Annotated in this window: 74 protein-coding genes, 9 tRNA genes and 1 riboswitch (1 of these 84 running past the window's edge); of the genes, 33 read left to right on the top strand and 50 right to left on the bottom strand. The window is 35.2% G+C overall.

Going from position 1 to position 115343, the window contains the following annotated elements; all coding sequences use genetic code 11:
* From scpA to mce, 7 genes are all read right to left on the bottom strand, one after another.
* Positions 1-1859, bottom strand: the 5' portion of a protein-coding gene (scpA, locus tag AVL50_RS29760) for a methylmalonyl-CoA mutase (protein WP_062621217.1). Its footprint begins 292 nt before the window's first position; 1859 of the gene's 2151 nt are visible here — the first part of the coding sequence; the start codon lies at positions 1857-1859; its stop codon lies off the left edge, out of view.
* A gap of 44 nt (positions 1860-1903) precedes the next feature.
* Entirely contained in the window at positions 1904-3742 is a 1839-nt protein-coding gene (locus AVL50_RS29755; RefSeq protein ID WP_062621215.1) for a methylmalonyl-CoA mutase family protein, read from the bottom strand.
* Positions 3743-3887: 145 nt separating this feature from the next.
* On the bottom strand, positions 3888-5201 hold the full coding sequence (locus tag AVL50_RS29750) for a sodium ion-translocating decarboxylase subunit beta (protein ID WP_253764334.1): 1314 nt from the start codon (positions 5199-5201) through the stop codon (positions 3888-3890).
* A gap of 27 nt (positions 5202-5228) precedes the next feature.
* Positions 5229-5648 (bottom strand): biotin/lipoyl-containing protein, encoded by a 420-nt coding sequence (locus tag AVL50_RS29745; protein WP_062621214.1) that lies wholly within the window; start codon positions 5646-5648, stop codon positions 5229-5231.
* 11 nt (positions 5649-5659) lie between these two features.
* Positions 5660-6034 (bottom strand): OadG family transporter subunit, encoded by a 375-nt coding sequence (locus AVL50_RS29740; RefSeq protein ID WP_062621212.1) that lies wholly within the window; start codon positions 6032-6034, stop codon positions 5660-5662.
* 12 nt (positions 6035-6046) lie between these two features.
* The gene (locus tag AVL50_RS29735) at positions 6047-7609 is read right to left on the bottom strand and encodes an acyl-CoA carboxylase subunit beta (RefSeq protein WP_062621211.1); all 1563 of its coding nucleotides are present in this window, start codon (positions 7607-7609) and stop codon (positions 6047-6049) included.
* 333 nt (positions 7610-7942) lie between these two features.
* A complete protein-coding gene (gene mce, locus AVL50_RS29730; protein ID WP_062621209.1) occupies positions 7943-8347 on the bottom strand; it encodes a methylmalonyl-CoA epimerase in 405 nt (134 codons plus the stop codon).
* Positions 8348-8799: 452 nt separating this feature from the next.
* On the opposite strand from mce, the gene meaB reads away from it, so the two are divergent.
* The 4 genes from meaB to AVL50_RS29710 all read left to right on the top strand — a co-directional run bounded on the left by meaB (position 8800) and on the right by AVL50_RS29710 (position 16490).
* Complete coding sequence (gene meaB / locus AVL50_RS29725) at positions 8800-9825, top strand: methylmalonyl Co-A mutase-associated GTPase MeaB (RefSeq protein ID WP_062621208.1); 1026 nt, start codon at positions 8800-8802, stop codon at positions 9823-9825.
* Entirely contained in the window at positions 9806-10144 is a 339-nt protein-coding gene (arsC, locus tag AVL50_RS29720) for an arsenate reductase (glutaredoxin) (RefSeq protein WP_062621206.1), read from the top strand. The genes meaB and arsC overlap by 20 nt, the downstream gene beginning before the upstream one ends.
* A gap of 1552 nt (positions 10145-11696) precedes the next feature.
* On the top strand, positions 11697-15248 hold the full coding sequence (locus AVL50_RS29715) for a discoidin domain-containing protein (RefSeq protein WP_062621205.1): 3552 nt from the start codon (positions 11697-11699) through the stop codon (positions 15246-15248).
* Positions 15249-15620: 372 nt separating this feature from the next.
* Complete coding sequence (locus AVL50_RS29710; RefSeq protein WP_062621203.1) at positions 15621-16490, top strand: Rpn family recombination-promoting nuclease/putative transposase; 870 nt, start codon at positions 15621-15623, stop codon at positions 16488-16490.
* A 313-nt stretch (positions 16491-16803) separates the two neighbouring features.
* On the opposite strand, the gene AVL50_RS29705 is transcribed toward AVL50_RS29710, so the two are convergent.
* The 14 genes from AVL50_RS29705 to AVL50_RS29640 all read right to left on the bottom strand — a co-directional run bounded on the left by AVL50_RS29705 (position 16804) and on the right by AVL50_RS29640 (position 58436).
* Positions 16804-17979: a cell adhesion protein gene (locus AVL50_RS29705; RefSeq protein ID WP_157491679.1), complete on the bottom strand. Its 1176-nt coding sequence runs from the start codon at positions 17977-17979 to the stop codon at positions 16804-16806.
* A 633-nt stretch (positions 17980-18612) separates the two neighbouring features.
* Positions 18613-19185: a hypothetical protein gene (locus AVL50_RS29700; protein ID WP_062621201.1), complete on the bottom strand. Its 573-nt coding sequence runs from the start codon at positions 19183-19185 to the stop codon at positions 18613-18615.
* A 1-nt stretch (position 19186) separates the two neighbouring features.
* Complete coding sequence (locus AVL50_RS29695) at positions 19187-19885, bottom strand: hypothetical protein (protein ID WP_062621199.1); 699 nt, start codon at positions 19883-19885, stop codon at positions 19187-19189.
* A gap of 190 nt (positions 19886-20075) precedes the next feature.
* Positions 20076-21854: a fibronectin type III domain-containing protein gene (locus tag AVL50_RS29690; protein WP_157491677.1), complete on the bottom strand. Its 1779-nt coding sequence runs from the start codon at positions 21852-21854 to the stop codon at positions 20076-20078.
* 4 nt (positions 21855-21858) lie between these two features.
* The gene (locus AVL50_RS29685; protein ID WP_062621196.1) at positions 21859-29772 is read right to left on the bottom strand and encodes a fibronectin type III domain-containing protein; all 7914 of its coding nucleotides are present in this window, start codon (positions 29770-29772) and stop codon (positions 21859-21861) included.
* Positions 29773-29886: 114 nt separating this feature from the next.
* Positions 29887-30426 carry a hypothetical protein gene (locus AVL50_RS29680; RefSeq protein WP_062621194.1) on the bottom strand — a complete coding sequence of 180 codons (540 nt, stop codon included), beginning with the start codon at positions 30424-30426 and terminating at the stop codon, positions 29887-29889.
* A complete protein-coding gene (locus tag AVL50_RS29675; protein WP_062621193.1) occupies positions 30423-30911 on the bottom strand; it encodes a hypothetical protein in 489 nt (162 codons plus the stop codon). Before AVL50_RS29675 ends, AVL50_RS29680 begins: the two co-directional genes overlap by 4 nt.
* Positions 30912-31087: 176 nt before the next feature.
* A complete protein-coding gene (locus AVL50_RS29670; protein WP_082796068.1) occupies positions 31088-32590 on the bottom strand; it encodes an OmpA family protein in 1503 nt (500 codons plus the stop codon).
* 6 nt (positions 32591-32596) lie between these two features.
* Entirely contained in the window at positions 32597-38362 is a 5766-nt protein-coding gene (locus AVL50_RS29665; RefSeq protein ID WP_062621189.1) for an FG-GAP-like repeat-containing protein, read from the bottom strand.
* 12 nt (positions 38363-38374) lie between these two features.
* Entirely contained in the window at positions 38375-48361 is a 9987-nt protein-coding gene (locus tag AVL50_RS29660) for a T9SS type A sorting domain-containing protein (protein ID WP_172826950.1), read from the bottom strand.
* 15 nt (positions 48362-48376) lie between these two features.
* Complete coding sequence (locus AVL50_RS29655) at positions 48377-50470, bottom strand: fibronectin type III domain-containing protein (RefSeq protein ID WP_062621185.1); 2094 nt, start codon at positions 50468-50470, stop codon at positions 48377-48379.
* Positions 50470-55242 carry a hypothetical protein gene (locus tag AVL50_RS29650; RefSeq protein WP_157491675.1) on the bottom strand — a complete coding sequence of 1591 codons (4773 nt, stop codon included), beginning with the start codon at positions 55240-55242 and terminating at the stop codon, positions 50470-50472. The genes AVL50_RS29655 and AVL50_RS29650 overlap by 1 nt, the downstream gene beginning before the upstream one ends.
* Positions 55243-55270: 28 nt before the next feature.
* Complete coding sequence (locus AVL50_RS29645) at positions 55271-57031, bottom strand: hypothetical protein (protein WP_062621181.1); 1761 nt, start codon at positions 57029-57031, stop codon at positions 55271-55273.
* 163 nt (positions 57032-57194) lie between these two features.
* Positions 57195-58436: a hypothetical protein gene (locus AVL50_RS29640; RefSeq protein WP_062621179.1), complete on the bottom strand. Its 1242-nt coding sequence runs from the start codon at positions 58434-58436 to the stop codon at positions 57195-57197.
* A 75-nt stretch (positions 58437-58511) separates the two neighbouring features.
* Between AVL50_RS29640 and AVL50_RS29635 the strand changes: the two genes are divergently transcribed.
* The 4 genes from AVL50_RS29635 to AVL50_RS29620 all read left to right on the top strand — a co-directional run bounded on the left by AVL50_RS29635 (position 58512) and on the right by AVL50_RS29620 (position 63787).
* On the top strand, positions 58512-59366 hold the full coding sequence (locus tag AVL50_RS29635; protein WP_062621177.1) for an N-acetylmuramoyl-L-alanine amidase-like domain-containing protein: 855 nt from the start codon (positions 58512-58514) through the stop codon (positions 59364-59366).
* An 83-nt stretch (positions 59367-59449) separates the two neighbouring features.
* A riboswitch (cobalamin riboswitch) is annotated at positions 59450-59627 on the top strand.
* Positions 59628-59645: 18 nt separating this feature from the next.
* Entirely contained in the window at positions 59646-60812 is a 1167-nt protein-coding gene (locus AVL50_RS29630) for an ABC transporter substrate-binding protein (RefSeq protein WP_062621176.1), read from the top strand.
* Positions 60813-60815: 3 nt separating this feature from the next.
* The gene (locus tag AVL50_RS29625; protein WP_062621175.1) at positions 60816-62687 is read left to right on the top strand and encodes a TonB-dependent receptor; all 1872 of its coding nucleotides are present in this window, start codon (positions 60816-60818) and stop codon (positions 62685-62687) included.
* 11 nt (positions 62688-62698) lie between these two features.
* A complete protein-coding gene (locus tag AVL50_RS29620) occupies positions 62699-63787 on the top strand; it encodes a YncE family protein (RefSeq protein ID WP_062621173.1) in 1089 nt (362 codons plus the stop codon).
* Between the two features lie 203 nt (positions 63788-63990).
* Here the strand turns inward: AVL50_RS29620 and AVL50_RS29615 are convergent, their stop codons facing one another.
* A complete protein-coding gene (locus AVL50_RS29615) occupies positions 63991-64449 on the bottom strand; it encodes a T9SS type A sorting domain-containing protein (RefSeq protein WP_082796066.1) in 459 nt (152 codons plus the stop codon).
* A 14-nt stretch (positions 64450-64463) separates the two neighbouring features.
* Entirely contained in the window at positions 64464-68945 is a 4482-nt protein-coding gene (locus AVL50_RS29610; protein ID WP_172826949.1) for a di-heme oxidoredictase family protein, read from the bottom strand.
* A 462-nt stretch (positions 68946-69407) separates the two neighbouring features.
* On the opposite strand from AVL50_RS29610, the gene AVL50_RS29605 reads away from it, so the two are divergent.
* Both AVL50_RS29605 and AVL50_RS29600 read left to right on the top strand, forming a co-directional pair.
* Entirely contained in the window at positions 69408-70349 is a 942-nt protein-coding gene (locus tag AVL50_RS29605) for a nitronate monooxygenase family protein (RefSeq protein ID WP_062621381.1), read from the top strand.
* A 106-nt stretch (positions 70350-70455) separates the two neighbouring features.
* The gene (locus AVL50_RS29600) at positions 70456-71961 is read left to right on the top strand and encodes a bifunctional ADP-dependent NAD(P)H-hydrate dehydratase/NAD(P)H-hydrate epimerase (protein ID WP_062621167.1); all 1506 of its coding nucleotides are present in this window, start codon (positions 70456-70458) and stop codon (positions 71959-71961) included.
* A gap of 111 nt (positions 71962-72072) precedes the next feature.
* On the opposite strand, the gene AVL50_RS29595 is transcribed toward AVL50_RS29600, so the two are convergent.
* Positions 72073-72729: a hypothetical protein gene (locus AVL50_RS29595; RefSeq protein WP_062621166.1), complete on the bottom strand. Its 657-nt coding sequence runs from the start codon at positions 72727-72729 to the stop codon at positions 72073-72075.
* 108 nt (positions 72730-72837) lie between these two features.
* Here AVL50_RS29595 and AVL50_RS29590 point away from each other — a divergent pair, with 108 nt between their 5' ends.
* The gene (locus tag AVL50_RS29590) at positions 72838-73713 is read left to right on the top strand and encodes a hypothetical protein (protein ID WP_157491674.1); all 876 of its coding nucleotides are present in this window, start codon (positions 72838-72840) and stop codon (positions 73711-73713) included.
* Between the two features lie 87 nt (positions 73714-73800).
* On the opposite strand, the gene AVL50_RS29585 is transcribed toward AVL50_RS29590, so the two are convergent.
* The 7 genes from AVL50_RS29585 to AVL50_RS29555 form a co-directional block, all read right to left on the bottom strand.
* The gene (locus AVL50_RS29585; RefSeq protein ID WP_062621162.1) at positions 73801-74817 is read right to left on the bottom strand and encodes a pirin family protein; all 1017 of its coding nucleotides are present in this window, start codon (positions 74815-74817) and stop codon (positions 73801-73803) included.
* Positions 74818-75038: 221 nt separating this feature from the next.
* The gene (locus AVL50_RS29580; RefSeq protein WP_062621160.1) at positions 75039-76907 is read right to left on the bottom strand and encodes a TrkH family potassium uptake protein; all 1869 of its coding nucleotides are present in this window, start codon (positions 76905-76907) and stop codon (positions 75039-75041) included.
* Between the two features lie 70 nt (positions 76908-76977).
* A complete protein-coding gene (locus AVL50_RS29575; RefSeq protein WP_062621159.1) occupies positions 76978-77622 on the bottom strand; it encodes a 7-carboxy-7-deazaguanine synthase QueE in 645 nt (214 codons plus the stop codon).
* A 107-nt stretch (positions 77623-77729) separates the two neighbouring features.
* Entirely contained in the window at positions 77730-78620 is an 891-nt protein-coding gene (locus AVL50_RS29570) for a bifunctional 5,10-methylenetetrahydrofolate dehydrogenase/5,10-methenyltetrahydrofolate cyclohydrolase (protein ID WP_062621158.1), read from the bottom strand.
* Positions 78621-78746: 126 nt separating this feature from the next.
* Positions 78747-79052, bottom strand: coding sequence for a hypothetical protein (locus AVL50_RS29565; protein ID WP_157491672.1), 306 nt, complete (start codon positions 79050-79052; stop codon positions 78747-78749).
* A gap of 354 nt (positions 79053-79406) precedes the next feature.
* Positions 79407-80006, bottom strand: coding sequence for a YdeI family protein (locus AVL50_RS29560; RefSeq protein WP_062621156.1), 600 nt, complete (start codon positions 80004-80006; stop codon positions 79407-79409).
* Between the two features lie 179 nt (positions 80007-80185).
* A complete protein-coding gene (locus AVL50_RS29555) occupies positions 80186-81322 on the bottom strand; it encodes a serpin family protein (protein ID WP_062621155.1) in 1137 nt (378 codons plus the stop codon).
* A gap of 210 nt (positions 81323-81532) precedes the next feature.
* Here AVL50_RS29555 and lysA point away from each other — a divergent pair, with 210 nt between their 5' ends.
* Positions 81533-82798, top strand: a complete 1266-nt coding sequence (gene lysA, locus AVL50_RS29550) for a diaminopimelate decarboxylase (protein ID WP_062621153.1) — start codon at positions 81533-81535, stop codon at positions 82796-82798.
* A 66-nt stretch (positions 82799-82864) separates the two neighbouring features.
* Here the strand turns inward: lysA and AVL50_RS29545 are convergent, their stop codons facing one another.
* On the bottom strand, positions 82865-83458 hold the full coding sequence (locus tag AVL50_RS29545; RefSeq protein WP_062621151.1) for a hypothetical protein: 594 nt from the start codon (positions 83456-83458) through the stop codon (positions 82865-82867).
* Between the two features lie 192 nt (positions 83459-83650).
* Between AVL50_RS29545 and AVL50_RS29540 the strand changes: the two genes are divergently transcribed.
* From AVL50_RS29540 to AVL50_RS29530, 3 genes are all read left to right on the top strand, one after another.
* Positions 83651-83995 (top strand): CidA/LrgA family protein, encoded by a 345-nt coding sequence (locus tag AVL50_RS29540; protein WP_063850995.1) that lies wholly within the window; start codon positions 83651-83653, stop codon positions 83993-83995.
* The gene (locus AVL50_RS29535; protein ID WP_216639103.1) at positions 83995-84693 is read left to right on the top strand and encodes an LrgB family protein; all 699 of its coding nucleotides are present in this window, start codon (positions 83995-83997) and stop codon (positions 84691-84693) included. The genes AVL50_RS29540 and AVL50_RS29535 overlap by 1 nt, the downstream gene beginning before the upstream one ends.
* A 228-nt stretch (positions 84694-84921) precedes the next feature.
* On the top strand, positions 84922-87570 hold the full coding sequence (locus tag AVL50_RS29530; protein ID WP_062621148.1) for a carboxypeptidase-like regulatory domain-containing protein: 2649 nt from the start codon (positions 84922-84924) through the stop codon (positions 87568-87570).
* A gap of 72 nt (positions 87571-87642) precedes the next feature.
* On the opposite strand, the gene AVL50_RS29525 is transcribed toward AVL50_RS29530, so the two are convergent.
* The 4 genes from AVL50_RS29525 to AVL50_RS29510 all read right to left on the bottom strand — a co-directional run bounded on the left by AVL50_RS29525 (position 87643) and on the right by AVL50_RS29510 (position 92789).
* Positions 87643-89046: a hypothetical protein gene (locus AVL50_RS29525; protein WP_062621146.1), complete on the bottom strand. Its 1404-nt coding sequence runs from the start codon at positions 89044-89046 to the stop codon at positions 87643-87645.
* Between the two features lie 138 nt (positions 89047-89184).
* Positions 89185-90345 carry an ABC transporter permease gene (locus tag AVL50_RS29520; protein WP_062621144.1) on the bottom strand — a complete coding sequence of 387 codons (1161 nt, stop codon included), beginning with the start codon at positions 90343-90345 and terminating at the stop codon, positions 89185-89187.
* A 7-nt stretch (positions 90346-90352) separates the two neighbouring features.
* The gene (locus AVL50_RS29515; protein ID WP_062621142.1) at positions 90353-91309 is read right to left on the bottom strand and encodes an HlyD family secretion protein; all 957 of its coding nucleotides are present in this window, start codon (positions 91307-91309) and stop codon (positions 90353-90355) included.
* Between the two features lie 4 nt (positions 91310-91313).
* Positions 91314-92789 (bottom strand): TolC family protein, encoded by a 1476-nt coding sequence (locus AVL50_RS29510; protein ID WP_062621140.1) that lies wholly within the window; start codon positions 92787-92789, stop codon positions 91314-91316.
* Between the two features lie 288 nt (positions 92790-93077).
* Here AVL50_RS29510 and AVL50_RS29505 point away from each other — a divergent pair, with 288 nt between their 5' ends.
* The gene (locus AVL50_RS29505; RefSeq protein ID WP_253764333.1) at positions 93078-94331 is read left to right on the top strand and encodes a DUF819 domain-containing protein; all 1254 of its coding nucleotides are present in this window, start codon (positions 93078-93080) and stop codon (positions 94329-94331) included.
* Positions 94332-94399: 68 nt separating this feature from the next.
* Here AVL50_RS29505 and AVL50_RS29500 read toward each other — a convergent pair whose 3' ends face one another.
* The gene (locus AVL50_RS29500; RefSeq protein WP_062621136.1) at positions 94400-95458 is read right to left on the bottom strand and encodes an AI-2E family transporter; all 1059 of its coding nucleotides are present in this window, start codon (positions 95456-95458) and stop codon (positions 94400-94402) included.
* Between the two features lie 196 nt (positions 95459-95654).
* On the opposite strand from AVL50_RS29500, the gene AVL50_RS29495 reads away from it, so the two are divergent.
* A complete protein-coding gene (locus tag AVL50_RS29495) occupies positions 95655-96059 on the top strand; it encodes a hypothetical protein (RefSeq protein ID WP_062621134.1) in 405 nt (134 codons plus the stop codon).
* 50 nt (positions 96060-96109) lie between these two features.
* Here AVL50_RS29495 and AVL50_RS29490 read toward each other — a convergent pair whose 3' ends face one another.
* The gene (locus AVL50_RS29490; protein ID WP_062621132.1) at positions 96110-96970 is read right to left on the bottom strand and encodes a hypothetical protein; all 861 of its coding nucleotides are present in this window, start codon (positions 96968-96970) and stop codon (positions 96110-96112) included.
* Between the two features lie 132 nt (positions 96971-97102).
* Between AVL50_RS29490 and AVL50_RS29485 the strand changes: the two genes are divergently transcribed.
* The gene (locus AVL50_RS29485; protein WP_062621130.1) at positions 97103-98362 is read left to right on the top strand and encodes a DUF418 domain-containing protein; all 1260 of its coding nucleotides are present in this window, start codon (positions 97103-97105) and stop codon (positions 98360-98362) included.
* Positions 98363-98423: 61 nt separating this feature from the next.
* On the opposite strand, the gene AVL50_RS29480 is transcribed toward AVL50_RS29485, so the two are convergent.
* From AVL50_RS29480 to AVL50_RS29450, 7 genes are all read right to left on the bottom strand, one after another.
* On the bottom strand, positions 98424-99245 hold the full coding sequence (locus AVL50_RS29480) for a DinB family protein (RefSeq protein ID WP_062621129.1): 822 nt from the start codon (positions 99243-99245) through the stop codon (positions 98424-98426).
* Positions 99246-99358: 113 nt separating this feature from the next.
* Positions 99359-100222 carry a DUF4437 domain-containing protein gene (locus AVL50_RS29475; RefSeq protein WP_063850993.1) on the bottom strand — a complete coding sequence of 288 codons (864 nt, stop codon included), beginning with the start codon at positions 100220-100222 and terminating at the stop codon, positions 99359-99361.
* 59 nt (positions 100223-100281) lie between these two features.
* Positions 100282-101046, bottom strand: a complete 765-nt coding sequence (gene map / locus AVL50_RS29470) for a type I methionyl aminopeptidase (protein WP_062621127.1) — start codon at positions 101044-101046, stop codon at positions 100282-100284.
* Between the two features lie 236 nt (positions 101047-101282).
* Positions 101283-101726: a 50S ribosomal protein L9 gene (gene rplI / locus AVL50_RS29465; protein ID WP_062621126.1), complete on the bottom strand. Its 444-nt coding sequence runs from the start codon at positions 101724-101726 to the stop codon at positions 101283-101285.
* A gap of 32 nt (positions 101727-101758) precedes the next feature.
* Positions 101759-102013 (bottom strand): 30S ribosomal protein S18, encoded by a 255-nt coding sequence (gene rpsR, locus AVL50_RS29460; protein ID WP_044200558.1) that lies wholly within the window; start codon positions 102011-102013, stop codon positions 101759-101761.
* A complete protein-coding gene (rpsF, locus tag AVL50_RS29455; RefSeq protein ID WP_062621119.1) occupies positions 102013-102381 on the bottom strand; it encodes a 30S ribosomal protein S6 in 369 nt (122 codons plus the stop codon). Before rpsF ends, rpsR begins: the two co-directional genes overlap by 1 nt.
* 134 nt (positions 102382-102515) lie before the next feature.
* Positions 102516-103463: a GTP-binding protein gene (locus tag AVL50_RS29450; RefSeq protein WP_062621117.1), complete on the bottom strand. Its 948-nt coding sequence runs from the start codon at positions 103461-103463 to the stop codon at positions 102516-102518.
* A gap of 196 nt (positions 103464-103659) precedes the next feature.
* On the opposite strand from AVL50_RS29450, the gene AVL50_RS29445 reads away from it, so the two are divergent.
* On the top strand, positions 103660-104694 hold the full coding sequence (locus tag AVL50_RS29445) for a guanosine monophosphate reductase (RefSeq protein ID WP_062621115.1): 1035 nt from the start codon (positions 103660-103662) through the stop codon (positions 104692-104694).
* Between the two features lie 69 nt (positions 104695-104763).
* Here AVL50_RS29445 and AVL50_RS29440 read toward each other — a convergent pair whose 3' ends face one another.
* Both AVL50_RS29440 and AVL50_RS29435 read right to left on the bottom strand, forming a co-directional pair.
* Positions 104764-105957 (bottom strand): thioredoxin family protein, encoded by a 1194-nt coding sequence (locus tag AVL50_RS29440; protein ID WP_062621114.1) that lies wholly within the window; start codon positions 105955-105957, stop codon positions 104764-104766.
* A gap of 135 nt (positions 105958-106092) precedes the next feature.
* A complete protein-coding gene (locus tag AVL50_RS29435) occupies positions 106093-108432 on the bottom strand; it encodes a TonB-dependent receptor (RefSeq protein WP_062621112.1) in 2340 nt (779 codons plus the stop codon).
* Between the two features lie 148 nt (positions 108433-108580).
* On the opposite strand from AVL50_RS29435, the gene AVL50_RS29430 reads away from it, so the two are divergent.
* The 11 genes from AVL50_RS29430 to gcvT all read left to right on the top strand — a co-directional run bounded on the left by AVL50_RS29430 (position 108581) and on the right by gcvT (position 111554).
* Positions 108581-109015 (top strand): DoxX family protein, encoded by a 435-nt coding sequence (locus AVL50_RS29430; RefSeq protein ID WP_062621110.1) that lies wholly within the window; start codon positions 108581-108583, stop codon positions 109013-109015.
* A gap of 223 nt (positions 109016-109238) precedes the next feature.
* Positions 109239-109312: transfer RNA gene (locus AVL50_RS29425), tRNA-Met, on the top strand.
* A gap of 37 nt (positions 109313-109349) precedes the next feature.
* Positions 109350-109423, top strand: a tRNA-Met gene (locus AVL50_RS29420).
* A gap of 38 nt (positions 109424-109461) precedes the next feature.
* Positions 109462-109535: transfer RNA gene (locus tag AVL50_RS29415), tRNA-Met, on the top strand.
* A gap of 37 nt (positions 109536-109572) precedes the next feature.
* Positions 109573-109646, top strand: a tRNA-Met gene (locus AVL50_RS29410).
* 38 nt (positions 109647-109684) lie between these two features.
* A tRNA-Met gene (locus AVL50_RS29405) sits at positions 109685-109758 on the top strand.
* A 37-nt stretch (positions 109759-109795) separates the two neighbouring features.
* Positions 109796-109869: transfer RNA gene (locus AVL50_RS29400), tRNA-Met, on the top strand.
* A 38-nt stretch (positions 109870-109907) separates the two neighbouring features.
* Positions 109908-109981, top strand: a tRNA-Met gene (locus tag AVL50_RS29395).
* A gap of 37 nt (positions 109982-110018) precedes the next feature.
* Positions 110019-110092: transfer RNA gene (locus tag AVL50_RS29390), tRNA-Met, on the top strand.
* Positions 110093-110129: 37 nt separating this feature from the next.
* A tRNA-Met gene (locus tag AVL50_RS29385) sits at positions 110130-110203 on the top strand.
* 250 nt (positions 110204-110453) lie between these two features.
* Complete coding sequence (gcvT, locus tag AVL50_RS29380) at positions 110454-111554, top strand: glycine cleavage system aminomethyltransferase GcvT (RefSeq protein WP_062621109.1); 1101 nt, start codon at positions 110454-110456, stop codon at positions 111552-111554.
* A gap of 91 nt (positions 111555-111645) precedes the next feature.
* On the opposite strand, the gene AVL50_RS29375 is transcribed toward gcvT, so the two are convergent.
* The 3 genes from AVL50_RS29375 to AVL50_RS29365 all read right to left on the bottom strand — a co-directional run bounded on the left by AVL50_RS29375 (position 111646) and on the right by AVL50_RS29365 (position 113016).
* Positions 111646-111891, bottom strand: coding sequence for a hypothetical protein (locus tag AVL50_RS29375; protein ID WP_062621107.1), 246 nt, complete (start codon positions 111889-111891; stop codon positions 111646-111648).
* 144 nt (positions 111892-112035) lie between these two features.
* Positions 112036-112437 (bottom strand): YkvA family protein, encoded by a 402-nt coding sequence (locus AVL50_RS29370; RefSeq protein WP_062621106.1) that lies wholly within the window; start codon positions 112435-112437, stop codon positions 112036-112038.
* A gap of 39 nt (positions 112438-112476) precedes the next feature.
* Positions 112477-113016, bottom strand: coding sequence for a hypothetical protein (locus AVL50_RS29365; RefSeq protein ID WP_062621104.1), 540 nt, complete (start codon positions 113014-113016; stop codon positions 112477-112479).
* A gap of 221 nt (positions 113017-113237) precedes the next feature.
* On the opposite strand from AVL50_RS29365, the gene AVL50_RS29360 reads away from it, so the two are divergent.
* The 3 genes from AVL50_RS29360 to AVL50_RS29350 form a co-directional block, all read left to right on the top strand.
* Positions 113238-113882, top strand: a complete 645-nt coding sequence (locus AVL50_RS29360; protein ID WP_062621102.1) for a DUF4136 domain-containing protein — start codon at positions 113238-113240, stop codon at positions 113880-113882.
* An 18-nt stretch (positions 113883-113900) separates the two neighbouring features.
* The gene (locus tag AVL50_RS29355) at positions 113901-114500 is read left to right on the top strand and encodes an OmpW family outer membrane protein (RefSeq protein WP_062621101.1); all 600 of its coding nucleotides are present in this window, start codon (positions 113901-113903) and stop codon (positions 114498-114500) included.
* A gap of 248 nt (positions 114501-114748) precedes the next feature.
* Positions 114749-115343: metal-dependent transcriptional regulator (locus tag AVL50_RS29350; RefSeq protein WP_216639102.1), on the top strand; the 595-nt coding region annotated here is incomplete at its 3' end.

Genomic DNA, 115343 nt, shown 5'->3' with positions numbered 1-115343 from the left:
AACAATGGTCCCATATCCACGTCGAATCCGATGTCTGCGAATGAAGTTGCAATTACTTTTGCACCTCTATCGTGACCATCTTGACCCATCTTAGCGATCATTACTCTTGGACGTCTACCTTCCAATTTCTCGAATTCATTCGCTAATTCTTTTGCTTCAGCAAACGACTTGTCACCTGCTACCTCATGAGAGTAAACTCCTGAGATATTACGGATTGTAGCTTTATATCTACCAAAATCTTTTTCCATAGCATCTGAAATTTCACCAAGAGAAGCACGGCATCTTGCTGCCTCTACTGCTAACTCTAATAAGTTGCCTTCACCTGTTACTGCTGCCTTTTCGATAGCTTCAAGTGCTGCATTTACTTTATCAGTGTCACGCTCTTCTCTCATTTTCTTTAAACGAGCAATTTGACCTTCACGTACTACAGTGTTGTCGATTTCTAATACGTCGATTTCAGTCTTCTCGTCTGAAATATACTTATTTACTCCGACAATTGTATCCTGACCTGAGTCAATACGAGCTTGTTTTCTGGCAGAAGCTTCCTCAATTCTCATTTTCGGAATACCTTTTTCAATTGCTTTTGCAATACCGCCATGCTCTTCTACTTCTTCGATAAGTTTCCAAGCTTTTTGCGCGATCTCATTTGTCAAGTACTCCACATAGTGTGAACCTGCCCATGGATCGATTACTTTACAAACGTTCGTCTCGTCTTGGATGTAAAGCTGCGTGTTACGAGCGATACGAGCCGAGAAGTCAGTTGGTAATGCAATGGCCTCATCAAGTGCGTTGGTGTGCAATGATTGAGTATGCCCCAATGCTGCACCCATTGCTTCAATTGCTGTTCTTGCTACGTTGTTAAATGGATCCTGCTCCGACAATGACCAACCTGAAGTTTGAGAGTGTGTTCTCAAGGCCATTGATTTAGGGTTTTTAGGGTTGAATTGTTTTACAATTTTCGCCCAAAGCATACGACCTGCTCTCATCTTAGCAATCTCCATGAAGTGGTTCATACCGATTGCCCAGAAGAATGATAAACGAGGTGCGAATGCATCAATATCTAATCCAGCTGCTTTACCAGCTCTTAAGTATTCTAAACCGTCCGCAAGTGTGTAAGCCAACTCGATGTCTGCTGTAGCACCTGCTTCTTGCATGTGGTATCCCGAAATAGAAATAGAATTGTATTTCGGCATGTTGTTAGAAGTATAAGAGAAGATATCTGAGATGATTCTCATTGATGGTTTTGGAGGATAGATGTACGTGTTACGTACCATGAATTCCTTCAAAATATCATTTTGGATCGTACCACTCAATTTCTCTTTTGATACTCCTGACTCCTCAGCTGCAACAATGTAGAAAGCCAATACTGGGATTACCGCACCGTTCATTGTCATTGATACTGACATTTTATCCAATGGAATATCATTGAATAAGATTTTCATATCTTCTACTGAATCGATCGCTACACCTGCTTTACCTACGTCACCAACTACACGTGGGTGATCTGAATCGTAACCACGGTGAGTTGCCAAGTCAAAGGCTACTGAAAGACCTTTTTGACCTGCTGCTAAGTTTCTTTTGTAGAATGCATTTGACTCCTCTGCTGTAGAGAAACCTGCATACTGACGGATAGTCCAAGGTCTCAAAGCGTACATCGCTGAGTAAGGACCTCTTAAGAATGGAGGAAGACCTGCTCCGAATTCAAGATGCTCAGCACTTTGAGTATCTTCTTTTGAAAACTTCTGCTTTACTTCGATTCCCTCCGCAGTTGTCCACAGCTTACCTTGCTCTTCCACAAGTTTCTCTGCTGAAACAACTTTGATATCATTTATATTTAATTTTGAAAAATCTGGTTTCATTTCCTTCGTTTTTTAAATTGAAAACTTTAATTCAAGAAGACCAATTAAGCGATCTCTAAATCAGCTTGGAATTGGCTTAACGCTTGAATGGCATTCGTTTTCACATGAACAAATCCATCAACACCTGCTTCTGTATAAGCTGCTTCGAATTCACCTGGGAATCCAGCAAGGATTAATTTCTTACCTTTTGCTTCTGAAGCCTTGAATGCTTTCGCAAATGCCGCTACATGCTCTTGGTATTCTGGATCCGAAGAACACATCACTACGATATCAGCATCTGTTTGGATAGCACCTTGGATTGCTTCTTCTACTGAGTTGAAGAATTGCTCCTCTGATGCGAAACCTGCTGTACCGAAGAAGTCCATAGCGAAAGTTGATCTTGCTTTACGCATAGCCAAGTTACCGAACAAAGTATTGAATACTTTAGGACGAGTACCGCCATCATGAACGTATTTTTCAGTCTTAAGACGAAGGTTCTCAAACTGTAGAGTGGCACGTTGTGGTAATAACAATTCTACCTCAGCAACTGTATCGTGATTTACTTGAACACCTTCAGGGTTGATCACTTCTAGTTGATTAGGGTATCTGTTTGTACCTACATAAACGCTTCTACGTTGAGCGATTAATTTTTCTTTTTGATCTCTAGTCTTTTGGATCAAGCTTTGGATTCCACCCGATTTGAATGAAGCTAAGAAACCATCTTCAGATTCAATTGTTTGGAATAATAATAAAGCAGCATCCAATAACTTTTCAGTCAATGTATCGATATAGTATGATCCTGAAGCAGGGTCAGCTACTTTACCTAAGTAAGCCTCTTCTCTCATTAAGTGAGAAATGTTTAAGGCAACTCTTTGTGACTGTCTTGTTGGCTTTTCATAAGAAGCATTGTGTGCTTCGATATTGATAGCATCAACACCACCCAATACAGCAGACATTGCTTCCGTAGTGTTACGAAGCATGTTTACGTTTGGATCATATAATGATTTAGACCAAAGTGAAGAATTACCAACAATAACGATATTGTTTGCATCGAAAGACGCATCGTAAAGTTTAGCGATTTCTAAAACTAATAATCTAAATGCCCTGAATTTAGCGATTTCGTGGAAGTAGTCACCTCCTACTGTCGCTTGGAAGATTACATTACTTAATACTTCAGTAGGCTCAACATCATATTTTGCTAATTGATCGATGTACTCTACTAATGTATTTAAAGTGAATGCTAATTCTTGTACATGGTTTGCACCAGCGTTTACAAAAGCATCAGATGCTACTGAGATCACTTTGAAGTTAGGCATTTCAGCAGTATAAGAAATCAATCTTGATAAACGCTGGAATCCTTCCTCATCCATTGCACCTGTTGTAGTGAAGTCATGGATCGGATCAAAATGAATGTAACCTGCTACTTTGTCTAAAGAAACACCATGGATGTGTAGGTAACCTACATAATCTCTCATTAATGTTCTTGGGTGTTTTACATTTTCGAAACCAATACTGATCATTTCAATACTGATTCCTTTTAATGCTTGCTCGATATCGAAGTCTTCAATACTATCAACATCAAACACTAGACCTTCAACACCGCGGTCTAATAAATATAAAGCATTAGTGTTTACTTCAGCATTATCTTTACCAACTACTCTCTGGAATGATTTCCAATCCATTCCTTCGTTTTCGTTTGATGGTAAAATGTTCTTCAGTTCACTTAATAATTCGGATTTATCTTGTCTATCCTCTGAAGTGAAGTATGGAGGAATAGTCATTCCGTTTTCAGTTTTCCATACTAGCTTTTTATCGAAGTCAGCTCCTTTTAGGTCAGTGATAACTTTTTCTTTCCAAGTCTCTTTACTGATCGGCTCGAAGTCTGAAAATAATTTTTCAGCCATATTTATGTTATTTAGTGTGTATTGGTGATACAATAATAAAACAAATCTCTTGGACTATACTAATTTTGGTATAGTTGAGCATGTTTGAAATCCATTTTCCGGCTAAAGTTTTGGTTCCAAACATACTCTTATCGCTATTGGAGAATTACATTCCTCCAACTTGCTGGAAGTAAGACAAGAAGCTAATCAAAATACCCGCTGCTACTGCCGAACCAATTACACCAGCTACGTTTGGTGCCATGGCATGCATTAATAAGTGGTTATTTGAATCTGCTCTTAATCCTTCCTGCTGTACAACTCTTGCCGAGTCAGGTACTGCAGAAACTCCAGCTGCTCCAATCAATGGGTTGATCTTGTTATCACCTTTTAAGAATAAGTTCATGATCTTAGCAAAAGCTAACCCTGAGAATGTAGCAATAGCGAAGGCAACGGCACCTAAAGCGAAGATTTTCAATGAACTAGTCGTAATGAAAACGCTTGCTTGAGTTGAGGCACCTACTGTTACTCCTAGTAAGATTGTAATAATGTCGATCATCGACGTTCTAGCAGTGTTTGCTAAACGTTCTGTGTGACCTGACTCTTTCAATAAGTTACCGAAGAATAACATGCCTAAAAGTGGCAGTGCACTTGGCGAGATAAATGTAGTTAAGATTAAACCTACCAACGGGAAAAGAATTTTCTCTGTTTTTGTCACCGTTCTTGGTGGCTTCATACGGATTTTTCTTTCTTCCGGCGTTGTCATCAAACGCATGATTGGTGGCTGTATCACTGGTACAAGTGCCATGTATGAATAAGCTGCAATAGCAATTGCTCCAAGTAAATGAGGTGCAGATTTAGAAGAAAGGAAGATGGCCGTTGGACCGTCAGCACCACCAATAATACCAATGGCAGCTGCTTCACTTAAATCAAATCCTAATGTGATTGCACCGATAAATGTTAAGAACACACCCACTTGAGCGGCTGCTCCTAAAAGCATTAATTTCGGATTGGCGATCAGAGAAGTAAAATCGGTCATTGCTCCAATTCCTAAGAAAATAAGCGGAGGATAAATACCTTTCTCAACACCAAAATATAAGTAACTTAATACTGAACCTTCTTCATAAATACCAATCTGATTTCCAGCAACAAATGGTATGTTACCGATAATTACACCTGCTCCAATTGGAATAAGTAATAAGGGTTCGTAATCAAATTTAATAGCTAAGAATATAAATAATAACCCCACACAGATCATTACAAAGTTTGGCAAAGTTAAGTTTGCAAAACCTGTCATTGACATGAAGTTCATCAGACCATTCATTGCCAATGTATTAAAATCTTGTGGTGCACCTGTTGCGACTGCTGCTTGAGTCACTTCACCAATTGTCTGATTTGATAAGCCTGCTGCTGATGCAGCTGCCCATGAAATCATGATGGTTGCGATGGCTCCAAAGACGATAAATAAGCGTTTCGTATTCATAATAATTGTTGTTTAGAATGAAACCACTTACGCCAACTCTACAAGAACCTCTCCTTGTAATACTGACGTTCCTTCTTCTACTTTAATGCTTGCAATTGTACCGTCTGCTTCTGCCAATACATTGTTTTCCATCTTCATTGCTTCCATTGTCATCAAGATATCGCCTTGCTTCACTGCATCACCCTCTTTTACGTTGATGGTCATTACAGTACCTGGAAGTGGTGCTACGATATTTGATTTTTTCGCTGAACGTGTAATTGCTTTCGGCGCTGCTGTTCTTGGAGCCTCAGAACGCATTAGTTTTGGAGTTTTAGAAGTTTTCACTTCCTTGTCCATCTCCACTTTATAAGGTGTACCATTGACTTCTAATTCAATAGCTTGACCTTCAACTCCTTTTATTGTAACGGCATAGTTGTTACCGTTAACTGTAAAATTATAGTTTTTCATTTTATTCGGTATTAACGGTTAAGCTGACTGCCATGAACTGAATAGATCTTCGAACTCCATGGTGAGTAAGCCTTCTTCACTTTTTGGATCGTTAGAATTGTTGATTCTTCATCGTGTGCCTCTGCCATATAGTGGTAAACTGCCGCAGCAATTGCAGCGTTTACTTCACCAGATACTTTAGTGGCATTGATAACCATCTCCTCATCATCCTTTTTGATCACAATTTGTTTTGGTTTGTTGATCTTGTTCATTACGATCGGAACCAAATAAGTGAACGAGATAAAAAGAAGGAATAATAAGGTTAAGGTAAAGAATACCAATCCTACTCCAACCAATGTGATCACTAATCCTTCGGTGAAACCAAATTGTGTTACTTGATCTTCCATATTATTATTTGATTAAAGTGGAATATTAGAGTGCTTCTTAGGAGGATTAACTTCTTTCTTAGTTGCTAATACTTCTAAACCTCTACAGATTCTGAATCTTGTATTTCTTGGCTCGATTACATCATCAATAAATCCGTATTTCGCTGCTTGATAAGGATTTGCGAATTTCTCTACGTATTCGTCCTCTTTATCTTGCATGAATTTCGCTCTCTCAGCTTTATCTTCGATTGAGCGAATAGCTCTTCCTTCTAATACCTCTACAGCACCTTTAGCACCCATTACTGCGATTTCGGCAGTTGGCCATGCGTAGTTGATATCACCTCTTAATTGTTTAGAACTCATTACGTCGTGTGCTCCACCGTAAGATTTTCTAAGTGTAATAGTGATTTTTGGAACTGTTGCTTCACCGTAAGCGAATAATAACTTGGCACCGTGAAGGATAATACCGCCATATTCTTGACCTGAACCTGGCAAGAAACCTGGTACGTCTACTAATGTTACGATTGGAATATTGAATGCATCACAGAAACGAACAAAACGTGCTGCTTTTTTCGATGCTTCAATATCAAGTACACCCGCTAAGAATGAAGGTTGGTTGGCAATAATACCTACTGGACGACCATTGAAACGAGCAAAACCTGTGATAATGTTTTTAGCATAAGCTCTGTGCGTTTCTAAGAATTCCTCATTATCAACTAACAAGTGGATAACATCTAGCATGTTATAAGGTTTGTTAGGATCATCAGGAATCACCTCGTTCAATTTATCCTCAATTCTTTCAATTGGGTCATTACATGGGATTTGTGGTGGCTCTTCAAGGTTGTTTGAAGGCAAGAAACTCATCAACTTACGGATTAACAATAATGTCTCCTCATCGTTTTCAGTCATCATGTGAGCTACACCAGATTTAGAAGCGTGCATGTTCGCACCACCTAAATCCTCTACAGAAATCACCTCACCTGTTACTGATTTTACTACTTTAGGACCTGTTACAAACATGTATGATGTTTGGTCCGTCATCAAGATAAAGTCAGTCAATGCTGGAGAGTAAACTGCACCACCTGCACAAGGTCCTAAGATTGCAGAAATCTGAGGCACAACACCTGACGCCATGATGTTTCTTTGGAAGATCTCAGCGTAACCCGCAAGAGACCTAACGCCTTCTTGTATACGTGCTCCACCTGAATCATTCAAACCGATTACTGGTGCTCCTACTTTCATTGCTTGATCCATTACTTTACAGATCTTTTGTGCAAATGTTTCAGAAAGTGAACCTCCGAATACTGTGAAGTCTTGTGCGAATACATAAACAACTCTACCGTCAATAGTACCGTGACCCGTTACTACACCATCTGATAAATATTGTTGTTTATCCAAGCCGAAAGATTTCGTACGGTGCGTTACAAACATGTCGTACTCCTCAAAACTGCCTTCATCTAAAAGAAGGTCAATTCTCTCTCTAGCCGTTAACTTACCTTGACTATGTTGCTTGTCAATTCTTTTTTCACCACCACCTAAGCGGGCTTGTGATCTTTTCTCTACAAGTTCTCTAACCTTATCTCTGTTAGTTCCCATTGATAATTCCCAGCGGGTATTTGTCAAATATTATAACACCTATTACGGTGTCTTTGATTCATTTTACTTTGGCGTAAGAAAGTCAAGGCAATAACCGTCCAGCCCTGTATTTCTACAGGTTAAAAAAATCAATTTTAATCTACTGTTAAGATAGCATCGTTAAGCCGTGTTAGGTCGAACGATTACTGCTCCTGACGTGCCTTTAGTGTTTTCTTACTTTTAGTAGTTCTTTCCGTCAACTACTGAAGCTTGGTAACTTACTTTCTAGAAGCAAGTCACCGATTTATTTTGGTTACTCTACTTATGTACTTGGTAGGTATTCAAAAGTAATAGTTATTTCTTCTCGCAAAGCTCAGTAAGAACTCCATGAGTTGATTTAGGATGCAAGAATGCGATATCTAATCCTTCTGCTCCTTTTCTTGGTGTTTTGTCTAATAAACGAACACCTTTTCCTTCAGCATCTTCTAAGTTCTTCTCGATATCTTTAACTGCGAATGCTAGGTGATGCATTCCTGGCCCTTTTTTAGCGACGAATTTTCCGATTGGTCCGTCTTCAGATGTAGATTCTAAAAGCTCAATTTTAGTATCTCCTACTTTAAAGAAAGCAGTTTTTACTTTTTGCTCTTCTACTTCTTCGATAGCATAACATTTAAGTCCTAATACTTCTTCGTAATACTTAATTGACTCTTCTAAGTTTTCTACCGCTACACCAATGTGCTCAATGTGTGATATATTCATTTCTGTTGCTTTTTAAAAGTTAGTAATAATAAAAGGCGTGATAAGCTTGTTGACCTTTATTATGTATCGTAAAAGTCATACAAAAAGAAATTGTTTGTGATAACATTCATCATCTAAATAAAGATTAAAATCATAAAAACTGTTTCCAAGGAAAAAAGCAAACCTTCAAACATGTTTTATACATCTGAATATCAATACTTTAATTTGGAAACAAAAATCATCTTTCGCCTTATTTAGAAACAATAAAAAAAATTAAAAAATATTAGAAATTGTATTATAAACACATTTAATACCTTTTTAGAAGAATTGTATGTAGCTTTGTGAAGGCAAAAACAGTGATAGGCTTCTTCTCTTTTATTATAAAAAATAGAGATACCCAGTTCCTCATTTATATCCTATAAATAGATTGGGCTAAATGAAATATTCAACATAAAAATCGTTCTTCTTTTACCATGAGATATAAAAGAAAAAAAAGACTTAGTGCACAGGAATATGCTGATGGTATTATTAGTGGTAACAGAATAATATTAAGTAGAGCCATCACAATCATAGAAAGTAAACTCCCTGCCGATGTTATTTTGGCAGAAGAAATACTTGAACTGATTCTGCCACATACCGGCAATACACTCAGAGTAGGTATTACGGGTGTTCCAGGGGTAGGTAAAAGTACCTTTATTGAATCTTTTGGAAAATACATCACTTCAAAAGAAATGCAATTGGCGGTGCTGACCATTGACCCGAGTTCACAAATCAGTGGTGGTAGTATTTTGGGTGATAAAACCCGAATGGAAGAATTATCCAACGATCCATTAGCGTATGTTCGTCCTTCCGCTGCAGGTAGTGCTTTGGGAGGCGTAAATCATAAAACTAGAGAAACCATGTTGCTTTGTGAAGCGGCAGGTTTTGATGTCATCTTAATCGAAACAGTAGGTGTTGGTCAATCAGAAACCACTGTAAAAGGCATTGTTGATTTCTTCTTGCTGTTAATGCTTGCCGGTGCAGGCGACGAGCTCCAAGGTATCAAAAGAGGTATTATGGAAATGGCCGATGCTATTGCAATTACGAAATGTGACGGTGATAATGTGCATCGTGGCAAAATGGCAAGAGCAAGTTATCAGAATGCATTACACTTGTTCCCTCCTGCTGAGTCTGGCTGGGCTCCAAAAGTAATGACCTGTTCTTCGGTGCAAAATGAAGGCTTGGATGAAATATTGGAGAACATCATGAAGTTTGAGAAGGAAATGAAAGAGAAAGGTTTCTTCCAATCCAACCGTCAGAGTCAAAACTTGCATTGGATGCACGAAACCATCGATAATCATCTGAAAAGAGCCTTCTACACCAATGCCTCTGTGGAAGGAAATCTAAATCATTTGGAGAATCAAGTAATTCAAAATAAATTGCCGGCTATTGCAGGTGCAAGAAAGTTATTGGAATTATTTAACCAAACGAGAACAGAAAATGATAAAAATATGGCATAATCCTAGATGCTCGAAAAGTAGAGAATCTTTAAACCTTTTGAAGGAAAATGGTGAGGAAGTGGAAGTAAGAGAATACTTAAAAGATGCTCCTACTAAAGCTGAAATTGAGGAAATTCTTTCGATGCTTAATATCGCACCTTTGGCACTTATCCGTAAAGGGGAAGCCATTTATAAAGAAAACTTCACAGGCAAAGAACTTACTGACGAGGAATACATCAATGCCATGGTAGAATATCCAAAATTGATTGAAAGACCTATTGTTATTAAGGATAACAAAGCCGTCATCGGAAGGCCTCCTTCGTTGGTTTTGGATTTATAAAATATTTTAAAGGTTCAAGGGGATTACTCTTGGACCTTTTTTGATGGTTCTTACTTGAATGTACTTCTCTAATTCCTCCATTATTAGAACTATGGCTTTTGGGTCGCTTTTTGAATCAATAAACTATCTATTATAATAAAGTTGTATAGCATAAAGAATTCCTGTTGCCACACTAATCATCAAAAAGTGTAGTAAGGGGTTATTTTTATTCAAATACCTTACTTATTCAGGGTAATGCTAGTAATTGTCCCATACTCATGGGAAAGATAGTCTCATAGTAATGGGAATAGCAGTCCCCTCTATATGGGAAAGTACTTCTCATATAGAGGGGACTGTTTGTCTTGAACTATCATTTGAAAAGTTTGCACGTTTTTCACTTCATTTAAGCTAAGAAATCTTCCTAATATTTTACGCTAAAAATGAACATTCAATTCAAAACCATAAGTATTAATCTCATAGCAACTCATACAATCATTTGTTCTTCTACCCTGAAAACTAGTTCAATTTTGAAATCAATTTATTTAAAAATATAACAATAGCGTCATTAATTTCTCAGTGATTTTCAGCTAAAAAAAACAATTTTTTAATGAAATACAGGGTGTAAATGAGCATTCACTCAATTATTTTAAAAAATTTGTTGATTCCAGAAAAAACAAAACTATATTTGCCATCTGAAAGCTAAAAGAAGTTCGAACTAACTAAAAATGATTAATCATTCATTGTCCGCTTTCAAGTACTTTTAAATAAATAAAACAATCTATTAAATCCAGCGAGAAACAAATTACTAAAAATTGGAGGTTGAGTAATTACAACATGTCTCCCTCTTTAAATCAATTCATTTAACAAAAACACTAGAAGGTTACAAAATCAATTAAAGTTCCATTATTGAATTATTTCAGTTCCTATTCTTAAGTATCAAGATAAAAGAAAATGGATATTTCGTACATCATAGTTTAAACTATGGGCAGTTAATAGCCCAACTTCATCAAGACTGAAGTCTTGAAGGTTGGAAACGTAAGCAACACTTTAGTGTTGGTGGAATCAATATCAATTGCCCATGATATCAGTCATGATGCACGTTATTTTGTCCCTCTTTTCTGTCTTAATACACTGTAAACTAAATTTCGTTACTTATTTAGAAATCAGGAGATTTCTAATGATCTGTAGAACACAAATGACACTAATACTTAACATTCACGCTAGTGAGCTTTCTACCATTTTAGTTGGGTAGTACTCCCTCGGCCTTGAAGGGAAAAGCATTAAGAATTTCATGGATTGAACCGAATGATTTTCTCGTTTGAGCAAGGCGAGTTTAAAATCATTTAGGTGAAAAGAATGGAATTTAGCTTTTGACTTCTAAACCTTGATTTTTTTGCTTTCTTTTTGGTTCAAAACAAAAATGAAGAAGAAAGAAGCTTGGATGTTGAACATAAAAAGCTTGCTAAAATGCCTATTTAAAGTTTGTGGTAATTTAGTTTACAATATACTTAACTATAACTCTAGGAATAAATAGGAACGTTATTGCCATATGTAACGTAATTTAAAATTATTTATGCTAAATTTTAGAAGATTGAATTCATCAATAAGGATCACTATTGGTGCAGTTCTGCTATCCTTCTTTTCTATTCAAGGCTCTACAGCACAGGAGATTTTACAACTGACACAAGAAGAAGGCATCAAAGTCAAAAAGTTAGAAAGAAAAGGTAATCGTTATTTTAAAACGCATGATACAGGCAAAGGAAGTGGGTACAAATTATACCAACGTGCACTGTATTGGGCAAAAAGAAATGCAGATGATAAAGGTCGTGTATATACTGACAAACATATCGTTCAGCAAGTAGAGGGTTTCCAATCCCCTGCCCCAACATCCAACGGTCGTGTTGCAGCAGCAAATGATGGATGGCAAGAATTAGGTCCTTTTAACTGGTCAAGAACTACAAGCTGGAACCCTGGTTTAGGTAGAATTGTAGCGATTGATGTGGAACGCCAAGCTCAAAAAATCATCTTTGCAGGTTCTCCAGGTGGTGGTATCTGGAAGTCTGTTGATGCAGGACAATCTTGGAGACCAGTTGGTGATGATCTTTCAAATATGACGATTTGGTCTGTTGCGATTGACCCGACTGATGTTAACACTGTCTACATTGGTAATTCTGCGGGGCAAATTCTAAAGTCTACTAACGGAGGTAACTCATGGTCAGTGATCAAAAGCGTTAGTGGTACGCCTAGAAGAATCTTAATTCACCCTAATGGAAATACTATTTTTGTAGGTACAACAAGAGCATTATACCGTTCTACAAACGCAGGTGGTTCATTCTCAACAGTGAATAACTCTGCTTCAGAAGATGTTGAATTTATGCCTGGCAACACAAATGTGGTTTATGCTTGTGGAGATTACTTCTTCCGTTCTACTAACGGTGGTGCTTCATTCTCTAGAGTGAGTAGTGGAATTGTTTCTTCTGAAAGAATGAAAATGGCTGTAACGCCTGCTAATGCTAACTACATCTATATTGTACAAGCTTCAGGTAGTAGTTTTGGACGTTTATACCGCTCTACAAATGGAGGTCAGTCTTTCTCAGTAGTCGCTGACAATAACTCTGTTTCTACTAATCAAGTTTACTTCACTCAAGCTTGGAGAGATATGGCCATTGCTGTTTCAGATTCTAATGAAGATGAAGTTCACTTAGCAGGTATGGATTACTCTAGATCTACAAATGGCGGTAGAAGTTTCACAAAGTTAGCAACTTGGAGCTCTCCAGGTGGAAAATCATATATTCACGCTGACGTAGAATTTATGCGTTTCATCAACGGTGTAATCTACTACGGTACTGATGGTGGTATTTACAGAAGTACAAACAATGGTTCAAATACTTCTGACTTAACACAAGGTGGTTTAGCGGTAAGACAATACTACAGAATCGGTGGTTCTAAAACAGATGCCAACAGAATTGTAGGTGGTGCTCAAGACAATGGTACTAACATCATGCACGGTACTAGCCGAAACTTCAAAGAATGGCTTGGTGCTGATGGCATGGAGTGTTTTATTGATCACGTGAACAAAAATGTGATCTATGGCACCACTCAAAATGGCTCGCTTTACAAAAGTACTGATGGAGGTAACAGCATTGGCAACATCAGCAGACCAAGTGGGTCTGGAGAATGGGTCACTCCATTTGCAATGGACCCCGTAGACAATAATACAATTTATGTGGGTTACCAAAGTTTACACAGAAGTAGAAACGGCGGAAGTAGCTGGAGCAATATTACATCAAGTATCAACATTGGTGGTTCTTTAGACGAAATTGCTATTGCCCCTTCTAACAATAACTACATTTACATTGCCAATGAAGGCAGTATGTGGAGAACAAAAAATGGGCAAAGCTCTTCTCCTTCATGGACTAGAATTGACAATTTCTCTGGTGATGTGAACTACATTGCAGTTGATCCAACAAACCCTGAAAGAGTTGCTATTGCTACAACTGGTTCTAGAGTTTATCTTTCTGTGAATGCCGGTTCTTCTTGGTCAAACATCAGAGGCAACCTTCCAAACATTTCCGCTTTATGCTTAGCATTTGATGACACCAGTGAGAATGGATTATATGTTGGCATGAGCGCTGGCGTTTATTACACCAACGACAACAGAAATGATTGGGTAAAATATGCTACTAACCTACCTAATGTTCAGACTACGGAATTAGAAATCCACTTCCCTTCTCGTAAAATTAGATTAGCCACTTATGGTAGAGGAATCTGGGAAGCTGATCTTTATGGTGGCGATACTGACACTGGTATTACACTGAATGCCCCTAACCGTTTAGTGGCTGCCGTAACAGACCAATCTGTAAAATTAGATTGGGATGACAACTCTAACAACGAAGATAATTTTGTATTAGAAAGAAGTTTAAATGGTGAAGCATATACTGTGATTGCAACTTTAAATGCCAATACAGAGACATATACTGACGCTGGCTTAAACCCTGGATCATATACTTACCGTTTGAGAGCGAAGAAAGATAATACCTACTCGGATTACTCTAATTCAGCTGATGCAGTAATTGAAGGCCAAGTTGAAGATGAAATTGGTGCTCCTAGTGGTCTTACTGCTTCAGTAAGTTCTAAAAATGTTACTTTAAACTGGGTAGATAACTCAAGTATTGAAAAAGGTTACACGATCCAGAGAAGTGACAATGGCGGAGACTTTACACGTATTGACTTCATTAGCCAAAGCAATGCAGTAACTTATACTGATGAAAACTTAGAAAACGGAACTTACATCTACAGAGTAAGAGCTTATGATGAGACTCGTTATTCTGGTTTCTCGAATGAAGTAGAAGTAGTTGTAGCAGTTTCTGATAATAACGGCAACGTGGTGGATAACTGTAATGGCTGTGAGGTATATTCTGTAAACAGTGAAGAAACAGGCAGTGCACAACAAGGAAAAGAAAACCTTGTAGATGGTAATACATCTACAATCTGGCATTCGAACTGGTATGATGATAACTCTTCACACCCTCACAACTTTAAAATTGATCTTGGTCAAACTCGTGAATTAGAAGGTTTCTCTTACACGGCACGTCAAGACGACAGCAAAACAGGTATGGTCAAAGGTTATACTTTATATGGCTGGGATGGAAATGAGTGGCAAGCTCTTTCTTCAGGAAATTTACAAGATACTAGACTTAAGCAATCTGTTAAGTTTAATAAGTTCTCAACAAGATATATTGCATTCCAAACTTCATCTGCAATAGATGGTCGTAGATGGGCTTCTGCCGCTGAATTCAGCGTTCATTACAAAGATGTGGCTGGCGTGGCTCCAACTACGGCTTCTAGTTCAAACAATCGTCCTTTAGTTGATTTGGAGGAATTAGAAGGACTTTCTATCTATCCGGTTCCTTTCCAAGATCAATTAACCATCAAAGGTGTGGATACTAAAAAGGTTTCTAAATCGATTGAGCTTTTTGATGTAAACGGAAAAACACACAGAGTAAAATCACAGTTTGGTGAAGGTAAAGTTATTTTGAATACCGCAAATCTTCAGAGTGGCATTTACATACTTCGCTTTACTGTAAATGGTCAAGTGAAAACTATGAAAGTTTATAAGAGGTAGATTCTGATCACTAACCCCCTCGATCAGTAATTGAGGAATTAACTATTTCGATTCATAGGAAGGTTCAAGGGATTTTTTCTCTTGGGCCTTTTCTTTTATTGTCTACGGCTTTAGGAAAACTACTGATTGGTTTCCTTATGATCATATCGATTACCGTTGTCCTATTTTTAGGCAAAGCAATCAAAGCAGCAGTAAACTTTTCTTGTGCTGCTTTTTGAGCATCACTTGGGCACTTCTTGCTTTTCTCCCGTCTAATGTTTCCAAAAATTTCAGCAATTCGTCTTCAGGTATAACCGTTTCTTTGGCAGTCTATTTTCTCTCTTTTTTGGCTTCTCATTAATTTATACATTTGTTCAAAAGAAAATTACAAAGATGCTACAAGAAAAATACATCAACCCTTTTACCGATTTTGGTTTTAAACGCTTATTTGAACAAGAACCAAGCAAGGCTATTCTTATGGACTTTTTAAATGAACTTCTTCGTGAACAAGAAGGAGAAATTAAGTCTATGACTTATTTGAAAAATGAGCATTTAGGTAGCGGTGAAATTGATAGAAAGGCTATATTTGACTTGTATTGCGAAAATGAAAGAGGTGAGAAATTTATAGTAGAACTACAAAAAACTAAGCAGAATTTCTTTAAAGATAGAGCTTCGTATTATTCTACTTTCCCGATCCAAGAACAAGTCAAGAAAGGTACGGATTGGAATTATGAACTGAAGGCTGTATATACAATTGCTATTTTAGATTTTGTTTTTGATGAAGATAAAGGACAAAATAAATACCGATATGATGTGAAGTTGACTGATATAGAAACCCAAAAAATATTCTATAATAAGTTGACTTTTACATATTTGGCCATGCCTAATTTCAATAAAAATTTATCTGAATTAGAAACAAGGTTTGACAAATGGTTATACGTCATTAAAAACCTCCCCAAACTGGATGAACGACCAAAAGAACTTAAAGGTAAAATCTTTGATGCTTTCTTTGAAACTGCTGAAGTAGCTAAAATGACGAGAAAAGAAATAATGAGCTATGAAGATTCTTTAAAGTATTATAGGGATTTGCATAATTCTTTGGATACAGCGAAGGGCGAGGGAATTGAAGAAGGTATTGAAATTGGGGAGAAAAGAAAAGCTATTGAAACGGCTAAAAATGGTTTGGCAATGAACCTTACAGTTGAGCAAGTAGCGGAACTAACTGGGTTAACTATTGAAGAAATAAAGAATATAACTCTTTAACCAATCAACCTTTCTACAAGATTTTATAGGACCTACTCTCTTCTTCATTTTTGACTTAACACAAAATGAAGCAAAAATGTCAAGGCCTGGTAATCACTAACAAACTTTAAATTATAAAAACTACTAGTAAAATTTAAGGGTTGTATCATTTGCGTGTGCTCTTGATGTTATCACAAATATCCTAGATTCTAGATGTAATAATTATTGATTTTTTATTTATCGCTAACTAAAAACAACTCTTACCCACCCAGTAAACCAATGATAATTTCTATTTAAGAGTAATAGAACTGGGTGAATAAGAGTATCAGTCAGATTAGTACGACTTTCTTTCGAACCAATCGTCTTCAGGAGTTACTGTATAACGTCCTTCTACCTGATCCCAATGATAACGATTACCCATCATTTCTCGGATTCTTTGATCAGTTGTGTTGGCTGAAGCGGCGACATTACCTGTTTTAGAACGGTTCCACCAGCTGATAGTACATTCGACTGGAGCTTCAAATGACTTAGAAAAGAAGTAATGATGACGAGAATAAACGTGTTTATCTGGTATTTGAAGGCCATTTAAGTACCAAAATCTCATGTTCACCAAAGCTACTAATTCTTCCATTGGTCTGTTTTTATCACCAACACCAAGATCAGCTATACCTGATGATCTGTACCATGTCACTGCCAAGTTGTCCTTGGTAATCATTTCCTTGACATACCAACGGCTTACTTCTCCAACAAAATCATCTTGGCCATCCTTGTTATAGTCTGACAAGTAGCTCTTGCCCCCTCTACTCCAAAACGGATCTAACAATTCTAGCCTTTTTAAAGCAATTGGATTTTCTTTCGAAAACTTGTAAGCAATGGCTGTGGCTAATTGACTCCCTAAAGAATGGCCTACAAAACGAATATTATTCGATGTATTTGCTGGTAAAATTTGATTTAATTGGTGAAAAGCGATTTCTGATACAGACATATCAAAATTACTCTCTACATAGGAACCATTTGCTTTCTTGTACCTCATACTGCGAGGCCCTTCTGAAGACCAAATTTTTGCTTCAGCATTTTTTACTTCTAGTTCATCAGCAAATTGGTTCCAATAAAATATAGCAACGTTCCAACCGTCACGCTTCCATTGTTCTGTTGTATTGATTTGCATAGAAAGAGCATCATCATCAAAAAGAAAATCTTCTCTTCCTCCATTAGTTAAGGGTTGCCACCCATGAAAAAAAATAACTGTTGGTTTTGAGGCATCATAGAAACTACTCCCTACCTGACGTTGCACTTGCGTTTGCATGTCAAATGCAGGAGTTGAATTGTGATTCTCATCAAACCAATAAAGACCAAAATCTAGTCCTTCTGTCGTATATCCATCAAAATTAAGTTGAAGCGGATTGGTTATAGTTCTTGAAGAAAAATCGTTGAGGTTCTCATTTAATCGGCAACTAGCAAGCATCGTAATGCCCGCAAGTACAAAAAGTTTTAATAGACTGGTTTTCATTTCCTTTAAAAAATTCGATAGAAGAAATTATCATTAGTTTTTAGAATTGGTACGCAAATGAAGGAAATAATTATCAGTTATACAACATTGAATACAATTAGTTATATTAAGTTATTGTTGATTTTAAAAGAGACATTGTAAACTGTTAATCTGTAGTTCTATTATACTCTCCTTCTTCAATAGCCTACGGCTTAAATATGGACTATTGATGAAGTAATAAACCGTGAAAATACTTGATAAGTACTTAATGGCTTTTTTTAATTCATATAATTAAAGCAATAAGGGAGCTAAGTCCTAGCATTTACACCATGCAAGTGCTAGGACTTACACTCCGTACATAACAGCACTTAAACTCTGTACATGCTAGGACTTACATAGTGTACAAGGAAGGACTTATACTCTGTACATGCTAGGACTTACGTACTGTTTTAAAAAATCAAATATTTTTTCATAAAACAATCCCCTTGCTTCACTCTGATAATAAGTGAGACAAAGGGATTTTTTATAGTAAATTAAGGTAATGTATTACTATATATTAAGCTCAGTTTGACTTCATTCTACAATACAGTAACAAAAAAACTCAAAAATACAGAAAAAGTTTCCAAATGAGGTTCTAGAAGGTAGATTAAAAGACTATCTATCCAAGATATCATCTATAATATCCAAATACATCTCTTCCAAATAGTCCTTTCTGAAATAACCAGCTGAAGTATTTGGTGTAAAATGCTTCCAAAAGTTTTGATCAACATCCATAATAGGTACTCTTAAATACCCATCAAATAATTCTAAAAAGGTCAGTAAAAGTGCTACTAATACCTTTTTCCCTTCTAATTTTTGAATATCTCCTGTTGAAATTTTGATGATGGTTTCATGGGTTTTCCAAGTTTCACAAAATACCTCTAAGTCTTTCCATGTAGCATTTCCCAAATCTGTTGCATCTAACCAATATAAATGAGGAAATTCTGGAGCTCCTTTATATTTTATTATTTGTATTCGAATGGGGAGATGATAGTCTTTCACCATCAGGTGTTGATTACTTTCTAAAGTGATTCTTTCATCCCACTTTTTTGGTTGCATCATAAATTCAATTCTTCCTTCTTGGAGTAAAGAAGGATCATTGTATATATGTTGGTAACATTCTCCAAAATCTCGCCATGAATTACCTTCTATAGATTTAAAAGGAACTATATCTAAAGAAATTGGCATGCTATTGTTCGTCTGAGTATTCGAAATTAACTTCACATTCTTTGAATTGTAAGCCTTCAAAGTTTGCTTCTTCTAATGCATCCTTCAAGCGTTCGCTTATATAAAATTCATTTCCACCATTGTAACACATATCTATTTCTCTAAAACTAGGTTTCATAACAGCTTTTTCAAACCTCCATCTAAGCTTCATACCATATTCTTTGCTATATTTTGCTGTTAATTCTGGTAATGTCTTGAAAGTATTTTTAACATTATTAATAGTTAATTTACTAGATTTAATTTTGAAAGTAGAATAATTAAAATCAAAATAATTTTCAACTGAACAAAATAAAAATTGAATACATTTTACATCTATCATTTGCTCTCCAAATAATATTCTACCATCAAAGACTCGATGTTCCATTAAATTAAACTGCGTCAAAAGATTATACATCCTAATTGAAAAGACATATATTTGACAAGCAAATGGACCTCCATCTAATGACTCAAATTCACGTAATTTTAGTTCTCTTTCATCAAATTCAGATAAAGTAAATGGAGTTATATAATTAAATGAAACCTCATCTGACAAAAATTTTCGCCCTCCTGCTCCTCTACAACTGTCATAAAATAATTCTTTACCTACAACAGATCCTCCTGACAAATTCCCATAAACATACTCTTCAGAACCCCTTTTATACCCTAAATTATACTTTTTCATAATTTATTCTATGCTATTAATTTGTTTGTTGCTTCCTATAAATTCAGTAGATATCTTTTGTTTCATATCAGAAGAAATACTCTCTACATAAGAGAATGTATCAAAACACAACCCATATAACAAATATGGTCCGTAAGACATAATTAATTTTATCTTACAGACCATAATAATAAGGCTTAATTTTCTTTTATTAAAGCACCTTTAAGGTTCTGACTTTTGAGAGATCACTCTCTACATTGTAGATGGTTGATGCTTTGATTGTGAACTTATAAGTCCCTTGTTCCAGGTTCTCTAAAGTAATATTTCTGTCCTCTTTAGGTATTTTAGAATACTCTTCTCCATTGACATAAAGTGTAAATTCTCTGATGTCTTCTATGTCTTGAGGATATTCCCATTCTAGGTTGATACTTGTTCCATTGACTGAGAAAGGCCAGATATTTACCTTAGGGAGTTCTGGAGTTGGTAATATTACTTTTACCGTATCGGTATAGTCGTATACCAGTTCGTTTTCATCAGCATATTTGACGGCAAAAGTATAGGTCTTTCCTGCTACTCCTTCTACTTTATAGATATAGTCTGAACGCTCAACAAATCCAATAGAACGCTCTCTTGCTAAAATTCCTCCTGATCGATCACAATAGATGACATAACCTTTTGCTTTGCCTTCTAATTCTTTACTTGGATTCCACTTCATTTTCACCACCACTTCATTATTTTCTATGGCAGGTTCCAATGTCAAGTTTTTCTCCTCCTCTGAGAGTATTAAACTTGGTGAATAGTAGAGTTTTAAGTCATTACTCCATAACTCATAGCTGTCAATAGGCTTTACGACCAATCGGTAGGTGACTTTGTAATCAATGGCTTTGATGTTGTTGTCCTTATATTCTCTTTCGGTGTTGGATAATGTATCTGAAATTGTTTCAAAATCCTGATCATCAATTTTTCTTTGAATCACAAACCCTCTTAATTGATCATTGATCACTTCTGGCAATTCCCATTTCAGCTCCACTCCTTCTTCCACAAAGTCTGTTGCGTTGTTTTGATCATTGGTGATGATAGGTTTGATCAAGGATAAGTCTTTGTTCTTTGACCATTCCAATTCAGTGGGTTTTCCTGTATTTTTAAAGATAGAAACAGGTACAATTTCATAGGTGTAATCGTTGTCTTGATTGATGCCTTCATCTGTATAATAAAGCGTTCTGATTTTATCTTCTTTATTCAGCCAGATTGTTTTAGGTGTCAGCTTTGTTCTATTTTTACCATTTACTTTTCTCCAAATATCAAAACCCACAAAGGTCAATTTCTCATCCAAAGCCTCTCCTTCATATGCCAGCGTCAATGACATCTTTCTTCCTTGTCTTTTAATTTTTTCAGACTTTGGAGGTACCGTTAAATCTAATTCATCAGAAGTGTTGGCTTTAAAAGTAGCCACTGCCTGAGGAGATTCTTGACCATTGACCACTGTAAATAAGCCGTATTCTACTTCTTGGTTTTTCTTGATTTCATAATCTTCATAACCAAAACCATAAATCATTGCTACTGCATAATCATACATAAACATGGTCAAAAGTAGATTGACATTGCTCGGTGATTCAGTCAAATAATTGATCAGAGAGGCTTGGTCTACTTCATTCAAAGCGTTATTAGGGTCATTTGAATTAATCATCTGATTCCTCACCGTTTCTACTTCTCTGATTACAGCTCTATTGTTGCTGATATTGTCCAGGCTTTTTGAACTTGCATTAAACTGCAAAAGCGGGTCTGTATTCAATACAGACCAATCGCTTTCATTGTTGACTTTTTTCTTAAAAACAACGCCCTGCAAGTTCTGGTCATAGTTATCTACGTACCAAAGTAAAGACACCTTGTTGTTTTTATCTACCTCACCTAAGAGTGTATAATTACTCTGTCCAAATGAAAACATCTGAACAAAAAATAAGATGTATATAATTAATAAGCTCTTTTTCATATTCCTATTCATTGACCGAACCAAATGTTTTAGTATAAGTACCTGAGAAGGTTTCAGTGTGTCCTGAAATACCGATTGTCAGGTTATATGAAGTATCTAATTTCCAATCTGTATTCACTGGCATAAATTTACCTGTTGCTGAGATGGATAATGTTGGTTCTACTTTACCAAAATAAGTATCGACCACCACGTCTGCTGATGCTCCCACATTTACAGCGATTAGATCTGTTTTGAATTTCTGATCATCAAAAGATGTATTGATTTGACCGTCTATATTGAAGCTAAACTTACAGTCAATCGAGTTGCCTAATACCGAAGTAGAATATTCTCCATTGTACTCATAAATCAACTTACCACTCAAACTACCATCTGCTTTCAATAAAACACCTGATGAATTAAATGTTCTTTCATTCGAGAAGTTACCGATGAAGTCCACTTGGTTAAAGATCTTCGCATTCATCTCATTTGTGCTGAATGTAGTCTTCGTTGAAGTGATAGAATAGTCAATATCTTGATTTGCTTTAAAGATAAATCCACTTTTCGCTGGGATATTGATCTTAGCGGCTAATACTCCTTCAATATCATAACTTGGAAGGTTTAATGTCATACTTGCTCTACCGTCAAAAATTGGATTTACTTTAGGAGATTTAATCGTACCATTTAAGTGAAGCATGGCCGTTCTATTTCCCCATGAATAAACCGCTGGATCTACGGCAAACTCAACGATACCGGCCTGATCTTGTAATCCAAATGAGAAACCAGCAATGTATTTACCATACTGTGGTGTACCTAGTTTATCGCCTTTGGCAAAATCAATATAGTAGTTATAACCAAACTGCCCTCCAAGTTTCGAGATAGAAACACCTGTAAAGATTGGAATTGGTGCTCCGACTGTCAATTTATAATACCCGTATACGAACTTGTTGTTTTCATTACAGTTATCACAATCACTTGTACCCATATCTACTGCTCCCGAGATGCTCAGTTTCTTAGAGACTGTTGCATCAAATGTACCTGCAAATTGGTTTTCTTTAAAGGTTGCTTCAAACTTGATTGCCATTAATGATTTATTCAAATCACCCGAAGCTTTACCTACTGAAACAGCACCATCTAATCCCACTTTAAACTTATCAACTTTCACATAAGAATCACCAAGTAATACTTTAGCATTCATGTTCAAGCCTGTTTGAGCAGTGTATGCGGCAGATAAAATATCAAATCTGAAGTTTTTGTAAGATACGTTGGCCTTACCTTTCACAGTTTTCACTTTACCTTCTTCAATCACCAAATCTTTCAACGTCAATTCAGAAGACATTCCTTCAGGTTTTACGCCAAAGCTACCTTCAATTTTCTTAAGATCAAGATTGTCATCTAATGTAAATTCAAATGCAGGGTTCTTCACATCAAGCTTACAGAATTTCAAACTCTTCGTTTTAGTACTTAACCCTGCCAATAAGTTTTGCTGATTGTACTCCAAACTCAAAATTACATCTCCATCTAAACCTTGAATACCGCTTACTAATAATTCACCATTACCTGATTTGAATGTAAATTCTTCCGTATTTAGATTATAATCGGCATCTACATCAAATTGATTTAAAGTGGCATTGAAGCTATTCATTGAAACTGACTGAGGTTGTGTAACCGCAAATTTACCGCTCATAATTCCCTGATTAGAGATACTTCCAGTAAAGATGGCAATTTGTTTCTCCTTCTTAATCATCACAATATTGAAGTCCTTGATTTTGCTTAGGTTGAAGTCTTTTAATCCTCCGTCCACTTCAGAATCCAGATCAATACTGATTGTACCACCTACTCCTTTTTTCAGCATTACAAGATCTTTGTATAAATATTTATCTTCTTTCAATGAAGCATCTAAGACAATTGATCCTGAATAAGTAGGTTTCTCACCTTCAAAATCATAGCTGATGATAATGTCTTTCACCTTGGTCTGAACACCGTAGATTTCAGGGAATTCCTTTTGCAAATCTTTAGCGTCTACCTTCAGGTAAGTGAAACCTTTATTCTTGTCTTTTTTGTATTCTACTTCCGTTTTAAAAGTTAAGTTTTTATCCACTTTCCCTTTCTTCACAAGTAGTGAAACTTCAGCTTCTACTTTTGTTATTTTTGATTTGTTGCTCGGTTCTTTTGCAAACTTCACTTTTACAGGGCCAAACTGTGCTAATGCATCTACAGATATTTCTCCAATTTCATAGTCACCATTTTCTTTAATAATCACTTTATCAATTGTTGTTGATACTTGATTATCCTGATTGGCTTCTACATCAATTGATGCTGCAAATTCTATGGCTCTATCCTCAAAATTATAAGACCCTGCAGAAAGCGTCACTTTCGCAAAATTAGCATAGGACACTGTACCGTCACCCTCAAATTTTCTCAATGAATCTTTATTGTACAAGAACTCTTTGATATTCAGTTTACCTTGTAATTTATTGCCATTGATTTCTTTTGAATAAGACGACTGAAGGTCTTTACCTGAAACCGAAAGCAACTTGAACTCATCAGAGAAAGAGGCCGAAAGCTTTTTCGCTTCCATATTGATACCATAAATATTTAGAGAGTCTAAATCCTTGATCTTACCGGTAATTTTATTGGAAGTCATCCCCAAGCCTATTTTCATTTGAGTTGAAGTACCTGGAAGATTTGAAATAACTCCAGCACCTGTAACATTCAATACTTTAAAGCTCTTCTTCTTAAGGTTATAATTGATTTTACCTTTTAAAGAAGTCAATGTCACGTCCAATCCGTTCTCTTTGTACTCTACCTTTTCTGTAGTGACAATGTCCGCTTTCACCATTCCTTTATCAGTAATAGCCGCGTTATTGATCTTCGCGAATACTTTATTGTCTTTCTTAAAGTCGATATTTATTTTCTTTAAACCGACAAGATCAAAACCACCATATAATTCTGATGGGTCAGCGGATGTATAAGCAACATTGTATTTGAATGTACCGTCAAGGCCTTTCTTCAAAATGATTGTGCCTTCTCTGTAAGATTTATCTTCCGTAAGGTTACCATTGAAAGTCACAGAACCTGAGATATCCATGACCTCATTTTCATTTTTATAGACTACGTCAAAACCAGTTACCTTACTTTCAATATCATAAACATCAGGCAATGGAATATTTTGATTGGAAGCGATTGCCTTTACATAAATCAACTCACCACCTCTTTGTTGATATTCAACTTCTGTTGTGACTTTTACACTGTCTTGATACGTAGAATCTTGAATACTTACGGTTACAATAGCTTGAGCTTTTACCTTTTCAGATAAGTCTTGAAGAGGCTGTAAAAATTCTACTCTCATTGGTCCGTAAGTAAATAAGGCTTCACCTCCTGCAGATCCAATAGAAACATCACCATTTTGATCAATCATGATACTTTTGAAAGTCAGGTCTACCGAATTATCACTGTTGGTAGTATTGGCTTTTACATCAGCATCTAGTTTTATTGATTTTTGATGAGCAATGTATCTACCATTTGTTAAAGTCATGGATGCTAAATCACCATAACTCATAGCACCAGTCATCTCTAAATTCTTAAGTGAATCTCCTTTAATTTCTAAGTTTTTAATCAAGAAATCACCTTTGAATAGTTTTCCATCAATTGTTCTATTATAAGTACCTGCAATGTCTTTTCCTTTAAACCCTAGGAAATTAAAATGGTGATCAAAGGATGCACTAAGCAGTTTTGATTCCATTTCTACACCATAGAATTCTAACTTTTCAAGGTCTTTGATGGCACCCGTAATCTTATTGGTTGTCATTCCCAAGCTCACTTTCATTTGAGCCGTTGTCCCTGGCAAGTTAGAGATCACCCCTTCACCTGTTACGTTCAGAACACTAAAGTCCTTTTTCTTCATATCATAGTTGATCTTACCTTTTAGTGTATTTAAAGTAACATCAACTCCATGATCCTTGTACTGTACTTTTTCAGTCATTGCAATATCAGCTTTGACGATTCCTTTTTCTGTCACCGCAGCATTTTTGATCTTTGCAAAAACTTTATCTTCCTTCTTGAAGTCAACATTAATGTTCTTCAAACCAACTAAGTCAAAGCTACCATAGATTCTCTCTGAACTGACAGAGTTATAAGCAACGTTGTATTTGAATGTACCATCAAGACCTTTTTTCAGAATAATAGTACCTTCTCTGTACAACTTATCTTCAGTAAGGTTACCGTTGAAAGTTACTGAACCTGAAATATCAGTAACCTCATTTTCTTTCTTATAGACTAAGTCAAAACCAGTGACTTTGCTTTCAATATCATAAACATCTGGCAATGGAATATTTTGATTAGAAGCGATTGCTTTTACATAAATCAATTCCCCATCCAGTTGTTGATATTCAATATCAGTTGTCACTTTCACGCTATCTTGGTAAGTAGAATCTTGGATACTTACTGTGACAATAGCTTGAGCTTTTACGACTTCGGTAATATCTTGAATTGGTTGTAAAAATTCGACCTTTAAAGGACCATAAGTAAAGAGAGCTTCTCCACCTGCAGCACCTAGTGTAATTTCACCTTCTTCATCAATCATGATACTACGGAAAGATAAATCAACAGCATTATCTTCCTCTGCTGTATTTGCTTTTACATCAGCATCAAGCTTAATTGATTTCATAGAAGGGATATACATTCCATTTGTCAAAGTAAGAGAAGCCAAATCACCGTAATTCAATGATCCTTTCATCTCTAACTTCGTCAAGGAATCTGCTTTCATTTCCAGTTTCTCAATAGTGAAATCACCTTCGAAAAGCTTTCCTTCAATTGTTTTACTATATGAACCTGCGATGTCTTTTCCTTTTAAACCAACGTAATCGAAGTGTTTGTCAAATTCTGCACTTAACTGTTTAGTTTCAATTTGAACACCATAGAATTGTAGTTTTTCTAAATTCTGGATAGAGGCTGTAATATTTCCATCTTTCAATTCTCCTTTTACATCAAAACTTGTAGGTATACCTGGTATTTTATCTATACCAATAGTTGACGTCAAAGTTTTAAAAGTGATAGTATCTTTCACAGAAATGATAAATGAAGCATCAAATTCTTTCAATGACATTGTCAAACCTTTGTACGTAAAGCTTACAGGATCTGATAATGATAAATCCGCTTCCAAAGAGGCTTTATTTGATAATGTAGCATCTTTGATGGAAGCGATGACTTTATCGCCTCTTACATAATCAACATTTAATGAAGAAAGATTAGCAAAGTCAAAATCGCCTTCAAAGTAATCTGTAGTGGTTGTGTAGTTAAAAGTGAAGTCTCCTCCAAAACCTTTCTTCACTACCACTGCCGATAATAATGTTTTATCTGCTGGCAAGTTGGCCGTTAAGTCAACGCCACCTGACAATTTCCCTTTATCATCTAACGAAAGGTCCAACTTCTTCACTTTTGAATTTATAAACCCTAAGCTTACATCTTTTCCATTATTGTCAGACCAGCTGATGGAAGCACTTTTTAATTTTTCAGTACTACAATACAGCTCGTATACTAGGTTCGCTTCTGAAATATCGATAGAGTATTCGCCTACATATTCATTTTCAAATGGCAACTTAAATGTGACATTTTTCAACTCATATTTACAAACATCTTCTGCTTCAGACAATAGTGTTGGATCTTCAGTCAACGCAATGGCAATTGGTCCAAACTTCACTTCATCCCCTTTCTTAATGTCTTTTCCTATATCCAAGTTGGCTACAATGATATCCTCTTCAGTATTATCTTCTGTAGAATCACTTCCATCCTCAGCATTCTCCTCTCCTGCAGCTTCATCACTGTACTTTTCGAATCTAATTTTATAAGCCCAAACCGCCTTTCTTACATTTTCTATAGCTGTTGGCAAATCGCTTACGCCCCCACCATCAATGATAGTTGCTCCATCATGAATTTCATTATAAATAGCTAATAACGCCTCATCATCTGTTACGTCTTTGTAATCATTCAAGTCGTCTGGCTGTTGAGACTGTCCGTCCAGCATATTGAAGAAACTTAAAATATCCTCACCAAGCGTCATACCTTCTGTTACCAATACAACACGCTTGCTTTTTTCCTCCTCACTTAAAGTTGATTGAATATTTTTCTCAAGCTTTCCAATAGCCGTTAACCCTTTCTTAAATTCTTCTTTAATGTGTTGTAATGCTTTGTTGATGGCTTGCTTATTACTTGCTTTTGCATCTGCTTTCGCTTGTTTCGCTAGTTCTACTGATTGTTCAGACGCAGCAATTGCATCTTCATCTCCAGACTTCTTAGCTTCTTTCAATACATCTTTTGCTTCATCTAAAGCATCTTTTGTCGAGCTAACTTCGTCTTTCAATTTATTCAACTCCTCCTTGATCTCATCAGGAAGGTTATCAAAAACATTTTCTACAAACTCTGCTGCTTTTTCAGCTTCTGCTAGCACTTGATCCAGTTTGTCCAAACCATCCATAATTGCAGCTGCCAAATCTGGATCAATAATATCAGTATCCGAACCCGTTACATAAGCTTCGCCTTCAATCAATTGATAATCCGTATTGATCACTAAATCTTCATATTCTACAGTAAAAAATACTTTATTGAATGCATTAATACGGATCATACCATTACCCGTATGCTTACCATCTTTGAACTCATCTTCTACAACAGTTACATCAAAATCGCCTGCTGTAAATTTCTCCCCTACATTTAGTGGTTCATTTAGAGGGTCACTATTTTCCCAAGAGATTAAGAATTCACCACCTTCACATTTATAAGTTCTTTCTGGTTGTTCTTCTGTTGAAGCTGAAATAATTTCCGACCATTCGCCATAACGATCACCCGAACAAACTCCTCTTACTTGTAATTCATATGCAGTTCCTGGAGTCAAAGGTTTCACATTTCCTAAATCCGCTAAAAACTCTTTTGTACTCCATGGCAATACTTCTTCCCCTTCTTTGGTTTTTCTTCTATACCTAACCTCCCAGTTATTATGAGAAAAATCTCCAGTCCACTCCACTTCAATACGTGATGGTGTTGTGTTTGCTACAGCAAATTTTTCACACACTCTACATGCATCACCAAACTGGAAAATTCTAGGCTCACTCCAACCGTCATTTTTTAAAAGACCTAACTCATCTTCATCATAAGCTTGCACTCTCCAAGCATATTTATTTCCTGGCTCAAGTGGCGTATCCATCACACCCACTTGATAAGCAGGCGTCATTACTCCTTCTTCATCAATGATTGGTCGAGTATTTGAAAAAGCATCACCTGCAGGCTGGTTCTCACGCAAGATTTCAACGACCTGAAAACGATAAGTAACATTTTGAGGTCTATTGGGTGAAGTAAGGTGTCTTGGGTTCCATGAAAAGTTCACAAACTGCGGATCTGAAGCCACTACTTTCTGATTTTCATAAGGCATCAATAACAACGGAGGATCACTCAAAATGATAAAACATTGATACATTGACGTATTTGAAATCTTCCTTCCAGTATAATACTCCAATACTTCCAGAGAGAATACATAATTACCATCTGGCAATTTCCCACCATTATTTACAATACTTGATGTACTTCCGCTCACTGCTCTAAGATTGTTCAACTCAAAGTAGCTTCCCAATTCTGTTCCATCAAACATCTCTGCCTGACCTCCGATTAAGTGTATTGGGTCAGGTAGATAAGTAGGTTTGGTTTCTAATATTAAACGCTTTTGCTTATTCTCAATTCTTAGTTTGAATCGGACAGGAATATCCTGCTGGCTTAAATCTTTCAGCCAAATATTGGCCTGTACTTTAGAAGACCCAATCTGTGAATACTCAGACAAGCGTACAGGGTATGGTGCATTGAGCATTAGGGTTGCCTGCACCGGATATCTCTGTGCATTGACACTTTGCAAAGTGACAAATGTCAGAAGAAGGAGTATTAGTTTTTTTATCATTGATATGTTAGTGTTATTGAAATACAAAAGAGATCATAATTAAAAAATAATTTCAGTTTGTTACTTTCTCTCTTTCACTAGATTTCAGTTACCTAATTTTATATTCTTGAAAATTTAGTTCCCTGATTTAGATACTTCGGGTTTATCTTTAAGTATTAAAGTTGTACTTAAGTTTATTACTAAAGGAAAGTAATGATAACCATCATCTCCACCATACAAATCCATATTGTAAGCCATTTTATAACTTGTACCGTATTGATCTCTAATCTCAGTAATACCTCCTGAAATAGTTGTTTCAAACGTTAAATCATTTACTGTAACCCCTTGTGTAGAATAATTTGTGGATCCATCAAAAGTATAGACAATTCCAGAAGCTTTAATTTGAACTTTAGTTTGACTTTTGTCAATTAAACCCTTCCCTTGCGTAACATAAGGAACATAAGCATTAATCTTATCTGAAAAATATATATTATCAATTTTAAATACTTTCATACAATTACTTCCAAAACACATGTTATTAGATTTGTTTTCACTTTTCGAAAGAAGAAATGATAATACTTTCTTATTTACACTTATGGTTTCAGTTTGTGCGAATGACACTTGAGATAGATAAGAAAAATTCAAGAATAATAATATTACAATTAATTTCATCATTTTGCAATTGGTTTATCAGTATCACAGTAGTTCCATTTAATTATAAAGTTCATATCTGGAGATGTCGATATATTTCTTTTTATTTCTCCATAGTTTTTATTATCAGAGTTATCAATAGTGATGTTCATTGTAATTAATGGTTTATTCCAATCCATATTAGGATAATTACAATAATCATTACCATCTTTCCTACCTGTACCTGAAACTGACCTATACTTAAACGAAAAAGTATTTGATGTTTCTTCCAATGCTGTAGGAAAAGAATTGATTTCATTATAATGACATGTATTCCTATCTTCTACTATTCGGTTATCTACACTTATGGTAATATAATAAGTACCTTGTTTTAGAATAGTTTGCCCAAATGTTTTCGATTCAACAAAAAATATGATGAATGTTAGAGAAAGGAATAGCTTAAGGCAATCAAATTTTGTTTTGAAAGTAAGCTTAAAAAAGCATTTATTTAATATTTTTTTTATTTCCATAAGTTATCTTCTTTATAAACTACCAAATCGTATTGAAACAAAGCTGATAGTTTTACTTCATCATTTATTTAATCCTTTGTTGCCCTAAAAAAGAGGTTTAAACCATTCAGCTTGATTTTAATTTAACATTAAAATCAAGCTTCAAATGGTTTCTATAAATTCAGAAAAACTGTTTTCTATTTTTCATATATAAACAACTCTACTCTTCTATTCTCTGCTCGATGCTCATCCGTATCGTTATCAACCATTGGCTCATTGTCAGATTTAGAAGATGCCTGTATTCTATGCGGCTCAATACCTTCTTTTCTTAGATAATCTCGGATTTGTTTTGCTCTCTCCCAAGCTACTTTTGCTTTGACTTTTGGAGCACCCAAATCATCACTATGACCCACAATTCTAATATTGATATGATCGTTAGATTTTAACAATTTCACTGTATAGTCTAATTGCATTTGAGAGTGTCTTGTCAATGTAGTTTCATTCAATCTATATTGTAAAATATATTTGATTGGCTTCATTTCCCTTCTAGGTTCATCAATGACTTCATCTGTTGATGCAGGGGAAGTATTTAGGTTTTCATCTCTACCTCCACCTCTGTTGGAATTAAATGAACGGTATTGATCTCTCGGGTTTGTTGCTGTAGATTTATAATAAACAGATCTATTTCTTTTTCTTTTCGCTAATCCTTTTTTCAACCTGAATGCTACTTCAAAAGTTGATTGTTCTGGGAATGCACTTGTTGCTTTTGTTTGGAAATAGTTGAAGAAAGCAATCTCATAATGCTTTTGATCAAACTTAAAACCAAGTCCCATCTGACCGTGATTAGAATAACTTAATCCAGCTTCCAAACCTCCTGTACTTAATGGATCTGTAGGGTTTTCGTTGAAGAAATGATAACCTGCCCATACTGTACTTTGAATAGTATGTCTTTGATCCATATAATCATACATCAAATCAGGTGTAATTGAAATATATGGATTTACCCAAATATGAAAATTAGCCATTGCACTCCAACCAAAGTCTAGAAAATCGTTAGAAAGGTCTGAACTATTTTCCGGTCTATTCAAGCGGTAAACATTTACACCGAAACGATGTTTTTCTCTGTCATAAAGATCTAATGAAGACCATAATAAACTACCGTAAATACTTGTGTAACTATTTCTTTCTGTTGAAAGATTTTCATTGATTTCAGCTCCATCCACTAGTCCATAAATGGGGTGCCATAAACTACCTGTCGTTACCCCTTCAGTATTCAATCGAATAGAAGTCCAGGAAACACCCAATCCCATAGACAGGTCATGGTTTTTTCTTAATCGAACAGTATAGGCAAAAGAACCTCCAATTTCCTGTGTTTCGAAACCTAAAGATTCTGTTGGTTTTTCATTTAAATAATAAAGACCGCCACCTCCTTTCAAGGCTTTTGTTTCTTTATCAACCCATGGCAAAGCACCTGTAATAATACTTCTATTTCGATTCACTCCCTGACCGTAGTTGACGGATTTATGAAGCAAGGAAAATGAGGCGTCAGTGTTCAATCCTCCATAAGCAGCAGAGTACCTTAATGGGGCATAATCTCTCAATGTTCCGTATCCTGCTGTTTGGGCAAAAATAGTCTGGCTTAAAAACAGGAGCACAGAAAAGCAAAAAAGTCTGATGATTATATTTAAAGAGTTATTCATTTTCTATTATCGTTTTAGGTTAATCGTTCCATGAGTGGTTCCGTTATACTTGACTTCTGTTCCGTCCTCATAGATTCCAGCAATTTTCCATAAATAGGTACCATTTGGAAGGTCCGCTCCATTTAGTTTGCCGTCCCAACCTTTTTCATTGATATCTTTATAGTTATCAGAATAATAGACTGTCTTTCCAGCGTGGTCCATTACTTTAAGTTCTAGTTCTTTTATACCCTTTCCATACACATGGAAGGTGTCGTTTTTACCATCATCATTTGGAGTAAATAAGTTTGGCACAAATACCTCATTTCCGACAAAGACAGTCATTGATTTTGTATCTACACACCCGTTTTCTGTCATCACTTGTACTGTATATGTGGTCGTTACTTTTGGTGAAACTGTAGGTGATGAAATGGATGGAGAATTGATTTCATAATCAGGTGCCCAAAGATAGTATTTTCCTCCTGAAGCTTCTAATGTTACCTCTCCTTTGTATCCAATAGATACATCTTCACTAATTGTAATTTCAGGTAGTTTATGTACCGTTACTGTGACCGTATCTTGGTATTCTAGACAATCACCAAGTTTAGCTGTCACAATATATTCTGTTGTTTCAGTTGGGAATGCCAGTGGATGAGAGGCGTTTGCATCATCAAGTGTAGCCGCATTATTCCACTCAAATGAATAGTTATGCTCTCCTCCATCTACGATTGGATAACCTCCTATTTCAACACTTTCACCAATACAGATTTCTACATCTGGACCGGCATTTACACTATAAAATTCGTTAACGGTTACAGTAACTGAATCTAATAAAGATACGCACCCTTTGTCGTTTGTAATTTGCAGATAGTAAGTGGTTGTACTTTGAGGTGATGCGTTCGGTGTTGCAATACTCGCATCAGACAATCCTTCAGATGGGAACCAATTGTAAGTCCAATCTGCATTGGATTCGTTTTCTCCAATTTGAACAATATCGGCAGTACAAATCACTTTATCCTCTCCAGCTTTGGCAATTGGTAATTCTAATACTTCAATTTCTGTTGTATCATAACTTACACAGCCTTGCCAAGAAGTTACTTTTGCCACAATAGTATGGCTTTCATCTGCAGTAAAAGTATAAGAAGTTCCATCCTCTGCATATGTATTGTGATTGATATCCAACCATTCCACTTTACTCCAATCTCCTTCTACTTTGATAGTACCTTCTTGATCAAAACAGATCTCATAAGTTTCAGGAATTTGGAAATCTGGCAACTCAAGCATTTCTACTGTAACTGTATCTTTCCAAATACAACCCAATTCGTTAGTACGTTCAACGTAAATTGTATCTGTTTCATATACACTGTGAGTGTACTCATTTCCTTCTTTAATTTCACCTAATAAATGAGAAGACCATTTCACGATGTCTGATGAAATTCCAACTTCAAAAGTTGTAGATTCTAAGTAACAAATCTGTTGTGTCTCTCCTAACTCAAATGTCGGTAATTCTAGCACTTTCACTTCCACTGTATCTCTGTAAATACAGCCATTTGTATTTCCTATTTCTACCCAAATTGTCTCATCATTAAAAACTTCTTGAGTAAAAGAAGTATTATCATCGTTGTCTAGTTTTCCTTCAAACGTTGAATACCAATGGATATAATCTACTGACTCAATTTCTCTGTCAACCTCAATAACTACTTCAGTATTGTAGCAAATAGACTGATCCGCTCCTAAAGAAAATTCAGGAAGCGCTAACTGTTTTACTTCAACAGTGTCATACCACACACATCTTTCAACATTGAAAGCCTCTACTACATAAGTAATCGTTTCTGTCATTTGAGCAGTGATAAACCTTTGATTTTCTACAAATGGGCTATTTTCTCCTAACACATACCAATTCACTGAATCTAAAGATGAATCAACCGTTAATTGGTAATTCGATAAATGACAAATCTCTTTTGTTCCTTGTGTTTCAAACACCGGAAGATCATAAACTCCCATCACTAAGGTATCATATGCGATACAACCATTTTCATTGGTCACTTCCGTAAAAATTGAGTCCTTCACTGTGGCTGTATAAGTGATTGAATTTACGTTAGTGGCAATTTCTCCTCTTTCTTTTGAGAACCATTTTACATTAGTCCAAGTGTCATTACCAATAGATAATTCAGCACTTGTTTTGTAACAGATCACTTGATCTTCACCCATTGTAAAATCAGGTAGTGCAAATGGATTGATGATCAATGAGTCGTATTCAGTACAGTTATTCTCATTTGTTACTGTCAGCCAAATTGTATCTTGAACTGCAAAAGTATACGCAATGGTTTTATCTGTACCAAGATCTCCATATTGTCCTGAAGTCCATTGGTAAGTTTTCCAATCTCCTCCATCAATTGTTTCCACATCTCCAATACATGCTCTTAATTCTTCGCCAATATTTGGAGTTGGAAGTGGTGCCATTTCTACATAGATAGAATCAACGTTCTGACATCCTTCAGTATTTGTTGCAATGGCCCAAACTGAATCAGTCTCCGTTACGGTCCAATTCAACAAACGAGAAGTTTCTGCTAATTTTCCTTGATTTTTGGAATACCACTCCACTTGTGTATACCCTCCACCAACATCTAAATCAATAGAAGAACTGTAACATATCAATGTATCATTTCCTAAATCGAACTCAGGGCGTGGATATACTTTTACAACTACCGTATCAATTCCAACACATCCATTACCATCTGATACAGTGTGTACCACAGTGTCTTGCTCTGTAATTAATATACTATAGGTATTCTCAGTGCTTACTACTGTTTCATCTGATAATCTTTTCCATTCAACATTAGCCCATGATTGAGTTGCTTCTAATGTTAATGTCTCATATTCACAAATAAATACTTCTTCTGAAAGACCTGGATCTGGCTCATCCCAAATTGTTACTTTAAGTGTATCCGTGTTTACACATCCATTATTGTCAATCACTTTTACCCAAACCGTATCATCAACCGCAAAATCCCATTCAACTTGAGTTACATCTGTTGCAGTATGAGCAGAGGTTTGCAAAGCACCCCATTCAATCGAAGCCCAATCATTTGTTGTTAGATTGATGGTCAAGAACCCATCTATACACGTATTCAAGTCATCTCCAATCGATACTGCTGGCAATTCCCTAACTCTAGATTGAATTGTTTTTGAAAGTTCACAACCGTCAGCATTTGTTGCTGTGAATTTGATTTCAATATCTTCCGTAGCTGTATAGGCCAATACTTTTCCTTCACCCATTAAGGTATCCGCATTGACATCCCACCATTTGTATGTGGTATGTTCGCCAGCTTCAATGGCAGTTACTTCTTGGAAACAAGTAAAATACTCCTCTTCTAATGTAATGACTGGAAGTTCAAGCATTTCAATTTCTAAGGTATCATAAGACCAGCAACCATTTTCATTTTCAACTGCCAGGTATAAAACATCTGTTTGTGCTACCGTCCATTCCAATGTCATTTCAGAACCGATGATATTACCATCACTTTTTCTTTTCCATTGAATAGTTTTCCAATCGTCTGTAGTAAAAGTAATGGTCTCATCTTTACAAACTTGTAAGTCTTCTCCTAAATCAATCGTAGGCAGATCCCATACTTTTAATGTAATAATATCTGTTCCAACACAGCCATTCGCGTCCGTTACTGTTACTTGTACTCTTTCCTCTACGTTAGAAATGTAGGTGTAAGTATCACTCTCAACAGGATCTGAACCATCATCTAAATTTTGCCAAACGACTTTTTCCCATGAATCAGGAAGTGAAATTGTATTTTCTTCTCCTTTACAGATAAAAACTTCCGTTGGTGCTTGTGGATCAACTTCTTCATAAGGCGTTATTGTAATGTCTTGAGTAGATGTACAGCCGTCTTCGTTTTCTACAGTCAAAGTGACTACTTCTTCTTTTTCAAGTAAAAGAGTGAAAGAAGTATCTGTTGTTTCCAGTGGAGTACCATCTTTAGAAGTCCAAGTTACTTTTGCGTAGGTTTGATCTAATGTATAAGTATATTTTTCATTGATACAACTATTGGCTGTTTTCGGCATTGTAATTTCTGGAAGAGCAAGTGTATTGATTTGAACAGTATCTTTCATCACACAACCGTAAGTTGGTTTTGATACTTCAACCACTATTGAAAGAGCTTCCTCTACTTTATAATTTAAAGTAAATCCTGACCCTAACACCTCTCCGGTACTCATATTTTTCCAAGTGACCACTTCATTTCCTGTACCTGCAGAGAATGTCACCGCTTCCTCTAAACAAATCTCAAGGTCTTCACCTAAATCAGGTTTATCACAAATGGTAAATGAATCTTCAGTAGAAAAACCACTACCCTTGTAATCTGATCCAATAGATTGAATAGAATAATAATATTTCCCTTCCGCTAAGGAATCAATCGTCAATTGTTCAAAGAATGTTTTTCCGTATGAAAATAGCTTTCTAGTTCCATCTGATTCAGCATCTGCACTTACTACATCTCCTGCTCCTGATGAAGTTCCTATCTTAAGATCATACGCAATAGCATCGGCTACATCATTCCAGAAAATCTTCACTGTATTGACTTGCACAACTGGCGTCAATGGTGTGGGTACTTGGGGAGCAGTAACTGCACTTGTGAAATCATTTTGGTATAAAAATATTTCAGTACCAAAAGCAGTTGTACCTGAAAGTAAGACATCTAGCTTATCATTGTTGTTCCAATCAAGAACGGTAAGGTCACCTGAAGTAATTTCTTTAAATGAAATAGTAGAATTGGTAAAAGAGGTTCCTGCATTATTATAATACAGCTGCGTAATACGGCTGTAAGATCGATCATAACCGTTTAAGAAAACATCAATGTATCCATCTCTATTAAAATCACCTACTTCCAAACCTCCTGTTGCAATATTATCTAAGCCCCAGTTTACTTGTTGCCAAATACCAGTGTTATTAATGTAAGTATAAGTGGATGGTTGATTTGATGCATTCAAACCTGTCATCACTAAATCCGAATAGCCATCATTATTGAAGTCAGCAACTTTTAATTTTGTCTGGTTTAATGCAGGAAAAGATATTGCTTGTGCTTCATACTCTCCTTTTCCTAAGTTATGGTAAAGCTTTGTTTCTCTATTTCCATAAGGGTTATCTCCAGAAAACAAGACATCTATTCTACCATCATTATTGGCATCAAAAGCGATAGTTTCTGCGTTTTGATACCCTAGAATATCCACATCAAGTTCAACAAAGTTACTGCTTCTATAAACGAAATATCTTGTCTGGATTTCTCCACTACTATTCTTACCCGAAATCAATAATCCATTTTCTCCTTCAGCTCTAAAATCACCTGAAATAATAGAAGCATTTTCTAACTGAGGAATACTTGAATTTATATTAGTCCATGAACCATTACCGTTATTGATGTAAACATCAATTCGAGCAGAATTCGTATTAATGTCTTTACCTGCAACAAACAAGTCCATTCTACCATCTTTATTAAGATCTCCGATAGATATTTTTGGAGAAGCAACAGGTTCTAACCCATTACTCCAGTCCAACCATTCACCACCGCTAATGTACTTGGCACCAATAACCCAAGTTGATGAGGAATTGATACCAGCGTAAATGACATCATTTTTCTCTTGGTTCCCATTTAAATCAGCACTGATATAAGTACTGTTATTTAAAGCCTCTAACCCCTCTACCGTTACTTCTGAAAAGTTCTGGGCATTTACTTGAAATGTAATAAGCAACAGCAGAAGATTGCTGATTAAAAGTTTGCTATTCATGTTAATTCTATTCTAGTTTCCGATCATTACTTTTAAAACTTTCACCCCTTTCAGAGTGTGCAATTTCAACAAGTACATACCGGTTGGAAGTTTTTCGTTTGAATATTTAATTTCATAATGATCACTGTTTTTCAAAGACTGATCCCAAAGTTTCAATCCGTTCATTTGATGCAGTGATACATAGGCATTCATTTGTTCTGACAAACCAATATAAACGCTGAAGGTTCCTTTAGATGGGTTTGGAGTGACTTCAAATATTCTAATTTCTTCTTTTTCATTAGAAACATTATCACCAATAATTCCAAAACGACCTCCTGCAAAAACGCCTACATTTACAGTCTGTACTTTTTCCGCCACACAACCTGCTAACACAGAACGTTGACGGATTGTATATTCACCAGCTTGGGTAAACCTGATTTCATAGGTATAATCTGTTGAGTCTACCACTTCAATTTGTGGTTCAATAGTCCATGAAATATCATCAGGAACAGGCTGAGTAAGATCTACAATAACATAAGTATCAAATTTCTCTTGAGCTGAGTGATCAATCAAGAATTGAGGAATTAAAAGATCATCACGGTGTACAACCTCAAAATCATATGTCGTTTCACAGCCCTCTGTTGTTGTAAGATGTAATGTATAGTTACCCGCTTCAGTGATAATTAAGGTTCTATTGAAATCATCTAAACCTCTATCTGAAGTCCATCTTACATCTTTCCATTGACTACCCGCATCGATAGTGTAAAATGCTCCTTCGCAAATCTCAATAAAGTCAGTAAGATTATGGATGTCGACAACAATTGGATCTGGATCTATGATTTCCTGTGAAAGTGTAATAGAACACCCATTTTTATCTGTAACTACTACTGAATAACTACCGCTTGCCAAGTTTTCAATACTTTCGGTTGTCATTCCATTGCTCCACTCATACGTGTATGGTGCAGTTCCTCCTGAAATACTTAATGCAATAGAAGCATCACCTCCTTCTACACAAGTTGGGTTTACAACTTGTGCTATTTCGCCTTCTAAAGCTGAAGGTGATGTTACAGTATATGTTTTCGATTCCTCACATCCTTTATCAATATCACTGATATATACAGTATATTTTCCAGCACTCAATCCATCTACAAAATTGCCGATTCGTCCATTATCCCAGACATAAGATAAGTTGTTGGTTCCACCTGAAGCATGAACAGTAATTGAGCCATCTTCGCTTCCAAAACAAGAAGTTTCAACAATTTTGACACTATCAACTTGTATAGAAGCTGGATCATTTAATCTGAAAGAAATAAAGTTAGATCTACATGCATTTTTATCTGTCAATTGAAGGTCATATAAACCTTGTCCATAACCTTCCACTTTGAAAGTAGAATCAGTTAGTGACTCAATAAATACGGCATTTGTTGAAGTTAAAATGTAATCTTTTGTACCGCCCGTTGCTTTCAAGACTACACTTCCATCAAATGCTCCAACACAAGATGGATCTGTCAGTTCGATAATCTCTCCAACAATTGGATCAGGTGCATTAATTTGTACTTCTACTCTTTCGAATGTACATCCGTTTCTGTCTGTAACATCAACAAAGTATGTTCCTTTTGATACATTCTGAAGTGATGTTCCTCTTTGATTATTGTTCCACTTGATGGTATAAGGAAGTGTACCTCCTTGCACAAAAATTTCAGCACTACCATCAGATAACTCATCACATGAAGCATCTGTTTTTGAAATCACAGTAACTTGAAGTGGATCTGGTTGCTCTACCAAAGAAATAACGGTGTCCTTAACGCAAGCATTTCTATCGGTGATTATCACTCTATAATCTCCTACAGTGATATTATTCAACTTATTGGTGAAATTATTAAAACCATCCCATTCAATTTGATATGGAGCCTCACCTCCTTGAATTCTGATTTCAATACTACCATCCGCATTTCCATTACACTTTGGAGAAACTAAATCAATTTTAGCAATACTCAACGTATCTAGTTCTTCAATTGTAAATGTTCCATCAGCACTACAATTCAAACTTGAGTTATTATCAGTCACCTTCAGTGAATAAGTACCTACTCCTACATTTTCAAGTAGAGAAGCATTTCCGACTGTTTGTCCTGCTTGATTTGTCCATAGATAAGTGAAATCTCCGCTACCACCTATTGTGTTCACTGAAATTCTACCATCTGTTCCATCTAGACATTTCGGTTGATTTGCATAGTCTAATTCAAGTTTCAAAGGATCTGGATCTTCTAACTTAACGGATGCATTTACTGTACAACCACTATTAGAAATCACTTCTAAAATGTATTCTCCAGAACTCAACCCTTCAAACAATGTTTTGTAACCTGAAGTACTAACCACATTGTCTAAGCTGTCTTTAAGAATTAATGTATTGATAAATGATGCATCTTTATTGATTCCAGCAATTTCAAATGTACCATCACTAGCTCCAAAACATGTAGGGTTTGATTTCTCAAGTATCAGCTTGATTGGATCATCAGCTTCCAATGTGACAATATTTGTTTCAAATGTACACCCTCTTTGATCCTTCACAATCACAACATGATTACCAGAAGCAAGTGCTGTATTTGTATCCTTGCCTTCTACAAAACCAGTGTTATCCCAGTTAAACTCATAAGGTGCTAATCCTCCACTTACAATTACTTGCATCTCACCATCATTCACTTCTTTACAAGTTGAATTTTGGATTGGCAATAATACTGCCTTAAGTGTTTCTCTATCTTGAATTGTTATTCTCAATGTGTTACTAGAGCATCCGTATTGATCATAAGCGGTTACATGATACACACCACTGAAGAGATCTGAAATTAATTCGCTCTTCTCATCAAACTCAAAATTCCCTTTTTTCCATTCATAAGAATAGCTATTTCCTCCACCAGAAGCGATGACTTCAATACTACCTGTTCCTAAACCACAGTTGGACGAATCTGTTGCAACTAATGCCAAAACAACTGCACTTCTTTCTCCAATTGAGATTTGTATAGTAGTATCACATTGAGTATCGTTATGTATAATTAAGGCTTCATAATCACCTGCTAATACATTTTCAAGAAGTTTTCCTTTTTGAGAAGTACCTAACCACTCAATCGAATAATCTTCTTCAGCATAACTTGTCAGCTCATAACTTCCGATCTCTTTGCCACATGATGCTGGTGTTACATTACCCGCTACTTTTCCAAATACATGTCCCACTTTCTCATCTTCAATCTTAATGGTGATGTATGATTCACAGCTCGCATCTCTTAGTTCAAAATTGTATTCTTCATCTACTTTCAAACCTCCCAAACGGAAAGTTCCTGTAGTTGTATTTTGATCTAAAACAGTAATTCCTTCATAAGGCACAAAACTAAACGGACTTTTTCCTGAAGTCGCTTTAATAACCACCTCACCTGTAGGTTGATTACAATAAGGTAATTCTCTCAATGCAATATCTTCTTCAAAAGCAGCTGCATTAATCGCATTCAATTGAACCGTCAGTTCCTCTTGACATCCTCTTTGATCCGTAAGCATCACTTTATGAATACCTTTACCTAAATCACTTCTTGTTACTGATGTTAGGTTATCTTCAACCCATAAAATTGTAAAATCATTAATATTAAGAGGATTATCATCTAAATCTTTGACCAAAAGGTTTACCTCTCCATCTTCAGAATCACAGTTTGGAGATGCTACAACCTCGTAATCTGCATAATAGCCTTTTGTTTCTTGCTCTATGTTAAACTCAATGACTTCAGATTCACAACTCGTAGTAAGGTCTGTCACTTTAATAGAATGCTGACCAGCTTCTAAATTAGAAATTGTAAATGTCAAAGTATTGATATTTTGATAGAATTCACCATCCAAAATTACTTCTACATTATTTGAGATATTTTGAAGTTCAATGTCTACAGATCCTGTATTTAATGCACAATAATCCTTATCTGCAGGTGTTGCATTTAATACGATATCATTTGCATCAAAAGTTAAGTTTCCTGTTACTTCATCACTACAATCACCATCTACTAAAATAAATGAATAATCTCCTCCCCACGATAAGTTTTCAATATTATACGTTCCTTCTGCATCAAATTCAATCTCTCTTTCATCTGAGAAGCCATCACTAACACTAAGTGTATAAGGAGCTACTCCTCCAGTAATATTTACAATTGCTGTTGCTGTATAACTTCCAGAACAACGAACAGGCAAAGTATTATCTGCTTGAACATTTAACTGTAAGGCATCAGGAATATTGATAGAGAAATAAGTAAACTCACTTGTTTGAAGACATGATACATCAGCACCTTTTGTGGCCTTCACATAATAATCTCCAGCTTCAAGACTTTCAAACACACCTAATGTATTAGAAGTCGACTCTACGTAGTTGCCTCCCTCTAACTTGTATAAAATATAGTTTACATCTCCTTGGACTAGGTTACCATCCAATCTTGCACTAACCGCTATACTTCCTAAATCATTCCAGCAAGTAATTTGATTTTCTAAATCAATAGTATTCAATACAAAATTACCCAATGTATAACTGTCAGAGTAGTAAGTATCACATGCATTGTGATAGCTCAAACCAATCCTATAAGTACCTGCGCCTAAATTTGAAAATGTCTCAACGGCATTGTTTGATCCAACCACCTTATCTTCGTCATTCCAGCTTCCTGCAACTTCTTTTTGTAATGTAAAAGTAATTGGCACTGCAGTAGAGGCTATTCCTGTTCTAAGTGAATATAATCCACATCCTTGCTCAGAAGGAATGATATTTTCTATAAATGAGGCTGTAATATCAGGTAATGAAGTGATTGGAATTGTTGGTCCAAAATCTTTCCAACCACAACTGCCTCCCTCATTATATTGAAAGCTATAACTACCATTTTCAAGACCATTAAAAGCGAGAAGGTTATCCATGCCTGCTGATACTGTTTTAACATCAGTAGCATCAAATTCAGTTCTATTTCTTACCCACCTTACCTGGAAAGTATTAGTCAACACATTATTTACACTCAATAAAATTTCACCATCAGCACTTGCTTCACAAGATGTCTTTTTTGAACTAAGGGATAATGATGAGTAAAGGTGCTTCTGCTGTAAGAATTGAGTACCATATAAATCATCCGAATTACTATTAGGCTCATCGATACCTAATTCTGAATATTTCTCATTTTCAAAATTGATATATCTCTCAACATGAGTACATCCCAATGCATCTTCAATATATATTTTGTAGTACTTACCACCTAATAGGTTATTGATTGAGAAAGCGACAGGAGATGTATTCTCTAGCCCAGTACTTGTTCCTACGGAAATAGCATCAAGGTATTCTTCATCATGATAAACAACCCCTTCTGATCCATCATCTTGTTGCCAAATTCTAACAGTATATGGAGCATAACCTCCTTCAACCGACAAATCAAATGATCCATTATTGATCCCTTTACAAGTAGGTATATTCACATCAGAAAGCGTTAATTCAACTGGTACTGGCTCTTTCACTTCAACAACTGCATTGGTAATTGTACCTATACTCGTAGTCTGATTATTTTTATTTATATAAGTCAAACTTATAGTATCAATCGGACGATAAAATTGGCATTTGTCAAAAATCACTTTCACTTCATAGTTGCCTTGGGGTAAATTATTAAAGACAAACTCATCAGAAGCATTTTTAGTAGTTTCTTGTAAAGGTGTACCACTTCCTTGAACAAATAATCCCACCTGATAACTTTGGCCAGTTCCACCAATTAAATTCGAAACCACAAGACTTCCGTCTTCTCCTTCTTTACATGAAGTCCAATTGGAAACAATATCTGCTTCTATTGGAGGGTAATCCGATAAGAAATATGGGAAAGTTGTAGGTTCTTCAACTGTGTCATCATTTTTTACAGCAGTTGCAATAGTTTGAATTTCTGTTTGATTATCATTTCGAGTAGTTTCATCATAGATTGAGTTACTATACTCAGGAGTCAAAGTGATGTCCTTACAAGGGCAATTATATCTATCTTCAACTTTTATTTGTAAAGTTGAACTGATATGATTCCCATTATCAGCCAATCTAAATTGACTTACTGTATCTGAATAGATAGGGTAAGTAGTATGCTGAGTGAAAACATTATAATATCTTTGGTCAGCATTCCGAAGGAAAATTCCACCCTCAACGGATAGTTTTAGAATACCATTTGTTGTTTCATCACCTGTCACAGGAGTACCCGTAATACAAGTTGGTAACTCTGGAGCTTTGAACTCAATTGCTAATGCTTCAGGTGCTTGTAAATCATAGGCTACAGACTTATCATCATGTTCCACATCTGATGCATCAACATCCTTAGAGAAGGCCTCATAAGTAATTGTTATTTCACCAGCTGGAAGAGCATTGTGCGTCTTTGTTTCTGAAATGTATTTTCCTTCAGTAGCGTTATAAGTTGCAGAATAAGTAGTAGAAATCGAGTTTCCATCACCATCTTCATAGGATAATTTATAAAAGATATTATTATCTGCTTGAACATAATAAGGAATACCTCCACTAATCTCAACTTGAACTACACCTGTATAGGCTTTTGCACCAAAGTTACATTGAACATGTAATTGTTCTGTATCTTCAGAATCATCTATATCAACAAATAAAGTGTTATTTGAAGCATTAAAATCAAGTGCTTTTACTGTGATTGCTAAAGGTGGAGGTTCATTTAGAGTCACAACTCCAGAGACAACGACATCACCTGTTGTATTGTCAGTATCAGGGAAAGCAGTACTAAAATCCGTCACCGTTGCTATACTACTTCCAAATGTGTAGTATTTATCCTTCACAACAATTTTATAATCACCTGCACTTAAACCTGTAAAAGAGTGGCTTCCTCTAAAATCATCGACATTTTTGGACGCAATTAATTGATAGGAATTACCAGTATCATCATACTTATAGATTAATGCAGAATAATCTGGTATACCGTCACTGACATTGATTGTGATAACACCATCTGATTGATTATTACCAGAAACTTGATATTCAGTAAGTCCCCCTTTATTTTCAGCGGAAGTTGTAAAAGTTAATGCATCAGGTGCTTCAACTGTATATTGGTCATTGGTATTACTAGGGATTACAGTACAAATACTTTGGTCACTAAATGTTCCAACTTTATAAGTCCCTGCCTCTAAAGCATCAAACTGATAAGCAACACCAGAAATTGTTGTAGAGGATTTCACTTCATTACCTGAATCATCTATCAAGTCAAAAGAATAATTACCAACACCTCCATCAAAATTAACATAGAATGTACCGTCAGTACCTCCATTTCTTGAGACGTGATAAAATTGATCCGCATCCGCGTCATCTTTATACCAGAAAAGATCAGAAGCACTCTGATTTGTAGTAGATGGCTCTTTTTCGAAGGTGATGCTGATTTCTGAAGGTTGAGTAATTTCAATTGTAGTTGTATTTATTTTATATCCATTAAATGTTCCATCTAAAAATAAATCTTCATGTTCTAAAACCCATAAATCATACTCACCGGCAACCACTCCATCATATTGAACATCATAATTTTGAGGAGTAACTATATTTACTGATATAGTATTATCCTCATTATAATTTATTAAAGTTGGTGTACCATTTTTTGGTATCAAAGCAAACTTTATCTCATTTTGATCAATCCCTTGACTAAGACCTCTTGCTCTAGTATCAATAGTAAAAATCAGATTTACAGATTCCCCAAAACAATTAATATGCCCGCTTAAAGCTTTATCTGTCCGATCCTCAACTCCATTATAAACTTTAAGTTCATCAATCAATAAATTAAGCTGATTAGTAATTTGACCTATACTTTCTTTTTTGAAATAGCCTTTCGTACCACTGTCATCAATGACAGAGCTTTTTATATTACCAGCTGTACTGACCCAAATATCTCTTGCCTTGTCAACATTATCCATTAGGAAAATAGTATAGCTCGTATTGAGTTTGAAATTTTGTAAAAAATACTCACCATCTGTACCTAATTGGAAATCTTCTTGCTCATAACCATTAGTTACACCATAAATCTCATAAGACTCTGATCCTCCACCAGGTATTATAGAAAATGACATTTGATGATTCTCACTTAATGGGTAATGATATTTTGTCAGATCTAGGCCTTCATCATTAATTGTATTAATGTTGACACTTCCAGATAACGCTTGTTTTCTCTCAATAGTTAAAGAAGTACGGCCTGTATTTTTAACCTTGTATTCAGATGCATCTCTATTTGAGGCTTGAACTATAAATTCATAAGTACCTACATTTCCTTCACTAAATAATGTTTCTACAGCTAAGATATCTCCTTCACTATCAAAAGGAACAAAAGTTGAAGAACTTCCAGACTCACTTTGTAGCTTTAATGAATACTCATAATTACTATTGAATGATGTATTAATGATACCATCTTTTGCATCATGGTAACTTTCGGTTACAGTCGTCACATATCTATCCCATTGATCAGATGTGAAATTAATTTCATTGGGAATGATATAGCTCTCGGAAACAGAAAAAAAGCTTTCACTTTCATCTTTAAAATGTAAATCAAAATTATAAGTTCCACTTTTTTGTTTATCTCCATAATAAGTAACAATTGAAGTTGCTGAATTTCCTGCACCTGTATCAATGGTTTCAGTTGCTATAGAGCTGTGACCTGTGGCATCAGGTTCCTCACCATATAAAGTGAATATATTATTAATTCCATTTCTGAATAAATCTTTATTATTAAAATTTGTAGTTATACTTACATCATTTACTAAAAAATCATCTGGATTTAAATTAGAGTCTGAAAAGTCTTTACCTGTTACAATAAAATTAGGCTTATCTACTGGGTTTGATACAGTAATAGATACTGTTTGATCACTTGAATTTAAAATTGATGTACTTTCAACCTCAGTGACTCCATCGAAAATATGTGTTGTAAGGACAGAATAAATTTTATCATCATTAAAATTTTGGTGCGCTGGTAAAATAATTTCAGTATTTGAACCATTTAATTCCTCACCGTCATTTTGATATGAATAAAAACCTACAGGCAAACTTGTTGTTTCAGCTGGATCATAATAAAACCCACCTTCATTTGAAACTGAGATTGTAACATTATTTCCAAAAGAAGTTGTGGTAAAATTTGTATTGCCTGTATACGTTGATTTAAATTGATCTTTCCAGAAAGAAGAAAAAGTAATCTCCATTACTTCATTACAATTATTAGCTTTTTTCTGTGGATCTGAAACAATACCTTCAAAAATATCAAATAGATAGGTCGATGAAATAACTTTTCCGTATTTATTGTTGGTTAATTCATCAGAATCATTGTAGAACAATTTAGGTTCATAATATAGGTTAAATTTGTATTCACCGCTACCTGTATTTATGTCTACTAGTTCAATACTATATGCACTATTGCTGGCTTTTCTATAAAACTCTGTGTCCGAGAAATTAAAAGAACCACTAAAATAAACATCAGGTTCGGGACTTGAAGTATCTTCGTATGCTACAAAAGTAATTGAAACAGTCCCATTGCTAAAATCACTTCTATTTACTGTGATGGGAATTACCGCACCATATAAAGGGTCAATTTCTTGATTACCAACAACAGGTGCTTCTAAAATCTTATTGACAATTATTTTATCAGAACTCTGACTTTTAAAGTTCCCTCTTGATACTACTAGAAAAAGATCCTTTCCAATATTTTCATTACCAATTGTTGCACTTGTCAAGCCAAGTGTCTCATTACCAGTCCCTAAATTTGATCCAATATTAGTATTAGTCCCTGGAATTTTAATCTCATTATTATTAATGTCATAAACCTTCCAAGTGTAATTTCCAGAAGCAATAGTTCCTAAAATAGGTGGAGCCAAAAACTTTACACCCTCACAATGTTGGGTATCGTCTGCATTTATCGAAAATAATCTAGTAGGTTTTATAGCCAAAGTACTAGCTTCGACTATTGAAGTTACTAATAAAAGAAGTATGAATAATCTTATTGTTTTCATCATCATTTAGTCTAGTTAGTATTTGATTTGTTTTGGTTCACTCAATTTAGATGAGGCTCCATCTTCATAATTTACTTTCAGCCTATATTTATATTTCCCTCCATCATTAACAGAAATATCTTCCCAAGTTTCAGAACCTTTCTCGACCCTTGCATAGAATCTTAATGGTTCCTCTTCAAAAGACCTATAAATATCAATACTATAATTTCCAGATATGGGGTCAACCCATGATAATTGCACTCCTTTTTCACCCCTACTCAAGGCTAATTTTTCTATCCCTTTTCTAACTTTTGTATCGAACTTTCTGATACCCACTGGCTTTGTAGGAATTGACTCAAGATTAGAATCATCAATTGCAATCATTAGGTAATGATAGGTTTGGTGATCAACTACAGATGAGTCTAAAAAAGATTGCTTTCCCTCTACAACACCGTACTCTTTAATAAGCTCCCAACGTTCTACCTCGCTATTTCCTTTTCTATATAAGAGGTAATAGGCGACATCGTTACTACCACTTGGATACCACTCTAAATAGGGCCCTTCTATGGTACTTTTTGTATAGGAAATCACTGGAGGAGATGGTGGAATAACATCTGGTCTTTTCAATTGTAATGCCTCAGACAGCTCAGATGGATTACCTCTTTTATCTACTGAAAGCACTTTATAATAAACATTTTTAGCTAGTGTTTTTATACTAATTGAATCCTCAAAATTTGTATAAGGGATCTCTTTTTTTGTGATTTGAATATAAACACCATCTTTTTTATTGGCTCTGTATAATCGATACCCAAAAACATCTCTTTCGGGACTTGGTTCCCACGTAATTTGCACTCTACCTAAAGAGTCTACCTCACCTGCAAGATTTTCAGGAATTGAAGGAGGCACACTGTCTGTAAGTTGAATAAACTCAACATAAGACCAGTTGACCTTACCTACTTTATCTTTTGCTCCTAATTTATAATAATTAGAAATCTCTGGTCCTATATCCAAATATTCGCCAGTCTTCACAGGAATATCTTCTTTTAAAATAAAGAAGTCTTTCTCCTTATCGGTTTCAGCTCTTGCCAATAATAATGACTTTACTCCAAGTGCTTTACCTTCGTCAATTTCCCATTTCAATAAAACACTTCCAGACTTATGATCTTCAAAAACTTTTAATTCCGGGGTGAATTCCATGACAGGATAAGCTTCTATTCTAATAGGATTAACATAAGGTCCCCATTCTCCAAAGGCATCTTTACCTTTAATTCGGTAATAATAAGTCCCTTCTTGATTTCCAATACTATCCATGAAAATCATATTAGGAGAAGGTTCATCCTTTGATGGCTGAATAAATGGTGTTTTTGTTACGTCATAATAATTAACACCATCCTCAGACTTTTGTACCCAGTAACTATTATATACATCACTCAACATCAACCAATCCCACGTAAGTGTTACTTTTCCCTCTTTATAGTTGGCTGCAAACCTTTCAGGCTGGGGAAGTTCATAGTGCTCATTTTTAACAGTTGCTAAAACTTTCCCATATTGAATCTGCTCAATACTATCAGGTACTAATGAATGGATTCTATAAAGATATTTTTCACCAAGTTTCACAGTCTTGTCTTCGTAATATAAACCTGACAAATAGGCTGCATTACTTGATTGATCCGCCGAGAATAAGGTATATGAATATCTAGCTTCTCTTTCTTTCACTGTATGAATTAATTGTGCTAAACCATCTTTTGAATAAGCATCTGCATCTAATTTAAACTCACCTCCATATAATGCTTGAGCTGCAATAGCGATATATTGATCTGTAGTATCCTTATTAAATACATTTGTCCATTCCTCTTTTTCTTGAGGCAAGATTTTGTCTTCAAGAATAACTTTCTCCCCCTTTCGCAAGAGTTTACCATTACGAAAAGTTGTAATTCTCTCTAATCTATAACCATACTTATTGAGTAGTTGCCATGATATTGAATTATCTGGAGCCCATCTCAATTTCACATTACTCTTATCCGATTTAACAATCACCTTTATTGTAGGTTTTTCATTATCGGTTTGAGCAAAACTATATTCGCTAACACAAATAAGAAATACTATAAGTATAAAAATAATTCTGTTCATCAGTCTATAGTATTGTTAATTATTAAATTATAAGAAGAATTAGGTTTTGTTTTACCAGGTAAAGTATAATATAGAATGACTGTATAAGGACCAAATGTGATATAAGGAGCTCCAGGAGATTCTAATATATTTATTACCTTATTAAGATTCTTTTCTGATAAGTTATCTAAACTTTGATCGTGATATAGATTAAATAAATTAGTCTGAATATCTAGGTAATCTTTAGAAATACTTCTATCTGTAAAATAGATCATTTCATAATTATCATAATTCAATAAACTACCAGAATTAATCTCTTCTTCACTTAAAATCGGAGGTATAAAACTCGAAGAAACTGCCTCATTATTATTAGCAAATCTGAAGTAAAGACTATTTTTAGGCTTCACCCAACCATAGCTATCTGAAGAATTCCTCCATTCTATATTAGCTTCTAAATGATATGGATATGTATCATATATCAATGGATTAATTCTTTGCTTATAGAACGTATCTTCAAAATCGGCCTCAGCATGTATTAGTTGTTCAATATTTTCTTTACCATAAAATTCATATTGATCAAATGTCTCACCTTTATAATTTGGAATATTAAGGTAGATATATCTTCTGAAAGAAGGTTTGTAACGACCAGTCCAACTTTGACCTATATTCATCCCTTCCATTTTTGCAACGAAAGTTTTGAAATAACTTGTTCTAATATTTGATGAATAAATAACTTTTTCATCATTATTTTCAATAGTTTCAGTCGCTTTCCTTGTTGTTAACTCCAATGTAGACCCACCATCAGAACCTTCTTGTAAGTTTTGTGATGCAGTAGACTCACTCACATTTGCATCTAAATTAAGGGCTGTTTTTGGTAAGTGAACCAACTCAAATGTATACATATTATTTAGAGTCATATCCGATGGAATATCTAATGATACTGTTGTATTATTATCATTATAAGATACATCTCCATAAACAGGTTGTCCTTGATAATTTGTAAACCTTGCTTTTACATCCCACTTATCAGGATTTTCTACCTCAAATAAATAATCCCAACCTTTAATATTCAGTTTTATATATCCTTGATTTGATTCTTGAGGGAAGAAGTTCATTTGTTTATCAATAGGATAACTATAAACTACTTTATCCATATCTATAAACTGTGGTCGGTCTCCAGAAATAAATTGTACTGTTTTGCTTAAATCTTCAGAGTACCTCACTTTCACCCAATCGTTGTTAGACTTCTCTTGGAAAGTAAGTTTAATCCCTAATTCGTACTTAGTTCTTTGCTCTAGCATAGAATGAGGCCTTAAAACTAATGTTGTATTATCTTCATTCCACTCTTCATCAAAAGTTTCCTCACCATGAGAACCTTTTAGGAAAACATTATCAACTCGAATTCTATACCTTTTCTTCTCATTGGTATTTGGATCCATTAGTACCATTTCATCATTCAATGGAACATTAAATACAAATTGAGGAGCTGCAAAAACATCTACATTTTCAGATTTACTTTGAGGAGTTATTGATGCTACAACTTCAACTCCTGCCAATGGACTGGCACCTTCTATTTTACACTCTTCTCCAATTGTAAATTCAAAAGAACACTGCCCTTTCACTGCTCCACCCAAGATATTATAATAACCACCTACGGCACCATAACAATACATTGGGTTAGGTCCTTTGAACTGAAGTAATGCGGCTACGCCTAAATCTAGAATGGCGAATTTACCTTTCACAAACCACAAATCAACTTTAACACCAATAGCCGCTTTTACATAAGCATATACTTGACCTTGAGCATACCATCCTTTGATACCAATTTGTCTACCCGTGTTAGCACAAACTGCGTTAGCTCCATAATTGGCTAACATAAGGTCAAACCCAAAACCTGCTTTGATGTCTGCATAGAAAATCAAAAATGTTTTTTCTCCCGTATCAATTTTCAATGAAGCACCGAAAGCTACACCTCTACCACCTGATAAAGCACTTTCGTTCCTTCCTCCCGATTCTGGTTCTGGGGTTAATCCTAAAATTTCTTTCACCTCATCCGGTGCTTCAAATCCAGAAGGGAGATTATCTCCTAACATGAAATAAGAAGTTGCTTCAACTGCTCCTAACAGCTTTAAGTAAATCGGGTTTTTATTTGTACCAATGTGAATATACCAGCTATCAGGTTCAAAGTGAGCAATTGCTCTACCTCCACCTTCTAACACACCTGCTTGAATACTAACGTTTAACTCACCATGATATACTTGGTTCTGGAAATCCAGACTCACTACAATACCCGCAAAAATTGGGGCATCACTTGCATTAATATAAGCACATTGTGAATCAACTTCTCCATGATCTGGAGGTTCTGGTGTGGCTGTTGCATCTCCTTCTTTACCTCCTGTAGCGGAATTAGCGTCATCCATTACTTCAGCCATCTTCTGGAGTTTAGCCATGTCTAAACCTCCAATTTTTGGTGGTGTCATTAAATTGGCACAACCAATAAACATTGCTTTTTGAACGCCTCCTGTTTTGTAGAAGTTCATCTCAAACTGCGCTTCTACAAAAGCGGTTTCTTTCCTTACAATTGCCATTATAATGATGGCTTTAAAACCAAAGCCGGCATTTTTATCGGGTACATACACTCCACCTGTTGCGGAAGGAGTTGCATTTCTTAGCGAGGCATCTGCTTTAGAATAACCTACTTTTGTCATACCATAGTAAATACCTCCACCGAAACCGTGGAAAGTCAATGGTCCTACAGGAATTCCTGCATCAAGAACTGCCAATGCATCAACATACCAATATCCTTTCCCTTCTTTCTTACCGAAAATCACTGAAGCTTCAACGGCTACTCCACCACCACTCATTGGGCCTAATTTCGCCTCTAAAATTCCTTTAAAAACATCTCCGTAAATTGGATCGTCTTTTAGAATCTCAATTGTACCTTTTATATCGTAGACATTTTCTTTTCTTGCCTCAATTGTTACTTTCGTGATGTCCGTTCTGACATATTTCCAAGAACCATTACCATTATCACCAATAATTTTCAGTCCTGCTTCTCCTCCGAATCCTTCAGAACCTTCATGAAGTGACAGTCCGACATCTAAATCAAGCCGGAGTTCTGTCCCCTTCGTATTCATCCCTATTTCATCAATACTTATTTCCCGTCCAAATACTTTCTGGGTGAGTAAATCTGAACTTAACCCAAAGGCCGTGGCGGAAACATAAGGGGTTTCGGTTTGTATCATTAAACCCTGAAAATCAATATCCACCAATTCCAGCTTGGCGTCTTTTGTGGCGACATTCATTGCCCCATCAAGATCTACACCGGCATAAAATTCTCCGTCTTCAATCTGTATTGTGATATCCGTCCTTGTCAGCAACAAAGTACTATTTTCTCCAAAAGGCTTAAACTTCAAAGAATCTGTTGTAGCGGCTGAAAATAAAAAATCACCGCTCATTTGAACTTGCGCTTGATAACTTAGTACTCCAACGGTATCAGAAGTTGGTATTTGGAACTGCCCCACTAAATCAGCTTTCTGGAACTGCCCCATCAAGATATCTACTTCAATTTTTTCTAAAGACAATGCCCAACCTGCACCAAGCTGTCCTTTTTCGAGGGATAGTAAATAATGAGCCTGGAAATTTCCGGTTAAGCCATTCTTATCTATAATTAAACCATTGACCCTAAACGAGGTCCGGTTTTTATTAGCCCCCGCAAGTGCCTTATCATCTGCCTTTTGTTGTTCCTCTGTCTTTTCGGTTGTGCTATTTTTATCGTTTTCAGCTTGCTCTTTTCTTACTTTATCAAAGTCACTCGGCATCATTACGACAGCCGATTTAATATAAAATCCTTTCCATAGATTCTGATTCCCTTCAATAAAGTCTGTAGATTCATAACCTTCAGGAAATACCACACTACCATTGGTTATTTCTGATTGATCGTAAACTACATTCTCTGCTTTAAATACAAATCCTCTATCATTCTTTTCCCCCATTCTAAACATGGGGAGATTGACTTCTAAATATAAATCATCCCAGGATTCTATTTGGGTTGCTACTTTAGCACGAATTTGACCATTTGGTATAACATCTCCTTCTTCTGTTGCTGGTCTGATTAATTCCCTGTTAAATACAACATCAAACTCAACACCCATACCTTGATATCCATCGCAACCAAAGTTCACATAAGTCTGTCCACCATTATTAACTCCTTTAAAATCAAGGGTTATATCTTTTGAGAGTTTTACGGGGTAATCTTTTAATAATGCTAATTTCCCTTGACCTCCAATTCCTCTTTCTTGACTAAATGGAATATCAAAAGCACCGAACATCAATGTATCTGAAGAGTTAGGAAAAGCAACGCCCATTCCTACATCAATTTTGGTTCCTTCAGGTGTTAATTTCACCTTGTAAATAACAATTTCGAAAGAAGTACCTCCTACATTCTTACTTATACCTACGGGCAATGAGATTAGATCTTCCTCAGACAATAGAGATACAAAAAGCTTGTTTTCTCTAATTTTGTTCAAGGCTCCTCTAATTTCACCAATTTTTTCACTTACAGGTACACCATCTACCATTTCAGGTGCATCTTCTAATCTCTTCACATCTATTTTTTCCTTTTTGATAGGCACAGATGGAATTTCTACATCAAAATCTCTAAAACGTTGGAATTTCGATGCTCTATGAACTGATTCACTCTTAACTGGAGGTGCTTCATTACGATCTACCGACCAGCAATCGACATGAATAAAAAACAGTAAGACAAGAAGTATATTTAGTATTTTGCTCATCATCATTTAGTCCGTTTTATTTAGCTAGTCAATTTTGTTTATCTCTTTTTTTTAAACCTTTAAACCTGTAACTATAACCAAGAGTAACAGTCAATTCTGTAATCGGAGGTTTATCATTCCGGACATCCTCCCGATTCAGTAAAACAGAACTAAGGTTTAATGAATGTACTTCATTGAAGGTTGTGGAAGCGCCAAGCCTCCAACTGTAAACCATACTTTGTACTTCATCGTTTGCTCTGCTTTGGTTGAATGAGATACTGCTTCTTAATTTTAATTTCTTCTCAAAAAGTCCCTTAGAACAACTAATTGTCGGTCCTATGGTTGATGTGCTTCCTGCTTCTGAATTGGTTTCATTTAAACTTGCATTGGCACTTAATCCTATTCTAAAATTTGAAGGCCTATTAGACCAATTCCATGAAAGGGAACCATTCCAGAATGTGCTATTGGGGCTTATTGAAGTGGTATCAGATTGTTCGTTAGAAGTTTGCTGATAATTAAGATTTAGCGATATATTTTGACCTACAGTTTTCGATTGAGAGACAACCCAATTTAAACCAAGGTTACCTGCATCTGTTAACTGAGTATAATTTAAAGTATCAAGAGGCATTAATGGGTCTGAATCATTAATGATTTCAAACTGATTTCGAATGACCGTAAATGACCTAAAGTTGGAATAACTTGCATTGGCATTTACTTTTTTACTGATCACCCATGCTATGTTAGTTGCCAAGTTAAAATTGGACATATCACTAGCATTATCTCCGTTCAAATTATCTCTTTGCATACCCACATTTGCTGAAACAGAAACTTTCGATTGGAACAGCTGTCCCGAAATATTCACACTTCCTGTCTCTAAATCATTATTAGCATAATAACTACCCAAGGTTCGATACTCCGGGCCAATTCTCTCATAAGATGCTCCAAGGTTCCATCCTAATAAGTTGTAGGTAAATCCACCATTGAAAGCCCAGTAGGCTGAAGTTGAAGTTCTTTCTGTAAACAACCAATCCATACCATTCACTCTATCCCCTTTAGCTTCAGAAAATGTATTTGAAGAAAGGAATGACATCCCCACTTCTGCTTGCACAGTTAAGTTCTCTAATAGAGTTTGTCCGGCATATATACTTGTGGCAATATTTTCTTGAGGAAGTAAGCCTTCTGGAATTGAATCGGCACTATAACTTGATGGATCATCTTTAGCTCTAAATAAAGTAAAACCAATATTTCCACCTTTGTGTCTATATTCAGATTTCATTGCAAAGCCCATTCTCCTAAATGATGCTTCTGAATGTGGAGCATCAGGATCATAAATGGAGGCTTTCTTTAAACGACCATACATCACTCCAAAATCCCACCGATCTGAAGGACTTCCTGAAAGTTCAACTCCAAAAAATGTATGACCTCCTAGGGTATATGGAGAATAACTCACATTACCGTAACCAATCTGTGTGTTCAACCATTTATAAGATGGTGTCAAAGAGAATTGATTAAAAGGTTGCGTGTAATTGAAATTTTGATTGGAATAGGAAATGGACAAAGGTATTGACATTCCATAGACATCAAAATTCAGATTACCTGAAAGCACATAGCGATACGGATCTCTTCTATCTTCCATACCCCATGCGGTATAAGCTGTTTGATTTAGCGATAGTCCTCCGGTTACTTTAATTGGTGCATCTTTGCCAATTTGATCTAGTTTTTGACCTAATGAATAGTTGCTCGAAAAAATTAAAGTTAGAAAGAATATTGTACAGCTTGCTTTAAAAGTTTTAAAAGTATTTCTAAGCAATTTTGTAACATTTAATTGTTAGTCGTTAGGCAAAGTTAATATTTTTTCAAAAAAAAAACACTTTTAATCAAAAATAAGTTAAGCAAAAGGTGTAATATTTTGTCACAAAAAAGGCTAGCTCTTTTTAAGAACTAGCCTCAACATTGTACAGAGTGACAATAAGTTACTCTTCTTCTACATAATTATACGTTGGAGTTTGAGGTGTTGCTTCCTCCTCCTTTTTCAGTAATTCTTCCTTCTGCTTTACTTCCTCAACTTTATAACGGATTTCGTTTTTCTGTTTCGCAAGTTCAGCATCCCGTTGTTTCTTTTCTTCGCAAGTACCGGCAAACCAATGACCTACTTTTGCCTTATAGGCTTGATATGGATTCTTGTAATCTTCACCATCACAACCACATACAGGATCTTCTGAGAAATTGTATGTCACTTTTCTATCATCACCTTCAGGGAAATTACAATTAAAACCTCTTAGTGTCTCAATATCTTTTTGTGCTAAAGGAAGTGATGTTTTCATGGTACGAGTACACTTCGTAGGATAATAAACAGTTTTATCAAATTGATAAGGGTGAGCGTATACTAGGTACTCATCTCCCTCAAAATACACATAATCACATGAAGAATATTCTGCTCTCAAATAAACCTTTCTTGAAGGGTATAACGAACCTTTCCAATACTCTGATACGATCATACCTACCCTATCATACCCTTCTTCCATGGCCTGCACTTCAAATACTTTTCCTATAAACACAGCTTCAGACTCTTTATAAGATTGTTCAATTGAAACACTCTCACGGATACAGTCACAAGGTATGAATTTATCATCTGCCCACATTCCTTGCTCAGTACTGCCATCAATATAAAGCATTATACCTTTTCCATTTCTTTTACCTTGAGCCCAGCTTCCAATGTATTGTGATCCATTGGCATAATAATGAATTCCTTCTCCAGAAACTTCATTTTGAATCCATGTTCCTTCGTGTCTTTCACCACCACTGGTTACTAAAACACCTCTACCATGCATTTTACCATCAAGAAATCCTCCTTGATACACATCTCCATTTGCCCAAATGTATACTCCCATTCCATAGGGCACTCCTTTTTCAAAGTTCCCTTCATAAGTATTCCCATTGGCAAAAATAAGCTTGCCCTTTCCTTCCATCAGGTCATTTCTCCATTTTCCTTGGTAAACAGTTCCGTCTTCCCAAGTGTATGTACCGTGACCATGTCTTTTACCATCACCATTAAACTGTCCCACGTACTTATCTTTATCGGGGTTCTCACTGATTTGAGCCTCAGCTATTGAGAATTGCAACGTAAATAATATTGATAATAGTAAAGGGAAAATCGACTTTCTATTTGTAAAAATAAATTCTAAAGAGGTTCTTTGTTTATTAAAGATTGTCATAATTTAGTATTGATCGATATTTAATGACGATTGAAATCAAAATATTTCATTCTGCTAAAATGCTAAAAAAATAATATGTTCAGATATATCTTCTCCTTTATTATTACATTATTTATCACTTTTTCACTTCAAGCTCAAATTGTCTGCTCAAATGCTAGCAAAATTGCTTTGAATAAAAAGATTGAGGAACTCAATAAAATGAAGGTAGACAGTTTTAATGTTTTTCAAAGGGAAGGAAATATTGCCAGAACTTTTTTAGACACTCCTTATTTAGAAAAGACACTTGAAGTTGGAAAAAAGGAGGAATTGATTGTTAATTTTGTTGGTTTTGATTGCACTACTTTCGTGGAAAGTGTTACGGCACTCAACTTACTTTTTAATAATAACGCTTCAATAAGGAACTTAAGTCACTATGCTACAATTCTTGAAAGGTTAAGATACAGAAAAGGCCAACTTTCAGGATATGGCAGTCGATTGCATTATTTCACTGAGTGGGTTTTGGACAACCAAAAGAAAGGAATTTTAAAAGACATCACTGTTGAAATTGGCGGTGAAACTTATGATAAAAAAATCAACTTCATGAGCACTCACATCTCCTCTTACAAAAGACTGATCAACAATGATTCAGCAGTAAATGCTGTAAAAGTAGCAGAAACAACAATCAACCAAAATCAATTATCACAAATCTACATCAAGAATATAAGTTCCGTAGAAGACAAAATTCAAGAAGGGGATATTATTGCATTAGTCACAAAAATAAATGGACTTGATGTTTCTCATGTCGGCATTGCTGTCGAAAAGTTAGGAAGAATACATCTTCTTCATGCTTCTCAATCTTCTGGGAAAGTGGTTATTACACATAAACCCCTTGCTGAATGGTTGAAAAACAGTAAGATGAACACCGGCATCACGGTCGCTCGATTAAATTAGTCTATTTAAAACCGTTAAAACATTTTTATTAATATTTATTGATCAAAATCACTTCAATTAATAATACTTAGCGATAGGAAACTAAAAATCTATCGGTCATATTTGCACATGTAAACAAAGGGAACTTGGTGAAATTCCAAGACAGTCCCCGCTACTGTAATTCTTGCCTATTGAATTAGGTTAATGGTAAGTCACTTTCATTTTGATGGGAAGGCACATTGTAAAAGAAGAGTCAGGATACCTTTTTTACATTTTATCTTCGGGTGCAAAGTATTTTTTATGATGAGTCAATTATCCAACAGATTAGTAGTTTTTATCGTTTTCCTAATAACATTAGGATGTAATTCTTCCAACCATGAAAACGCTAATACAGCAAATCAACAACAATCTGATAAAACTGTCAGTGTTGCTGTTAAGTATGCAAAAACATTCCATCTAGAATATAAAGAAGGTTACAAACTTCTTCATCTTATTGATCCTTTTTCAGAGTATCAAAACACAAGTACTTTTGCCTTGGTTCCTCACGGAGCAAAAGTCCCTAATGGATATAAAAAAAAACAAATCATTCGAGTTCCTGTAAAAAAAGTCATTACGACGACGACTGCTCAAACATCTATGATGGAAGAGTTAGGCAGTATTGAGCAGATCAAAGGTTATATTTCAAAAGACTACATGTATAGTCAAACCGTTGTAGATAAAATGGAAAGCGGTGAGATTATTACAGTAGGTTATGACATTGCAAATAATACTGAAAAAATCATTGCTTCTACTGCTGACCTTGTAATGGTTGTAGGAAGCAGCACTACGAATTCCTCTTCTTTTCCTATTTTGAATAAGGTGAATATTCCAGTGATTGCTAATACAGACTGGCAGGAAAATCATCTTTTAGGCAGAGCTGAGTGGATCAAAGTTTTTGGAGCATTACTTGATAAAGAAGAAGAGGCTAATACTATTTTTGAGGAAGTAGAAAGTAAATTCAATAAGTATTTAGAGGTCGCCAAAACGGCAAAAACAAAGCCTTCTGTTATTTCTGGTTTACCTTATAAAGGCTTATGGTCTGTACCAGGCGGAAAATCTTACTTGGCCATTGCATTTGATCAAGTAAAAGCTGATTACCCTTGGGCTGAGACAACACAAACAGGTAGTATTCAACTGGATTTAGAAGGCGTTTATGCTAAGGGTGGAAAAGCCGATTACTGGCTAAATGTTGGTCAACTAACTACATTAGAGGCTCTTAAAAACAACGACGAAAGATATCTAAAATTCGATGCTTTCCAAAAGCAAAATATCTTCAACAATAATAAAAGACTAAGGAATTCGACTGCCAATGACTATTGGGGAACCGGCATGGTTCATCCTGAATTGATCATAGCTGATCTTATCAAAATCCTTCATCCTGATCTTCTCCCAGATCACCAACTTTTTTTCTATCATAAATTAAAGTAGAAAATGAAATTCTATATTTTCGCTACACTCCTTCTGCTATGCTTTCAACAAGTTTATAGTCAGGACTATCATTTACCAGATAGAGAGTTAAAAGAAGTTGAGATTGTATCTAAATCGATGAAATACTACAGTCAGGGAACACATATCCAATCCATTGACAGTGCAAATATGAAGTTTCATAATGAAGGAACTCTAGCTTCTTTATTAAGAGAAGAAGCTTCAGTTTACATAAGAGAATATGGAGCTCCAGGACAGTTGTCTAGTATCTCAATACGTGGCACCTCGCCTGTTAATACCGCAATTATGTGGAATGGCATCAACTTGAATTCAATGACATTAGGTCAAACTGACATGTCAACAATCAATACGTTTTATTTTGACAATATCGATTTACAATATGGTGCAAGCTCTGCTCAATATGGAACTGGAGCGGTTGGTGGTTCAATTATCTTGAAAGATAATATTGATTGGAGCAATCCTAAAAGTCAATTTGAATTTCAAACTGCTTATGGAAGTTTCAACCAACAATTTTATGGATTCAAGGGTGAATATGGAAAGGGAAAATGGAAACACAAAACGGTTGCATTATATCAAAAATCAGATAACAACTATCCTTTTTATAACGAATATGATAAAGAGGAGCAATCTGTAAATAATGCAGGTTTTGAACATTATGGCTTATTACATGAAACCTATTTCAAACCAAGTGAGAAAAGCGAAATATCTGTAAATCTATGGTCAACGATGGATGTAAGAGGTATCCAACCGATTATGATTGACAATATGAATCCTAATTTTAATGACTCAACTATTAATACTGCTTTCAGAGGTGTTATTAATTATAAGTTAAACACCGATAAATGGACTCACATTAGTAGTATTGCATATATAAAAGATGAATTAGATAATAAAGGAAGTATCATTGGAACGGAACGACTTCAAGCCGATTACAGAGGGGAAACTTCACTGAGTAATTCTATTTCACTTCAAACTGGCTTTACTGCAATGAATATTTGGCCAGATGTGTATGCATATAATGCAAATACAGAAGAGTTTAGAGCATCGGTATTCCTAGCTTTAAGGTATGATATTACTAGTCGATTCTCTGCCTCTACTGTTCTTAGACAAACCTTTGTTTCAGGATTAAACGCACCATTCACTCCGTCAATCGATCTTTCTTATGCTTTAATTAAAGATTTTGATAAGTCACTAAAAATAAAGAGTTCAGCTGGAAGAAGCTATAGAATACCAACAATGAATGAAAGGTATTGGGGAGAAAAAGCGAATCCGGATATTGAGCCAGAGGATGGTTATAATGTTGACTTAGGCCTTGATTATTCACATGATTTTGCAACTCTAACTTTAAACGCCAATGTTACTGGGTTTTATCTAAGAACATACAATAAAATTTTGTGGGTACCTGGAAATCCAACATATGCGAAAAATATAAAAAACACAAAGTCTTTTGGTATTGAGTCCAATGTAAATTTAGGCAACCAACATTCCAAACAACAAATAAAATGGAAAGTGGGGCTTGCTTACACATTTACGGATGCTCAAAATACCGATAAAGACAAACAACTTATATATGTCCCAAAAAACCTTTTTAAATCCTTTGTCAATTTAGGATTTAAAACTTGGTCAATGAGTGTTGATCACAATTTTGTAGGTAAAAGAACTACATCCAATGATTATTATAATCTAGATGCCTATCACATCATAAATCTTGGGGTTAATAAATCATTCAAAATCAACAAGAGCAATTTATTATTAACGCTAAAAGCAAATAATATCACGGATGCTCAATATCAGAATTATGAGGAGTATCCAATGCCGGGTACAAATTATATGTTAAAAGCAAATATCATTTTCTAAAATAAAAAAGCATGAAAAACAATTACAATTTCCAACTCGTCTTTGCTTTAATCGCTATTCTTTTTACATCATGTATTGAAGACAAAGAAACTACACCTTATGTACCTGGTTCAGAAGGATTCCATGTCGCTCATTCAGGTGCTTTTAGTAAACCAAAAACAGCATCGGTTTCTGCGATATCAATGACAGACACTGACACTACATTTTCTCACCTAGCATATAAAAGTGCAAATGGTGAAGAACTAGGTGGTAATATTGAGGGTTTTGATTCAAATGGTCAACTTACCGTAATTACTACAGCTTCAACAAGTCAAATCATTATCTGTGACACTAAGACTTTAGAAAAAAGATTTGTAGTAACAGATAGTGTTGATAATCCAAGATATACAGCATTTGATGGAAATAAAGCTTATGTAACTGTGTGGGGACCTATTCAACCTGATTACAGTTACATTAATCCTAAAGTTTTAGTCATTAACCTTTCTACAGGTAAACTTGAAAATTGGTTCTCAGTAGGTTCAAATCCTGAAGGTATTGCTATTAAAGACGGTAAACTTTATGTTGCTCCTTCTTATACTGCAAATGTTGAAGTTTATGATCTTTCAGATTTAAGTGCCGCCCCTGAATTAATCAACATTGACGCTGCACCTCAACATTTTGCCTTTGATGCAGACAACAACTTATGGGTTTCAGCTACAGGTGCTTGGAACTTTGTCGTAGCTGATGAAAATAAAGGTTTAGCTAAATTAAATACTTCAAATAATACTTTAGAAACTTTAATCAACTACACTGGAATTGGCGGCGATGGTTATATTAAAGCTTCTTCTGATGGTTCAACAATCTATGGTATTGGCGCTGAGGCTTGGCCTTCTACAACAACTGAAATTGTTGAATTTAATCTATCAAGTAAAAAATATGATACAATCATTACAGGTGAAGGCTTCAAAGGAGTGGGACAAAATCCAGCTTCTAAAGATATTTATGTAGCAGTCACACCTGATTATGAAAATAGTGGTTTGGTAAATGTATACACAGAAACTGGAACTAAAAAAGGTTCAATGGAAGTTGGTCTTGCTCCTTACCACTTTATTTTCTACTAAAAACATTTTGTCAAATATTAAGTGTATAAGAGCCTAGGGGTGATATTCCTAGGCTCTTTTTATTTTTCATCTTTCAAACTCCCACCACTTATAGAAATGATGAGAGTAAAAGATGAAACTTATTGATATGTTATAGTAATATTCTGTTTAACTGTACTGTTCTATTCAACTTCAAAAATGTTAAGCTGATAAACAGTTTACTACTAATAACTTACGATCAATCGTTTTGTAATGGTTTTTCCTTCCTTATTGGTAAATGTCATAATGTAAATACCTGAAGGAAGTACTTCTTTCTCTCCGATCACAAATGTTCGTTTCTCATTAATTTCGAAAGAAGAAATAAGTGTTCCTAATGGAGAGTAAAGCTTCACATTACCACTCAAATTTGAAATGGATTCCACATTGAATTTACCAAAGCGATTAGGATTTGGATAAACACTTATATCAAGTTCATTTAATTCTTCAGCCAGATTTTGTGAAGCTGATCTCCCAGAGGAGGATGTGCAAGCTAAATCAGCCTCGGCTTGTGTTTCAAAACATTGGTCACAGCCTTGTATTGGTCTACAAGGAGGACATTTTACTGTAATTGAGGCAACATCTTGGGCGAATACTGTACCCATTGTGCTCATCATCAAAATAGAAAAATATATTATTAATTTCATTATTGTATAATCAATTAAAGGGATTCAACAAATTTCACAACAGCTTGTTTTTCTTCTGTGCTCAACGCTTCATACGCTGCTCTAGCTCCTGCTGCTTCTCCTCCATGTTGCATAATTGCTTGATCTGTAGTTGTTGCTGAACCGTTATGCATGTAAAGTAAGTCTCTTCCATTACGATCTAATAACTGTAGGTTGTAATACAAGCCCCAAAGTGCTGGAGTTCTGTATGAACCTCCTGTTCCGATGTCATGTAATTTCATATCAGTGTAAGGACGGATCACAAGGTCTCTGAATTCAACCGGTGCATCATTTCTTGTTTTTTGAGTTTCGGTATGACAACCAGCACAACCAGCTTCCAAGAATTTGATATGACCTAATCCTACTGCAGGATCATCATAAACACCTTTTGATCGTGTAGGCACTGTTAAGAACTTGGTATAAGCGACAATTAAATCAACATCTTCTTGAGAAATTTGTGTTGGATCTGTTGCATCTATACCATGGTCATTCAATAAAGCAGCAACTGTCTGACTTTCTACAGTAGGCTGTGAACCATCCCATGTCAATCCTACTTCAGCACCAGCAATCCATTGTAATAAACCAACACCATAAACTGGAGGAGGTAACAACATTCCTTTTGGAGTACTGACTAATTCAGAACCTCTACCATCTCTAAAGTGACACGTTCCACAAGTAGTTGAACCTATTTTCACTTCACCTAATACTCTGTTGTCTTGCTGACCATCACCCTGACCTCTATGTCTCACTCCATGGAATAAATGGTGTCCTTCTAAGAAATCATCTACATCATCATCGTCTTCCAAAGTGATCAAGTGTTGCGTAAATACAGCGTCTTGTTCTTCTTTTGTAAATTGCCCTGAACCAGATAAAATCATATTACTTGATGCTTTGCCGGCCATTGATAAACGTGGATCACCAAAAGTATTGAAACCCTGCCCTACTACATAGTTTTGGAATGTATTGTAGTGCTGTGCTCCTTTACTCCAAGGTACCCCATCAACTAAAGCGGTTACGGCTGTAATTTCATAAGAGATAATATTACCGTAGTTAACTGTATTGATATCTGACCACGGATATAGATCTCCTCCTTCATCAAGAGTTGGTCCACCTGGAGCAATATAGGCAGAGTAAGAAGGTGTTGAAGCCCCTCCTTTTGCAAGGAATTCCATTCTACGAACAGGAATTCTGTTACCTCCTTCCCATATCAATTTATCCTTATCAGGTAAATTATCTTGATCTTTATGCCTGATGGTATTGTCTTTTGTAGAATACAAGAACTGTTCAAAACGTACATTGTCAGAACCATCAGTAACTACTGTCTCATATCTATCTAATGTTCTTAGTAAAGATCCATTATGTGATGCATCGAAAATCGCCTCTGTAATACCATCTTGAGGGTGTGGGTGTCTGAAACGCATCCAGCTTGCTCCTTTTGATGTGATTGTAGGTCTGTTATCAGGATCTATTCTTTCTCCTTTTGTGGTAAACAAACCTGAGTAATGCCAGATATCAGCAGGATCATACGTATTCATCTGTGTATTACGCTTATATCTGAAGAAATAGTAATAATCTCCTGCTCCTACACATTCTGCTGGCACTTTTGCTTGGAAATCATCTCCAAGCTCTGCTGTATAAAATGTTACTTGATTACATGAACAATGCATTTCGAATGAACCTGCATTTGTCTGCATTTGATCCAATACTCCTGGACCGACATTTACGGATACCTCTGTTAAGTCTTCACTCAAATCAAATGACCATCCGTGTTCTCTTGCAGGGCTTCCAATTGTTGGTGTTGGTAAAGCCGGAGCTGGATAAACGACTAATGGAATATCGCCACAAGGGTCTTCTTGGCAAGCTTCACAAGGTCCGCCACAATCCACTCTTGTTTCACCTTGATTTCTTATTCCATCTGAACAAGTTGGAAGAGGTCCACCTTCAGTCACTGTCACTTCTCCTAAACTAATAGGACAGTCACCTCCTTCACCCCAACGTACTACAATATCATAAGTCCCTGATGCCATATCAGCCAAAGTAAACCACTGTGAGTCATCTTGTTTCACATAAGGATAAGTTACACCACCATCAATTGAGAACTCCAAAATTGATCTTCCTTCTACATCGTCATAAGCGAAAGTAATAGTACCGTCATTTTCGTTTTCAAAAGATTCATTTGTGCTTGAAATTGTTGCATTAGGATTAGGTGTTCCATTACATACTACATCACATGATACACATTCACTACCACCACAGTCAACGCCTGTTTCGTCTCCGTTTTGAATACCATCATCACAAGTAGGACATGCTGTACAACTTGAACCACCACAGTCAACACCTGTTTCGTCACCATTTTGAATTCCATCATTACAAGTTGGCACGAAATAACACTGTGCTACTTGAGTTACTTTTTCTTGCTCATTACTACCTTGTACTTTAATAGTATAATCTACTCCTGCACTAATGGTTACATTTCTCTTATAGTAACCGTCTTCTTGTGCTTCTGGAGGGTAACATGCACCATTTAAACATAAATACAATGCAGTTCCAAGGTCTTCACTGTAATATAAAACACCTTGACCATCAACAATTGTAAGTCCGAAATCACCACAAGTTCCTTCACCTGTACCGCCTGACTGACAAGGGGCACAAGAGCCACCACAGTCAATACCTGTTTCATCACCATTTTGGATACCATCAGAACAAGTATCCACTTCTTCTTCATTAACAATCCACCAAACACCTCCAGCACCTTCACCGTTAATATCACCTTCATTATTATCACCAGTATAATAATAAAGTGGTTGACCGTTTAATGTGAGCTGCAACTGACCATCACAAGTACCGCTTAGTCCGAACTCACCAGTTACACCATTTGGTAAACGGGAAGGTAAAACTAGGTTTAACTTTGCATCTGTCACTACATAAGGCCAGCTTTGAGCACATCCACCTGTACAACTTGTAAATTCACTGTTATCATTTGACCAAGTGTAAATCGTTTTAGCAGGTTGATCGCCATATTTTGCAATCAAGTACTCCCCGTATTGAGATGAGTTCTCAATTGAAATTACTAAATCTTTAGTCTCAGGTTCTGGATCTGTACATTCAGTACAAACTCCTCCACAATCAATACCCGTTTCATTTCCATCTTTAATTCCATTTTCACAAGATCCAACAGTTACTGTCCCCAAATAAGTAGAACAATCTCCATTCCCCCATTTTACACCTGCCGTATAACTGCCTGCCATTTTATTATTAAATGTCACTGATCCTTCATCGATTCCAGCAAGTATAGAATCTCCATCAAAGAAGAAAAGAATGGAATCATAATCGTTGCTTACATTATTGAAATTAAAAGTAACGGACCCATCCAAAGCACCTTCTGCAGTTTCATTTACAGTAGTGACATTTGTAAATACAGTTGCAGGGTTATTCAAACCTGTACATGGCTGTGGTTCTCCGCCTATAAATTTAACTTGATCAATATTTAAAGCGTAATCTCCCGTTTGATACACTATAGAGAAATCATCACCTTCATTGATTGTTTCTTGTATAGTGATGCTTTGATAGTTATTTACCCATGATCCAGTTGAACTGAAAGTTGCATTGCCTTTATCAACACCATTAATAAAGTATGAAATAGCACCACTCTGTTCAGAAGCATAAACAATTTCTACTGCTATTGAATTAGGAGCATTTGCGATTTCAAAACCAGCTCCCTGAGATGAGATATAAGCAACACCTTGTCCTCCAGAGGCTGATAAATCACTATAAAGACTTGCACCTCCTAAAATTGTAGCACTTTCAGCTTCTACCACCACTTCAGTACCAGGCTCCTCAACTTGACATGGGGCACATGACCCGCCACAATCTACTCCGGTTTCATCACCATTTTGGATACCATCATCACAAGTCGGCGAAGGTTCTGTTTGACATAGTGCACACGATCCACCACAATCTACTCCTGTTTCATCGCCATTTTGAATACCATCATCGCAAGTTGGTAATGGTTCCGTTTGGCATGGTGCACATGATCCACCACAATCCACGCCTGTTTCATCGCCATTTTGTACTCCATCTTCACAAGTTGGAACTGGAGCATCTCCCGCTTGTGTAGCTACAACACTGTGTACAGGAGAAATAAATTGTCCATTAGTCGCTGCAATTTTGATTTGTATGTCATAAGTGTCTCCTACAGTAACATTAGAAACAGGACGCTCCCATCTGTCACCTACTTTTTCACCGCTTCTACAATCTGCACCCATGCAGATATAGTTCCATCCTCCAGTCCATTCTGCCTGATCTGTAAAATAGATCACTGCATCTCCTGAAGCATCTACCTCTATTCCATAATCTTGAGCAAATGAAGAAATGTTAAAAGAGAATAACAATAAGACAGTACAAAAGATAGACTGCTGTAATTGTTTTAAGAAGGAATATCGCCCAAAATGGGAACAATAAACCTTTAAGTTTTTCATCAACATAACTGATTATTAATTCATTAAAAAAATTTCATACCACTTTAATAATTTGAGTGTGACGTTAAATTAATAGCTGAATGAATTAACAGTGATGTATTGGTGTACTACAAATCTACGAGTCGGAATACGTTATTACTACACTCCACCAAAAGCGTAGTAATTCGATAACGTCACCCTTTTTCATAAAATACTTCAAGGTAAAATGCATGATCGTTATTGTTTTTTGAGACTAAAAAAGACCATAATTAGGTGTTAATAATACATTTTATAAGAAATAATGTAGCGTTGACGTAGTTTAAAAAAAGATAAGACCATCAAAAACAAAGCATTTTATCAGTAAAAAATTACTTCTTTGATGACGCTTGTTCCCAAATTTTATAATTGATTTTAATTACATTCACAACAAAAGAAATTGAAGAACATGTAATAAAACATGTATCACTAAAATCTAAACATCAAATGAAAAATAGAATTTGTGAACTTTTTGATATTCAATATCCTATTATTTCTGGAGGAATGGTCTGGTGCAGTGGCTGGAAGTTGGCTTCAGCGGTAAGTAATGCAGGTGGACTTGGATTGATTGGTGCAGGATCTATGCATCCGGAAACTTTCTTGGAACATGTACAGCAATGCAAGCAAGCCACTGATAAGCCTTTCGGTGTGAACATCCCATTGTTCTACCCAGAAGTTGATAAATTAATGGAGATTATTGTGGATGAGAAAGTTCCTATCGTTTTCACATCTGCAGGTAGCCCTAAGAAATATACTTCGTTTTTAAAATCGCACGGCATCAAAGTAGTACAAGTTGTATCTTCTTTGAAATTTGCTTTAAAATCTCAAGATGCTGAAGTAGACGCTATTGTAGCTGAAGGCTTTGAAGCTGGCGGTCATAATGGTAAAGAAGAAACAACAACCTTATGCTTGATTCCTCCAATTGCAGAACAATTAGAGATTCCTGTGATTGCTGCGGGTGGTATTGGTTCAGGTAAAGCAATGTTAGCTTGTTTTGCTTTGGGCGCTGAAGGTGTTCAAGTAGGTTCTCGTTTTGCCATTACGAAAGAATCATCTGCTCATGATAATTTTAAAAACAAAGTGGTTGAAGCTGGTGAAGGTGATACTGTCTTAACTTTGAAAGATTTGACAGCCGTTAGATTAATCAAAAATAAATTCTACGAAAGAGTTGCAGAAGCGGAAGCTAGAGGTGCTTCTAAAGAAGAATTAGCTGAGATTTTAGGGAAGAGAAGATCGAAGAGAGGTATTTTTGAAGGTGATTTAGACGAAGGAGAAATCGAAATCGGACAGGTTTCATCTCAAATCGACTCAATTAAATCAGCAGAAGAAGTGGTCAATGAAATGATGGAGGAATTTAATGCTGCTAAAAATCATTTGATAAATGGGTAATTAATTCATTTATATTGTAAATTAATAGTAAAGGCATGTTTTAAGGATTTTCTTAAGACATGCCTCTAATTAAAAATACAACAACTGTTACTCTCAAATATTACACATGAAACTTTTTACAGCCGAACAAATAAGAGCTTGGGATAAGTACACTATTGAAAATGAGCCCATTTCCAGTATTGATTTAATGGAAAGAGCCGCCACTAAACTCACAGATTGGTATTTAGAAAATTGCAGTAATTTTAAAGAAGTTACAATTTTTTGTGGGGTTGGCAATAATGGTGGTGATGGCTTGGTGATGGGGAGGTTATTAAGTAATGAAGGGTGTAATGTCACTTGCTATATTGTTCATTTTTCTGAAAATCAATCCAAAGACTTTCAAGAGAATTTAGAAAGACTTCCCAAAAGAGTTTCATGCCATCATATTATCAATGAAGAAGATATTCCTTCACTTGAAAAAGATACCGTTGTAATTGATTGTATTTTTGGTTCTGGGTTATCCAGAGCGCCAAAAGGTATTACACAAAAAACCATTGTCACAATCAATCAATCCAACGCTCCAGTAATTTCAATAGATATAGCATCAGGCCTTTATGCTGATCATTATTCAAGTCATTTTAATTCAATTATTGAAGCTGATATTACATTGACATTGGAAACACCAAAGCTCTCTATGCTCTTTGTTGAAAATGCCAAGAATGTCGGAGAAATGATTGTTATACCCATTCAACTGAGTAATCAGTATCTTTCAGAAACCCATTCAAAGCATTTCTTCTCAACTGAAGATGTAGTCAAACAGATTTATAAACCACGCACCAAGTTTGATCATAAAGGTAAATTCGGAAACTCATTGTTGGTTGGAGGCTCAAAAGGAATGATAGGTGCTATTCAACTTGCTACAAAAGCCGCTCTAAGGTCTGGTACAGGAAAAACGACAGCTCTTGTACCTTCATGCGGTTATGAAATTATGCAGGCTACACTTCCAGAGGCGATGTGTATTGCTGATCCATCAAGAAATCACATTGTTGCTTCCACCCTTCTGAAAAACTTTACTGCTATAGGTATTGGCCCTGGGCTTGGACAACATGATCAAACCAGAAAGGCCATTCGTTCAATTATTGAAGATTTTGAAAAACCAATCGTTTTAGATGCTGATGCTTTAAATCTGTTGTCTGAAAATGATGAATGGTGGAAATTTCTCCCTGAAAATTCTATCCTCACACCACATGTTGGAGAGTTTGAGCGATTAACCAGAGTACATTACGTTCAGTCATTTGACCGAGTAGAAGCAGCAAGGAAGATGGCTGTACACCGTCAAATCATCATTATCCTCAAAGGAGCAAATACTGCAGTTTGTCTTCCAAATGGAGAAGTACACTTTAACTCAACAGGCAACCCTGGATTAGCAAAAGGTGGAAGTGGCGATGCTTTACTTGGTATCATTACAAGTTTGCTTTCGCAAAAATACACTCCAAAAGAAGCTGCTTTATTAGGTGTCTTTTTACATGGTAAAGCCGCTGATATAGCCGTTCAAGACAGAGGTTATGAAAGTTTGATTACATCGGATGTTATTGATTGTCTTGGAAAGGCTTTTATCAGTTTATTAAAATGATTAGATATTAGAGAACACTTAGTCCTCAATTCATTGATGATGAATACATAAAAAAATCCACATTTTCTTCAAACAAGAAAATGTGGATTTTATATGTAAAATTAAATAAAATTAACGGATATCTAATAAACCATTAATCTCATCTTGACTCATATCTGCTTTATTTGCTAACTCTTTTCTTAAATCATCTTTCACAATTCTTTCAGCCTCAGAAATTGGGTATTTAATAGACATTGTGATATACGTTAAACCATCCACTTTTTTCAACATTACAATTGGAGTTGTTCTACCCAAACGAGCTGAAACGTTGTTTTGGTAAGCACCAATTACTTCGGTTACTGAAGCAGCATCAGACATTCCTTCTGAGTTGGCTATGTTTGACTTGATTCTACCTACAATTTCAGATCCTATTTGTGAAGCAATATCAGTTAAGCACAATTGCATTGCCGCTTGTTTTGCTGCTGCAAATGATTCAGCTTTAGACTCCTGAGTTGTTACAAAGAACTTAGGATTACCCATATCATCAGTAGATAAACGTGCTAAATATGAATTTTCTATTTGCATATCCATTGGCAAGTCACCAGGTATTTCAGAATAACCTTGCTTCTTAAGCTCTTTAGCTGCCTTTCTAGCATCTTTAACGGCTTTTCCTTTTAATTCTTTAAGAGTAGCTTTTTTTTCTTTTTTGGTTTGGGCATGATTCTCATTCGCAATAAAGATCATTGCAACAAAAACAAGTAAAAAACTTAAAGTGAATTTATTTCTCATAGTTTAATAAATTAAAAAGTAATTGTCAGTTACGAACTTAAATATATAAATAATATAATTTAAATTGACAGATCAATTAAAAAGAACATTCAATTCTAATCAATTTCAATGAAAAAAATATTATTCATTACCTTTTTCATTAGCCTAACAATGAACATTTATGCTCAGAAAGTAAAAAAATTAAAAGGTAAAGTCACTGAACAACTAGAAGATACGCATACTGTTGGTGAATTTAAAGAAACATTGCTCAGAAAAGCTCAAATTATGGCTTTGGCAGATGCTTTTGGTACAAATCTCTCCGCCGCTTCCGATTTGAGATTGGGAAATACAGAAATGGAACTTCAATCTTTAAATACGTCTACTATTAAAGGGGAATGGATCAAGACAGATCATGTAGAATACACTTGGCATCTTACAAGGGAAAATGAGCAACAAGTGATCTATCTAGAATGCAATGTAGAAGGAAAAGGCAGAGCTATAGAAACACCTGAACTGAACTTCAAAGCATCTACACTAAACTGCAATTCTTCCAATTGTGAAACAACAATGTTCAAAGAGATGTCTCATTTTTATACTTATTTCCAATCTCCAAAGAAAGGTTATGTTAGTATTTATATGAGAGAAAACGATAAAGTATATCGACTATTTCCTTATTCTACTATGCATGGAGATAATGCTAAACCTTATAAAGTGAAAGCAGATCAGGAATACATTTTCTTTGACCCTAAAAAAGCTGAAAGTTTTGAAGGAATAAGCAGTAGACAAGTAGACGAACTAGTTTTATCGACAATGGGGCCAAAAAGAATCTTCAACAGGCTTTATGTCATTTATTGCCCGACTGAATTTGACAAACCCATTTTAAAAACGGAAGAAGGGGGTATTAAGACAATTTCTCCTGAAGATTTTCAAGAATGGCTTTCTGTTCAGAAAACAAATACAAAAGGCTTTCAAGAAAAAGTGATCTATTTTTCAATCGAACAGTAACATTTAACAAAAAAGCAGACCATCCTAGTTTAAATGGAATGGTCTGTTTTTTTTAAGGGTTATGTGACTTTCTATAAAAGGCTATTACTACTTTTCCTCAAGAGCTCCATTCGCATGAAGAGCAAATCGGCCTTTACTTTTCTCATGTACCATTTCTTTTTTATCCCAAGGCCACCCTCCAAACTCTGTTCTTTGATAATCTGCAAAGGCTTGCTGCAGTTCCTCTTTAGAATTCATCACAAATGGACCATGTTGTGCCACGGGTTCATTAATAGGCATACCTTGTAACAAAAGAACATATGTATCCTTAGTACCTGCTTTTACTTCAATTTCTTCCAATGGGTTAATATGAAATAAACTATTTTTATCCACATTTTTATCTTCTACAGTGATAGCGTCGCCTCTGTAGAAATAAAGCACTCTATTCACTTCTCCTGTCTCTTTAGGCAATTTCCATACTGCATTAGGAGAAAGTTTCACTCTCCAAATTGCTACTTTATGCGACAACTCTGAAGCCCAAGAATCTGGTGTTGGTGGTAAAGGCACTTGATCTCTATACTGTCCTGCTATCACTTTTACGCTAATTGAATTACCATTACGATCATTTTCATTAACTATGGGGATATCTTCATGCCAAAGCATTTTGTAACTTGGTTCTGCCATTTTATCCTTCTTTGGTAGATTCAACCAAATTTGAAACAACTCTAATGGATTTTCTTTTTCAGTATTCAATAAAGGAAACATTTCAGAATGTTGCACCCCTGCTCCAGCGGTCATCCATTGTACATCACCTTCTCCGAATCTTCCTGCAGAACCTAATGAATCGGAATGATCTGCTAATCCTTCCTCAACTATTGTAACTGTTTCAAACCCTCTATGTGGATGATATGGAAAACCCGGAATTTTTCTTCCATGATACATACTAAACCCATCCTTTCCCGAAAAATCCGAACCGATATTTCTCCCTTCCAGTGAAACTGAAATACTCATATCTTCATTTCCTTTTGGATATATTTCTTTATGATGAGCAGTGAATAAAAATGGATCTAATGTCGGCCATTGGTTGCCTATTGATTGCACTGAATATATTTTTTGATTTTCCATATCTTTTATTTTTAATGTTTATACATTATTTGTTTAAACAAATTAAATAAAAATAAATGCTAAATGCAAACTGAGACATCAAAAAAGAACAACCTATAACAAGACAAAAGTCGTAGTAAAATACAATTTGAAGGAAAACTTATTGCGGCAAATAAAAAACCTGTTTGAAACAAACTCAATTGAAATTTCAAACAGGTCATTAAATAATGAATAAATATGCTCTATCCTACCATTACATGGGCTTCAGGATATTGGAACTTGTTAGTCTGAACTGTTGAACTTAATGCCAAAGCCAGCGTTAGTGTTCCTACTCTACCAATATACATGGATAAGATAATAACTACTTTACCAAAAGAAGATAGTTCACCCGTAATCCCCATACTTAATCCTGCCGTACCGAAAGCAGAAATTTGTTCAAATACTAATGGTAGAATATCAATATTAGGATTATCGAGTTCTGTAATTGTCAAGACAAAAATGGCCAATAAATTATATATGGCGGCAAACATAAAAATGGAATAAGACCTCTTTATGTTATCATCACTGATTGTTCTTTTGCGTACCACAATTCTTTCTTGACCTCTAATAATACCAATTGAGGAAAGTAGTAAAACATAAAAAGTACTGCTCTTAATACCTCCTCCTGTTGAACCTGGAGCTGCACCAATAAACATCAGAAAAATCATGACTATAATTGTTGAAGGTTTCATACTTCCAAAATCCATAGAATTGAAACCTGCTGTTCTTGTTGTTACAGATTGGAAGAATGAAGCGACTAAAGATTCAAATAGTGTACGGTCTTCTCTTAGTTCATCTATCTCTAAAAAGAAAACGGCAATCATTCCTATTAAAATCAGTATTACAGTTGAATACAACGAAATGGATGTACCAATTGAAAACTTCTTCCAAGGATTTCTAAAACGATCAGCAATTTTTTGAGGTGAGAAAATTTCCTCTATCGTAGTGAATCCAAAACTACCGAAGATGATAATAAACCCAATCACCAAATGTAACCCATACATATGTCTCAAATCTACTACCATACCTGGTGTACTGAATTCAGTCGTTTCATCTGAAACAATATAGGTGTTTAAGCTATCCGGAAATAGACTAAAACCTGCATTACAAAATGCAGAAATTGAATGGAATATTGAATAGAATATTTTTTGGAAAAGATTATTAAAAACAAGGTTACTATCCCAAGAAAAAAAGATGAGAATTGATCCTAACGCTTCAATGAGTAGAGTTAAGAATATTACTTTTCTTAATAATCCTGTAGCTGATGAAAGATCCTCACTACTGAGAACATCCTGAATAATTGTCTTGTGCTTTAAACTCACTCCTTTTGATAAAAATGTAGCAAAGAAAGTCGCAAATGATACAATACCAATACCTCCTAATTGAGCTAATAATAGAATAACGATTTTTCCTTTGAAGGTAAAAAACTGCCCCGTATCTACTACGGCCAAACCTGTTACGCAGGAGGCACTTACAGAGGTAAATAAGGCATCTAAAAACGACATACTTTCATCCACACCCACTGAACATGCAGGAAGCATCAGACCAAAAGTCCCCAATAAGATCAATAATATAAAACTGAAAATAAAGGTGGTTGAAGGCTTAATTTTATATTCAGAGATAGCCGAAGAACTCTTCGTGATTTCAATACAAATCAGAATAAATAAGCAGAAAAAAAGATAATTGACATATTGAAGAAATGAATTTTCAAACCAAAAACTCTTTAAAAACTCCTCTATTAATCTTACTCCAAAGAAATAATGAAACAGCCCATTAAAAGCGATATACAATAAAAAAGTCCCCTCAACAAAGGTGGATTTAAAAAACTTAAAACGATGACTTGAAAAAATTATTCGTAATAAGTAAGAAATACAGTACACAAAGAAGATCACATCAAGAATAGAAAGTAATATTCTTATGTCATCTTCAAGTAAATAAAATCCATAATTGTAAATCAGTATAACTACAGCAACAACAGTATTTATGAAAGAAGCGATTCGCTCGTATTTAAAAACTGATAGTTGATACTTAAGCAACCATTGATTTATGAAGTCATTCGTATTTGAACCCATATAAGATTAATAGTTATAGAGATCAAATATAATAACATTCATCCAATGTTAAATTGAAATACTAAAATTTCTATGGAATATCAATATACTTATGCGTCTGCAACGACAATTGCCATTCTGGATTGCTTTTTACAAACTCCACTAATAAAGGTGTGATTTGAGCTCTTTTTGACCATTCTGGCTGAATGTACAACTTACAATCATCAGACAATTTCTCAGATAAATTAATTGCCCATTGAAGGTCTGATTTGTGATAAACAACAACCTTGAATTCATTTGCTCTTTGATATACTTCTTCAACAGGTTGTTTGAATTTTTTAGGAGATAATGTGATATAATCCAATTCTCCACTCAAAGGATGAGCACCCGAAGTTTCAATATTGATATGAAACCCCTCTTCCTTCAGTTGTTCTGTTAATGGTCCAAGATCATGCATCAAAGGTTCACCACCTGTAATAATTGCTAAACGTCCTGGATATTTCTTTGCATTTTGAACAATTTCCTCAACAGTCAAAACGGGATGTTTGTCTTGTTCCCATGACTCTTTTACATCGCACCAAACACATCCTACATCACAACCTGCTAATCGTATAAAATAGGCAGCTTGCCCTGTATATGCTCCTTCTCCTTGAATCGTATAAAATGCCTCCATCACTGGAAGTGAAAGGCCCAACTGCACGCGTTCCTTCGTTGAATATTCTAAATGCTTTACCATTAAAAGTCCTTTTTATTATTTTGAGATGAAAAAGCCCTTCAAGGGGTGAGGGAACCCTTGAAGGACTCAGACCGCAAATTTCGTAAAAAAATGCGACTAATTATAACTTATATTGTTTCCTTAACAGATTTTCTTTTTACAGACTCCAATGTGTTCATCAATAAAGAAACTACTGTCATTGGTCCTACTCCACCTGGTACCGGTGTAATCCAACCTGCTTTTTCGCTTACTTCATCAAATTTCACATCTCCTTTTAAAGAGAAACCTGATTTTTTCGAAGGATCTTCAATTCTTGTGATTCCTACATCGATTACTGTCGCCCCTTCTTTCACCATATCAGCAGTTACAAACTCTGCCTTACCTAATGCCACGATCAAGATATCGGCTGAAAGACACTCCTCTTTCAAGTTTTGTGTTCTACTGTGTGTCAAAGTAACTGTACAGTTACCTACTTTGCTGTTACGTGACATCAATAAACTCATTGGTGTACCTACAATATGAGAACGACCAACAATCACACATTTCTTTCCTGAAGTTTCAATATTATATCTGTCTAACAATTGAACAATACCGTAAGGTGTTGCGGGAAGGAAAGTAGGTAAACCTAGCATCATTTTTCCTAGGTTTGCTGGATGAAAACCATCCACATCTTTTTTAGGATCAATAGCTTCTGTTACCTTCGTCTCATCGATGTGTTTTGGTAATGGAAGTTGAACAATAAATCCGTCAATATCATCATTATTGTTAAGTTCCTCGATAGCTTGAAGTAATTTCTCTTCTGTTATATCGGCGTCAAACTTGCATAATGTTGAATCAAATCCTACTTGCTCGCAAGACTTTACTTTGTGATTCACATATGTTCTACTTGCTCCGTCTTCACCAACTAAAATAGCGGCTAAATGTGGTTTCTTGCCTCCTGCGGCAGTCAGTTTTCTTACTTCCTCAGCAATTTCTTGCTTGATTGCATTTGAAGTCGCTTTTCCGTCAATTAGTTGCATGGAATATCTGTGGTTATCCTAAAAAAATTATAGAAGCACAAAAGTAATGACTTTCGTCTCTTTTTTCTAAAAAATGTGTTCTTTTTTATTTGTTAAAGCTTTTTTAGAATAACCACAGCGTTACACTCATGGAGAATTGTTAACTCTATAGATAGACATATAGGTAGTTTCTTTTTCTCCTTTTTCCAATAAAGTTGTTTTTACAGAATTAATATTCCTTTTCAACATTGGCTGAGGCACGTCCGTATTTGTATTTTCATTGGTTTTCTTTTCTCCTTTAAAAAGGAAAAAGGGCATTAACACAAAAAATGTTGTACCTCCTAAGTATAAGGCTGTTTTAGCTAATGCAACAAACAATTCTAGATTTATTGCACATGTCGACCCGATCACAACCATAGTGATCAATCCAAAAAATAGTGTGTTCTTTTTCATTGTTTTAATTTTTGATGTCTTTGTTTTTGAAATTTCTTTTTGATTAAAAATTGTGACCAATCCTTCCCTTCGGCAAGGAAATTTTGTTTTGGAATTGAAATCATATCAACTCGGGGTTTAAAAAGTGAAACATAAAAAAAGGTCCTAACACCGAAGCGTCAGGACCTTTCTCATAAATATATAGATATCCTTACATCGCTTCATATAGCCTCTCTTTCACTCTGCTTTCGCCAAATGAAACTCCTTGAGGTGCGTCTATATGTAAAGTGATGTATTTCATTATTTCTAATTTTTTATGACACAAAAGTATTTAACATATTTTTAAGAATGAATATAAATAAGACATTTTCTTTATTATTTATACTTATCATTTAGGCCAACACCTTGTTTGATCATGGGTATAACTTTTTCTAGTCTTGACAAACGTGTGGCTTCTCTTTTTGCAGAGGCAATATGCTCACCATATTCTCTCTTCTTTGATAAAGTAAGACTCTTAAAAGCAGATTCTAATTCTTTATCTTTTGTAAATGCGTCTACAAGTTCATTCGGTAGAATTAAAGGTTTTGGTGTTCGGTCCACCTCCACTACTTTACCTGCTTTTTGATTTTTTATAGCCTCCTCAATGTATTCTTTCAACACGTCCGTGTTTTGTTTCAATTCTTCAAAACTACTAAAGCGCCATTGCCTTAATGCTTTTGTTTTATTTTCTTGAGCATTGATCAAAAAACCGCCTTCATCTTTCAATAGAACTCCTTGATGGAACCACAAACCTACATAGTTTTTAAAAGATGCAATACCAACGACATTTTTTCCTTGAATCATATAGATTGGTGCTCCCCATTTCATTCCTTCTTCTAATTCTGTATCAATTAGAATCGACCTCAGATAGATCAGTTCGTCTTTCCAATTGTCTGAAGATGTAATGTAATCTTCAACCGTTGCATATCTTTTCATGGTAGTTTCTGAGTTTGAAGTACAAATTCAACATTATCTAATACTAATTCTATTTATTGTTTTGCGATTACTTCCTTCAAAAAACTTTTAATAGAACCACTATTAATACGTTTTTTAGTGTTGTACTCAAAAAAATAAATTAGAATTAACTATGATTTATTTTTGACTTAGTACTTACTTTAATTTAAGGCTGGATTATTTATTTTACCAATAAACAATGGCTCTTTTGTCTTTTTATGTCTGATTATAAAGTAAAATGGTCGATTAAAGAGGTATTCTTCATAATTATTAAGATCCATGCTTCTAGAGACTTTAGCCACTGAAGCGGCAACAGCTACAGTACCTTTTTCATCAATCTTCAAATAAGACTTCTGATACATCTTACTGACAAAAAGATCTTTTTCTGACTTTTTGAAAAGCATTGAAAAGTCTGCACCACTTTGGAAGGGAGAAGTTACCCCCATCGATTGCATCAACTCAACAGCATCTAAAGAGGAATTCAAAACAAATTTAGGAAGCTCGAGATGTACTTTTTTCTCTTTCATTTTTTGATTGACCTCTTGTAGTATTGTATAAGAAAATGATGCTGAGCTCAATAAAAGCATTTCATAATTACCTTTGTAAGGTAAAACTAATGCTTGGGTTTCATTTGAAGAAAAACATTTAACAGTTGCTGTTTTGGATAGAAAATCCACTTCCAATTTTTTATTGTCCTCTAAATAAAATTCGTTTTTGTAAGTCGATTTATCATCGAAAAAACTCTCCCATTCAGCTTTAAAATAGAGTGCATTCATCAAAACCATTTTATCCATTGGTGAAATAGATTCAATCATATTTTTGATTTTGTAATTCGTATTTTCATAAAACCAATGATTGATCTCTTCTTTTACTCGCTCTCCTTTTCTTACAAAATCACCAGATTTGATTTCTCCATTATAATTCTCTTCCAGTATTTTTTTAAATGTATTATTCAATGAATACCCTTTAGGATATCTTAATGCGTTTTTTAAAATACATTCTTCTCCCAGTCTTTTTTGTAAATCTATTGTATAGGAGTTTAATAGAACAATTTCATCATTTGAATATCCAAGGTGACGAATCAATTCCTTCTTCGTCTCGTTTTTGGCCATATTTGCCAACATACTATTTAAAAAATATAGGCTTAATGGCGAGTACAGTACATTTTTCGTTTTTTCAGCACTTAGCTTTTCAGCTTCTTTCAACCCAACCTCAACTAATGGATATTTCTCTTGAGAAAAAACAGTCGTCTTATGTAATAATATGGCGAAGACGATAAGTAATGATAATTTATGCATATAAAAGAGTTTCCATTCTTAGAGCAAGATTGTTACCATTTCTTCTTAAAATCCAAATCAAAAATTAATTTCATAATTATATAACATAAAGTTTTATCTGAAACACTTATTGTTATTTTTGTAAATAAAAAGAGATTTGTATGGACTATCTTTTTTTTTAAATTACTTTTGTCTCATAGTAAAATTATCAATTATAATCTTCTTCCGAGAATGGAATTAAAAAATTCAGAATATCAGATCCAAGGTGTGCCGGTAACGGAAATTGCAAATGAGTTTCAAACTCCTTTATATGTATATGATGCTGATAAGATAATCAGTCAAATTTCATCATTAAGAAATGCATTTAATGGCGTAAACTTAAGAATAAAATATGCAATGAAATCTTTATCTAACTTGAGTATTTTGAAGTTAGTGAAAGAGCACGGCGTAGATTTGGATTGTGTTTCTATCCAAGAAGTACAATTGGGTATTCAAGCTGGATTTCCTAAGGAAAGAATTTTATTTACTCCTAACTCTGTTTCTTTTGAAGAAATTCAAGAAGCAGTAGCATTGGGTGTTGTCATCAACATTGATAACATTGCCATTCTTGAACAATTTGGAGACGTTTATCAAGATACCGTTCCATGTGCTATTAGAATCAACCCGCACATTACTGCAGGTGGAAATGCGAAAATTCAAGTAGGTCACATCGGTTCTAAATTTGGCATTTCCATCTTCCAAATGTCTCATGTAAAGAAAGTTGTTGAAAGCCATAACATTAACGTGGTAGGTCTTCACATGCACTCAGGTTCTGATATTTTAGACTCTGAAGTATTCTTGATGGCAGCCAACGTAATGTTTGATTGTGCAAAAGACTTCCCTAACCTACAGTTCATTGATTTAGGCTCAGGGTTTAAAGTAGCTTATAAAGAAGAAGACATCGTAACTAACATTCCAGAATTAGGTAAAAAGATGTCAAAAGCATTCCAAGAGTTCTGTGCTTCTTATGGGAGAGATTTAGAACTTTGGTTTGAGCCAGGAAAATATTTAGTTTCAGAATCAGGGCATTTACTGACAAAAGTAAATGTATTGAAGCATAGCCCTGCCGCTGTGTTTGTAGGTGTTGATTCTGGGCTTAATCACCTTATCCGACCTATGATGTATGACGCGTACCACCATATCAAAAACGTCTCGAATCCTACTGGGCCTAAGAGAGTGTATGACGTGGTGGGTTACATCTGCGAAACGGATACATTTGGTTATGATAGAAAACTCAATGAAGTGCGTGTAGGTGACTTATTATCTATCGAAAATGCAGGTGCTTACTCTTACTCAATGAGTTCAAACTACAACTCAAGATTGCGTCCTGCAGAAGTGCTGGTCTTCAACGGAGTACCTCACTTAATCAGAGAAAGAGAAACATTAGAAGATCTTACTAGAGGGCAAGTAGATATTTTCTCTTCTATCCCTGTGAATGAAGAAGCTTCACTAGACTAAAAATATAGACAACTCACATTGTTTAACGCCTTTCATACATTTTTTGTAGAAAGGCGTTTATTTTTTCTAATGAATAGTATTATTTCTAATTGATCTGATGTAAGCATACTTTCCATCATATACTTTTGAGGAGGATATATAATAATAGATGATGGAGTCGAGAATTGAGTTTTTCTGATTGGAAGTGAGTACCAATTGATCATCCAACTTAAAGAAAATATCTTCCGATAGTTTTCCTAGCCAAGGATTTTTGACATTCTGATGCTTTGTAACTCTGAAGATATCTTCAAGGTAAGCTACAAGAACATCTTCCACATTATTTTCCACCAAAACGTGCATTGTTTTAATGAGAAAATCAATGTCTTCAGAGTCTTGAATTCCAGATTTTAGCTGAAGAATAGCTTGAAAGACCCTATCCTGCAAAACGGTCAGTCTTTCATATTCATTGTCCAGTCGCCTGTCGTTTATCTCTTCAATATAACAAAGCGACAAAATATACAAAGCAGATTCAAAATCACCTTGGTGTTCATAGCATCTAGACCAAAGTAAAAATTCGTCCAATGACAGTCTTTCAAAAGTGTCAATTCTGTGGTTAAAAATGCTAATAATTTCTTTGTATTTTTTTTCCTCAAATAGTTCTCCTAGGTCTTTTATTGACATATTCAAAGATCAATTTTAATAATAGAGTAATGTAACAATGTGCTCAAGTACTACTATAAGCTTATACTACAATATACTAAATTTTGAAGTGTTATTTTGTCACTATTTAAATAATTCTTATCTCTTTACTAAGCCTATAAATACTCATACAATCATGTATTATCTTTATCTCAAACTACTATATAATCGAATATGATACGAGGATTTATGTTAATCCTAGCGATGTTATCGTTGGGTACACTTATTAATGAATTAATTGACTTGCCCATCCCTGGCAATGTGATCGGGATGATTATTTTATTCTTATGTCTTTATTTTAAAATTATCCCTTACGAGTGGGTAAAAGATGCCGCTCAGGCTTTGACTCGAAGAATGTCTTTGTTTTTTATTCCAGCCGGTGTGGGTATGATGGAATATTTGGATATGATCCAGAATAATTGGCTTATGATCAGTGTGACTATTGTAGGGTCAATGTTTGCGGTGATGCTGTCAGCAGGTTTTGCTGGTGAATTTTTAGGTAAAAAAGAAGATAAATAATGGAAATAATCAATCACCTTTTCGAAAGCGAAACTTTTGCTTTAGCCGCTACGCTCGGTCTTTTTTTAATTTTCGAAGCAATCTATCAAAAAGTTAAAACACCACTTCTTAATCCTGTATTAATGACCATCATTTGTCTGATTGTTATTTTAAAACTTTCAGACGTTCAATATGAAACTTATCAGGCCAATACCCGCATGATTCACTTTATGCTTGGGCCATCTGTAGTAGCATTAGGCGTATTGCTTTATGAACAATTGAAAACTATTGGCAAAAATGCTGTTGCTATTCTTTCTGCAACATTTTTAGGTAGTGTCATGGGCGTTTTGTCTGTTATTTTAATCGGCAAGTTATTTGGGGGTGGAGAAGATCTAATTATCTCTATGGTACCAAAATCGGTCACTACTCCTATTGCCATGGCTGTTTCAGCACAAAATGGCGGTATTCCTTCTATGACAGCGGTATTTGTAATAATTGTTGGTGTATTAGGTGCTTCTGTTGGCCCTCTGATTGTTCCAAAAGTATTTAAAACTGCCATTGCAAAAGGATTGGCAATGGGCACTTCCGCACATGGTATTGGTACAGCACAAGCCATTCAGATGGGAATGGTAGAAGGTGCTATCAGTGGACTATCCATTGGGCTTATGGGTGTTTTCACAACACTGGTGACACCCGGTATTCTTGCGTTTTTCTATTAAGTAGAAATAAATAAACTAATGAAACCCCATTGTAAAATTAATATTTACAATGGGGTTTTCTTTTTCAGTTATCATTTCTATTGTATTACAATTTGAGCTATATTTAACCCGACTTTAAATATTCATTGGTAGTAATGAGGTTCTTTTTGGTGATCAAACTTACTCTATTTTTAATCTATAAAAACCTATTACTTATCTGCTGGTCTATTAAATAAAAACTATTTGAAAATGAAAAAACTGACTTTTATAGTACTACTCGTACTTAATGCTTCACTATTGTCTGCTCAAAACTTCATCAAGGGGTATTTGAAAAACGCCGAAACACAAGAAGCGATCCCTTATGCGAACATAGTAATTAAAGGAAAAACAATTGGAGGGACAACCAATTCAAATGGGTACTTTAATATTCCCATTAAATCTTCATTCCATTCAGACACGCTGAGCGTCTCTTCTATTGGATTCACAAAACTTGAAGTCCCTATTCGAAAACTTTCCAAGTACCTCGAAAATGAATTGGTCTTGCTTCCTGCTACTGAAGAGCTTAATATGCTTACCATCAAAGCAAAAATGCCTACTCTCAAAGAAATTGTAAAATACAGTAGTCAATCTTTCAAAGAGGGTATTCGAAAGAAACAATATTTGGGTGAGTTCTATTATGCGGAAGCTAAATATACCAATGATGAATTCCAAGGTGGTATGGAGTCCACAGGCGAAATTTATTTTGAAAATTACAATCAGATACAGCCTGACGAATCTCATAAGAGATCCTATCATATTTTAATGTTTGATAATATCAAAAGAAACCAAGACTATAATTGGAACTATAACAATTGGGACCATCAAGAGAGTAAATATGAGCTCAAACTTAATAAAAAGGAATATGAAGGACACAATCTTTATGAAAGAGATCAACGAAACCTCAATTTTATTAGTAACCAAAACATCTTCCATTACCAACAAACATTTATAAAAAATGGTCCTTTGGTCTACCCTTCTAATTATAAGTTTGAACTTGAAGAGATGCTTATCAATGATGATCAACTCGTTTATGTTTTAAGTTTCATAGATCAAAAAAATAACAATGGCAAAGGCTTACTTTATGTTACTGAGCAATATGATCTTTTAAAGGTCACTTCTGAAGATTTAAGACCTAATAATAATTATAAAGACTATACACGTGATAATGTCCCTATTTTCAAAAACCGTCTCTCTTCAAAAGGTAAAATCACATTTACAAAAGTAGGAGAAACGCTATATACAGATCATGTTGATTTTGAAATGACTTATAAAGATACTATCGATGTAATTAAATATGTTGGTAAACTAAACATTCCTAACTTCAGTACTACTGCCTGTTATGACCTTAGAAAGGCTAATATGTTTAGATCCACGGACAGAACCTTTTTAGTACAAGCTGAAAGCTTCCCTTATGTAGGATACAGCTGTTCTTATTGGGGATATAATACAAACATTGCATCAGAACTATCAAATATCATTGACTCCAAAGATATTCTGGTGGACTCTACACTCTATCAAAAAGAACAGACAATCAGGAAGGGTTTAACACAATATGGTTATGATAAAAAAAAGCATCAACAATTGACGCCTGAAATGGAGAAACAAATTGAAGATCAAAATTTATTTCATTACTACACTTCCAGAAATCTATTGCATAGAAGTGCTTATGATGATCTGATAATTACCGAAAATAAAGAGAATAAGGGTGTTTTGAAAGATGAATTCAACAAAATGACCAAATTGTCTCAGTATGATCAAAATCAGGTCACAAAAGAAGTAATGGATAGTTTGAGGTATACAATTTCATTTCATTCTCAGCTTAACAGTATGTCTGACGACTTTCATCGTCAAAAAGATGGGTTAGCTCTTAAAGATTTTCAAGAATTAAGCACCAACTATATGACGCAATTTATGGATACTTTGATGATTTATAAACCTCTTTTATCTGATCAATATGCCAAAACCATGAAAGGCAATATTTTGGGTTTATGGCTTAATATAAATGCACTTTATGCAGAGGCTAACCCAGAAATTGTAAAAACACAAGCACCTAACCTTTTATTAAATGCCTTGAATTATTTTGATTTGGATGATCCCGAAATGAATAAAAGTTATTTACACTTTCTTATTGCAGAACATATAGATATTCATCTTACTTTTATTGAAGACGAAAACCGATTATTTGCCGATGATGCTACTTTTAATGACAATAAAAATACAGTGGAGCGTTTTCAAGAAATCAACAACAGATATGTAAAAAATAAGGAACTCAACGAAATGGTTTTAAGTACTTACCTAAAGGAATTTTATTTCTATAATGATACAGTTCAGAATACTACTTTTTCAAATGCTGTCACCTTTTTTGAAACTAGCTACCCTCAATCTGAACATCAAGCAGATTTAAAACAATTAGTAAGTCAGCGAGGAGGGTTTGATAAAAAAGAAAAATTAAAATCAATAGCAGGATTGGATGTGAAATTTGGCAATAAAACCATTGATTTATCTGAAGGCATACATATTGTAGATGTTTGGGCATCATGGTGTGGCGCTTGTATACATTCTATCAAAGATAAATACCCTGCTATGATTCAAAAATATGAAAAAGAAGGTGTACAATTCCACTTTGTCTCAATTGATCAAGGCAATAATAAATGGAAAAACGCTGTTGAAAAATTTGCCAGTAATTATGAAGATTATCATATTAAAGTGGTAGATGAAGGTATCAATGGATTTAAAAAGAAATACAGTGTAAGCGGTATTCCATTGGTGTTTATCGTAAAAGATGGCAAACTGATTAAAAGAATGACCGGTTTTCATGAAAATGTACTCATCAAAGAACTTGATAATATCAAACAATAAAAAAAACTCCCACTTCATTTGAATCTATGAAGTGGGAGTTTTTACATTTTAACCTATAAATGTATTTTTCTATTACTTACATCTAATTACTGCACCACCCTCATCAGTTAGTCCAAAACCTCCTATTTCTTTATAATTTGGATTAAGCAAGAAAACTCTGTTTTCATACTTGCCTCCTTTTGAAGGAGAACGCTCTGCATCAATCAACCATCGTTTTATGGCTTGAACAGGAACAGCAAAATCAGCAATTTTTGGAGATGTAATTTCTGCTTTTCCTTTCTGCTCAGCAGTACTTAACTCAAAACCTAATAAGTTTTCAAAATCACCATGAAGGCTTAACGAATCTTCAACTGTAAATGGACCTCCTAGTTTAGTTCCATAAATCTCCGCTGAATTAGTTACATTCACATGAGAGAGGTAGAAAATACTCCATTTAAATGCACCCAAATTCAATGAATCGTTATTTACCATTGGCTGAGGATTAGCTGAAGAACCTGTTATATCTGCAATCTGTTGTTTTACTTTGTCATATTCCAGCTCTGCATTTGTTATTCCATCATCATCTAATTCCAGCGGGCCTCTTAAATAACTATTCCATGAAACTTCACCCCCACTGAATGCAAACCTAGCATCATTTAATGCATCCGTAAAAGTGAATCCCCAAAGAGATTCTTCAGTTCCCAGTTCTTTCATATTGGAAATCAAATATAAATACTGGTTGGTCAATAATCTAGCATTTGCCGGTTGGTCCGCGTGTCTGTAACCTGCCACACCTGTACTAGAAATAGGACCATTTTCAAACCCTGGAATCATGAAAAATGTTCGTATTTCTAAATTATATTCTCCAGTAGTACTTGTAGGATCTTCTAAAACTACTCTTATAAAGCCATAGTCTTTTGCAAAACATACTTCTTTAAATCCAGTGAAATCATATCCTTTTGCAATTGCATCTTCAGGAGTGAAAACATAAACGTTATTGTAAACGACTTCATCTACCTGTCCTTCATTGAGTACTTTGGTTTGTAATGTTGTAAAATCAGGATAGGGTTTATTGTACAACCCATTTAAATTGGCATTGAAAAAGACCGTATCTGTTGAAGTTGAAATGGATAGTTCAGCTTGAGGAATGATAGCATCCCCTTTCATAGTCACCGAAGCGTCTATAAGGTTAAACCTACCAGACAAATCAATTTTTGAAGATCCAACAACATTGGTGTGATCTTCCGGTCGGTATCTTGTATCACTTTCATCTCTAGTTGATGCTTCTACCGTCAGTGGAAATATCACTGTATCGTTTTCCACATAAACCAGCTCAGTTGAGAAGTTTTCAGGTGTACTATAGCGATATGATGCATCTATACCTACTAAATGCCTTAGTTGATCTTGGGTGAGATGATTTGTTCTAGCACTTTCGTTATTACAAGAAAAAATAAAAGAAAGGATAAATAGTAAAAGGTATGATAAACGGTATTTCATGCAGATCATATTTAAAAAATAAGTTTCAGCCACAAACTTCGTCAGATATTTAGTTTAAACAAATCATTTATATCAATTTTTAAAATAAAAAACACCTTGATAAGAAACTTATCAAGGTGTAACAATAATAGTATCATTCTAATTTTCTTCACACCTAACTTTTCGGAAAATTAAAATAAAACTGGCCAAGCACGTGATGAACGAAATAACGAACAAGGGGTACAACTCTGTTGTGATTGCACCAATATTGGCTTCAAAGTGCAATACTTTTCTAATAGCTTTTAAGAAATGAGTTAGTGGGATACAATTTGCTATATTTTGAATCCATGAAGGCATTGCCTCTAGTGGCCAAGTAAAACCTGATAAAATGAAACTTGGTGTAGAAACTACCATCAAAACTTCTGTTGCTTTGAGTTGCGATGGTAAGATCCAGCTGACCATAATACCAAGACCTGTTAAGGACAGAATAAAGGCAGAGGTTAATAAAAATAATGTTCCTTGATGGATTGGAATGTCTATTTTGAAGAACGGCAATAGAATAAATTGGATTCCTGCCCATAAGGCGACTCCAATTATCCAATATGGAATCGATTTGGAGAGAAAAATGATCAATGGATTTTTCGTAATCGATTTGATTTCTGGGAATGTCTTCTTCTCATGTTCAGAACTAAAAGTCAAAGCCATTGCCAGTAGATATACTTGCTGCATTACGGCACCTAAAATACCCGGAAGCATAAATAATAGATAATTGGAAGTAGCGTTGAAATACCTTGTATCATCTATCGCAAAAGCTTCCCATTGTTCTTTGGCTGTTTCTATTGGAATTCCTTTCTTCTGAAGACCAATGATCTCAATACCTGCATTCAGCGTTCCAAGCACAGTTCTAATACCAATATTGGCATAGTTACCCGTAATCATATTAGCACCATTCACTTCGACTTGTATATGTGGGTGTCTTTTATAATTAATCGCTCCCTCAAATCCATCAGGTATTCTCACAATTGCCTCATAATTGTAGATTTCCTTTTGGATATCAGCATCTTTGGAAGTTACTTTCTTTACTGACAAGTAAAAATTCTCATCCAATGCATCAATGATTTTATGACTCAGAGGTGTATTATCTTGATCAATCACAGCAATCGAAAGGTCTTTCACACTTGCTTGTTGATAAGTAAAGCCTATTAATATTCCGAAGAAAATAGGTGCACCAAAGAATACAGCAATCAAAACGTCATTGGAGAAAAAGAGCTTTAGTTCTCTTTTTGTTAATGCAATAAATGCTTTTATTCCCTCTTTCATGACTTTACTATTTTTTGATCACTAGAGTAGTATTTGTCAATAAACCTTCCGCTTTAGCTGTTTGCTGTGGTTTTACTTTTAAAACGTAAAGCGATTGATCGATTTTATAATTAGGATTCATGCTTTTTCTATTCGCATAAGATAATTCCTCTTTCACAGAAACAATTTTTCCCTCTTGTTGAATTGTATTATCAAAAGGTGAAGTTACTTGCACTTTTTGATTGACTTTATAATTCAATACATCTTCTTCTGAAAGCACAAATCTGAAGTAAGTCGAATTAGCCTCATAGCCTGTAAAAATATTATACCCTGGCAAAGCTAGCTCTCCTTCTTGCAATGCAATTGATGTAATTCTCATCGCTTTAGGTGCAATTACATATTGTTCTTTCATGGCAATTTCCACTTCTTTCATAGCACCTTTTGCTCTTTCCAACTGTCCAAGGGCCATTCTCTGCTTCTCATTTCTAACCCCTTTCTCTACTTCCCTTTTCTTTGCTTCAGTACCTTTGTACTTTGCTTTCGCCATTTGGTACTTCGTAAATACCTCATCGTATTTTTGATCAGAAATCAAATCCTCATCATGCATTGCTTTAATTCGCTGATAACTTTTCTCAGCAAAAGAAAATTGTTCTTTTGCCGCATTGTATGCTTCATTGATTTGATCTAATTGATCAGAAGTTGCTCCATTAAAAGCCATTTCATACTGTGCCTTTGCCGCTTTGATAGCACCTTCAGCTTGCATTTGCTTTGCTTCTAATTCGGGCATATCAATAGTAGCCAAAGTATCCCCTTTCTCTACTTGTGCACCTTCTTCCACGTAAAGGTGACTGATTCTTCCAGGTATTTTTGAAGAAACATATACCACTTCACGTTTAACTTTACCTTTTAATAATTCAGCTTGCTGTGCTTCTTCGCATGAAAATAAAAGAGCGATTAAAGCGATAAATATATATTGATTTTTCATGATTCTAATTTTGGATATGTTCGATTGTTAAGGCTCCCATGGCGTTTAAGAAAGCAACCGCTTCATGTCTTTGAGAGGCAATTTTTTGGATATAATCTAATTGGAGCATCTCATAGTCTGAAATTTCCTTTAATAGTTCAGGAATATCAGCCAATCCATTTTTCACTTCTTCTGATTTAATTCTCAACCCTTGTTTTGCATCTGCCACTTTTTCTTCGGCAACAGTGACTAGCTGAGTAGAAACCTCCCACTCCATTTTTTTCTTTTCAAACTCTAATGAGATAAGCTCTTCAGCATAAGCTCTTTTTTCCTTCATGGATTCCACTTGCAAAGCTGATTTCTGAACTTCTCTCTTACGTTGTAATCCATCAAAAATTTCCCATTGCATGCCTACTCCCACAAATGGAATTGGGTCAACATTTGTCAAACTTGAACCGCCTTGCATCACGTGAGCGAATGCTTTTGCTTTTGGTAAGGCACCATACTGCTCTGCCTTATGCTTGTACTCTAAAGCTTCAATAGAAGATCCCAGAGCCTTTAACTCTGATCTATTCTGAAGATTGATTTCGTTGTCGTCCACCATCCATAACTCTAAGTTTGGATTGATCTGTGCTAACTTCTCTTTATCAATCCCTGTCAGTTGATGCAACTTCTGAATCACTAATCGCTTACTGCTTTCCAGCTCAATTCTTTTTGCTTTAATATCTTTTTCAGCGATTTTGATTTTGTTCAAATCATACTCTGTTGCCAGTCCAACTTCTTTTGCTTTAAACCCAAATTCTTTCTGCTTGTCTAGTCTTTTTTGACTTTCCTCCAACACTTTCAATGATTGATTCACGACGGCTATTTTGTCATAATAATCCAGTACCTCAATCATAATTTCATGTTCTTCTTTTTCAACCATTGCCATTTGAGCTTCAGCTTTTGACGCCGCTGCTTTTGCATAAGTTGGAGCTTGAAGCCCAGAAAAAATCACCATTTCAACATAGGCATCATAAAACCATAAGTTGTTATCTTCTAATGTGATAGAAGCATTATTGGGCACCTGATTCACCAGGCCACTGACGTTATTATAAACGCCTTCAATAAGTGGAGTTCCAATGGCTATCATTTCCGGAGGCATTCCTGAATTCGCCAAATTACTCAAACTTTGTTGTTTGCTTTGGTCTAAACCATGTAGTAATGAATTCTTCTCCGAAGAAATATCTCTAGTAATGGTTAAGTCATTTAATAAATGAGCGTAGCCTGCTTTGACTCCTACTTTTGGAATGTAAGTGTACAATGCTCTTTGACGGTCCAATTGTGAAGCCGAAACTTCATTTCTCTTTATTTTCAAACTATGGGAGTTGTCAATAGCTTGAGTGATAAGTTCTTTCCTAGTTATGTTCAATGCATCCTCTTGAGCATAACTCAATGAAGCACTTAAGCTAAAAATACTTATCAGAAAGTATTTCCAACTATTGAATGATGTGGTCAGCATTTCTTTTTCTACCCAGATTGGTGTGAATTATTAGAATGATATTTACATGAATGAATCTTCATTCACTTATTATGTAACGCAAATGTATACGGTTAAGCTTAAACAGTCAACTAATAATTATTAAATAAATGCTAATATGATTTTTTGTTTATTTATGATTGAAGTCCACTTCTTAGATTTATCCTTACGAAGTTTTAATAAACAAGTATTTCGATATAAGTTTTTTTGTAAACCCTACTTTTTTTTTGATCTTGCAAAGCATTTTTTATCAACTATATAAACATAGATTTGGAATCACAAGTCACTCCCCTATTTACCAATGATGCCATTGTATTTGGACTTTTAATGTCTTCACTGGCTTTTGTATTTTATACTTCAAATTTGAAAGAAGGATTCTTCATCAAATTTTATAAGATATTTCCACCACTATTGATGTGTTATCTTATCCCCTCTTTACTTTCTACTTTCAATGTCATTTCACCAGATCATTCTCAGTTATATACAATGGCTAAAAACTACCTTTTACCAGCCAGTTTAATTCTGATGACTATATCTGTAGATATGAAAGGCATTGTGAATTTAGGATCAAAAAGTATCATCATGTTCCTATCTGGAACAGTAGGTATTGTAATCGGTGGCCCAATTGCCATTTTGATTGTATCTGCAATTTCTCCTGAGACGTTTAATGGTGTTGGTTTTCAAGAAGTTTGGAGAGGTTTAGCCACATTAGCAGGTAGTTGGATTGGTGGAGGTGCTAATCAAGCTGCAATGTTAGAAATTTATCAGTACGACCAATCATTGTATTCTGGAATGGTAGCTGTAGATATTATTGTAGCCAATGTATGGATGGCCATTTTATTGATGGGTATTGGTAAAACGAAGGCCATAGATAAATGGTTAAAAGCAGATGTAACGGCTATTGAACAATTGAAAGAAAAAGTTGCCGCGTTCCAAAACAGCGTAACGAAAAACCCTTCGTTAACTGAATTGATGATTGTATTGGGTGTCGCTTTTGGTATTGTTGGGTTCTCTCACTTTGCCGCATCGACATTAAGTTCTACCATCTCTAATATGGTGGAAGACCCTTCTACAAGTGTGATGAGTAGTAAATTCTTCTGGTTAGTATTGATTGCAACAACTGTAGGTGTAATCCTTAGTTTTACCAAAGCTAGAAAATTGGAAGGTTATGGTGCCTCAAAATTTGGTAGTGTATGTATCTATATTTTAGTAGCTACAATTGGTATGAAGATGGACGTTACAAAAACAATGGATAACCCAGGGTTGCTTGCAGTTGGAGGTGTTTGGATGTTTATCCACGTTGTAATTATGATCGTTACAGCAAAAATTATCAGAGCACCTTTCTTCTTCTTAGCAGTTGGCAGTAAAGCTAATGTTGGTGGTGCCGCCTCTGCACCTGTTATCGCTTCAGCATTCCATCCTTCACTTGCTCCTGTTGGTGTTTTACTAGCAGTTCTAGGCTATGCTTTAGGAACTTATGGAGCCATGTTCTGTGCTTATTTAATGCAGATAGCTTCTCAGTAAGTTTATCGTACTCATATATATAGCAAGGGAGATTATTTTTAGAGAAATGATCTCCCTTCTTTTTTCTGTTAACAGTCTTTCTTCCTCGCTTCCACAATACCATTTTCTGAAAGCAATATTGCTACGGCTCTGGTTGAATCAAACTCGGCAAAAATGATAATCATCAATACTGTTATTGGAACACTGAGAATCATACCCCAAACACCCCAAATTGAGCCCCAAAACGACAATGCCAACAAGACTACTAAGCCACTTATATTTAATGAATTGCCCATTATTTTAGGTTCAATTAAATTGCCGACTACTACTTGAATTGCCCCTACTGCCAAGAGAACGATAAGGCCTGCTGAAAACTCTCCAAATTGAATGATCGTGAAGAATGCAGGGAAAAGTGTGGCAATTAAAGAGCCTATGGTTGGAATAAAGTTGAGGTAGATAATGATGGATGCCCAGAAAAAAGGTGCTTCTACTCCCATTAATAACAAGACAACATAACTTAATATACCTGTCAGTAGACTAACCAATGTTTTTAAGGTTAAGTAACTACTAACAGTTTTTCCAATTTTCTGAATCATAGCTATAGCATTATCATATTCTTCTTTGTTGGGGTATATCTGCTCGATCTTTTTCCCAAATGCTACTTCTTCAAAAAGAAGGAAAATCATATACAATACTATGGTGAATGTATTACCGAATAGACCTGTAACAGATGATAATACATTTTTCAAAAGCGTTGTAAAATTGAAATCACCTACCATTTTATTGAAATGAGAAGTTATATCAATATTAAAGAAATCATTGATCTGTTTTTCTATCATCATCAGATTATCATCATATTTAACCATCGAATTAGATAGATTTTGCATGCTTATACTAAGGACTTTTACTTCCAAAAAAATGAAAACAAAAATGGTAATGGAAGCTAGAATATTTTGAATCCACATTGGAATTTTATGTTTTTCTGATCCGATAATTCCTCCAATTGTACTTCTTACTTCAACTACAATCAACCATGCTATCACAGCTAAGACAAAGGGAACTAATATGTCTTTCAGGAAAATTAAAGAGCCTATTATTATTAGGATTAAAATTGCTCCATATGTGAGCTTATCTAATCTGACCATCATTTTTATAGTTTTGAGTTTTCTCTAAAATACGAACAAAGTTGAACAAAGCGTACGGCAATGGACATTATTTACAAACGTTACTTTACGCACATTTAACATATATCACTTATTTTCAGTGATTTATATTTTTTAGGCATAAATATAGAATTATAGAAAGTGTGTCAAATTAATAACTATCATCTTAGATTCTATAATAATGAAAAAGCAATTTATTACTCTCTTGCTCTCAATAGCTACTTTGTTTTCATCATTTGCATTTGCAGGTACCTTAAATACTGCCAATGAAAAAAATTCAAAGCTAATCCGAATGGTGGATAAAGCGGATAAAAACGACTGGAAGACATTGAATTTAGCAGCCCGACTCTCTATCAATTGGAATGCTGATCTAGAATTAGCAAAACAATGGTTGCAGGCTTCAATAAAAATCAATGACAATCCAGAAGCTTATGAAATCTTAGGAGATTATCATCTAAGAAAAGGAGATGCTAAAAAAGCATATGAACATTATTATAAAGCCGCTAAAATGGGCTTATTTAAGTTGGATAAAAAAGATCTTGACCGCATACAAAGAAAAGTTCTATTATTTGGAAGATCTTTATAATTACTAGTTCAAATTAATTATTTTAATTCAACTATGACGTTAGATTTATTCTAACGTCTTTTTTTTCGTCTTTTTTCACCTGGACAATTACATTCCTCCTTCTGTTTGATACTATATTTAAAAGAAAAACCATAAACAGGTGTGATGATATTCAGGTTTCGCTCCGGCTTACCCTCAGCGATCAGATTGCCTTCAGCATCAAAACGAGGTCCTGTAGCGGGAGCATAATAATATTGCGTATCTCTCATGGCAAACAATCCCACCCTTATTCTTTCAGAAGCTATCCAATAAAGATCAAAACGAAGGCGTGTCAAATCTACTAATCGATCTTCTGCAGATTTGTCATTTTGGTGTACAAAAATCTCATAAGAAAATTCTCCTCTTAATTTAGCTTTTGATATTGTAAAGTTTTTGCCCAACATAAGCCATAAACTAAATCGACCGTAAGGATCACGTGTTCCAGGTGAATCCACTGTTTTATTCGGTGAGATGTACTCATAACTCAATCTTTTTTGAAATTCTACAAGATTATCTCCCACTATTCCATTGTGCTGGAAAAATCCTCTCCAATACCAAACATTCCAATTCGGTTCAAATACTGAACGTACCGAAGCTCCAATCATCAATTTGGGGTTCTTAAACTTATGAGCGTAACCAAGCATCATATGAGCTCTATTCATACTCAAGTCATCCACAATGTAGCTTTCAAAAGCTGAGGATCTGGTATTTATTTCAAAAAAGAGACTATCATGATTAGAAAGTTCATAATCTACATTCCAAAAAGTCCAATACGAGTTATCAGAATATCTTTTCTCTGTTTCTTGAGCATTTATAGAAAATGAATTCGTTAAAAAACAAAAAATAATTATACCTTTAAAAAATACAAATGAAGGGGTCCAAATAGGTTTCATTAAGATCAGAAAGATTTATTAACATCGAGTTATGTAACCAATAACGGCAACTTTAGGTAAACTAACAAAGAGTTCTGTAAAAATAAAACACAAAAACTCTGCTAAATTGATACATCATTAACTAAAGCATATATGAGTAATAACGCAACATCTACTATCGGGCCTGCTACTGGAAAACAACGACTGGGTGTCATTGACGCACTTAGGGGTTTTGCAATATTAGGTATTTTATTTGCAAACATTCTTAGTTGGAGTTTATTTAAGTTTACTCCATTTACAACTCTAGAACAACTTCCTTACTATGAACTCAACGATACTTTATACTCTTTATTAAGTTTCTTCGTTGACACAAAATTCTACAGTATTTTCTCTATTTTATTCGGAGTAGGTTTCTATATCCAATACGATAGGCAAAGAAATAACCAAGAGGCTTTCTTGAAAGTGTACAAAAGAAGATTATCCTTCTTAATCCTTTTTGGTTTTATCCATATGATCATATGGTCTGGTGATATCTTAATGCTATACGGTATGATGGCATTTGTTTTCATCGAGTTTAGAAATCTTGCTCCTAAAAAGATTTTAAATTGGGCTGTTATTTTATTAGCCTTCCCTTTAATTACAGATTTAATTGTAATGCTAGTGGCTCCGGGATGGATGTCCCCTGAAGTTTCATTAGCAAAGAAAACATATCTTGATCAAGATCCTGCTTCAGTTGTTGCAGCTTTTGAAAGTGGTAACTTCCTAGTTACTTTCAAACAAAACATGCACAATGTGATGTGGAGATGGTTTGATTTCCTTCCTTCAGGTAGACCTTTTAAAGTTTTAGGTTTATTCTTACTAGGATTTTACTTACAATCTCAAAACTTCTTTACGGATAAAGGTAGATCTTGGAAAGTTTTTGGTGGATTCTTCACAGTTGGTGCAATTGCCCACTTCATTGGATACCAAATTGGTGGTTCAATGGCCTTATTTGCTTCAACACCAAGTGATTTAGCTTATAAAGGAATCATGGTATTTGGTCAAATCTGTTTGGCATTATCTTATGCCTCACTTTTATCTATTATCTATTACACTAAATGGGGTGAGACTATTTTCTTCCCATTGACAGCAGTAGGTAAGATGTCATTCACCAATTATCTTTCACATACATTCTTCGGTATTGTATTGTTCTATGGAATAGGATTTGGCTTAGGTGGTCAATTGAACCTTGCTCCTATCTTTACAATTGCTGTATTGATGTATGCATTCCAAGTAACGTATAGTTATTTCTGGCTGAAGTATTTCAAATTCGGTCCATTAGAATGGGGATGGAAATGTTTGACATACAAAAAGAAATTCCCGCTTAGAAACAGCACTTATGAGAAATTAAAAGCTGCAAAAAAAGCCGCTTAATCATATAAACAACAAAAAGCCGTCAGTTTTCACAAACTGACGGCTTTTTTCGTTTTTATTTTTACGCCATAAAAGAGACCATTTCTAATGCTACTACACCGATTTGCTGGTCTCCCTGTATTTTAATTTCATCTTTCAAATCATATGCTCTTAAACTCTTTGAAAACAGTTTCCATGAAGCTTGAGCATCTATTGTGATTGTACAAATAATAACACCTTGGGGAGCTTCTTTTGATAAATTCCACTGATGACCATCAAATTGTACGTACCAACTTCCATTTACATCACCTGAAACATTCATTACTAAGATATTCCCGTTTTCCGTTTTGGTATTCCTTAAAGTAAATGGCAAGGCAAACATACATGTATCTAAGAAAGGAATGTAAAACTCTTCTGTCATAATACCTTGTTTATCTACAGCATCACGTATTTGTTGCTGATGAAGAAATTTCTCTGTGTATTCCCTTGCAATATGCATCCAATTTTCACTTTCATTCTCCCCTGCCCAAGCCACAGCATATGTAGCTTTAGCGTGTGGATCAATAGATGTGTAATAATGATAAAAAGGCTCACCCGTAAATTTTAATAATTCAATTAAAAATGCAGGACTAACACGTTGCATCGCTTTCACCCAATCTGCATTCAATTGATTGAGATAACCTAAGAGATCCTGATATGAATTAATTTGAGGAGCTTTAGGTTGGTATCCATCCTTAAGGCCAGATAAGGTTCTGATATTACCATCCAATAAATGAGCAACCACATCTTTTACTTTCCATTTTTTAGCGATCGTTTGTTTATTCCAATCTTCCTCAGATAAACTTGAAAGTAATTCTATCAGTTTTTGATCTAGACGAGGTAAATAATGTACTAATTCAATCATGATAATCTCATTTTTGTTAAGAATATTTTAAGTGATTTAAAATTAGTTTTTAAATAAGTAATGTACGATGTTATTCATTTTTATTAATGAGTAACTCTAGACTAAACAAAAAACTATTTCCCTTCAATCATCACCTTTCCATTAGTATTAATATATAATACAGCCTCTTTGTCTTTTTTATTTTCTAATTGATGAAAAGTATTCAGTTTAGATGAAAAATAACTTCCTGCTACTAAAGAATTTATTGAATTACTAATAAAATAATCTACCTCTCCTTTTATGACTACAGAATGGAAGGCCTCTCCTGTGGAAAGAAGTTTCATCTTAGTCCTTGGCGGAATTTTGACAAATAAACCTTGAGAACTGCTTGTTTTATTTTCCCAAAGAAAACTTATTTCTGCATTACTATTTTTAGAAATCCAATTGGTCTGATTATGGCCAAGCCAAACCACATTAGTTTTATCAATATTTATAGGACGCTCGTAGGTTGTTTTAGCTTCTTCTATAGGTTTTACCAAATAAGGTCCTTGATCTATTTCTACTAACGCTATATTTACGTTTCCTTTAGCGGCAGTGATATGAGGCTGATATGCAGGTTGTGTCCAGAAGCTTCCTGATTTCATCCACATCATTTCAGCTTTAGGATCATCATTATGAATTGTTCCTTTGATGACTACCGCTTTATAAGTAACATTATGAATATGTGGTGGAGATGAAAATCCATCTTTGAATTTTGCCAAAAAACCTGTTGGAACCTCAGCATTTCGATCTCCCCACAGTGTTGCGGCCAATGGACTATTATCACCTCTAGCAGGGTTGAGTTTTCCCCATTGAATGTCTTTATATAAAAGTACTTTTTTGGTAGGATTTTCAGTCAGTTTTGGTGCTTTCTTTACGCTAGTTTTCTTCTCTTTTTGAGCACATGAAATTAGCAATAACCCCAAGCCTAGGATTAAAATAGTTCCCTTAATTCTCATTTTTAATTTAGTATTGATGGGTATAGTAATAGACTATCGGCTTGAAGATAAATGGAGTATTAAAATACTCCATTCATTATTGTCAAAATTTCAGGTTTATCTTCTGTAATTAATATAGTATGTTCATGTTGTGCAACAAACCCACCTCTATTGCCTACTAATGTCCATCCATCTCCACCTCTTTCTGTCGCAAGATTCGATTGAGTAGATATAAATGTTTCAATGGCTACAGTAGTATTATTCTTAAAACGATTTTTATTGGTCTTCACTTGATAGTTCAGAATATCATCTGGAGCTTCGTGAAGGCTTTTTCCTACACCATGTCCCGCCAAGTTCTTGATGACCTTAAAACCTCTTTTCCTAGCCTCAGATTCAATAATTCTACCTACCTCCGAAACTCTAACACCTTTTTTTATGCGATAGATAACATCTTTCAAAATGTCAGTAGAAGCATCCACCAAAGATTGTAGTCCTTGAACATCTTTTCCTACAATAAATGATTTTCCGTTGTCTGCCCAATAACCGTCTAGTTCTGCCGAAACATCAATATTGATCAAATCACCTTCTTTAATAATAACATCTTCAGAAGGAATACCGTGCGCCGCTACCTCATTAACACCAATACATGTAAAACCTGGAAATTTATAAGTTTCATAAGGAGCCGATTTCGCACCATATTGCTTTAAAATTTCTGCTCCAAAATCATCAATCTCTTTTGTAGATTTTCCAACGGCAGTAAATTCCACCATTTGTCTTAAGGTCTCTGCGACTGCTTCACTGACTTTTTTCATTCCTGCTAAGTCAGCATCATTTTTAATTAACATAAAATTCTAATTCTATAGATTCAAGTATCAGGAGAGTTTTTAATGATTATTTTGCTCTTAGTTAGGTCCCAATACTGAGAAATTTAAATGAGAAATTAATCGTAAGTTTTAATATTACTACATTTTTTCCTAATCCACCAAAAAAGGCTTTCCTAATCGAAATTAGAAAAGCCTTTTAAGGAAAAAACTCAAGTGATAAGATTGCTGCCTAACGGCAGTAAATTCTTAAACTTTAATTATGCAGAAACTACTTCTAATGTAATTTCGTGCTGAACTTCTTTATGAAGATCAAGAATAGCAGTGTATTCACCTAACATACGGATCTCAGAAGAGAAACCAATACGCTTACGGTCAATATCGTAACCTTGTTCTTTTAAAGCGTCAGCCACCTGTAAAGGTGTTACTGCACCGAATATTTTACCACTCTCACCTGCTTTAGCAGTAAGAGTAAGCTTTAATTCACCAATTTTAGCAGCTAAAGCTTCAGCATCTTGTTTGATTTTCTCAAGTTTGTGAGCTGCTTGCTTGATCTCTTCGTTTCTCATGCTGATGTTAGCTGCAGTAGCTAATTTAGCAAAGTTTTGAGGGATCAAGTAGTTTCTACCGTATCCAGGTTTAACGTTTACAATATCGTTTTTGTAACCTAAACCTTTGATATCTGTTGTTAAAATTACTTCCATTTTAGAAAAATTTTTTAATATCTAATCTAAGATTACTTTAAACCGTCTGCTACGTAAGGTAGAAGAGCTAATTGACGAGCACGCTTAACTGATGTAGCAATTTTCTTTTGGAATTTTTGCGAGTTACCAGTGATACGACGAGGTAAGATTTTACCTTGCTCGTTTAAGAATTTTAATAAGAATTCAGGATCCTTATAGTCGATGTATTTCACACCGTACTTTGTGAAGCGGCAGTACTTCTTAGTACGCTCTTGCTTTCTGTTGATTGGTTCGTTTTGGAGACTCATTATGCTGTTTTTTCTTCAGTTTCAGATTTTTTTGACCACTCACCGTTTCTTCTTCTTTCGTTGAAGTTCACACCGTGCTTGTCTAAAGACACAGTTAAGAAACGTAAAATGTTTTCGTCACGCTTTAATTCTAATTCGAATTTAGCGATGATCGAAGGATCTGCTTTGAATTCAAACAAGTGGTAGTGCCCAGAAGTTTTCTTTGCAATTGGGTACGCCAACTTTTTAAGTCCCATGTCCTCTGATGAGTACACGTCTGCACCTGCCTCTTTCAGATGACTTTCAAATTTAGCAATAGCCTCCGTGGTTTCGGAATCGGACAACACAGGTGTCACGATGAAGACTACTTCGTAATGCTTTAATGCCATTTTTTAAAATAATTTTGAAATAATCAAAAATTTCAATACCCGAACACAATTCGGGTGTGCAAAAGTAATAATTAATTATTTCAAAGCCAATATTTTTTATAAAGTGATCAGTTACTTAACAAGAATTTACAGATTTAGCGTAATAAAGACTTGATTTTCTTCTCAATAGGCCCTCTTTTAATACCTTTACCTATAATCACCATCTTATTTTCCTTCTTGTCTCCTTCTTTCCAAGGTGAACCAATATTGATTTTTGATTCATTTCTCACTCCTTGAATGATCACTTTATTATCTTCTCCTTTAATATTGAATATTCCCTTGAATCTGAATAGTACTTCAAATTGCAATTGGAATAAAACGGACAACCACATTTCCAATTTTACTGGGTCTACTTCACCCTCAAAAGTAAAGGCATGTGAAACAACTTCGCCATGAGCATGTTCATGAGCAGTAGGTATAAAGCTTGTTCTCTCTTCTACTTTATCTGCATTAAATGAGTTTAATGATAGAATGTCTTTTTGGATCATTTCACCATTATAATTTTTCTCTACTAATGCCAAAGGGTTCATCAGCTTCAAATGAAAAGCAATTTTCTTCACTTGTTCCTCAGTTGAAAGGTCACATTTTGACAATACTATATAGTCACTGAATGCAATTTGTTTTGAAGCTACTTCATGATCTTGAAGCGATTGCTCAAAATTGACAGTATCAGCTAAACAAATACATGCATTTAATTCAAATAATCTAGAAATAGCTGGGTCACCGATAAAAGCAGCTGCAATAGAGGAAGGTTCTGCAATACCAGTCGTCTCCACTAATAAATGATCTATTTCTTTGCCCGAGTTCAGCAAGTTTCTTAACACCTCTCTCAGCTCTCCATTCAGACTACAACAAATGCAACCATTGGACAACTCGAAAACATCTTCTTGCGAATCGACAACCAAGCCTCCATCAATCCCCACTTCTCCAAACTCATTTTCAATAATGGCAAACTTAGTGTCAGGATACTTTTTAATAAGATTATTGAGGAATGTTGTTTTTCCTGCTCCAAGGAAGCCTGTTATTAATGTTACTTTTATCATAGCGTTCTTTACCTGAAAAATTTTGTGGATGCAAAGTTAATAAGCATTCATTCAAATTGAAATCTTATAAGAAAACTCCTTTCATAACATTATGTTTTCTTCACAAAAAAAAGCATCCCAAGTGTCGTTATAAAATAATTGCTTTCCGTATATTTGTATGTTTTGTGAATGTAAAATCAGAGTATAATCTTCCATTATGAAAATCAGAAAAGCCTATAGTTTTGATGATGTATTAATTGTACCAAAATACAATACCATCAAATCGAGAAGAGATGTTAGCTTTAAGACTAAAGTCACTAAAAATCATACTATTGACATACCCGTTTTAATTGCAAATATGGACACAGTCTGCGAAAGCGAAATGTGTATTGCAGTAGGTAGATTAGGTGGATTAGGTGTACTTCACCGTTTCTTAACGATTGAAGAACAAGCTGACGAAGTGAGAAAAGTGAAAGCTGAAGGCTTAATTTGTGCTGCCGCTTTAGGAATTAAAGATTATGAGGAAAGATTAGCCGCTCTTGCAGAAGCAAAAGTTGACATTATCGTTCTTGACATTGCACATGGTCACTCAGAAATGACAAAAGAAACATTGCTTTTCATCAAGAAAAATTATCCGCAAATTGACGTGATGGTTGGTAATATTGCCACTAGAGATGCTGCAGTTGATTTCTTAGAATGGGGTGCTGACGCATTAAAAGTAGGTATCGGTCCTGGTTCAATGTGTACTACTCGTATCATGACTGGTTCGGGTGTTCCTCAATTAACAGCAATTGACGATGTGTATCAAGCCGTTGGAAACCGTATTCCAATTTGTGCTGACGGCGGTATCAAACAACCTGGTGATGTAGTTAAAGCTATTGGTGTAGGTGCTGACAATGTGATGGTAGGTTCTATCGTTTCAGGTACTGACGAGGCTCCAGGTGAATTGATTACTACTTCTGAAGGAAAATTCAAAACTTACAGAGGTATGGCTTCATTTGATGCTGCAATAAGTAAGTTGAAAAAAGACAATAAAAAATCAAGAGAAGTTATTTCTGTTGAAGGTGAGAAAACATTAGTTCCTTACAAAGGGCCTGTTGAGCCAATCATCAAGAAGTACCTAGGTGGTTTAGCTTCTGGTATGACTTACCAAGGTGCAACAACAATTGAACAAATGAAAGGTGAAGTTGAGTTTGTTGAAATGACAACATCAGGACTTTATGAGTCAAAAGCGCACGGAGTTCGTAACTAATCTTTGACGATATAAAAAAGAGTCATTCTTAATTTACAAGAATGACTCTTTTTTTATGCACAATATCTTCTACATTGCATTGATCTTTTTTAAGAGGTCTTCAGTCTCTGAGACATCTTCGCCTACTTTTTTTCCTAACTTAATGGCTTCTTCTGCCACTTTTCTAGCTTTCTCATTCTTTTCCAATTGAAAAAGAATATGAGCCTGAGTATCTAAATTAGCAAAGCCTTTTTCTATTAATACAGACCTGTTTATCCAAGTCAATGCTTTTTTCATGTATTTTGCCTCTACTCCAGCTTCATAAAATTTCCAAGCATAAGAGTTGAGTCGGCTTGCCAAGTAAGGATCTTTTGCCGCTTCATAAAGCATGATTGCATTATCAACACTCATTGAAGCAATTTGCCATTTACCTTTTGAGATATAATATGCGGCATCCATTGAAGCCACCGCTAAGGCAACATTATTTTCACCTAAAACCTCAACCACTTCTTTTTTTCCTTTTTCCCAATCAGCCTCAGAAGCAGTTTTATAAATTGATCTTAACGATGTACTAGCAATAGCTCCATATACTCCTTCCAAAGTTTCTCCTTCTAGTTGAGCAACAGCCTCTTTATCATTTGCTTTAAAGACAACCACCACTTCATCAGAGACATTTGACATTGTAGCAGCATAGGCAATTAACTCAAGGTTTTCATCCTCTTTAAAATCCGCATCATTAAGCTTCCCTAACCATTTATCTAATGTTGTCTTATCTGGAGCATAAGATTTATAAGCCATCATCAGGTAACTTCTCAAATCCTCTTTTGTAGGGTTTGTAGCATTTTCCACTTTTCTTTTTAAAGTATAAAGCTGTTTAGATGGATCTAACGCATCTTTCCCCCACTCTGCAAATTCTTTAGGTTTTGTAGCACCTACATTTTTATGTGCTAACTGAGCGTCTGGAGTAAAATACAATAACGTTGGGAATACTTTCACATCAAACTCTTTTGCAAAGTCAACTCCTTCTCCTTTTTCCATATCAATAGCGATAGAGATATAATTCGAATTGTACACTTCACCTACTACTTTTTCTGGAAAAACACTTTTCTTCAAGTATTTACAAGGACCACACCATGTGGTATAAGCATCAACAAAAATGTGTTTGTTTGTTTTCTTTGCTTCAGCTTTCGCTTCTGCCCAAGTACCTTCAAAGAATACAATTCCTTGGGCATACAAAGAGATTGTCAATACTGACAATAAAAATGATAGAGTAATTTTTTTCATTTTAGTTATTTAATGATGGAAGAAAAAGAAGTATCTCATTAAAAAATAAAACCCAAGGCAAACACCTCGGGTCAAAATTATTTTGAAATACCTTTATAATTTGACATCCCTAATATATATGAAAAAAATCAACTATTAAAACCAAGCACTCAAACTCACTGAGAAATTCCTACCTGGTTCTGTTATATTCAATAGTCTATATCTTGAGAGGTGCCTCATATATACATTATTTGTCAGGTTGTCAATTCTGAATAACAGATTTCCATAGACATTATTGATCGAAAAACCTGTTCCCATTTTAAAACCAAAAGCAGCATAACCTTCTGTTTTCTTCTCATTTCTGTCTACCCTATTTTGTGCTTGAACTAATTCAGCATTAAGAGCTACAAAGGGCTTTGAGAAAAAGCTATGGTTAATTTGTGCAGTGTAAGTAATCTCATTTAATGTAGCTAATGGAGGAACAAAAGGGAAAGACCTGTTAGTTGTTGTATTTAAGGCATACACATACTCTGTTGCATTATGAAACTTAAAAGAGGGAGAAATATCCCAATCGAGCATTAATTCATATCCTGTAAAGTAACCTTCACCTTCTGTATACTTATAGATTTGGCCTGCATCTGGCAATGATGAAGCCTCTCCACTTGCTGACAAATAGATATAATTGGAGTAATAATTGAAATAAGGATTGAAAGTCACTCTCCAACTTTTTGAACCGTAACCCAAGTTCAAGTCAAATTGATAACCTTCTTCTGGCCTCAGGTCTGGATTACCTTGTTCATGCCTAAAAGTACCATGATGCACACCATTTGATGCCAATTCATTGGCTGTAGGTGCTCTAAATGTTTTAGCTACATTAGTATTCGCATCAATTATTTTAAACATTTTCCATTTCAAGCCTAGCGAGCCTGTAAAGTTGTAATATGTATTATTGATATCCTCCACTCTTACCCAAGGAATCTCTGAACCAGGAGGATCTTTAAAGAAACCATCTGTAAATTGATCAGAAATGAAAGAAATATAATCAAACCTCAGACCGCCTATTAAATCAAGTTTAGAAGTCAATGGCAAACCTATGATTCCATATGCTCCAAAAGTATTTTGTCTGTAATCAGGTATCAGAAAATCATAACCACTTCTTGTATTTTCCTGAAATTCATGACTCATTCCTACTTCCCATTTACTTTTTTTAGACTCTTTATCAAAATGAATGGCACTACTAAAAGTTTGCAAATCTAGAGCATTGGCCACAAATCCGTTTTCCTCCAATTCTCTACCATGACGTACAGGGTCTGATAGTTCTCTTCTGTCATTATGTTGATAGCCTAAATCAATCCATAACACTCCTCCCCAAGTATCAACATGAGAGTTTACAGTCATCATTTGATGAATAATTTCCTGCCTTGGAATATCTGGATTCCTTCTATTCCCAAAACTATCAATCCATGATTGTGTAGGAATACCCGTAGCTCCAGGGAAAAGTCCAACCGTTTGATCAAACATACTGTAAGAAATACTTGTCACCCATTTGTCTCCACTATAACCTACCATGGCTTTGGCAGAACCAATATTACCACCTGTATTGGCTAAGAAACCATCTCTTATCTGAAAAATCTTACCTAAATAATCAAACTCAGTAGAAGGTACTTGGTAGTTACCAAAATCTTCATAGCCCCCTGAAAGATGGTAGAAAAACTTATTTTTCTGAGCATTTACTTTGAAGTCTCCTCCAAAATATTGGTTATTACTTTTATAATTCAAAGCAGCGCTTCCTTCTATTTTATCTTCTCCCAAAGGTTCAGGTGATTTCACTCTAATAACACCTCCTAATCCATCTGAACCATATTTCAATGTTGCTGCCCCTTTTGCGATTTCCACTTCATCTACTGTTGATTGACCAATAGATAAACCGTGATCCATTCCCCATTGTTGATCTTCCAATTTTACACCATCCACGCTCACCACTACCCTGGCACCAGCCATACCTCTAACAGTAGGCTTAGAAATACCAACGCCTGTACTAATAAAAGAGACTCCGGCTGTTTTAGATAATGTCTCTGAGATTGTAGTAGCTCTCTGGGACTCTAAAGCGAACGCATTGACACTTGTGGTATTCAGTCCCGACAATGACAATTCATCATGTCCGTGTGCGTGAACATCTACTTCATCCAATTGTTGTAATGATGGAGACAACACAATGGTTGTTCTTTTGTTGGCATTAACTTTAATTGTTTTTTCGTCAAAACCTAAGAAATGAAATAGAAGTGTGGCACTCTTTTCATTGAGGTTAAAACTAAACTTCCCTTCCTTATTGGTAAGGGAAAGAACTTTTTCATTTTCTGTATCTTTTACTGAAACTCCTTCCAAAGGAGTCTTCGTTTCTGAATCAATTACTTTACCTGAAAAATGGTATTCTTGAGCGGAACTTATTAAAGAAATTGAAAGAAATAAGATTGTTAAATAGTATTTATGCAACATGATTGCAAAAGTATGAAAATTGAGAGGATATCAAAATATAAAAATAGTCAATTTAAGGTCTATTATATTTTCAAATAGACCACTTTTCTCAATTCAAAGTAGGTTATTTTTGCTTTTCATTTAAAATCAACCAAATACCCTATTATCAATGTTTGTAAAAATCACTCAAACAACTTCAAACCCTACGTTTATTATCCTTCGTATAATGGTCGTTGCCATTTTTTTATCTGAAGGAATTCAAAAATTTTTATTTCCTGCACTCAGAGGCACTGGACGCTTTGAAAAGATCGGCATTCCTTATAATGATTTTATGGGAAACTTTGTTGCAGGACTAGAAGTAGTATGTGGTATTTTAATTCTCCTCGGATTACTCACTCGATTGGGTGCATTGACTACACTTATCATAATGATTGTTGCAATTTCTACAACTAAACTTCCTTTAATTCAACATGAAGGTTTTTGGAGCATGGCTCATGCAAGTAGAACAGATTGGTCTATGTTATTAGGAAGTGTTTTTTTATGCATTAATGGTGGAGGAAAATGGTCTTTGGATGAATTTCTTCAAAAAAGATACAAAAAATGAAACTTTAGGGCAGGAATAATACAGCTGAAAACTATCTCTAAATAAAAAAATGTGGCCATATGGTGGTGTTTTGAAATTAAATTTTGAATTATACATTAAAAAACAATGCTTTTTATTTCATTCAATAATAAAGACTTACTCTCCCCTTTACATTTTTTTACGAAAATTACTCCTAAAGGATTTGCACTTTAAGAGCTTACACCCCATATTTGCACTCCGAAATGGCGAGGTAGCTCAGTTGGTTAGAGCGTCGGATTCATAACCCGGAGGTCACGAGTTCAACTCTCGTTCTCGCTACAAAATAAAAACCAGTAAGCATTGTCCGCTTAGAAATGGCGAGGTAGCTCAGTTGGTTAGAGCGTCGGATCCATAACCCGGAGGTCACGAGTTCATCTCTCGTTCTCGCTACAAAATAAGAACCAGGAATCATTGTCCGCGTACAAATTGGCGAGGTAGCTCAGTTGGTGAGAGCGTCGGATTCATAACCCGGGGGTCACGAGTTCAACTCTCGTTCTCGCTACTAAATAAAAACCAGTAAGCATTGTGCGCTTACAAATGGCGAGGTAGCTCAGTTGGTTAGAGCGTCGGATCCATAACCCGGAGGTCACGAGTTCATCTCTCGTTCTCGCTACAAAATAAGAACCAGGAATCATTGTCCGCGTACAAATTGGCGAGGTAGCTCAGTTGGTGAGAGCGTCGGATTCATAACCCGGGGGTCACGAGTTCAACTCTCGTTCTCGCTACTAAATAAAAACCAGTAAGCATTGTGCGCTTACAAATGGCGAGGTAGCTCAGTTGGTTAGAGCGTCGGATCCATAACCCGGAGGTCACGAGTTCATCTCTCGTTCTCGCTACAAAATAAGAACCAGGAATCATTGTCCGCGTACAAATTGGCGAGGTAGCTCAGTTGGTGAGAGCGTCGGATTCATAACCCGGGGGTCACGAGTTCAACTCTCGTTCTCGCTACTAAATAAAAACCAGTAAGCATTGTGCGCTTACAAATGGCGAGGTAGCTCAGTTGGTTAGAGCGTCGGATTCATAACCCGGAGGTCACGAGTTCAACTCTCGTTCTCGCTACAAAATAAAAACTAGTAAGCATTGTCCGCTTACAAATGGCGAGGTAGCTCAGTTGGTTAGAGCGTCGGATTCATAACCCGGAGGTCACGAGTTCAACTCTCGTTCTCGCTACTAGAAAGCTCAAGGTATTGCACCTTGGGCTTTTTTTATCCCCTTCTGTTTTTTTAAAATCTTTCTTAAAAAACGAACTGCTTCATCTCTCCAAAAACAGAAAAATGAAGTAACCCTCTCTCAAAATAACTAATCCAAACCTGCTTAAATTTGAATCATATTTTATACATTTGACAAAATTTTGCTTAGAGGGTATTTAATCGTCATTAAATACTTCGTTTTTTAACCGAGAAAAAACACATACTAAATCATGAGTGATCAACAAACACTAAAGAAAATTGCCCTTAATGATGTTCATGAATCATTAGGTGCTAAGATGGTTCCTTTTGCAGGTTACAACATGCCTGTAAGATACTCTTCAGACCTTGAGGAACACAAAACAGTACGTAATGGTGTAGGTGTTTTTGATGTTTCGCATATGGGCGAATTCTTTTTGAAAGGACCAAAAGCATTAGACCTTATTCAAAAGGTATCTTCAAATGACGCTTCAAAGCTATTTGATGGCAAAGCTCAATATTCTTGTCTTCCTAATGAAGACGGTGGTATTGTAGATGACTTGATTATCTACAAAATCAAAGACGAAGAATACATGCTGGTAGTGAATGCTTCCAATATCGAGAAAGACTGGAACTGGATTGCTGAACGTAACACTGAAGGTGTTGATATGACAAATGCTTCAGATGAGATTTCTCTTTTCGCTGTCCAAGGACCAAAAGCAGCAGAAGCAATGCAGTCGCTTACTGATGTGAACTTATCAGATATGACTTTCTACACTTTCGAGAAAGGAAAGTTTGCAGGTGTAGATAATGTGATTATTTCTGCTACGGGTTACACTGGTGCAGGTGGGTTTGAATTATACGTTCCAAACAAAGATGCAGAAGAAGTTTGGAAGAAAATCTTTGAAGCAGGTGCAGCATATGACATCAAACCGATTGGTTTAGGCGCAAGAGATACATTACGTTTAGAAATGGGTTATTGCTTATATGGTAATGACATTGACGATACTACTTCTCCTCTTGAAGCTGGTTTAGGCTGGGTGACAAAATTCACGAAAGAATTTACAAACTCAGAGAACCTTGCTAAACAAAAAGAAGAAGGTGTAACTCGCCGTTTGGTGGGTATTGAATTGATTGACCGCGGAGTTCCAAGAGGTGGTTATAAAGTAACAACAGTAGATGGTGAAGAAATTGGTCATCTGACATCTGGCACCATGTCCCCAATGCTTGGCAAAGGTGTTGCTTTAGGTTATATCAACAGACCTCATACTAAAGCTGGTACTGAAGTAATCATTGAAGTAAGAAATAGAAAATTGAAAGCCGTAGTAAGCAAACTTCCATTTTACAAAGGTTAAGCTGAATACATCAAGCAATTTGACATAAGAAAGGGCAGTCATTTAATATAAATGGCTGCCCTTCATGTCTTCAATTAAGGTAACAAAAGTTCTAATTGGCAATTTCCAACAAAGAACTTGCTTGTTTATCTCCTTTTTTCGTTAATGACGTTTTGGTTCTTTTGTACTCTACACGAGTATTCTTGATGAAACCTTTTTGTTCCATATAGTGCAAAATCTCTTTGATTTCAGCACTATTTGATGATACGCCTAAATGTTTTGCGATGTCTTCCATTGAATCTCCTGCATTTAAACAGAGACCCATCAAAAATTTTTGGATTTTTTGCTCTCTAGTCATGATAGTTATTAAAATGGTTACTAAACGAATAAGAATGTATCTTTAAAAAGTCACTTGTAATATACACTTTTGAAACACAAGTGTTTAACTAACACGAAATAGAGTTACACAATACTTGGAAAATTTATTTCTTTTACCAAAAAATTACAATTCCACATCTTCTATTGTAATTCCTCCTCCAAAAAACTGTTGCATTTTCTTCAAGGCGTTCTCTTTATGCTCAGGTTTTACGTGCATTGCCACATTTACAAAAGCGCCTGTTAAAGCTACTAAATCATCCGTAAAACCAATACCAGGTGCAATATCAGGGATCAAGTCCACAGGAAATATAAAATACCCCAAAGCCCCCATAATCATTAGTTTTGATGAACTCGGAGTATCTTCATCAATCATAGTGTAAAATAAAGTGATCGCATAAAATGTCAATTTCATTCCAGCTTTTTGAGAATATTTTCCCAATTTTTCCCAAAAACCTTTTTCTGTAAATTTAGAAGCAAACTTTGTTGACTCCTCTCCTACATATTTAATTATTCCTTTGTAATTCATTATTTAATATGATTTCGTTTCTTATTTTCAAAAATACTTCTACAAAAGAGTAGCAAACACGCTGTTCTTATACCATTGATACCCCTGTTCTTCGATCTCTTTCATAATTACGGCTTCATATTTCTCAACTGATTTAGGTTTTATTTTACCATTGATCTTAGAAATCTGAGTTGCAATATTGCTTAATGTAATTGGTCTTGAAGATTTCCTTAAGTGCTTTTTAATTAAATCTTTGATCAATACTACCTCACCATCATCGATACTTACAGCATTTTCTTCATTGGCTTGAAAAGCAACCGGCGTATTCCCCAACCCGAAGAGTTCTAAAATATTCCGATTTGTGATGATTGTATCGGCGTCCCTTGCCAATCCATTGGTATAATTCTTTTGTATTTCAATTAATCCCAGCTTTATTAATTTCCTTTTTGCTCTACTAACTACTGACAAAGATACATTCAGTTCTTCTGCTACGATAGCGTTAGGTTCTGTAAAAGAATTATTTAATGTATAAAATTGTAAAATTATAGCCTCAGTCGTATTTATTTTCCGGTCTTTTATTAAATCAAAAATTAAGCTCATTTGATTAGAATTTGGTTATGTCATTTTTGAATATAGCAGATAACAACCTGAATACCAATTTTTGTTAAATTATTCATCAATGTAAATCAATATTTTAAAAGTCTTAATCTATCCTAATTTAAATTAAAAACAATGTCTATATCCAACTGTTTCTTGTCAACAAAGTATACTTAATTAACCAAAACTTAATTTTATTATATACAACTAAACAATCAAATAAAATGAAATTCTTGAGACTGAAAATGCTTTCATTAATGTCAGTTTTGGCGTTCTTGACAGCCTGTGATCCTCAAGGTCCTCAATCAGCTGATGACTATGATATTGTCATCACAAATGTATCTCCTGATGCAGATTTTGAAAATAAGATGACCTTTGGAATGCCTTGGAAAGTTATACATGTTGGTGATACTACTGAATCAGAGCTCACTGAAATGGACCTCGTAATTCTTAACACGGTAAAAGAAGAAATGCTTGCCAAAAACTGGGAATTTATTGAAGAAAACGATTCTCGTAAACCTGATGTTGTTGCACTTTGCTACTCCGTGACCACAACCACAATTTATACCTGGTGGAACTGGTGGGGCGGTTATCCTGGCTGGGGCTGGGGTCCTGGATGGGGTTACCCATGGTATCCTTACCCAATTCAAGGAGTTAGTGCTTACCAAAAAGGAACAATCACAGTAGAATTAGCAGACAATGTCCCTACACAATTACCTGCTACTTTAAGTGAAGATGACAGCGTTGCTATTCCTATTCTTTGGGAAGGTCTTACAAATGGATTTACCACAAATGATAAAGATGAGCAAAGAAGAGCAGAAAAGAATATTAGACAAATGTTTGAACAATCGCCTTATTTGAATAAATAATTACAACAATAAATCATCATGAAAAAGATATTTTCAATTTTGATCACACTTGTAGTTATTTCAGGTGGATCAGCATTAGCTCAAGAAAACATTTTTAGTTTAACTTACAGTATGTCTGCACCTGCAGGAAATACAGCAGGTTTTGTTGGAGATGCTAGTTTTAGAGGGGGAGCCTTTGATTACAGACACTTTATCAATCCAAAAATGAGTGTTGGTTTCTCTGTAGGATACCATAGGTTTTATCAAGACAATGGTTTCACTACTCAACCATTACCAGGAGGTGACGGTCATATTTCAGGAAACAACTACAGATATGTAAATGAATTTCCTTTGATGTTGACTTACCATTATTACTTTGGACATCAAGGTGGTGTGAGACCTTATGTGGGCGGTGGTATTGGAGCGGCTCATTATGAATACACTGATCAGATTGGTTCTGTTGCATGGGTAGACAAACAATGGCACTTTAATATTGCTCCTGAAGTGGGTGTGTTAGTTCCTATTGGGAGAACAACATACTTCACAAGTAATATAAAATACAACTACGCTGCAGAAGCGGCTGGTATTCCTGCTCAGCAATATTGGAGCTTAAATCTAGGTTTTGCTTTTGATTTATAAGAACGTTAGCAACTGATAAATACGGAAGGTCGATAATTCATTTTATCGGCCTTTTTTCTTACTCTAAAATCAAATCTACTCCACACTGAATTATTTCACCTATAAAACATTAAAATTGACATTTTTGTTAATAAAAACTGAATATTTTTAGACAAGCCTAAAAATAAAGTTATATTTACATCAAGAAGTTGAAATTGGAACTTCCAGTTATCAACTGAATAATATCAAATCAAAGGTTTACGGTCTCGATGGGTATAAAAAATTGGTTAAACACACTGCTTCTTAAAAGAGTAGATCAAAGTATTATCGAAGAAGATGTCTTGAAATACTTATATAAAAATGAGGAAAAAAATAAGACTTCCAATTTTAAAGAAATCAATGAAGAGCTCTTATTTTCTTCGGAGCAAATCCAGAAGAGTATTCAACAGTTAATCGAAGATCAATCGATAACAAAAGCAGACAATACGCTTATATTAGAGGATAAAGGTAGATTCACTGCAATTAAATTGATACGCAGACACAGAATCTATGAGAAATACCTCTCTGAAAAAACAGGCTTTTCAAAGAGTTCATGGCACCATAAAGCAGAAGAAATGGAACATGCTCTTACCGATGAGGAAGTGAATTTGATGTCGAAAGAACTAGGTAATCCTCAGTTTGATCCTCATGGGGATCCCATCCCAACAAAAGACGGAAAACTACCTCGTTTAAAAGGAATAAGCCTTTCAAAAATAGAACATAATTGCACTGTAAAAGTTTTACATATAGAAGATGAACCAAAAGAAGTTTATAAATCTATATTAAAACAAGGTCTGCACATTGGATCAATCATGACCATCAATT

Origin of the sequence: Flammeovirga sp. SJP92 (assembly GCF_001583495.1) — a bacterium.
Classification (GTDB): domain Bacteria; phylum Bacteroidota; class Bacteroidia; order Cytophagales; family Flammeovirgaceae; genus Flammeovirga.
Note: the sequence above shows the minus strand (reverse complement) of the source record. Positions and strands in the feature narration are given on the sequence as shown.

Bases quoted from the DNA above. Each gene is read 5' to 3' on its own strand.
- AVL50_RS29755 (WP_062621215.1), bottom strand. From the start codon at position 3,742: ATGGCTGAAAAATTATTTTCAGACTTCGAGCCGATCAGTAAAGAGACT.
- AVL50_RS29750 (WP_253764334.1), bottom strand. From the start codon at position 5,201: ATGAATACGAAACGCTTATTTATCGTCTTTGGAGCCATCGCAACCATC.
- AVL50_RS29745 (WP_062621214.1), bottom strand. From the start codon at position 5,648: ATGAAAAACTATAATTTTACAGTTAACGGTAACAACTATGCCGTTACA.
- AVL50_RS29740 (WP_062621212.1), bottom strand. From the start codon at position 6,034: ATGGAAGATCAAGTAACACAATTTGGTTTCACCGAAGGATTAGTGATC.
- AVL50_RS29735 (WP_062621211.1), bottom strand. From the start codon at position 7,609: ATGGGAACTAACAGAGATAAGGTTAGAGAACTTGTAGAGAAAAGATCA.
- mce (WP_062621209.1), bottom strand. From the start codon at position 8,347: ATGAATATATCACACATTGAGCACATTGGTGTAGCGGTAGAAAACTTA.
- meaB (WP_062621208.1), top strand. From the start codon at position 8,800: ATGAGATATAAAAGAAAAAAAAGACTTAGTGCACAGGAATATGCTGAT.
- arsC (WP_062621206.1), top strand. From the start codon at position 9,806: ATGATAAAAATATGGCATAATCCTAGATGCTCGAAAAGTAGAGAATCT.
- AVL50_RS29715 (WP_062621205.1), top strand. From the start codon at position 11,697: ATGCTAAATTTTAGAAGATTGAATTCATCAATAAGGATCACTATTGGT.
- AVL50_RS29710 (WP_062621203.1), top strand. From the start codon at position 15,621: ATGCTACAAGAAAAATACATCAACCCTTTTACCGATTTTGGTTTTAAA.
- AVL50_RS29705 (WP_157491679.1), bottom strand. From the start codon at position 17,979: ATGAAAACCAGTCTATTAAAACTTTTTGTACTTGCGGGCATTACGATG.
- AVL50_RS29700 (WP_062621201.1), bottom strand. From the start codon at position 19,185: ATGCCAATTTCTTTAGATATAGTTCCTTTTAAATCTATAGAAGGTAAT.
- AVL50_RS29695 (WP_062621199.1), bottom strand. From the start codon at position 19,885: ATGAAAAAGTATAATTTAGGGTATAAAAGGGGTTCTGAAGAGTATGTT.
- AVL50_RS29690 (WP_157491677.1), bottom strand. From the start codon at position 21,854: ATGAAAAAGAGCTTATTAATTATATACATCTTATTTTTTGTTCAGATG.
- AVL50_RS29685 (WP_062621196.1), bottom strand. From the start codon at position 29,772: ATGATAAAAAAACTAATACTCCTTCTTCTGACATTTGTCACTTTGCAA.
- AVL50_RS29680 (WP_062621194.1), bottom strand. From the start codon at position 30,426: ATGATGAAATTAATTGTAATATTATTATTCTTGAATTTTTCTTATCTA.
- AVL50_RS29675 (WP_062621193.1), bottom strand. From the start codon at position 30,911: ATGGAAATAAAAAAAATATTAAATAAATGCTTTTTTAAGCTTACTTTC.
- AVL50_RS29670 (WP_082796068.1), bottom strand. From the start codon at position 32,590: ATGAATAACTCTTTAAATATAATCATCAGACTTTTTTGCTTTTCTGTG.
- AVL50_RS29665 (WP_062621189.1), bottom strand. From the start codon at position 38,362: ATGAATAGCAAACTTTTAATCAGCAATCTTCTGCTGTTGCTTATTACA.
- AVL50_RS29660 (WP_172826950.1), bottom strand. From the start codon at position 48,361: ATGAAAACAATAAGATTATTCATACTTCTTTTATTAGTAACTTCAATA.
- AVL50_RS29655 (WP_062621185.1), bottom strand. From the start codon at position 50,470: ATGAACAGAATTATTTTTATACTTATAGTATTTCTTATTTGTGTTAGC.
- AVL50_RS29650 (WP_157491675.1), bottom strand. From the start codon at position 55,242: ATGAGCAAAATACTAAATATACTTCTTGTCTTACTGTTTTTTATTCAT.
- AVL50_RS29640 (WP_062621179.1), bottom strand. From the start codon at position 58,436: ATGACAATCTTTAATAAACAAAGAACCTCTTTAGAATTTATTTTTACA.
- AVL50_RS29635 (WP_062621177.1), top strand. From the start codon at position 58,512: ATGTTCAGATATATCTTCTCCTTTATTATTACATTATTTATCACTTTT.
- AVL50_RS29630 (WP_062621176.1), top strand. From the start codon at position 59,646: ATGATGAGTCAATTATCCAACAGATTAGTAGTTTTTATCGTTTTCCTA.
- AVL50_RS29625 (WP_062621175.1), top strand. From the start codon at position 60,816: ATGAAATTCTATATTTTCGCTACACTCCTTCTGCTATGCTTTCAACAA.
- AVL50_RS29620 (WP_062621173.1), top strand. From the start codon at position 62,699: ATGAAAAACAATTACAATTTCCAACTCGTCTTTGCTTTAATCGCTATT.
- AVL50_RS29615 (WP_082796066.1), bottom strand. From the start codon at position 64,449: ATGAAATTAATAATATATTTTTCTATTTTGATGATGAGCACAATGGGT.
- AVL50_RS29610 (WP_172826949.1), bottom strand. From the start codon at position 68,945: ATGAAAAACTTAAAGGTTTATTGTTCCCATTTTGGGCGATATTCCTTC.
- AVL50_RS29605 (WP_062621381.1), top strand. From the start codon at position 69,408: ATGAAAAATAGAATTTGTGAACTTTTTGATATTCAATATCCTATTATT.
- AVL50_RS29600 (WP_062621167.1), top strand. From the start codon at position 70,456: ATGAAACTTTTTACAGCCGAACAAATAAGAGCTTGGGATAAGTACACT.
- AVL50_RS29595 (WP_062621166.1), bottom strand. From the start codon at position 72,729: ATGAGAAATAAATTCACTTTAAGTTTTTTACTTGTTTTTGTTGCAATG.
- AVL50_RS29590 (WP_157491674.1), top strand. From the start codon at position 72,838: ATGAAAAAAATATTATTCATTACCTTTTTCATTAGCCTAACAATGAAC.
- AVL50_RS29585 (WP_062621162.1), bottom strand. From the start codon at position 74,817: ATGGAAAATCAAAAAATATATTCAGTGCAATCAATAGGCAACCAATGG.
- AVL50_RS29580 (WP_062621160.1), bottom strand. From the start codon at position 76,907: ATGGGTTCAAATACGAATGACTTCATAAATCAATGGTTGCTTAAGTAT.
- AVL50_RS29575 (WP_062621159.1), bottom strand. From the start codon at position 77,622: ATGGTAAAGCATTTAGAATATTCAACGAAGGAACGCGTGCAGTTGGGC.
- AVL50_RS29570 (WP_062621158.1), bottom strand. From the start codon at position 78,620: ATGCAACTAATTGACGGAAAAGCGACTTCAAATGCAATCAAGCAAGAA.
- AVL50_RS29565 (WP_157491672.1), bottom strand. From the start codon at position 79,052: ATGAAAAAGAACACACTATTTTTTGGATTGATCACTATGGTTGTGATC.
- AVL50_RS29560 (WP_062621156.1), bottom strand. From the start codon at position 80,006: ATGAAAAGATATGCAACGGTTGAAGATTACATTACATCTTCAGACAAT.
- AVL50_RS29555 (WP_062621155.1), bottom strand. From the start codon at position 81,322: ATGCATAAATTATCATTACTTATCGTCTTCGCCATATTATTACATAAG.
- lysA (WP_062621153.1), top strand. From the start codon at position 81,533: ATGGAATTAAAAAATTCAGAATATCAGATCCAAGGTGTGCCGGTAACG.
- AVL50_RS29545 (WP_062621151.1), bottom strand. From the start codon at position 83,458: ATGTCAATAAAAGACCTAGGAGAACTATTTGAGGAAAAAAAATACAAA.
- AVL50_RS29540 (WP_063850995.1), top strand. From the start codon at position 83,651: ATGATACGAGGATTTATGTTAATCCTAGCGATGTTATCGTTGGGTACA.
- AVL50_RS29535 (WP_216639103.1), top strand. From the start codon at position 83,995: ATGGAAATAATCAATCACCTTTTCGAAAGCGAAACTTTTGCTTTAGCC.
- AVL50_RS29530 (WP_062621148.1), top strand. From the start codon at position 84,922: ATGAAAAAACTGACTTTTATAGTACTACTCGTACTTAATGCTTCACTA.
- AVL50_RS29525 (WP_062621146.1), bottom strand. From the start codon at position 89,046: ATGAAATACCGTTTATCATACCTTTTACTATTTATCCTTTCTTTTATT.
- AVL50_RS29520 (WP_062621144.1), bottom strand. From the start codon at position 90,345: ATGAAAGAGGGAATAAAAGCATTTATTGCATTAACAAAAAGAGAACTA.
- AVL50_RS29515 (WP_062621142.1), bottom strand. From the start codon at position 91,309: ATGAAAAATCAATATATATTTATCGCTTTAATCGCTCTTTTATTTTCA.
- AVL50_RS29510 (WP_062621140.1), bottom strand. From the start codon at position 92,789: ATGCTGACCACATCATTCAATAGTTGGAAATACTTTCTGATAAGTATT.
- AVL50_RS29500 (WP_062621136.1), bottom strand. From the start codon at position 95,458: ATGATGGTCAGATTAGATAAGCTCACATATGGAGCAATTTTAATCCTA.
- AVL50_RS29495 (WP_062621134.1), top strand. From the start codon at position 95,655: ATGAAAAAGCAATTTATTACTCTCTTGCTCTCAATAGCTACTTTGTTT.
- AVL50_RS29490 (WP_062621132.1), bottom strand. From the start codon at position 96,970: ATGAAACCTATTTGGACCCCTTCATTTGTATTTTTTAAAGGTATAATT.
- AVL50_RS29485 (WP_062621130.1), top strand. From the start codon at position 97,103: ATGAGTAATAACGCAACATCTACTATCGGGCCTGCTACTGGAAAACAA.
- AVL50_RS29480 (WP_062621129.1), bottom strand. From the start codon at position 99,245: ATGATTGAATTAGTACATTATTTACCTCGTCTAGATCAAAAACTGATA.
- AVL50_RS29475 (WP_063850993.1), bottom strand. From the start codon at position 100,222: ATGAGAATTAAGGGAACTATTTTAATCCTAGGCTTGGGGTTATTGCTA.
- map (WP_062621127.1), bottom strand. From the start codon at position 101,046: ATGTTAATTAAAAATGATGCTGACTTAGCAGGAATGAAAAAAGTCAGT.
- rplI (WP_062621126.1), bottom strand. From the start codon at position 101,726: ATGGAAGTAATTTTAACAACAGATATCAAAGGTTTAGGTTACAAAAAC.
- rpsR (WP_044200558.1), bottom strand. From the start codon at position 102,013: ATGAGTCTCCAAAACGAACCAATCAACAGAAAGCAAGAGCGTACTAAG.
- rpsF (WP_062621119.1), bottom strand. From the start codon at position 102,381: ATGGCATTAAAGCATTACGAAGTAGTCTTCATCGTGACACCTGTGTTG.
- AVL50_RS29450 (WP_062621117.1), bottom strand. From the start codon at position 103,463: ATGATAAAAGTAACATTAATAACAGGCTTCCTTGGAGCAGGAAAAACA.
- AVL50_RS29445 (WP_062621115.1), top strand. From the start codon at position 103,660: ATGAAAATCAGAAAAGCCTATAGTTTTGATGATGTATTAATTGTACCA.
- AVL50_RS29440 (WP_062621114.1), bottom strand. From the start codon at position 105,957: ATGAAAAAAATTACTCTATCATTTTTATTGTCAGTATTGACAATCTCT.
- AVL50_RS29435 (WP_062621112.1), bottom strand. From the start codon at position 108,432: ATGTTGCATAAATACTATTTAACAATCTTATTTCTTTCAATTTCTTTA.
- AVL50_RS29430 (WP_062621110.1), top strand. From the start codon at position 108,581: ATGTTTGTAAAAATCACTCAAACAACTTCAAACCCTACGTTTATTATC.
- gcvT (WP_062621109.1), top strand. From the start codon at position 110,454: ATGAGTGATCAACAAACACTAAAGAAAATTGCCCTTAATGATGTTCAT.
- AVL50_RS29375 (WP_062621107.1), bottom strand. From the start codon at position 111,891: ATGACTAGAGAGCAAAAAATCCAAAAATTTTTGATGGGTCTCTGTTTA.
- AVL50_RS29370 (WP_062621106.1), bottom strand. From the start codon at position 112,437: ATGAATTACAAAGGAATAATTAAATATGTAGGAGAGGAGTCAACAAAG.
- AVL50_RS29365 (WP_062621104.1), bottom strand. From the start codon at position 113,016: ATGAGCTTAATTTTTGATTTAATAAAAGACCGGAAAATAAATACGACT.
- AVL50_RS29360 (WP_062621102.1), top strand. From the start codon at position 113,238: ATGAAATTCTTGAGACTGAAAATGCTTTCATTAATGTCAGTTTTGGCG.
- AVL50_RS29355 (WP_062621101.1), top strand. From the start codon at position 113,901: ATGAAAAAGATATTTTCAATTTTGATCACACTTGTAGTTATTTCAGGT.